Origin of the sequence: Halorubrum salipaludis, assembly GCF_002286985.1 — an archaeon.
GTDB classification, from domain to species: Archaea; Halobacteriota; Halobacteria; order Halobacteriales; family Haloferacaceae; genus Halorubrum; species Halorubrum salipaludis.
In genome coordinates, this window is the sequence record NZ_NSKC01000005.1 from 167,362 (window position 1) to 276,180 (window position 108,819).

The window sequence follows — 108,819 nt, forward strand, 5'->3', positions numbered from 1 at the left end:
CGCCCTCGAAGAGCGGATGGCGGCCGCCGACCTCGACGAGGTCGTCGACCGCGTCGACGAGCCGATCGAGCGGACCGGCGAGATCGTCCACGGCGGGGAGTGCCGCGTCGGCAACTTCGTCGCGGACGCGTTCCGCTGGGCGCTCGACGCCGACGTTGGGCTGTCGAACGCCGGCGGGCTCCGACAGGGCGACCCGTGGCACGGCGACGTGACGAAGGCCGACCTGATCAGCCTGATCCCGTTCGAGGAGCCCGTGGCGCTCGCGTCCGTCACGGGCGCGGAGCTCCGCGACGTGTTCCGCGAGATGGCCGCCCCCGACGTGGACTTCGGCGAGGACGACTGGTGGCACGGCCACGTCTCGAACGCCCGGGTCGTCTGGGACGCCGACGCCGAGCTGGTTCTCGAGGCCACGGTCGGCGGCGAGCCGATCGACCCCGAGGCGCGCTACACGGTCGCCGTCTCGGAGTACCTGCTCCACTCCGACCACGAGTTCCCGACGCTCGCGCAGCGCCACCGGATCGACGAGGCCGACATCCAGTACGAGGTGCTCGCCGACTACGCCCGTGAACGCGGGATCGACCCGCGGATCGAGGGGCGGATCGAGATCCGGAACCGGCGGGAAGTCGCCGGCGAAAGTCGGTGAGAAAACGGAAAGAGCCTACGCGCTGCCGTCGACGAACTGCTCTGCGCCCTCGTAGAACCAGTAGCCGTTCTCGCGCATCGCGCGCCCGAGCTCCTGGTGGAACTCGACGAAGTCGGCGAACTCCTCCTTCTCGACGCCCTCGAAGATCTCCTCGACGGAGACGACCGTCTCGTAGTCGATCCGGATCGGGTGGTCGCCGTACTGCTCGACGTAGTCGGCGGCCGACAGCGGGAAGTCCTCCTCCTCGTCGACCTTCTTCGCGAGCACCGCGTGCCCGTACTGCCGCCTGCCCTCGCTCCCCTGTTCGCCGTCGGGGTCGTGTGGCCAGTCCATACCCGCGAATTCACCGGGACCGGGCATAGTCATTACGGAACACACGGCGGGCGTCGTCGCCGCGACCGGGCCGACGCCCGTCGACATCCATGCTCCGTGGATTATCCTAACTGATAATCATCTGCCCAAGTTTATAAACAGGTGAGAGAATCGCGGTGTAATGCCTACTGACGAGGATTCAGGCGCCCTCCGGACCCTCTACGACCGCATTCGCGGGCAGTACCTCTTCAAGATCGCGGCGGTGATACTGGTCGTCTCGGCGGTGTTGCTCGGGGCGGGCGCGCTCGCGTTCGACCAGGTCCAGGCGAGCGTTGAGTCCGACGCCCGAGAGACGCTGGTCTCGTCGGCCGAGCGCGAGGCCGAGGGGATCGAGGGGTTCATCGAGGAGGGGAACGACCACGCGCGCCGCATCTCCGCGGAGCGCCGGGTCCAGTCGTCGAGCGAGAACGTGATCCGCGACGAGCTCCGGAACAACGACCGGATCCTCCCGGAGTACGTCGTCGACATCCACTACTACGACCTCGTGTCGAACGAGATCGTGGTGAGCACCGCGACGGAGCGAGAGGACACCACGGTTCGGATCGACGACCGACCGTGGGCGGTCGGGCCCGCCGGATTCGCCGGTCCCGACCAGGTCCGGTCGTTCGAACCGTACGCCGTCGACGGGGAGACCAGGCTCGCGTTCGTCAGCCGGATAGAGAACACGCCGGGGATGGCGATCGTGGTCACGACCAGCCTCGCGGACCGGGGCGCGATCCTGAGCCCGCCGGTCGAGGGCGCGAACATGGAGATCGTCTCGGCGCAGACCGAGCGGGTCGCGCTCTCCGCGAACAGCGACGCGATCTTGGGGGAGTACTTCCTCATCGAGGAGCTCCCGCACCTCGAGACCACGAGCGACGAACCCCGCGTCGACGAGGTCTCGGGCGCGGGGCAGGACGTCGTCGACGCCGACCGGATCGTCGCCGCGAGCGTCCCGGTCGACAACAAGCCGTGGACGGTCGTCGTCGCGGCGCCCGAGGGGCAGGTGTACGGCACCGTCGGCGACGTGACCCGGAGCGTGCTGCTTTTGATCGGGATCGCCATCCTCGGGCTCGTCGCGGTTGGCGCGTTCATCTCTCGGGACGTGAACGGCTCCGTCGACGAGCTGCGGGGGTACGCCGAGGCGATCGAGGCCGGCGACCTCGACGTCGACATCGACCGCTCGCGGACCGACGAGTTCGGGCAGCTCTCCGGGCTGTTTGACCGCATTCGGAACACCATGCGCGAGCAGATCGAGGCGGTCGAAGAGTCCGCCGCGGAGGCGGCCGAGGCCCGCGAGGAGGCCGAGGCGCTCTCCGGGCACCTCGAGCGGAAGGCGGACGAGTACGGCGAAGAGATCGACGCGGTCGCCGACGGCGACCTCACGCGCCGGCTCGACCCCGAGAGCGACAGCGAGGCGATGACCGAGATCGCGACCTCGGTGAACGAGATGCTCGACCGCGTCGAGGGGCTGGTCGTGGCCATTCAGGACGCCGCCGAGACCGTCGGCGAGCGGAGCTCCGAGGTGACCGCGTCCGCCGAGGAGGTGGAGTCGACGAGCGTCGACGTCGCGGAGAGCGTCGAGGAGATCTCCGTGGGCGCCGAGAGACAGGAGGAGAACCTCTCGACCGCGGCCGCCGAGCTCAACGACCTCTCGGCCACCGTCGAGGAGATCGCCTCCTCGACCGACGAGCTGGCGGCGCAGTCGGCAGGGACGGCGGAGTCGGGCGAGGACGGCCGCGAGCAGGCGAACGCCGCGATCGACCACATGGACCGGATCGAGGCGGAGATGGGGAGCACCGTCGACGAGATGGCGGACCTCCGCGACGAGGTCGAGCGGATCGGCGAGGTGGTCGGGCTGATCGACGACATCGCCGAGCAGACGAACATTCTCGCGCTCAACGCCTCCATCGAGGCCGCCCGCGCGGGGGAGGCGGGCGAGGGGTTCGCGGTCGTCGCCCGCGAGGTGAAAGAGCTCGCGGAGGAGACGGCCGAGGCGACGACCGAGGTCGAATCGCTCATCGAGGGCGTGGAGGACTCCACCCACTCCGTCGCGGACGACATGTTCGCCATGGAGGAGGACGTGGAGCGCGGTCGCGAGATCGTCGACGACACCGTCGACACGCTGGAGGCGATCGTCGAGGAGGTGTCTGACGCGAACGCCGGGATCCAGTCGATCAACGACGCCACCGACGAGCAGGCCGACTCGACGCAGGAGGCGGTCGCGATGATCGACGAGGTCTCGGAGGTGAGCGTCGAGACCGCCAGCGAGGCCCAGAACGTCTCCGCCGCCGCCGAGGAGCAGACCGCGGCGATCTCGCAGATCTCGTCGAGCGCGGAGTCGCTGTCGAGCCGCGCCGACGAGCTCCGGGGGTTGGCAGACCAGTTCGAGGCGCGCGACGACCGGGCGGACGAGGGAGACGGCGACGGGAGCAGCGACGACGAGACCGCCGAGAGCGAGATCAGCGACGACGCCTTCGAGCCGGCGACGGCCCGGGACCCGTCCCGACGCTCGTCCGCACGGGACGAACCGGGGGTCGACGATCCGGTCCCGTCCGACGACGACTGATTCCCGAACCGGCCCGTCCCGCGCAGGCGAGTCGACGCGTAGTTGAATTATACCTCAATTTATTAACTGTATAGTATAATGTAAAAACGTTTAGATTACTCGGTGTCCATCGATCACACGGATCACATCATGAGAGCCGTTGTATACCAAGGCCCGTACGACGTGGCCGTAGAGGAGGTAGACGACCCGGAGATCGAACACCCGAACGACGTCGTCGTCGACATCACGACCTCGTGTATCTGCGGGTCCGACCTCCACATGTACGAGGGGCGGACCGCCGCCGAGGAGGGGATCGTGTTCGGTCACGAGAACATGGGGATCGTGAGCGAGGTCGGCGAGGCCGTCTCGACGCTGGAGGAGGGCGACCGCGTCGTGATGCCGTTTAACGTCTCGTGCGGCTTCTGTCAGAACTGCGAGGAGGGGTACACCGGCTTCTGTACCAACGTCAACCCCGGCTTCGCCGGCGGGGCGTACGGCTACGTCGCGATGGGCCCGTATCCGGGCGGACAGGCGGAGAAGCTGCGCGTCCCGTACGCGGACCACAACGCGCTGAAACTGCCCGAGGGACGCGAACACGAGGACGCGTTCTCGCTGCTCGCGGACATCTTCCCGACCGGGTGGCACGGCACCGAGCTGGCGAACCTCGAGTCGGGCGAGTCCGTCGCCATCTTCGGCGCCGGGCCGGTCGGGCTGATGGCCGCCTACAGCGCGAAGATCAAGGGCGCGGCCGAGATCTACGTCGTCGACCAGGTGCCGAGCCGACTGGAGCTGGCCGAGGAGCACTGCGACGCCCACCCGATCGACTTCTCCGAGGGCGACCCGGTCGACCAGATCATCGAGGAGCACGGCGGGATGGTCGACAAGGGCGTCGACGCGGTCGGCTATCAGGCGACCGACCCCGACGACGTCGACACCGACACCGAGGACTACTCCTACCAGCCGGCCAAGGAGAACCCGGCGGTCGTCATCAACAACCTCATCCGCGTGGTCCGGCCGACGGGCGAGCTGGGCATCCCCGGCCTGTACGTGCCGGAGGACCCGGGCGCGCCGGACGACATGGCCGCGCAGGGGCGGCTCGGGATCGACTTCGGGAAGTTCTTCGAGAAGGGGCTCAAGTGCGGCACGGGCCAGTGTAACGTGAAGGAGTACAACCGGTACCTCCGGGACATGATCATCGAGGGGCGCGCCGACCCGAGCTGGGTCGTTTCGCACCGCGTCGACCTCGAGGAGGCCCCCGACATGTACGAGGCGTTCGACGCCCGCGAGGAGGGCGTCACGAAGGTCCTGCTCGAACCCTGAGTCGACGACGCGAAGTCTCGCCGCCGCCGGTCCGACTTTTTCTCACCGCGCCGCGAATCAGGCCCGGAGCCACGCCTTCGGGTGCTCGTCACGGAGGTGCGACTGGTACCGCCCGACGAGCTCCGGATAGCCGTCGGCGACGCAGTGCCAGCCGCAGTGCTCGCAGGTGCGTTCGACCGCCTCGTCCCCGCCCTGTACGTGTCCGCCGCGCCTGTAGGTGACCATGTGTGTCTCGTCGCGGGCCGATCGCGTCGATAGGTACCGTACGTCACGCGCGCGGTTCACTCTGTCGGCGCTCGGGGGACGTGGTCTCCTCGTCTCCGTCGAGGTGCACTCTCCCGCTCGCACCGCCGAAACCGGTTTGTCGGTTCCGCGCGTTGCGACCCGTATGTGTAAATACTGCAACTGGGCGTTCCACGACGGCTGGGGGGAGCTGCTGAAGTACGACGACGTCTACCAGTCGGCCGTCGGCGCCGAGACCGAGTCCACCCACGGGTTCCACGAGGACTGGGACGACCTGCAGGCGGAACTGGGAATCTGACGCGGCGTCGCCCCTTCAGATCGGGAACGCGTCCGCCCCCCGGACCGCCGCCGGGTCCGACGCCGCCAGCGCGTCGAGCTCGTCGCGGATCCGCGCTTCGTCCATCTCGCTCCCGATGAACACGAGCCGCGTGCGGCGGTCGTCGTCCGCCCCCCACTCGCCGATCGGCCCCGCCTGCACCGAGGGACCGGCCTGACTCACGCCGATGACCTCGTCGGTGCCCGCGACGTTGGCGACCCCCTTCGCCCGCACGACGGCCCCGTCCCAGTCGCCGAGCCAGTCCGCGAACGGTTCCGGATCGAGAGCGTCGGCCGAGCGGTAGACGAACGAGTCGACCCCGTGGGCCGCGGCGGCGCCCTCGCCGTGGTCGTGACCGCGGTGGTCGCCGCGGGGCTCGCCGCCGTCTCCCGACTCGCTCTCCGCAATCGCGCGCTTCCACCCCGGCGAGCGCTTCGCCGTCTCGAAGTCGAACCGCCCCGTGCCGAGCACGTCGCCGGGGTCGACCTCGGAGTAGCTCGTCCGAATTCGCTTCGCCCGGGGACCGAGCCGGTCCGCGACCGACTCGATCTCGTCGAGCACGTCGTCCGGGACCATGTCCGTCTTGTTCAACACGAGCACGTCGCAGAACTCGATCCCCTCGACGAGCACGTCGGCGAGGGGGCGGTCCGCCGCCGGCTCCCCGTTGCCCGGCAGGCTCTCGCCGGCGTCGAACTCCTTCCAGAACCCGTAGGTGTCGAGGACGGTCACCATCGTGTCGAGCCGGAAGCGCTCGGTCGGGTCGACCTCGGAGTCCTCGGTCCCCTCCGTGAACGCCCGCGCGACCGGGATCGGCTCGGAGATGCCCGACGACTCGACGAGGAGGTAGTCGAACTCGCGCGAGTCCGCGAGCGACGCCGCCTCGCTCAGCAGGTCGTCCTGCAGCCGACAGCAGATACAGCCGTTCGAGAGGTCGACGATCCCCTCCTCGTCGTTCTCGCGCGCGACGAGCTCGGCGTCGACGTTCACCTCGCCCATGTCGTTCAGGATGACGGCGATCCGCCTGTCGCCCGGGTTCGCGAGCAGGTGGTTCACCATCGTCGTCTTCCCGGCGCCGAGGAACCCGCTGAGAACCGTCACGGGGGTCCGGTCGTCGTCGCTCATGTGTGTTACTGTGAGCCGTGCTAACAGTATGAAACGATCGATCGGGTCCCTCCGACGCCGACGCCACAAAGCCTATCGCCGCGTCGAACGCATCCGCCCTCATGCGCCGCAGAGCCCTCCTCGCGACCGCAGCCGCCGTCTCGACTACCTCGCTCGCCGGGTGTCCCACGCCCCCGTGGGGCGAGATTCCCGAAACCATCGACGGCGCCGAGGTGACCTTCCGCCGCGAACACACTGGCGAGTTCGACCCCGGCGACAGCGACGCCTTCGACGCGGCCGAACTTCGCCGCGAACTCGATCGGGAGCCGCCCCGACTCCTCGTCAGGGGGCGAACGATGGGCGGCGTGCAGGACTGTTACCGGGTCTCGCTGATCGAGGCGACGCGTTCGGCCGACCTGCTGTCGATCCGGATCGCGATCGAGAAACGTCCGCTGATAACCGCGTGCAACGACGCCGCCGAGTCTCACCCCTACGAGGTGGCGGTCGCGTTCACCGAGCCTCCGGTTCCCGAGCGCGTCGAAGTCCGCCACGGTGAGGACACGGTGTTAGCGGAAACGGTGTCAGTGACCCGTGATCTCGGATCGCGAGTTCATAAGTGAGCCGCGGCGGCGCGCGCCGCCGAGCGCCCATCGGGCGCGAGGTGCGCGTGCGAGGGAGATCGGCCGGCCCTTATAAGCGCCGGCCGACGAGGCTGGGGAGGCGTGAGGTGCGGTTGCGGTGTGGGCGCTGAAACCGTTCACCGTCGATCCGTAGACGGCCAGTTATAAGCGAACGGTTGGGGGCTTTGAGCGCATTCTCCCTCGATCCGCGGACAGCTGTTTATAAGCAATCAGCTCGGGATCTGCGGTCTTCACCACGGAGCCGCTGTGAGTTACTTATAAACGATCGGCTGGAGCGTTGGCCGTGTTTGTCGTCGATCCACAGACAACCATTTATAAAAAGTCGACAACCACGTGGCGATCGCCGACCGCGTCCTATCGCTCGATCCCGCCCTGCGCTTTGATCTGCATGATGTGCCGGACGTTCAGGTAGATCTCCTCCGGCGAGGTCTGTTCGTCGGGGTCGTACAAGTCCGACACGCGGTAGAGGATCGCCGAGAGCTGCTTGCTCTCGGAGCTGTCCCCCCGCACGTCCTCGGCGATCTCGCGGAGGAACGAGCGGACCTCGTCGTCCTCGGCGAACGCCTCGTCGGCCGCGTCCGCGGCCGACTCCGGGACGACCGGATCGATGCCGGCGGCGTCGAGGGCGTCGGGTTCGTCGCCGTTCGCGTCGTCGTTCTCGGCGCCCTCGTCGTCACTCTTGCCGCCCTTGCCGTCTCTACCGTCCCCGCTCATCGCCCCCGGCTCACCCCGCGGCGGCGCACGACGCCGGCGTTGTTCGCGACGTTCTCCACGATCACTTTGAAGGCGTCCGCGGTTTCGCCCTCGTTGAGCACGACCGGCTCGCCGTCGTCGCCGCCGGTCCGGACAGCCGGGTCGAGCGGGACGCCGCCCAGGAAGGGGAGGTCCTGCTCCTGCGCGAGGGCCTTCCCGCCGCCGGAGCCGAAGATCTCGTGGAACCCGCCGCAGTCGGGGCATCTGAACCCGGCCATGTTCTCGGCGATCCCGAGGACGTTCGTGTCGTGTTTCCCGAACATCCGGAGCCCCTTCGTCGCGTCGTCGAGCGCGACCTCCTGCGGCGTCGTGACGATCACGGCGCCCGTCAGCGGGAGCGTCTGGAGGATGGTGAGCTGCGTGTCGCCGGTGCCCGGCGGGAGGTCCATCACGAGGTAGTCGAGCTCGCCCCACTCGACGTCCTCGACGAGCTGGGTGATGATCTTGTGGACCATCGGCCCGCGCCAGATCACCGGGTCGTCCTCGCCGGTGAGGAAGTCCATGCTCATCAGCTTCATGCCGAACTGCTCGGAGGGGACGATCGTTTCGCCGTCGGTCTCGGGGCGCTGCTCGGCCGACACCATCCGCGGGACGTTCGGCCCGTACACGTCGGCGTCGAACAGGCCGACCCGCGCGCCCATCTCCGAGAGCCCCGCCGCGATGTTGACCGCCATCGTCGACTTCCCGACGCCGCCCTTCCCCGAGGCGACCGCAATCACGTTTTTCACGCCGGGGAGCACCTGCTCGTCCGCGTCCAGATCGTCCGGGATCGACGCCGACAGCTCCACGTCGAGGCCGGTGTCCGCGAGCGCGTCCCGCACGTCGTCGGCGATCGCCGACTCGTGCGGCGAGAACGGGGCGCCGAGCGCGAGCGAGATGCGGACCTCGTCTCCGTCCACCTCGATGTCGTTCACCAGCCCGAGCGAGACGATGTCGTCGCCGAGGTCGGGGTCCTGCACGTCGGCGAGCCGCTCTCGCACGTCCGCTTCGTTCATGTCGAAAGGGAGGGCGGTGGCCCGAATAAGGGTTCTGTACGTGCGCGCCGCGCCCTCGTCGATCCGACGGGGGCCGCGTGTGGATCCCCCGCGGCACCGAACCGATCGGCGACGGACCGGGCTAGTCGATCCGCGTTCCGGCGTCCTCGCCGCGCAGGAACGGCTCCAGTCCCGCGGCGCCGAACACGTGCGCCGGCGCGTCGAGCGCCAGCAGCTCGCGGACCTTCGCGGCCATCCCGCCCGACACGTCGGTCGCGTCGCTGGCGCCGAGCAGGTCCGCGACCGCGCCGAACTCGTCGATCGCGGGGATCACCTCGCCGTCGCCGTCGAGGACGCCCGGCACCGTCGAGCAGACGCCGACCCGGCGCGCGCCGAGCCCGGTCGCGAGCTCGACGACCAGCTCGTCGCCGGAGACGACGGTGACGCCGGCGCCCGCGGTCGCGACGCCGTCGCCGTGGAGCACGGGGACGAACCCCTCCCCGAGCAGCGTCGCCGTCGAGGAGAGCGGCAGGTCGAGGTCGCCGTCCGGCCCCGCGGGCCGCGCCGAAAGCGAGAGGGGGTGTACCGGGATCGCGGGCACGCCGCGGTCGCGGAGCCGGTCGAGGACGGCCCGGTTCAGCTCCGTCATCGCGCCGTGGATGTCCATCACCGCGTCCGCCTCGCTCGTCCCCGCGGTCGTCGAGACGCCGTGCTTGCTGGCGTGGTGATGGCCGAAGCTCCCCCCGCCGTGGACGACGACCAGTCGCTCGACCGCGCCGGCGGCGAGTGCGCTCGCAACCGCGTCGCAGGCCGCGTCGAGGGCCGCGCCGTCGAGCGTCTCCGGCCGGTCCTTCTCCGTGATCAGGCTCCCGCCGAGCTTGAGGACGACGGGGGGCGTCGCGGCGTCCGGTTCGGGGGCGTCCGGGGCGTCCTCGGGGGCGGCGCCGTCGCCCGTCACGGCTCCACCACCCGGACGCCCTCGGTCGCCAGCTCGGCGCGGAACGCCTCCTCGCAGCCCTGCGTGAACGAGAGCGCGGTCTCCGTCGCGTCGCTCGCGTCGAGCGCGACGATGCAGCCGCCGCCGCCGGCGCCCGTGAGCTTCGCGCCGTGAGCGCCGGCGTCGCGGGCGGCCCATACCATCGCGTCGAGCGAGCGCGCGGAGACGCCGAGCGCGGCGAGCAGGCCGTGGTTGAAGTCCATCAGCTCGCCTAGTTCCGCGAGCAGCTCCGGCGACGGCTCCGCGCCGGCCGCGGCGTCGCCCGCCGGGACGGCGTCTTCGAGCAGCGCCTCGCCGGTGCGGACCAGGTCGCCGATCGACTCGACGGTGTCGGCGGCGAACTCGTACTCCTCGCGCAGCTCGCCGACCCCGGCGACCAGCTCGCCGGTGTCGCCGGCGCCGCCGTCGAAGCCGACGACGAACGGGAGGTTCGGGGCCTCGATCCGCTCGCAGTCGTCGCCCTCGACGCGGACCGCGCCCCCCATCGTCGAGCAGAACGTGTCGGCGCGGGAGGCCTGTCCGTCCTGCACCTCGTACTCCGCGCGGTACGCGCGGTCGGCCAGCTCGCGGCGGTCGAGCGGCTCGCCGAGCGCGCGGGTCGCGGCGTCGATCCCCGCGACCACCACGGCGGCCGACGAGCCGAGCCCGGCGCCGAGCGGGATGTCGCTCTCGACGGTGATGTCGAAGCCGGCGTCGGGGGCGTCGGCCGCGTCCCGCGCCTGCTCGACCGCGGCGTCAACGTAGCCCATCGCGGCCTCGACCAGCGGCGTCGGCACGTCCACGTCGGGCCGGTCGCCGGTCCCGCCGGTGTACTCCACCGTGAACCCGTCGAGCGAGAGGTCCTCGGCCTCGACGCGGACGTGGTCGTCCGACCGGGGCTCGGCGGTCACCGTGGCGCGTCGCTCGATGGCCGCCGGCACGGCGGGCTCGCCGTAGACGACGGCGTGTTCGCCGAAGAGGTACACCTTCCCCGGCGCTTCACAGACGGTCATACGAACTCCCTCTCCCCGCGTGCTTACAGGCGTTGCGCTTGGTCCGCGAGCGACATCCTCCGCGGTCCCTCACCTTTTCGTCCGTCGCTCCCGTCGCGTGTGTCATGCAGATCCTCTCGAACCTGCTCGCGGAGTCGCTTCGGGGGTTCCTCGACGGGGTCGTCGCCGCGATCCCCCGCGTGCTCTCCGGGCTGGTCTTCCTCGCGCTGGCGTACGCGCTGGTCCGCGTCGTCCTCGGGATCGTCCGCCGGTCGGTCCGCCGGATCTACCCGGCCGAGCGCGAGCTCGTCGGGAATCTCGTGGTTACCGTCGTGGCGGTCTTCCTCTGGTTCGGCGTCGCGCTCACCCTGCTCAAGATCCTCGGCATGGGTGACGTCGCCGCGAGTCTCGGCACCGCGGTCGGCTTCATCGCGCTGGGCGTCTCGTACGCGCTCTCCGAGATGATCGAGGACACGGTGGCCGGCGTCTACCTCCTCCGCGATCCCGACTTCAACCCGGGCTACCGCGTCGAGGCGAAGGGCGTAACCGGAACGGTCGCCGCCATCGAACTCCGGAAGACCCGGATCGACACGGACGACGGCGACCGCGTCGTCCTCGCGAACCGGGAGATCGAAGGGAAGTGGACCTACGAGGGGTCGGGCGAGGCGGCGTCCGACTGACCATCGGCACGTACCGGTCTGTCAGTCCCCTCTCACCGAACCTTTATCCGATGAGACGGAGAGCGAACGGACATGTCGGGACAGACAACAGTTGACGGCGGGGAAACAGTATCGGGGGACACGACGCTCGCGGCGTTGGCGCACGCGTCGGCGCTCGTTGCCTCGTTCCTCGGGCCGATCCTCTTTTTGATCCTCGCGGACGACGACGACGAGCTCGTCAGACAGAACGCGAAGAACGCGATCAACTTCCAGATCGTCGTGTTCGTCGCGCTCATGATCGCCGGCGTGCTGTCGTTCGTGTTTATCGGTCTGCTGCTGCTTCCGCTCATCGGGCTGATCGACGTCATCCTCGTTCTGATGGCAACGGTGAAGGCCAACGACGGACAGGTGTACTCGTATCCGTACACGCCGGACATCATCTGATCGGACGACGACGCCGGCAGACTGTCAGCTGACGCCATTCTCGCAAGCCTCCCCGCGAAGCGCGCCGTCGCCACTGACGAGCGCGTTCGGAACAGCTCGGCGACCGTTCGATCGCAGAAAAGTCAAACTCGACGTCGAAGGTCGACTTACAGCTCGTCCTCGAAGTCGTCGAGGGCGAACACGGTGTCGGCGCCGCGGCGGTCGAGCGTCTCGTTGGCCAGGAGCCAGTAGACGACCGACAGCGCGCGTCGACCCTTGTTGTTCGTCGGGATGACCAGGTCGACGTTCGACAGCTGGTTGTTGGAGTCGCACATCGCGATGACCGGGATGCCGACGGTGATGGCCTCCTTGACGGCCTGCGCGTCGCCGATCGGGTCGGTCACCACGACGACGTCCGGCTCGATGTAGCCGGCGTAGTCGGGGTTCGTCAGCGTGCCGGGGATGAAGCGTCCCGTGCGGGCGCGGGCGCCGATGGCGTCCGCGAACTTCTCGGCCGGGAACCGGCCGTACTGCCGCGAGGACGTGACGAGGATCTGCTCGGGGTCGTAGTTCGCGAGGAAGTCCGCGGCGGTGCGGATCCGCTGGTCCGTCGTGCTCACGTCGAGCACGTACAGCCCGTCGTCGCGGACGCGGTGGATGAACCGCTCCATGTCCTTCGTCTTCTGCTGGGTCCCGATGTGGACACCGGCGGAGAGGTAGTCCTCGACGGGGATCAGCAGGTCGACGTCGTCGTCGGGCATGACGTCGTCGTCGAACGGGGAGGCGTCCTCCTCGTCGTCGGCGTCGCCCTCGGCGTCTCCGGTCTCGGCGTCGGCGGCTGCTTCGGGTTCGGCGTCGGCGGACGCCCCCTCGGCAGCCGCGTCGGCGGTCGGTTCCTCGGTCGTGTCGGCCTCCTCCTCGACCGCCGCGTCGACCGCCTCGGTCTCCGCGTCGTCGTCGAGTTCGACCGCGTCGTTGTCTTCGCTCATGCGTGGTGTCGGCCCGTCATACCGCGTCGTCCGCGATGCGGACCAGTTCGTTCAGCTTGGCGGTTCGCTCGCCGCCGACCGTGCCGGTCTTGATGAAGCCGGCGTCGGTCGCCACGGCGAGGTGTGCGATGGTGGTGTCCTCGGTCTCGCCCGAACGGTGGGAGATGACCGTCTCGTACCCGTTCCGCGAGGCGAGTTCGACCGCGTCGAACGCGTCCGACAGCGTCCCGATCTGGTTCGGCTTGATCAGGATGCTGTTGGCCGCGCCCGTGTCGATCCCCTCGCGGAGCCGCTCGACGTTGGTGACGAACAGGTCGTCGCCGCAGATCAGCGTCCGGTCGCCGACCCGGTCGGTCAGCTCCGCGAACGCCTCGTAGTCGTTCTCGTCGAGCGGGTCCTCGACGTACGCGAGGTCGTACTCGTCGACGAGGGAGGCGACGTAGTCGATCTGCTCGCCGGTCGATTTGGTCTCGTCGCCGTAGACGTACGCGCCCTCGTCGTCGTCGTACAGCTCGGCGGCCGCCATGTCGAGGCCGAAGCGGATCTCGAAGCCCACTTCCTCCTCGACGCGGTCGACCGCCTCGTCGACGACGTCGAACGCGTCCGCGTCCGAGATCGGGGGCGCCCACGCGCCCTCGTCGCCCTTCGCCGCGGGCACGCCGCGCTCGTCGAGCACGTCCGCGACCGCCGCGTGGACCGCGGCGTTCGCGAAGACGGCCTCCGAGACGCTCGGCGCGCCCACGGGGGCCGCGAGGAACTCTTGGATGTGGGTCGCCTCCTTGGCGTGCTCCCCGCCGCCGACGACGTTGCCGAGCGGAATCGGGAAGTTCTCGCCGCGGAACGCGCCGCCGAGGTGCTGGTACAGCGGCGCACCGAGCACGTCGGCGGCGGCCTTCGCGGCCGCCATCGAGATCGCGACCGCGCTGTTGGCGCCGATCGCCGAGAAGTCGTCCGTCCCGTCGGCGGCGCGTAAGGCGTTGTCGACCGCGCGCTGGTCGCCTGCGTAGACGCCTTCGAGGCGGGGGACCGCGTGTTCGCGGGCCGCCGCGATGGACTCGTTGGCCGGGAGCTCGATCGCCTCGTACTCGCCGGTCGACGCCCCGCTGGGCGCCGCCCCGCGGCCGAAGCCGCCGGACTCGGTGAGCACGTCGGCCTCGACCGTCGGGTTCCCGCGCGAGTCGAGCACGCGACGCAGCGAGACGCCGGTGATTCGAGTCATCAGTTGGACTCCCTCCGGACCGTGAACGGGAGCGCGCCCGCGTCGTACTCCTCCGCGGCGACGAGGATCGGCTCCGTCTGGTCCGTCTCGATCAGCACGGGCGCCCCGTAGGACACCTGCAGCGCTCGCGCGCCGAGGATTCGTGCCTTCTCGTATCGATTGTATCGCTGTTCTGACATGGTTTACTGGTACGGCGAGACGACGTCGACGAGGTCGCGGTGGCTGACCAGCATGCGGCGGCAGCAGTGCCGGTCGACGCCGAGCTCGTCGAGGACCTCGCCGGGGTCCTCGTCGCCCTCGCGGGCGCGCTCCTTGAACTCCTCCCAGTGTTCACCCACGACGTTGCCGCACGTGAAACACCGGACGGGGATCATCATGACTGGATCACCTCAGCGGTAGGACTTCTGGTAGCGGGCACGCGCGCCGGGTCCGCCCCACTTCTTGGGTTCGGACTGGCGGACGTCGTTGACCAGCAGCGTGCGGTCGAAGTTCATGTACGCGTCGCGCAGCTCGGCGTCGCCGAGGTGCTGGACGAGACCGCGCGCGATGGCGGTCCGCGTCGCGTCGGCCTGGCCGCTGAAGCCGCCGCCCTCGACGTTGACCTCGATGTCCACGTCGGCGCGGAGCTCCTCGCCCGCGATGCGGAACGGCTCCAGCATCTTGAGCCGCGCCTGCTCCGGTTCGACCAGCTCGACTGGCTGGGAGTTGATGCGAACGCGGCCCTCGCCGTCGCGCACGGTGGCGCGGGCGACGGCCGTCTTCTTCTTGCCTGAGGTGTTAGTTACCATGTGACGTTGGCTCCCAGAGACTCGGAGATGTCCCCGAGCGTCGTGAATTTGATGTTCGAGAGGCGGTCGAGCGAGGTGCCGTCGAGGACGACGCTCTCGACGTCCTCGTCGCGCTCGTAGGGGTTCCCGACGTACACGCGCACGTTCGAGAACGCCTCGCGACCGTCCTCCGTCTTGTACGGCAGCATGCCGCGGATGGCGCGCTTGAAGATCCGGTCGGGGCGCTTGGGGTAGTACGGCCCGCTGTCGGAGCCGAGCTCCGCGCGGGTGTGGTACGTCTCCATCGTCGCGTCCTCGTTACCGGTGATGACCGCGCGCTCGGCGTTGACGACGGCGACCGTCTCCCCGTCGAGGACGCGCTGGGCGACCTTCGACGAGACGCGACCGAGGATGCAGTCGCGGGCGTCGACGACGACGTCCGCGTCGATCTTCGCGAGACTCATCGGATCACCCGGACGTTGCTCCCTTCAGGATTCTGTTCGATGAACTGTTCGAGCGACACCGCTTCGCCGGCTTGGTCGATCTTCGTGCGGGCGGTGCCCGAGAAGTCGACGGCGGCGACGGTGACGTTCTTTTCGAGCACACCGCTGCCCAGCACCTTGCCGGGGACGACGACCGTCTCGTCTTCCTGCGCGTATCGTTCGATACGGCCCAGGTTGACCTCAGCGTGCGTGCGCCGTGGCTTCTCCAGTCGGTCGGCGACGTCCTGCCACACGTTGGCACCGGAGTCGCGCGAGACCGACTTCAGATCGGCGATGAGGTTCTGTAGTTTCGGATTCGTCTTGCTACTCATAGCTGTCCCTCCTGAACTGGAGAGTTAGTGAAAACGGAGTGCAGGGAGCAGGATTTGAACCTGCGGACCTCTACAGGACAGCGCCCTGAACGCTGCGCCGTTGGCCTGACTTGGCTATCCCTGCGTGCACTCCTGCGTAATCCGGCTCCCTTCAAACCACTTTCGGTCCCGGCGTCGGGACGGCCCGAGTCGAACTCGGGCGCAGATCGCTCCGACGCGGCGTCGGAACGGGTCGCGGCGCCGCGGCTGCGTGCAGGGGCGAGCGCCGAGCGTGCGGTCTGAAGGTCCGTCATTACGTTAGACTGCGACTTTCGTCTGTAGTTCGTCCGCGCGCTCCTCGATGGAGTCGATCGCGCGGAGCAGCAGTTCCTCGACGTCGAACGAGCCGTCCGTCTCGATGTGGAACACGAACGCGCCGGGGACGTCCTCGACGCTGACTTCCTTCCCGGGGAACCGCTCCGAGAGGTCGTTGTCGAACTCGTCGGTGAGCTCGATATCCCCGTCGGGCGTCTCGATGACGCCGCGGAGGATGTTCGGCTCGTCGTCGTCGAACTCGCCGAGGTCGCCCTCGACGGAGACGCGCTGAAGGTGGCGGTAGCCGACGGAGACGCCGCCCTGATGTTTGGCGTGCTCCTTGCCGGTGTCGAGCACCGCGTCGGCCTCGAACTCCAGCCGCTGTCCCTCCTTCAGCTCGATGATCGGGACGTTGTCGTCCGCGACCTCGACGAGCGGGTCAGCGCTCTCGATGTCGCCGGAGTACGCCGTCGCCGGGCCTTCGACGTCGAGCGCGAGGGTGACCTCGTCGCCGATTTCGAAGTCGTCGAGCGGCGTCGTCAGGGGCACGAGCCCCAGCCGAAGCCCGATCATCTCGTCGAACATGACGGAGGAGTTCTCGACGAACCGAACGGTGTCGATCGAGAACGTCGGGACGTCGGCGATCATCGCGCGGCGGATGCCGTTGGCAAACGCCGGCGTGAGCCCGCGGATCAGCACCCGCGCGCTGCGTTCGTCCCGTTCGACGTACTGGACGTCGAAGTCGTCTTCCGTCATGTCAGACTCGCTTGTTCTTGGGCGCCTTCGTCCCGTCGTGCGGGATGGGCGTGACGTCCTCGATCCGGCCGATCTCGACGCCCGCACGCGAGAGCGCGCGAATCGTCGCCTGCGCACCGGGACCGGTGGACTTGTTGAGGTTGCCGCCGGGGCCGCGCACGCGAACGTGCACGCCCTCCAGGCCGGCGTCCTTGACGCGCTCGGCGACGACCTCCGCCATCTGCATGGCGGCGTACGGCGACGCCTCGTCGCGGTTCTGCTTCACCACGGTGCCGCCGGACGACTTGGCGATCGTCTCGGCGCCCGTCTCGTCGGTGACCGTGATGAGCGTGTTGTTGAACGACGCGTACACGTGGGCGATGCCCCACTTTCCTCCGTCTTCGGATTCACTCATGATTGCTCACTCCTGTGACTCCGCGCGCTCGGGGTGGAGATCGTCCGCGAGCGGGCTGTTCTCGTCGAAGGCGATGGCGCCCTCGTCGTCCACGTCAACCTTCACCGAGGGGCGCGTGACGCGGGCGCCGTTGACGGTGATGTGGCCGTGAACGATGAACTGGCGGGCCTGCTGGGTGGAGGACGCGAACCCCTGCCGGTAGGCGACCGTCTGGAGACGGCGCTCGAGCAGGTCGGTCACGTCCAGCGAGAGGACCGCGGAGATGTCGTCGTTGTCGCCGAGGATGCCGATCCGGCGGAGCCGTGCGACGAACTCCGAGCCGGCCTCCTGGGCGGCGTCGGCGTCGCCCTGGGCCTCGCCGAGCAGCCGACGCGCCTCGCGTCGCATGCTGCGCAGCTCGGACTGGGCGCGCCAGAACTCCTCTTTGTTCTTGAGACCGTACCGCGAGAGGAGGTCGGACTCCTCGGCGATGCGCTCGCCCTGGTACGGGTGGTTCGGCGTCTCGTAGCCTTTGGTGTTCTTGCCGGTGCTCATTCTTCGTCACCCGCTTCGTCTTCCGCCATCTCCTCGCGGATCTCCTCGACGTTGACCCCGATGGTCCCCTCCGAGCGACCCGTGGACTTCGTGCGCTGGCCGCGTACCTTCTGGCCGCGCTTGTGGCGAACGCCCTTGTACGATTCGATGATCTTCATCCGGTTGATGTCGTGGCGACGCTTCTCGCTGACGTCGGTGCCGACGAGGTGCGTCGTCTCTCCGGAGTAGAAGTCGTTCTGTCTGTTCGTCATCCACGACGGGACGTGGTCTTCGAGGTTCTCGGCGATGTCGACCACCGCGTCGAGGTCATCCTCGTCGAGGAGCCCGAACGTGGCGTTTCGGTCCACGTCGGCCTTCTCGGCGACCAGCCGCGCCGTGCGCGTGCCGATGCCGTCGAGTTCGGACAGGCTTCGCTCGACCGTCTTCGTCCCGTCGAGGTCAGCGCCCCCGATCCGGACGAAGTACTGGAGGTCTTCCTCCTCCTCCGGCGAGTCGTCCTGTGATTCTTCCGTGCTCATGTGTTGGTTGTGGTGAGCCCTACCGGCGCGAATCCGGCGGTGCTCGGTCCGTTCGAGCGTTGCGGCGGGGATTCGAACCCCGGAGGCAGTGACGCCACAGAGTTAGCAACCCTGCGCCTTGGGCCAGGCTTGGCTACCGCAACCCGCGTTGTATCATCGCCCTCGTGGACTCGGGACCCGGTGCCCCTGCAGTTCGTGCATCCGTATGGTCCCCCTTTCAGTACTTAAACATCACGAAAGGCTCGGGGCGGATGCGCCCGGCTCACACGGGTGAGGACGGTTAACGTGGCTGATGACGGGTGAGGACGGTTAACGTAGCGGATGCGCCACCGTCTGAATCGGACCGGAGAGATACGCACCGAGTGCGAGTTCCGTTCGCGAGTTCCGTTTGGCGTACTGTTTAGTGGGTGCCGCGGCTGGATCACCCCATGAAGGCCGTCCAGTTCGACTCCCATGGCGACCGCGACGTGATCGAATACGGCGAGTTCCCGGACCCCGAGCCGGACCGCGGCGAGGTCCTCGTCGACGTCAAGGCGGGCGCGCTGAACCACCTTGATATCTGGACGCGACGCGGGATGCCCGGCATCGACCTGGAGATGCCGCACATCCCCGGCAGCGACGCGGCCGGCGTCGTCGAGGCCGTCGGCGAGGGCGTGACGCGCTTCGAGCCCGGCGATCGCGTCGCCGTGAGCGCCGGCGTCTCCTGCGGCGAGTGCGAGTTCTGCCGCCACGGCGAGGAGTCGCTGTGTCCCTCCTTCCACATCATCGGCGAGCACGTCCGCGGCGTCCACGCCGAGCGCGCGGCCGTGCCCGCCGAGAACCTCGTGCCGGTCCCATCGGGCGTCGACTGGGAGGTCGCGGGCTCCGCCTCCCTCGTCTTCCAGACCGCGTGGCGGATGCTCCAGACCCGCGCCGATATCGAGGCCGGCGAGAAGGTGCTCGTCCTGGGCGCCTCCGGCGGCGTCGGCCACGCCGCGGTGCAGATCGCGGACCACGCCGGCTGCGAGGTGTTCGCGACCGCCTCCACCGAGGAGAAGCTCTCGCACGCCGAGGAGTGCGGCGCCGACCACGTCATCGACTACGAGGCGAACGACTTCGCCGAGGAGATCGCCGAACTGACCGACCGCCGCGGCGTCGACGTCGTCGTCGACCACATCGGCGAGGCGACGTACCCGAACTCGCTGAAGTCGATGGCGAAGGGCGGTCGGCTCGTCACCTGCGGCGCGACCACCGGCCCGAACCCCGACGCCGGACTCAACCGGATCTTCTGGAACCAGCTGTCCGTGATCGGCTCGACGATGGCGACCCCCGGCGAGGTCGACGACGTGCTGGAGCTCGTCTGGGACGGCACGTTCGAGCCGCGCGTCCGCGAGACGCTCCCGATGAGCGAGGCCGCGCGCGCCCACGAGATGATCGAGAACCGTGAGGGCTTTGGCAAAGTGGTCGTTAGACCGGACAGTGAGCTCTGAAGACGACGGCGACGCCGGCGAGAGCACGGACGGCGGCTACGTCCACGTGCCGGGCGAGGTCGGCGACGACGGGGGCACCCCGGGCAGAGACGACACCGGGGACTCCGAGCCCGAGGCCGACGGCTTCGGCCGGAAGGGGTGGGCGCTGACGGCGGTGCTTTTCACCTGCATCCTCGTCATCCCCGGCATCATCTACGTGTACCCGTACGCCGCGGGGGCGCTCGGCTTCTCGTTTTTCGCGACGTACCTCGCCCTGCCGCTCGTCCCGGCGGTCCTACTCGGGCTGGTCGCCGTCTGGTCGATGACCGCGGCGACGCGGGACCAGTAGACGGGCGCCGGTCGACGGCGCCGCGGTGGCGCCGCTCTCCCGCCCCCGCGCGCCGAACGACAACCGTTTTGAACGACACCCGCGCAGTAGCGATATGTTGATCACCGTCTCCGGCCCGCCGGGAAGCGGGAAGAGCACGAACGCAGCGGCCCTCGCCGATCGACTCGACCTCGATCACGTCTCCGGCGGGGACATCTTCCGCGAGATGGCGGCCGAACGCGACATGACGCCCGTCGAGTTCAACGAGTTCGCGGAGGAGGACCCCCAGATCGACCGGGACCTGGACCGCCGGCTCCACGAGATCGCCGCGACCCGCGACGACCTCGTGCTGGAGTCGCGGCTCGCCGGCTGGCTCTCCGCGGACCACGCCGACTTCCGGTTCTGGTTCGACGCCCCCGTCTCGACCCGCGCCGAGCGCATCGCCGAGCGCGAGGCGAAGCCGGTCGACCGCGCGAAGGCCGAGACGGAGCGCCGCGAGGCCTCCGAGCGGAAGCGGTACCGCGAGTACTACGACGTCGACATCGACGACCTGTCGATCTACGACGCCGCGTACAACACCGCTCGGTGGGGGCCGGAGCCGTTCATCGACGTCCTCGTCGCGACCATCGACGCGTACGACCCCGAGACAGACGAGGGGAAGGCGCCGATCGAGGGCGTGAGCTACGACTTCTGACCGCCGAACACCCGTTACACTCTCTACACCCCCGCATGACTCGACACGCAGACGACACCGATTCCGACGACGACTCCGAATCCGATCGCGGCGAGGATCCCCTCCGAGCCCCGCCCGACCAGCGGTCGGTCCCGGAGCTGCTCCGGTTCGGCGTCGTCAACGTCGACAAGCCCGCCGGCCCCTCCTCCCACCAGCTCTCCGCGTGGGTGCGCGACGCGATCAACGAGACGCTGGCGGCGCTGGACCCGGACGGTCCCCGGATCGACGGGGTCGCACATGCCGGGACGCTCGACCCCAAGGTCACGGGCTGTCTCCCGACGCTGACCGGCGACGCGACCCGCGCCGCGCAGGTGTTTCTGGAGGGCAGCAAGGAGTACGTCTCGGTGCTGGAGCTCCACGGGTCGCCCCCCGCAGACTTCCGCGACGTGGTCGCCGAGTTCGAGGCGGAGATCTACCAGAAGCCGCCGCGCAAGAGCGCGGTGACCCGCCGGCTCCGCACCCGCACGATCCACGACCTCGACGTGCTGGCGGTCGACGACCGACAGGCCCTCCTCCGGATCCGGTGCGAGTCCGGGACGTATATCCGGAAGCTGTGTCACGACATCGGCCTCGCGACCGGCGTCGGCGCGCACATGGGCCACCTCCGACGCACCGCCACCGACCCCTTCGACGACGGCGACTTACACCCCTTACAGGACCTCGTCGACGGGCTGGCGTGGGCCGAGGCGGGCGACGAGGAGCTCCTCCGCGAGGTCGTCCGCCCCGCCGAGGACGCGCTGGTCCACCTTCCGAGCGTGACGATCGCACCCTCCGCCGCGCGCAACGTCGCCACCGGCGCGCCCGTCTACGCCCCCGGCGTGATCGAGGCGGACGGCGTCGACGCCGACGAGGGCCCGGACGAGAACGGCGACGGAAGCGACGACGCCCCGCTCGTCGCCTGCCACACTCCAGACGGTTCCGCGGTGTGTCTCGGCCGGCTGGTCGGCGATCCGGAGGCCGAATCTGGCGTCGTCGTCTCGCTGGAGCGCGTGCTCGTCTGAGGGCGTCGGAGTCGGCGGAGACGAGTGAAACGAAGTCCTTAATTACCGGACTCTCATTTTTCCGGATGCAGACAGGGACCGTGGGGTAGTGGTATCCTATGCGGATGGGGTCCGTATGACCTGAGTTCGACTCTCAGCGGTCCCACTTCGACTTTTCACACCGTCAGCGGCGCCGACACCTCCTTCGCGAACGACTTCGGAACTTCAGACCCCCTCGACGAGCTGTCGCAGTTGGTCGGGCGACAGCGCGCCGCGCGCCGTCCGGCCCTCGTACTCGAACGTCGGGACGCCGCCGACCTTCGCGTCCCGCGCTTCGGCGAACGCGCTCCGAAGCCGCGCGCGGCGGTCCTCGTCGCGGATCGCGCTCCGTATCTCGTTGCCCTCGATTCCGACCCCCTCGGCGAGATCGGCGAGCACGTCTGCGTCCCCGATCTCCCGCCCGTCGACCCAGAGCGCCTCGAATATGGCCTCGTCGAAGTCGAGCCACCGGTCCGGACGCGCCTCGCTCACGTACAGCGAGGCGACCTGCGCGTCGAACGAGTCCACGCGCTCGGGGAGGTCGTCGAGGTCGAGCATCGCCTCGGCGCCGTACTCGTCGCGCAGACGATCTACGTCCCGGCGGACCCGCTCGAAGTACCCCTCGTCTTTCCCGTCGTCGATCGAGTGGATGATCTCGCCGTCGGGGCCCCGCTTGTGACCGCGGAGGTCGTAGGGACGCCAGCCGATCGCGAGCTCGCGGTCCCGCGTCTCCTGGTACGCCGCGAGCGACCGGCGACCGAGGTAACAGAACGGGCAGACGTAATCCGAGTAGATCGCGACGGCGTCGTCAGAATCGTCCATCACCGTCCGATACGGCCGCCGACCTGATAAGCGTCCGAGTGACCTGGGCGGTACCGCGAGCGGTGTGTCGGCCGGGGGAAGCGGCCGAGCCGGTAGCGGACCGGGAACGGTCGAGAGGGGCGACCGGCTCCGGTCGCTCCTGGCGCTCCGCAACCACTAAACGCGGCTCGCTCCTTGCACCGGTAATGGCCGACTGGACGGAGAAGTACCGCCCGAGCACGCTCTCGGAGGTCCGCGGCAACGACAAGGCCCGCGACGCGTTCGCGGAGTGGGCGCGGTCGTGGGACGACCACCGCGAGGCCGTCGTCCTCCACGGGAGCCCGGGCGTCGGGAAGACGAGCGCGGCCCACGCGCTCGCGAACGACATGGGGTGGGAGACGGTCGAGCTGAACGCCTCCGACCAGCGCACCGCAGACGTCATCGAGCGCTTTGCGGGACGGGCCGCGCGCAACGCCACCCTCGGCGGGAGCGCGGCGGGCGGCGGCGCGGCCGGGGGCGACACGGCCTCCCGCCAGCTCGTCATCCTGGACGAGGCCGACAACATCCACGGCAACTACGACCGCGGCGGGGCCTCGGCGATCACGAAGCTGGTCAAGGAGTCGGGCCAGCCCATCGTCCTCATCGCCAACGACTACTACGACATGGCGCGCGGGCTCCGGAACGCGACACAGGAGATCGAGTTCCGCGACGTCTCCGCGCGCTCCATCGTCCCCGTCCTCCGCGACGTGTGTCGGAAGGAGGGGATCGAGTTCGAGTCCGACGCCTTAGAGCGGATCGCGGAGCGCAACCGCGGCGACCTCCGCGGCGCGATCAACGACCTGCAGGCCGCCACCGAGGGCCGGGACGCGATTGCGGTCGAGGACGTGGTCACCGGCGACCGCGACAAGGCGCTCGGCCTGTTCCCGTTCCTCGACGCGGTCCTCAAAGAGGAGTCGGCGGAGGAGGCGCTCCAGTCGGCGTACGCGGTCGACGAGACGCCCGACGACCTCACGAAGTGGATCGAGAACAACGTCCTCGACGTGTACGAGCCGATGGAGGCGGTCCGCGCGTACGACTTCCTCGCGAACGCCGACGTGTGGCTGGGGCGCGTCCGCGCCACGCAGAACTACTCGTACTGGCGCTACGCCACCGACAACGCTGCCGCGGGCGTCGCCGCCGCGCGCGACGGGGAGAAGGGCGGGTGGACCCGCTACGGCCGCCCGCAGTTCTGGTCGTCCTCGGACGCCACCGCGGACGAGGTGGTCGGGCAGATCGCGGCCGCGAGCGGGTGCAGCGTCGCGACCGCGCGCCGCGAGGTGCTCCCGTTCCTGCAGGCGGTCACCCACCACTGTAAGCCCCGGGAGCTGACGGTCGCGATGGCGGCGGCCTACGACCTCGACGAGGCGGGCGTCGCCTTCGTCACCGGCTCCGGCGAGTCGACGAACAAGGTGGAATCGATCGTCGAGGACGCGCAGGCGCTCCGCGAGGAGCGGATGGAGGACCACGCCGAGGGCGCCTTCGCCGGGGGGCGCCGCGCGGCGAACGAGTCCGATTCGGCCGACGGCGACGGCGGGGTCGACGGATCCGACGGGGCCACCGAGAGCGGAGACGACGGCACAGCTGCCGACCAGACGGCGCTCGGTGACGACGGGACCGCTGACGACGGCGCTGCCGGCGAGGACACCGACGGCGACGACGGGCAGGCGGGGCTGGGCGACTTCGTCTGAGCGAGCGGCGAACGGACGAGATCTGGCGGTAGAAGTCCGCGGTTACGGTTGCGGTATCACTCGCTCTGCGGCGTCTCCGAGCCGCTCCGAGAGCTGACCTCGGCGGATTCCGAGGCGGGACTCTCGTTCGGTTCGGGATCGACGGCGCCGGTCCCCTCGGGGTCGGTGAGGTCGACGCCGGTGAACTCGAACCGGGCGCCGCCCGCCCGGCTCTCCGCCACCGACACCTCCCAGCCGTGGGCCTCCGCGATGCGGTCGACGATGGAGAGCCCGAACCCGGTCCCGTCGGTGTCGGTCGAGTGGCCCGGATCGAACACGGCGTCGCGGTCCGACGGGTCGATCCCCGCGCCGTCGTCGGCGACGTAAAAGCCGTCCGGCAGCCGACCCACGAACACCCGGAGCGACGGGTCGGTCTCGGACTCGTCGGTCTCGCCAGCGTCGCCTTCGAACGCGTCAGGCTCGGAGTCGGATCCTCGCCCGCCGCCGAAGGCGTCCGGATCGATCCCGTCGCTCGCTCGCTCGGCGCTCCCGTCGCCGATATCGATCGAGATGTCGTCACCCGCCCCGTGTTCGATCGCGTTGCGGAAGAGGTTCTCCAGCGCCTGCCGGAGTCGCCCGCGGTCGCACTCGATCCACGGGAGCGGGTCGGCCACGACGAGATCGACGGCCTCCGGCGCGCCGATCGTCCGCCACGCCTGATCCACGACGGTCCGGAGGTCGATCGTCGCGGTCTCCTCGACCGTTCGCCCCTCGCGGGCGAGCGCGAGGAGGTCCCCGATGAGGTCGTCCATGTAGTCGAGGGCGTCCTGAGCGCGGTCCAGCCGCTCGTCGGCCTCCTCGCCGTCGAACTCCCGAGCTAGTTCGATGTTCCCCACCGCGACCGAGAGCGGATTCCGCAGGTCGTGCGACACGACGCTGGCGAACTCCTCTAACCGCTCGCGCTGCTGTTCGAGCTGTTTGCGGCGCTGGACCCGGTCGTCGGCGGGGAAGAGGTAGCCGACGACGTCGCCGTCCTCGTCGCGCGCTCCGCGCTCGTGGATCCACTCGCAGTCGTCCCCGACCGACAGTCGATACGTCACGTCGACCGGGCCCTCGTCGAGCGCGTCGCGGAGCCGGCTCCTGTCCTCCGACTCGACGACCCGGAGCCAGTCGGACCGCGGCAGCGCCTCCGGGTTCAGCCGCGACTCGCCGGCGGCCTCGACGACGAGCTGCGTCGGATCGCCGTCCGGTCGCCGATACGCGACCCCCGGCCGACTCCCCATCGGCTGCGTCACACGTGATACACCCAACTGTTGGATAATAAACCTTTCTCGTGTATCAGCTTTGTTACTGGAGACGACGGCATCCAATCAACATTATCTGGCACTCAAACCCGTTAAAAGAGGGCCTTTCGGACAAAAACAAATCTCCTCGATAGTTCGGACACGTCTCTTATCACGGACAAAACACGTGTCTGACAGCCTGATCGCGGAAGTCGGTTTTAATCGCCTCCGGATCGTGGGGCCGGTATGCGCGCCGCGATCCTCCGCGAGTACGGCGAACCGCTGGACGTCCGCGAGGTCCCCGACCCGGAGCCCGGCCCGGACGGCGCCGTGGTTCGCGTCGCGGCCTGCGGCGTCTGTCGGAGCGACTGGCACGCGTGGGCCGGCCACGGCGAGTGGGCCGACGACCGCGTCCCCCGCGGACAGGTGCTCGGCCACGAGCCCGCCGGCGAGGTGGTCGCGGTTGGCGACGCGGTCGAGCGCTTCGCGCCGGGCGACCGCGTCGTCGTCCCCTTCTCGCTCGGCGACGGCACCTGTCCGCGCTGCCGGCGCGGACACGGGAACGTCTGCGACGACGGACGGGCGCTCGGCTTCGAGCCCGACGCCCCCGGCGCGTTCGCCGAGCGCGTCGCCGTCCCGGACGCCGACTACAACCTCGTCGAGCGCCCGCCGTGGCTCGGGGCCACCGCGGCGGCCGCGCTCGGCTGCCGGTACATGACGGCGTACCACGCCCTCGCGGAGCGGGCCGAACTCGGCGGCGGCGAGTGGCTGGCCGTCCACGGCTGCGGCGGCGTCGGGCTCTCCGCGGTCCAACTGGGCGACGCGCTCGGCGCCCGGACCGTCGCGGTCGACGTCGACGACGAGGCCCTCTCGTTCGCCCGCGATCTGGGCGCCGACGAGACCGTGAACCCGACCGATCTCGGCGACGGCGAGACCGCGGTGCCGGACCGGATTCGCGACCTGACCGACGGCGGGGCGACCGTCTCGGTCGACGCGCTCGGGATCGCCGAGACGTGCCGGAACTCGGTCCGGTCCGTGCGCCCCCGGGGGACGCACGTGCAGGTCGGGCTGACCACCGAGGCCGAGCGCGGCGAGGTGTCGCTCCCGACCGACTGGATGACCCGCTGGGAGGTGTCGTTCGTCGGCTCGCGCGGGATGCCCCCGACGAGCTACGACGACCTGTTCGCCCTGATCGAAGCGACCGACGTGGACCCCGCCGCGCTGGTGAGCGACGATCTGGCGCTCTCGGCGGTCTCCGACCGGCTCGCCGCGATGGACGAGTACGACGCGCGCGGCGTTGAGGTCGTCACCGACTTCGCGAACTGACGGTCCGCGGGACGGGGCCGCGTCTCACTCCTCGCTCCCGGAGCCGATCCCGGGGATGGCGACCCGGTCTTCGACGCGCTCCATCAGCTTCGACGCGGTGAGGACCAAGGCGAGGTACGTCACGCCGGTCACGACGAAGATGAGGGTGTACCGGAACGTCTCGGAGGCGATCTGGTCGGCCCGGTAGTAGAGCTCGGGGACCGTGATGAAGCCCGCCAGCGACGAGTACTTGATCAGGTAGACGAACTCGTTGGTCCACGACGGGATCGCGTACCGGAGCCCCTGCGGGAGCACGACGTAGTAGATCGTCTCCAGCTTCGACAGGCCGATCGCGCGGCCAGCGGTGATCTGCCCCTCCTCGACGCTCTCTAAGGCGCCGCGGATGTACTCCGCCTGGTAGGCCGCCCCGTTGAGCGTGAACCCGAGGATCGCCACCCAGACCACGTCCCGCGCGAACACGCCCGAGAGCGCGCCGGGGACGTAGCTCGCGAGGTTGAGCCCGTAGTAGAGCACGAACAGCTGCGCGAGGAGGGGCGTCCCGCGCAACAGCTCCGTGTACCCCAGCGAGACCCACGCCGAGAACCGGCCGTACACGCGGGCCACCGCCAGCGGGACGGCGAGGACGAAGCCGACCGCGAGGCTCACGGCGGTGATCACGACCGTGAGCCACGTCCCCCGGGCCAGCTCCGGCGTGAGCTCGACGACGAACGCGGCGTCGGACGCGTACGCGGCGAGGCCCGGGATCGCCGCCAGCGTCGCCTCGACGGCGCCCGCCGGAACGAGCGGCTGTCCGACCGGCACGAGGACGCCCCCGAGCCATCGGTTGACCCAGCTCACGACGAGCCAGCCCCAGAACAGCGCCCCGGCGGCGACGAGGAGGAGCCGGCCGACCGAGCGATCGGAGTCGGCCACGCGTTCCCGGACCGTCGCGGGTCTCGTCGCGCTCGCCATCAGTCGTGACTCGCGATCCGTTCGAGGAACCGGCCGGTCCGTTCCTCCTCGGGGTGATCGAACAGCTGTTCCGGCGGTCCCCGCTCGACCACGCGGCCGTCGTCCAAGAACACGATCTCGTCGGCGACCTCGCGGGCGAAGCTCATCTCGTGGGTGACCACGAGCATCGTCATCCCCTCGTCGACGAGCCCGTGCATCACCTCCAACACCTCGCCGATGAGCTCGGGGTCGAGCGCGCTCGTCGGCTCGTCGAACAGCATGAGCTTCGGCTCCATCGCCAGCGCGCGGGCGATGCCGACCCGCTGCTGTTGGCCCCCGGACAGCTCCGCGGGGTACGAGTCGAACTGCTCGCCGAGCCCGACGCGCTCCAGCTGCGCCTCGGCGCGCTCGCGGGCCGCCGTCTCCGAGAGGCCGAGCACGCGCCGCGGGCCGAGCGCGACGTTGCCCACCGCGGTGAGGTGCGCGAACAGGTTGAACCCTTGGAACACCATCCCGACCTCGCGGCGGAGCTCGTCGACGTCGAGGTCCGGCGAGAGCACCTCCTCGCCGTCCAGCAGGATCGACCCCTCCTGCGCCTCCGCGAGCCGGTTGACGCAGCGCAGCATGGTCGATTTCCCGGAGCCGGAGGGACCGATCAGGACGGTCACGTCGCCCCGGTCCATCTCGAAGGAGACCTCTTCGAGGACCTTCTCCTCGCCGTACCACTTCGAGACGTCCGACACGCGGAGGAACTCGTCGTCACTCACGCCGACTCCCCCTCCGGGATCGCGTAGTAGTCGCCGAGGTAGTCGAGCGCGCGGTTCGTCGTGAACGTGAGGACGAAGTAGATTGCACTGATGAAGAGGACCACTTCGAGCACCGCGGTCGTCTGCTCCGAGAACAGGTCGTACCCCCGTGTGAGCAGCTCAGCGAGCCCGATAGCGAACACGATGCTGGTGTCTTTCAAGACGATCGTGAACTCGTTTTGGAACCCCGGGATCGACCGGCGCAGGGCCTGCGGAACGACGACGTACCGGACCGCCTCGAACCGCGAGAGCCCGATCGAGCGTCCCGCCTCGAGCTGTCCCTCGTCGACGCTCGAAAGGGTCGCCCGGAAGATCTGCGACTGGTACGCGGCGCTGCGCAGGCCGAGCCCTAAGATTCCGGCGGTCATCGCCGAGGAGATCGTGGCGACGCCGAGGTTGATCTGCGGGACGCCGACGACGAAGTACATCACGATGAGGATCACGACGATCGGGGTCCCGCGGAGCACGATCCCGACCGTGCTGACTGCCCGTTTGAGGTAGCCGTCGCCGTACACCTCGACCGCGCCGGCCGGGAACCCGACGACGAACCCGAGCAGGATCGACGCGACCGTGAGCCCGATCGTCAACAGGGCGCCGACGCCGAGGTAGTCGGCGTTCCGGAACACGAACTCCCAGTCCACGGCCTCGCCGACGAACGACCAGTCGGCGGACTGCCCGACGGGCGCGAGCGTCGCGAGCCCGTCGCCGGCCGAGATCGGGAGGCCGCCGCACGCCGGGAGTTCGACCGCGGCGCTGGCGGCCGCGGCGAGCGCGAGCGTCGCCGGATCCGACATCCTACTCCTGACCGAACCAGGTGCTCGTGATCTCGCTGTACGTCCCGTCGTCGCGGACGGTCGCGAGCCCGTCGTTCAGCGCCGACTGGAACTCCGACTCGCCCTGCCGGATGCCGAAGCCGAACTGCTCGCCGGTCTCCTCGATGAACGCGACCTCCACGTCGCGGTTGGCCGCGAACGTCTCCGCGACGGGCAGGTCGATGACGACGGCGTCGACGTTCTCGTTCTCGAGGTCCTCGACCGCGAACACGTAGCTGTCGTACGAGGAGTAGTCGTCCTCGGAGATGATCTCGGGGTCGATGAGGTTCGACGACACCTGGTCCGCGCCGGTGGTCCCGGACTGCGCGCCCACGCGGACGCCTTCGAAGTCCTCCCACGACGACGGCTGGAAGTCGCCGCCCTCGCGCACGAGGATCGCCTGGTCGGACTCCCAGTAGGGGTCGGAGAAGGCGATCGTCTCTTGGCGGTCCTCGGTGATCGTCATCGCGGCGGCGATCACGTCGATCTCCTCGTTCTGGGTGAGCGCGGGGATGAGCGAGTCGAACTCGAAGGTGGCCCACTCGCCCAGCTCGTAGTCGGTCTCCGCGACGACGGCCTCCAGCAGGTCGATGTCGAAGCCGACCAGCTCGCCGTCCTGCTGCATCTCGAACGGCGGGAAGCCGGGCGCGGTGCCCGGGGTGATCGTGGTGCTGTCGTCGCCGAGGCAACCGGCGACGCCGGTCAGTCCGACGGCGCTTGCGCCACCGGTCAGCTTCAGGTACGTCCGACGGCTCACGTCCGTCTCCGTGCGGTATGACATACCGGTGGGTGAACGGGAACTGATTTCAACCTTTCCTCCTCGGGCGGGTCGTCCGCCCGACGGAGCCTCAGACGGGTCGACCGGCACTCAGACGGATTGGCCGGCACTCAGTCGCCGCGCACCGGGCCCGCCGTCGTCCCCTCCGACCCGACGCCCCTGACCGCCCACGCGGCGCCGAGCGCGAGAGCAGCGGCGACGCCGAGCGCGACGAGGTTGAGCCGCTGCCAGAACGCGGTGTACAACACCAGATCGCGGCCTAAAAGCAGGGTGGCGACCAGCGCGGCCATCGAGCCGGCGGCGAGCAGGCGAACCGTCGCCGCGGTCGACCGATCGAGCCCCGGGTAGCCGGTCCGAACGGCCTCCGTGGCGTACGCGACGGCCGCGACGAGGCCGAGGTGACCGGCGAGTCCGGTCACGTAGAAGCCCGCCTGCGCGCCCGGCGCGTAGGTGACGAAGGGGACCGCACGCGAGAACACCGCGCTGGCGACGATTCCGACCGCGGCGACCCCGATCGCGGCCCGGAGCAGTCTCGGGGAGCCGCGGCCGCCGCCCCAGATCGTGGCCAGCCCGAGCAGGGTGAAGATCCCCAGCGCGACGATCAGGTGGGCCGCGTGCGTCGACACCGTGTACCCGCCGGGAACGAGCCCGCCGAGGGTAACTGTGAGGGCGCCGACCGTGATCTGCAGCGGGAGGATCGCGACCGCGAGCGTCGCGGCCAGCCGGGTCCGACGGTCGAGGCCCCCGAGCCACGTCCATCCGGCGACGCCGATGATGAGGAAGCCGGTGACCATCGCCCACACGCGGTGGAACCACTCGATGAAGTCCGGGTTGATCGTCAGCGCCGGGATGAGCTGGTCGGAGCAGAGCGGCCACTGGGCCTGACACGCCAGCCCGGACCCGGTCGCCGCGGTGTAGACCCCGAGCGAGAACAACACCAGCGTCATCCCGGTCGTCGCCGCCGCGTATCGCCTGAACGTCAGCCACGCGGGCCGAAGACTCATTGGTCGAGTTCGGACGCGAGCGCACTTAGACCGTTCGGCCGCTCCGAGGAGCCGGGAACGCGGCGGCGGCCCAATTATAAGCAGGTTCGCGGCTGGCGCGCGCCCTCGAGTGGCCGCCGGCAGGCGACCGCGAGGAGCGCGTTCGAGGGGTCGGGGAGGCGCGAGGTGCGGTCGCTGAGGAGTGTAACTGGGAGGTCGCTGTTCGACGGATCCCCGGCCGCATTCTCGCCCGTGGTATCGGAACACGTCGGCCGCTGTACCGTCACGAGAGATACCAACCGAACAGGAGCGGGCTTACTAACAGCGTCAGCGGGACGGCGATCCAGACCTGTCCCGCGAACACGTTGTACTGGCCAAGCGTGACCGATACGGGCGTGTTCTCGACGTAGCCCACGAGGAATTCGAAGCCGACAGTGAAGACGGTCCAGAGAACGCCCACCAGAAGCAGCTCTACTTGCGTATACTCGACAGCCGTCCACTGGAAGTAGCCGAACGAGATTCCGAGAATGGCGAGGACCAACATCGCCGTACTCAGCACGTGGCCCGGATACTCCCCGACGCGGGGTATCAGCACCACCTCCCTGAAGCCGCCGTTCAGGACGGCAACGACCGCCATCAGCGCCCAGACCCCTAACGGATAGAGGAGTAGCTGTGGTCGAACTGACTGAGAGCCGATCGGTGTTAGCGCGATCATACCCGGAGATCACAACGTATGAGGAGAAATAGTGTGTGGAGAGCTCCGCTCTACGGGTTTCGGTGTCGCCATCGAATGCGTTTGATGACTACAACCGCCCTCGACCCGCGGCATGTCCCCGGTACTGAGCGATCGAGGACGTGACACCGTCACCGCTGAGGAGTTCAACAACGCGAATCACGAGCGACGGCGCCACCCGACCGTCGATTCAGCCGGACAGCTCCCGCTTCGCTCTCCGCGCCCGCTCCGACATCTCCTCGTTCCCCTCGACGTCGGCGAGGGTCTCGACCGCCTCCAACTGCCGCACCGAGTCGTCGAGGAACGAGAGCACGTCGCCGGTGTAGGCGTACACCATGTAGTCGTCGCTCATCACGTCGACGATCGCCTGCGGGCCGAGCCCCTCGGCGCGCAGTTCGAGGACGTACCGCATGAACTTCTCCTCCGGGCAGCCGCAGTAGGGGTTCGCCTGACAGTCGCAGTCGAGGAAGTCCTCCGCGAAGTCCAAGATCCGGTCCCGCGTCGTCTCGTCCAGCTTCGAGAGCCCGTCGCCGGTGAACAGCATGTCGAGCGTCGCGCCGGCGAAGGCCCCCTTCGGGATGTTCGTCTCCAGCTGGGAGGCGAGCTGCCGGTGGTTCTTCACGTAGATCTTGTCGGTGAACGCCACGGTTGCCCGCCGATACGCCGGCTGGGAGTAAAAACGGCGTGGTCGTCACGGCGGTCGCCGGGCCGACCAGCTGTGACGATCACCGGACGACACCGCGTCACACGCCCGTCCGGGAGTCGTAACGGTTATTTATCAAAGCGGGATAGATATCGACGCGTGTCCGGGTTAGGGTAGTGGACTATCCTTCAGCCTTGTGGAGGCTGAGACGCGGGTTCAATTCTCGCACCCGGACCTTTTGCGGACCGCAGCCTTCGAACAGCGACGGAGCTACAGCTCGATCTCCGCTCCGTCCTCCGGCACCAGTACGTCCTCTGTCTCCGACCGCAGCTCCTCGCGCGAGAGCAGACAGTGGTTGATCGCCTCCATGTGGACCACGGCGACCGCGGCGTCGGTGGCCTCGCGGACGGCGGCGACGTCTTCGACCCCCATGGTGATCGGTTCTCCCTCGTTGAACCGCGCCGCGCCGCCGTTCAGGACGACCGCGTCGGGCTCGTACCGGGTCAGCGTCTCCGCGACCGGCTCGTACCAGACCGTGTCGCCGGCGAGGTACAGCGTCTCGTCGCCCTCGAGGACGAACCCGGAGACCGGCCCCATCCGCTCGGCCAGGTCCCCGTGCCCGTGACGGCCGGGGGTTCGGTGGAGCGTGACGCCGGCGAACGACGCCGCGTCCTCGACGGGGCGCACGTCGGTGAACCCCTCCTCGACGAACGCGTCCGCCTCGGCGGGCTGACAGAACAGCGGGACGTCCGGGTCCAGTTCGTCCCTCGCCGCGTCGTCGAAGTGGTCGGGGTGGCGGTGGGTGACGATCACCGCGTCGTGGGAGCGGTCGACGTCGGGCATCGGAACGAGGGGGTTCGCGCGGTCGTTCGGCGTGTTGTCGATCGGCGGTAACGCGCCCTGCGACGCGAACAGCGGATCGACGAGGAAGGTCGTCTCACCGACGGTCGCGAGGACCGTGGCGTTCCGGACGAGGGTGACGCTGACAGTGGAGTTCGTCGGCATGTAACGACGGCTTCGCCGAGCGGCGGGTTGTCACTTGCGACGGGGGTGATTTGGCTCCGCCGCCGCATCACCCGAAGATCCGCAGGAGACCGAGCGCCCACCGGGTCAGCTCGGAGCAGACGAAGAGGGCGCCCTCGGTGCGGGAGAGCCGCCGCCCCGACCACAGCGCACCGACCATGACGACCGTGAGAACCGTCAGCCAGAGGAGCGTCTCGATCGCCGCGCCGCCGACCGCGAGCGGACGGACGAGCGACGCGATCCCCAGGATCCCGAGCAGGTTGAACACGTTGCTCCCGACGACGTTGCCCACGGACATCCCGACGTGACCCTGTCGCATCGCGACGAGCGACACCGCGAGTTCCGGCGTCGAGGTCCCCGCGGCGACGATCGTCCCGCCGATCGCCCAGTCGGAGACGCCGGCGCCCCGCGCGAGCGCCGACGCCGACTCGACCATGAAGTGGCCGCTGACCAAGACGAGCGCCAGTCCGCCGACGAGCAGGAGCCCGTCGCGGGCCCGGTGTGAGAACCCTGTCGGGAGCGCGCCGGTGACCCGAGAGTCGGTGTACTCGGTCTCGATCGAGTGCGTCGTGCGCTCGTCCCGGACGACGTAGGCCGTGTACGCGGCGAACAGTCCCGCCAGCAGCGCGCCCTCGACGCCGGTCACGGTCCGGTCGAAGAGGACCGCGAATCCCGCCACCGTCGAGAGGACCAGCGCGACGCCGTCGCGGTGGACCAGCGAGCGCTCGACCGGGATGACCCGAAGCAGCGACACCGCGCCGAGGATGAACGCGAGGTTGTAGGCGTTCGAGCCGACGACGTTGCCGACGCCGATCTCGCCGAGCCCCGCCAGCGCGGCGTCGACCGTCACGACGAGCTCGGGCGTCGAGGTCCCCATCGCGACGATCGTCAGCCCGATCGTCAGCTCGCTGACGCCGAACCGGCGGGCGATCCGGACCGTCGAGTCGACGAGGGCGCGGGCGCCGATCCACAGACCGATGACGGTGACCGCGATGATCGCGAACTGGACGGCTGACCCTCCGAGCGCCATGTGGGTAGTCGTTCTTGCATGCGGTGTTAAAACCGATCCCCGGGGACGGGGCGGGGTCCACTCCACGCCGGACCCGTAACGCACCGTGTACTTTTGTGTCGGTCTGGCGTCGTATCGCCCGTTATGGACGAACGTGGGACGCCGTGAGACGACGCGAACTGCTCCGGACGGGCGCCGGAATCGGCGCCGTCGGTCTCGCCGGGGTCGCGGGGTGTGCGGGCGGGAGCGACGCCCCGGCCTTCGAGGAGGGGTTCGAAGGGGACATCGGCGAGTGGCTGTTCGACGCCGCGATCGGTCCCGAGGTGGACATCGACGAGTTCGACTGGGAGGTGTCGTTTTCCGAGGCGGAGGCGTCCTCCGGAGACCGCTCGCTCCGGATCTGGAACCAGGGCGACTACGACGACGGGGTCACGTGGGCGACCCATCCGATACCCGTCGAGTCGGGAAGCTCGTACGAAATCGAGGTGAGCGGGCGGTTCTGGAGCGAGTCGGAATCGTTCAACACGATCCGGCACGCGCTGATGCGCCTCGGCCCGGAGCCGCCGGAGGCGGAGGAGGACTTCCCGCAGCCCGGCCTCAACACGACGGAGCTCGGCGAGACGCCGTACGGCGGGCTCCGCGACGCGCTGTGGCTCGCCGACGGCTGGCGGGAGTACGCCTTCGAGTGGACCACTCCCGAGCTGTCGACCGACACGCTCCACCTCGCCGTCGGCACGGCGGTGATCTGGGAGGCCGACGCGACCCACTACGTCGACGACCTCGCGGTGACCGTCGAGACGCGGTGACCGCGTCGTACGCGTCCGCGTCGCGCCGAGCTGATCGGTCCGACGAGCGCCGCCGCTCCCGAGCGTCGGAATGTCGCCCGCAACACTAACGACCGGTCTCATCTCCGGCGGCGTGCCGCGTCGACCGGGAAACCCTCGTGGCGGGCGGTCGCCTGCGCGGCGACGGGCGGGTCGCGTCAGCGACCGGATGTCACGCGCCTGGGTTCTCCGCGCGGTCATCGCTCCCATCGGGGAGTACTCGGGCGGGGACTGAGGGCGCGCATCCGACGGTAGCCGGCGGTCGTATATAAGGTGCCGGCCTGTCGGCCTGCCGGCCGCTCAGTCGTCCTGTTCCGTTCCGGCGACCACCACGCGCTCGCCGTCGTCCGTCTGCGGCTCCGAGACCGACACCGGATCGATCCCGCGGCGGGCGGCGTCGAACTCGGAGAGGGCGTAGACGAGCCCGGCGAGCAGGGCGGCGCCGAGCGGGAGCAGGGCGAGCGGCGTCACCCGGGTGAACCCCCAGAGGACCAACAGGAGGACGACCACGGCGGCGACGGTGACCGCGTAGTAGATCTGGGTGCGGACGTGGTCGATCAGGTCGGCCCCCGTGAACGTCGCCGAGAGGACGGTGGTGTCGGAGATCGGCGAGCTGTGGTCGCCGAAGATGGCGCCGGAGAAGATGACGCCGACCATCGCCGCCACGAGGGTGTGCCCCGCCGCGCCGCCGCCGCTGATCTCCCACGCGATCGGGATCGCGATGGGGGTGACGATCCCCATCGTGCCCCACGAGGTGCCGGTCGAGAAGGCGATGACGCCGGCGACGACGAACACGAGCGCGGGCAGCAGGGCCCCCGAGACGGAGCCCACGGCCGCGGTCGCGACGTAGTCGCCCGTGCCGAGCGCGTCGATCGCCTCGCCGATCCCCCACGCGAGCACGAGGATGGAGGCCGCGGTGAGCATGATGCCGAACCCGTCGATCGTGTACTCGCTCGCGTCGCCGACCCCGAAGATCCCGTACGCCTTCCCGAGGACGAAGCCGCTGGCGACCATCGCGAACGACCCGATCATCAGCGCCACCTCGTAGGAGGCGTTGAGCGCGGCGTCCCACAGCCGCCCGCCGGCCGCCCCGAACTCCCCGGCGAGGAGGTCGCCGCCGAACCCGACGGGCGAGAACTCGCCGGACCACAGCGCGGTCGCGACCGTCACCGCAATCAGGACCGCCACGGGGACGAAGAAGTTGACGAGCCGGGGGGTCGACGCCGGCGGCTCGCCGAGTTCGCCGGCCACGTCCTGCATGGGGACCGCCTCGTCCCGAGTCACCTTTCCGGAGGTCCACGACCGGTTCTCGGCGGTCAGCATCTCGCCGTAGTCGCGGCCGGATCCCACGATCAGAAGCACCATCACGATCGCGAGGATCGCGTACATGTTGAACGGGATGGAGGAGACGAACACCTCGAAGGTTCCGGGGCGGTTCGCCTCGGCGACGCCGGCGGCCTCGTACCCGTCCGAGATGAGCGACAGCTGGAACGCGACCCACGAGGAGATCCCCAGCGTCGCCACGGGCGCGGCGGTGGAGTCGACGATGTACGAGAGCTTCTCGCGGGAGATCCGGAGGCGGTCGGAGACGTCCTTCATCGCCGAGCCGGCGATCGCGGTGTTGGCGTAGTCGTCGAAGAAGAGGACGATCCCGAGCCCCCACGCGACGAGCCCGGCCTGCCGCTGGGAGTCGAGCCGTTCGAGCGCCCAGTCGCGGACCGCGGCGGTGCCGCCGAGGTTCCACACCATGGCGACGCCGGACCCGAGCAGCAGGGTGAACACGAGGATCGTCGCCTGAAACTCGTTCGAGACCGCCGCGACGATCCACTCGAACGTCTGGACGATCCCCAGCCCGCCCGTGACGATCACCGCCCCGGACCAGATCCCGAGGAACAGCGACAGCACGGCCTTTCGGGTGATCACTGCTAACACGATCGCGAGCACCGGCGGCGCGACGGACAGCGCTCCGAAATCGGTCATTGTCACGTACTGCCACGGGGGAGTATATAAATGTCGCGTGCCGCGACGCCGGTCCGGGACGCGAGGTCGTCCGACCGCCGGCGGTGGCCGGCGGAATCGGCACGTATCCGAACGCACTTACGTCCCTGTCACGGACCCACGCGCAATGTCTGTACGAGTCGGCATCCTCGGCGCCACCGGCGCCGTGGGCCAGCGGTTCATCCAGCTCCTCGACGACCACCCGACGTTCGACCTCGCCGCGGTCACCGCCAGCGCGGACAGCGCCGGCGAGACCTACCGCGAGGCCGCCAAGTGGCGCGTGAACACCCCGATCCCGGACGACGTCGCCGAGATGGAGGTCGCCGAGACGACCCCAGCGGGAATCGCGGACGACGACGTGGACCTGCTCTTCTCGTCGCTCCCCTCGGGCGTCGCGGCCGAGGTCGAGCCGGCGTTCTTAGAGGAGGGGTACGTCGTCTCCTCGAACTCCTCGAACGACCGCATGGCGACGGACGTTCCCCTCACCATCCCCGAGATCAACCCCGGGCACCTCGACCTGATCGAGGTCCAGCGCGACGAGCGCGGCTGGGACGGCGCCCTCGTGAAGAACCCGAACTGCTCGACGATCACGATGGTCCCGACGCTCGCCGCGATCGACGAATTCGGCCTAGAGAGCGTCCGTGTCTCCACCCTGCAGGCCGTCTCCGGCGCCGGCTACTCCGGCGTCACCTCAATGGAGATCATCGACAACGCGATCCCGCACATCGGCGGCGAGGAGGAGAAGATGGAGACGGAGTCGCGCAAGCTCCTCGGCGAGTTCGACGGCGCGGAGGTCCACCTCCACGGCGCCGACGTGGCCGCCTCCTGTAACCGGATCCCCACGCTCGACGGCCACTTGGAGAACGTCTTCGCCGAGTTCGCCGAGGACCCCTCGCCAGCGGACCTCCGCGAGGCGATGCGCTCGTTCGAGGGCGCCGGCGACCTCCCCAGCTCGCCCGACCAGCTCATCAAGGTGTTCGGCGACGACGAGCCCGAGCGCCCGCAGCCCCGCCTCGACCGCACGTACGCGGACGGGATGGGCATCGTCGCCGGCGGCGTGCAGGCGACGGACGCCGGCGCGAAGTACAACTGCCTCGCGCACAACACGATCCGCGGCGCCGCGGGCGCCTCGCTGCTCAACGGCGAGCTGCTCGTCGAGGAAGGGTACGTCTAACGGGGCGACTACGGCGACCCCGCCGTTTTCCCGCAGTTTAAATAGCGGTGCTCCGGTACCCGGTTTGCATGGTCGATAAGGACGCCGTCCGTCGCGGGTACGACGCTCTCGCCGAGGCGTACGCCGCGGATCGGACCGAAGACGGCCGCGGACGCGAGGTCCTCTCCCGGTTCGTCCGCGAACTGCCCGAGTCGGCGCGCGTCTTGGACGCCGGCTGCGGACAGGGGTCGCCGGTCCTCCGGGACCTGGCCGCGACGGCGACCGCGGTCGGGACGGACATCTCGCGCACGCAGCTGCGGCTGGCCGCCGAGAACGCCCCCGCGGCGGCGCTCGCGCAGGGGGACATCGCCGCGCTCCCGTTCCGCGACGGCGCGTTCGACGCGGTGACGGCCTACCACTCGCTGATCCACGTCCCGCGCGAGCAACACCGAGAAGTCGTCGACGAGTTCGCCCGCGTCCTCGACGAGGGCGGTCGCTTGCTCTGTTCGGAGGGGCCCGAGGAGTGGACCGGGACGAACCCGGACTGGCTCGACACCGGCGTCGAGATGCAGTGGCACATCGCGGGGGCGGAGGCGACGCGGGAGCACCTCCGGAACGCGGGGTTCGCCGTCGAACGGGAGTGGGGAGTCGGCGACTCGCTGGAGGACGGCGACGACGCGGACTGGACGTTCTTCGCGGCGCGGCTGGCGGAATGAGCCGCTAGGGGCCGCCGGCCCCTACTTCCCCTCGAACTCGGGCTCGCCGTCGCCCATGAACGCCGTGACGCCCTCCATGAGGTCGTCGGTGTTCATCACGTGGCCGAAGCCCATCGCCTCCACTTCGAGGCCGGCCTCGCCGTCCGTGCGGCCGGCGTGCATCGCGCGCTTCGTGTACTTCTGGGCGATCGGCGGGCCGGCGGCGAGCTGCTCGGCCAGCTCCCACGCGCGCTCGTCGAGCTCGTCGCCCGGGACCACGTCGTTGAGGAACCCGTACCCCTCTAGCGTCTCGGCGTCGTAGCGCTCGGCGGTGAAGATAATCTCCTTGGCGCGCCCCTCGCCGACGATCCGGGCGAGCCGCTGGGTGCCGCCCCACCCCGGGAGGAGGCCGAGGTTGTGCTCCGGCTGGCCCAGCTCCGAGCGCTCGGAGGCGACGCGCATGTCGGCCGCGGTCGCGAGCTCCATCCCGCCGCCGAGGCAGTAGCCGTCGATGGCGGCGACCACGGGCTTGTCCGACTCTTCGAGCTTCCCGAACGTCTGCTGTCCCTGCCGCGAGAGCTCGACCGCGTTGATCGGGTCCGCGCCGCCGGCGGCCATGCTCTGTACGTCGGCGCCCGCGGAGAACGCGCGGTCGCCCGCGCCGGACAGCAGGATCGCCCGCACCTCGTCGTCCGCGTCGAGGCGGTCGATCGCGTCCGCGAGCTCGTCGAGCAGCTCCCCGCTGATCGTGTTCATCCGGTGCGGGCGGTCGATCTCGACGTGGCCGACCCGGCCCTCGACGGCGACGTTGAGGGTGTCGTAGCCGGCGAGCGCGTCGTCGCCCTCGCCGTCGGCGTCCCCGCCGCTTTCGCCGTGGAACCCGCCCGCCTCGGCGGCCTCGCGGAGGTGGTCAGTCGCCTCGTAGCGCGCCTCGCCGGTCTCCTCGTGGAGGTCGTCGAGCACGTCCACGAGGCCGGCGAGCCCCTCGGCGTCGGCGAGCTTCGCGGGGCCGTCCGGGAAGCCGGCGCCGAGCATCACCGCGCGGTCGATCGCGGGCGGGTCGGCCACGTCGTTCCCGACGAGGCCGGCGACCTCGTTGGCCATCACGGCGAGCAGGCGCCTCCGCACGTCGGCGTCGATCGCGTCCGAGGGGATCTGCGCGCCGCCGTCCTCGTAGTCGTAGAAGCCGGAGCCGGTCTTCTTCCCCAGCTCCTCGGCCTCGACCTTCTCGACGAGCAGCGGGCAGGGTCGGTAGGCGTCACCGAGCACCTCGTGCATGTACTCCAAGACGTGATACCCCACGTCGATGCCGACCTGGTCCGCGAGCTCGAACGAGCCCATCGGCAGGCCCATGTCGAACTTCGTCGTGGAGTCGACCGCCTCCATCGTCGCGTCGCCGGACTCGACGATCCACGCCGCCTCGTTCATCAGGGGGACCAGAATCCGGTTGACGATGAAGCCGGGGCTGTCCTTCCGGACGCGGACGGGGGTCTTCTCCATCGACTCCGCGAGCCCCTCGATCAGTTCGAGGGTCTCCTCGGAAGTGTGTTTCCCGGAGATGACCTCGACGAGGTCCATCCGCACCGGCGGGTTGAAGAAGTGCATCCCGCAGAAGCGCTCGGGGCGGTCGGTGACCTCGGAGAGCTCGGTGATAGAGAGGCTGGAGGTGTTGGTGACGAAGACGGCCTCGTCGGGGGCGTACTCGACGACCTCGTCGTACACGTCCTTCTTGATCGCCATCTTCTCCGGGACGACCTCGATCACCACGTCGGCGTCGGCCAGGGAGTCCCCGAGGTCGACGAAGGTCTCCACGCGGTCGAGCGCGGCCTCCGCCTCCTCGTCGCCGATCCGGTCCTTCTCGGCGAGCTTGCCGAGCGACCACTCGATCTGGTCGTAGCCGTCCTGAACGAACTCCTCTTCGATGTCCCGGAGGGCAACGTCGTAGCCGGCGAGCGCGGCCACCTCCGCGATGCCGTGTCCCATGTTTCCGGCGCCGAGAACCGTTACGCGCTGGACGTCTTCGAGCTGCATACCGGAACGGTCGGAACCGTCATGGTTGAACGTTTCCATCTTCCAAACGAAAAACGCACTGTAAGTTTATCGCTCCTCGGGATCGCGAGAGAAACGCACTCCCGTCTCCGGCCCCAACCGCCCCCCGATGAACGAGCGAGTCGCGGTGACCCTGCGCGAGGACCCGACGATGGCGCGGCTGATCGACCGGCACGGCCCGCTGAGGGTCGAGCCCGCCGGCGACGAGTTCGCGCGCCTCTGTACCTCGATCGTGAACCAGCAGCTCTCGACCGCGTCCGCGGCGGCCATCCACGAGCGGTTCCTCGACGCCCTCGGCGGCGACCCGACGCCCGACCGCGTCCTCGCGGCCGACGAGGACCGGCTCCGCGAGACCGGGCTCAGCGGCACGAAGGTCGAGTACCTGCGCGAGGTCGCCGGGGCCTTCAGCGACGGCGACCGCGACCTCACGCGCGAGGGGCTCGCCGACGCGAGCGACGAGGAGGTCGTCGCCGCGCTCACCGAGATCCGGGGCGTCGGGGAGTGGACCGCCCGGATGTACCTGATCTTCGCGCTGGGCCGCGAGGACGTGCTCCCGCTCGGCGACCTCGCGGTGCGGAAGGGGATAGAGCAGGTGTACAACGACGGCGAGGAGCTGACCCGCGCGGAGATGCGCGAGATCGGCGACGCGTGGCGGCCCTACCGGAGCTACGGGACGCGGTACGTCTGGGCGGAGTACGAGTCGTAGCCGCCCTCGGCCGGCGTCACTCCTCGCCCGACGCCGCGTACGTCTCTAGTTCGGTAAGCCGCTCGTCGCTGATCGAGAACACGTCCACGAACGCGAACACCTCGTCGCCCTCGGCGTCGAGCAGCCGCCCGCGGACGGCGACGCCGGGTCCTTTTGGGAACACCGCGTCGACGGCGTGGGTCGTGTCGGTCATCGGGCGCTCGTCGCGCATGAACGCGACGAAGCGGTCGCGCCCCTCGAAGGTGCGGTCGGGGCGTCGCTGGACGAAGCCGGGGTCGAGCAGGGCCGCGAGGCGGTCGTACTCGCCGGCGTCGAGCGCGTCGTAGTACGCCCGGACGAGCCGAGCCGGATCGTCCGTTTCGGACACCGTCACGCCGCGAGCGCCTCGAACTCCGCGGCCGAGGTGCGAGTCCCCTTCGAGATGACGGCGTCCCCGGCGCGGAGGGTGGTGTCGATGTCGTGGCCGACGAGCCACCCCTCGTCGGGGCGCCGGATCGCGATGACGCTCGTCGAGATGTCGGTCGCGGGGATCCCCGCTTCGACCAGCGTCCCGTCGAGGTCGCTCCCCTCGCCGACCACGGTCCGGGTGATGATCTCGTCGGACTCCTGGACCGCCATCTCCACGACCGGGTGGACGCCGATGTCGCGCATGACCCCCTCGGTGATCTCTAAGGCGGCGTCGGAGATCTCCTCGGTGGCGACGCCGAGGTGGATCAGCCCGCGCAGCGAGACGGGGTCGTCGGCCTCGCGGGCGGCCCGGAGCGTCCACGCCTCGAACCGCGACTGGAGCGCGTCGACCTCGATCTCCAGGTTCGACACCTCCTCGGCGAGCGCCTCGTTGTCGAAGAGGACGGAGCCGTACGCCAGGTCGACCGCCAGCTCCGAGAGGTTCTTCATCAGCACGATGGAGTCGACCGCGCGCTCCAAGTCGTCGATGGCCGGCTCCGGGGGGTCGCTCGGTTCGAACGGGTCGCCGGTCAGCGTCGGGTGGACGTCGGCGACGCCCGTCTCGGGCCCGCGGAGGAGCGTCACGTCGCCGGCCTCGATCCGGGTCTTCGGCCCGGGATTGAACACCCAGTCGTCGTCGCGCCGGATCGCGATGACGCGCACGCCCGTCTTTGACTCCAGGTCGATGTCCTTCAGCGTCCGCCCCGCGTACGCCGAGTCGGGCGAGACGGTGGCGCGGACGAGGGTCTCGACGCCCTCGGTGAGCGCGCCCCGCATCGCGTCGGGGAGGCCGATCTCCTCGGTGACGATCTTGGCGATGTCGCCGGCGGCGTCGGAGATCTTGTCGGCCGCGCCGACCACGCCGAGCACCGGCGCGAGCGTCTCGGCCTCGTCGGGGCTCCGCGCCGCGAGCATGAGGCTCATCCGCGCGCGCATCTGGAGCACGTCCATCCGGTGTTCGAGTTCGACGACCTCGTGGGCGATCGTCGGGCTCCCGTGGAGGACCGCGGAGTACGACAGGTCGATCAACAGCTCGGCGGTGTCTTTCATCTCCACGAGCAGGTCCTTCACGCTCGCCGGCTCGTACCGGACCGACAGCGGCCCGTCCCGCCCGTCGAATCGTCCCATGCCTCTCCCTCTCCGGCTCCGAGTAAAAGGCTTGTCACGGATCGCCGACAGCGCCTCGAAACCGAGGGCTCAGGCGGCGTCGCCGGCGACGTAGGCGACCGAACGCGGCTCCGGATCGCCGCCCTCGGTCGGCTCGGTCGCCGGGACCGGCTCGGCGAGGTCGACGAGCGCGAGCCACCGCAGGAGCCGGTCGGCGCGCCCGCGCCACGTCGCCTCCCAGTTCGGGTCGCGGGCGCGGTCGTGTCGGGGCACCGACTCCCGCGTCGCCGCGAACAGGTCGTCGGGCGTGAGCGGGTCCGCGGCGGAGGCCGCTCGCAGGGCGGCGAGCGCCTCGGGAACGAGGAGGACGCCCTCCTGGAGCCCCTCGCGGACCAGCTCCGGGGTCGGCTCCGCGTCGGTCCTGACGAACCCGCGCGGCGTCTCCCGGGCCAGTCCGAGCGCGCGCAGGAACGCCAGCCAGTCGTTGGCGGTCTGTCGGTCCGAGAGCCCCCGGCGCTCGCGGAGCCGGGCGCAGCAGTCGTCGGTGCTCCCGGGGACGAGCGGGACCGCCCGCTGGAACGCGCGGAGGTCGTCGAGCTCGTCGGGAGGCTCGGGGACGGGCTTCAGACGCATTTGCTCGACCGCCTCAGCGGTAGCCGAACGACTCCGCGAGCAGCTCCTCGTCGGTCTCGCCGACCGTGTAGACGGGACCGTCGATCACGTCGACGGTGACCTTCGCGGGGGCGAAGACGCGCTCGTCGACCTCGTAGAAGTCCCAGTCGGCGTCCTCGAACACCTCGACGAAGGGGGTCCCGTACTCCTCGCGGGCGGTCGAGACGATCTGGTCGAAGCGGTCGTCGTCGCGCGCGACCTGCAGGTGGACCTCGCCGCCGTACGCGAGGGCGTCGTTCGTCCGCCCCATCGCTACGTCCTCGTCGCGGGTGGCCGGGGCCATCGGCGCCGAGCCCGAGGCGTGGAGCACGTCGGTCGGCTCGTAGCCGAGCTCCAGCAGGCGGAACACGGCGAGCTCCGCGGCGCGGGCCGCGGTCGCGACCGAGCCCGCGGTGGAGCCGGTGGCGTACGCCGGCAGGAACACGCCCTCGGCGTCGACCTCGGCGAGGTCGGCGACGTGCTCGGCGACCTCCTCGGTCGGGAGCGTCGTCGACTCGACCGCGAGCGTCGCGAACTCGGAGGAGTCGTAGTAGCCGACGCGCTCGAACTCGGCCTCCTGACCGACGAGCGCGCGGGCCGGCCCCGAGCCGAGCCCCTCGAAGCCGGAGTCGAACGCGAGCTCCCAGCCCGCCTTCTGCGAGCAGAGCAGCGCGACGGCGGGGTGGTCGGTCGACAGTTCGACGTACTGGCGCGGCGCGCCCGCGACCTCGCCCATGCGGGTTCGGAGGTTCGCGAGGCCGGCGGTCTGGATCTCGGCGAGCAGCAGTCCCGCCTCGACGCCGCCCGCGGCGTCGACGCCGAAGTCGACGACGGTGGCGCCGTTGTCCAGCTCGTAGCCGACGACGTCGAGCTCGCCGGCGAAGTCGAGCGCCTCGTCGACGAGCTCGATCGCGGTCCGGTTGATGCTTTCCATGGCGGACCCTTCTCGCTCCCGCAGTAAGTGGTTTGTCAGTCGTCGGCGTCGCCAGCGGTGGCGGCGTTTCAGTTACCGCCGGCCCCGGCGGCGACCGGCTCGACGCGGAACACGTACCCCTCGTACGCGTCGTCCAGGTTCACCGGCGACTCGTCGCCGGCGTGGTCCGCACAGAGGAACGCGGTCGCCTCCACGGCGCCCGCCCCGGTCTCCTCTTGGTACCGCTCGGTGACCGAAAACGCCACGGGCTCGGCGCAGCCGCGGCGGTGGCACTCGGCCGGCGGGTCGGCGGTCGGGTCCGCCTCGTCGCCGCGCTCTCGGGCCTCCGAGATGTCCCGCCGTATCTGTCTGCGCTCCTCGTCACGCGCCTGCTTGTCGCGCCCCGACTTGGTGTCTGCCATGCGTCACCATCTCGCTTCAGCGGGATAACGCTACGGGCGACGCTGACGGCGGAGTCGCCAGCGGCCCTACCAGAACCCGCCGTCCGAGCCATCGCCGCCCCCGTCCGGTCCCTCGGGACCGCCCGGCCCCCGCGGCCCGCTCGGACGGGGATCGGGATCGATCTCCACCAGCTCGCTCTCGGCGCGCGGGTCGATCTCGCGCCCCTCGTCGTACCGGACGAACGAGAGGTAGAACGGCTCGCCGCAGCCGGTCCCCTCGGGGTCCGGCTCGCGGTACGGCTCCTCGCTGCCCGCGTCCGACCCGCGAACGCCGTCGTGCGGGTCCCAGTCGACGCCCTCGCTCTCGCCGCAGACGAACCGGACGCCGTCGGCGTCGTCGCCCTCGAACGGCGCCGTCGGAGCGACGTACTCCCACCCCTCGAGGGGGTACGGCGTCACCGCCTTGTCCGCGAGGTAGCCGTCGCGCTCCAGCTCGACGAGGGTCCCGCAGTGCGGACAGTAGTAGGTGACCGGATAGCCCATGCGGATCGTACGGCCGTCGTTTATAAAGGCGCGTCGGCGGGAGAGAGACAGCGGGAGTACGTGAATCATTGCGGTGAGTCGGTTGTTTATAAATCGGATTGTGGTGGTGGCGGGTGCTTATACGTGATCGTCGGCTCTGGAGTGACGGCCTGCAAAGCCCCAGTCGCTGCGGGCGGCGCACGCTCGCTGCGCTCCTCGGTCGCTCGTTTCACTCGCTCCCTGCGGTGCTTACGTCGTCATCAGAACGCGAAGCGTTCTGATTGGCTCACGAGAGCTCTGCTCTCGTGAACGCCTGCGCCGCCCGCAGCGACTGCCCCTTTGAGTCCCGCCCCGCACAGCACAGCACCGCACCTCACACCTCCCCAGCCTCGTCACCGGACTACGTCCGGTTGCAAGCGAGAGCTTCGCTCTCGCCCTGTCGCTGGCGCCTTATAAGGCGCCAGCGACTCCCTCGCGCGTGCGAGTCGCGCCCTCCGGGCGCTCCTCGGCACGCGCCACCGCAACGGTTGTTTATAACCGACTGTCGCCGCCGCTCGTGCTTTTTAAATACTGTATCGCCGATACCGATCTGCAATATCCACTCCCGCTATCGATCGTCGGTGGGTCCGTACGGAGCGGAGCCACATCCGAGCGCGCCTCCCCCGTGAGGCCTCGCGGGTGTCAAAACCCGATCGCATCCGTCTCAGTCCTGCAGCGCCTCGATATCCTCGAGGATCTCGACCGCGTGGTCCTCGGGGGAGACGCCCTCGTAGGCGAGGACGACGGTCCCCCCGTCGTCGAGCACGTACGTGTTCCGGAACACGCCGTCGAAGGTGTTGCCGAACATCTGCTTCTCGCCGTAGGAGTCGTACGCGCTCGCGACCGCGCCGTCGGGGTCGGAGAGCAGCGCGAACGGGAGGTCGTACTCCTCGGCGAACGGCTCGAGGTCGTCGACGGGGTCGTCGCTGATCCCGACGACCGCGATGTCGGCGCCCTCGAAGGCGTCCCACTCGTCGCGGAAGCTACACGCCTCGGCGGTACAGCCCGGCGTGTCTGCCCGCGGGTAGAAGTAGACGACCGTGTAGCGCGCCGCGGACGGGTCGACGGTGACGGTGGCGCCGTGCTGGTCGGACAGCGTGATCTCGGGTGCGGAATCGCCCGGTTCGAGCATACGTCTCGTGGTTTCGCCCCGGTATTAGGATGTTCGGTCCGATTCCTTTTTATCTGTCACAGTCGTTCGCCCGGTATCGATGGAGTGGCAACCGGCGCCGTACACGGCGCCGTTACTGGTGGCGTCGCTCGCGTCGTTTGCCTTCGCCGCCTACGCGGTCTGGAACCGGTCAAAGCGAGAGGCCCCGCTCCTGCGGAGCTTCGTCGGAGTCACGGTCGCGAGCGGCGTCTGGTCGCTGGCGTACGCGGGGCAGCTGTCGGCGACGACGCTGTCGGCGACCCTGTCGTGGAACCGCCTCGTCTGGGTCGGGATCGCGATGCTCGCCGTCGCCTGGCCCGCGTTCGTGTTCGCGTACGTCGGCTGGGTGTCGTGGCTCCGCCCCCGCCGGCTCCTCCTCCTCTGTCTCGTCCCCGCGACCGTCGTCGGCGGTGTCTTCCTCGTCGGCGCCGACCCCCTCTTCTACACGTCCCCCGCGCTCGACGGCGCGAACGGATACCTCGTCATGGAGTACGCGCCGACCTCTGCGCTCATCGGGTTCATGACGTACAGCTACGCCGTGAACCTGTTCACGTTCGGCGTGCTCGGCTACGCCGCGCTCGCGCGGGACGGCGTGTTCCGGTGGCAGGCCGTGCTGTTGCTCGTCGCGGGGGTCGCGCCGATGTCCGTCGGCGTCGTCGGGATCAGCGGGGCACTCGGTCCCCGGTTCGTCGACCTCACCCCGGTCACGTTCGCGGCCACCTCCGGGCTGCTCGGGTGGGTCGTGTTCCGCTACCGGCTCCTCGACCTCTCGCCGATCGCCCGCGACGCGGTGTTCACAAATCTCTCTGACGGCGTCGTGGTGGTCGACGGCGACGACCGGGTCGTCGACATGAACCGGCCGGCCCGAGGGCTGTTCCCCGGCGCGACGATCGGCTGTGACGTCGAAGAGGCGTTCGCCCGGGCGCCGGCGGTGGTCGACCTCGCGTCGTCCGGGAGCGGCGACGGTGACCGGGAGGGGGGCGACCCTGCGTCCGGGACGGGCCCGGACGAAGATCTCAGGGTGACGATCGACGGGGGGTCGGAGCCGCGCTTCCTGACCGTCGCCGCCCACTCGATCGCCCCGACTGGATCCGGGTTCGGTCCGGTGCTTCGGAGCGGCCCGGAATCCGAAGCCGCCCCGAGCGCCCCGGGCGGTTCGGGGGACGGGACCGTGCTCCTGTTCCGCGACATCACCGAGCGCGAGACCCTCCAGCGGCGCTATCGGGCGCTCATCGAGAAGTCGCCGAACGTCATCGCGGTCTGCGGGACCGACGGGCTGCTCCGGTACGTGAGCCCGTCGATAGAGCGCCTGCTCGGCCACGCCCCCGCGGAGATCGAGGGGCGACCGGTGATCGATCTGGTCCATCCCGACGACCGGCGGGAGGCCCAGGCCGCGTTCGAGCGCGCCTTCGAGACCGACGACCAGCAGCTGCTCGACCACCGGATCGCCCACGCGAACGGGAACTGGCGGCAGTTCGAAACGACGGTCGAGCGGCTGTTCGAGGACACCCAAGAGGTGGTCATCACCGCCACCGACGTGACCGAGAGCCGGCGGTACGAACAGCGCCTCCAGGTCCTCAATCGGGTGCTCCGACACGACCTCAAAAACGACACGAACGTCATCGGCGGCTACGCGGACCTCCTGCGGGACCACGTCGACGCCGACGGCGACGAGTACCTCGACGTCATCGACCGGAAGGTGGAGACGCTGACGCACCTCAGCGACCAGGCCCGCGAGATCGACGTGGCGCTCCACAGCGACGGGGCGCGGACGGAGATCGACCTGTCGCCGCTGGTCACGCGGCTCTGCGGCTCGCTGGAGTCGTCGTTCCCGGAGACGACGGTGACCGTGTCGACGCCGGACTCCGCGGTGGTGTGCGCCGACGAGCTGTTGGAGTCCGCGGTCCGGAACGTGTTGGAGAACGCGGTCGTCCACAACGACGGGGACCAACCCATCGTCGAGGTGAGCGTCGACCGCGACGGCGAGGGGTTCCGGGTCGCCGTCGCGGACAACGGTCCCGGGATCCCGCCGGTCGAGCGGAGCGTGTTCTCGGAGGCGCGCGAGACGGCGCTCGAACACGCGAGCGGGCTCGGGCTCTGGCTCGTCCACTGGATCGTCACGGAGTCCGGCGGGGAGCTGGAGATCCACACCCGCGAGCCGACGGGGACGCTGGTCACGATGTGGTTCCCGACGCCGGACGGCGCTTCGGCGGCGGGCGACGAGGAGCCTGCGGGCGACGGGGGGTTTGCGGGCGACGGGGAGTTCGCGGACAACGGAGAGTCCGCGGACGGCGTGGCGTCGACCAATGACGGCGCGAAGTCGACTGCGAACCGCGAGCCCGCGGAGACTCGCCCGCGGGGGGTCGACGGCGACGCTGGCAGAGAACCGGGCTCGGATCCCCGGCGGCGACGCGACGGCGGGTAACGACCCCGCACCGTGGCGGAACGGGCGGCGTTCGCCCTCCGCAACCTCTTTGCGGTCGGTCGACGAACCCGGTGACATGAGTCACGGATCCCTAGACGACGACGCGGTCGAGAGCTACCGGGAGGCCGGTGCGGTGTTGGTCGAGGCGATGAACGAGGCCCGCGAGATGGTCGAGCCGGGGCGGACCCACCTCGAGGTCGCCGAGTGGACGGAGGACTTCATCCGGGAACAGGGGGCCGGCCTCGCGTTCCCCGTCAACATCAGCGTCGACCCCGAGGCCTCCCACGCCACGCCGGGCCGAGACGACGACACCGAGTTCGGCGAGGAGATGGTGTGTCTGGACGTGGGAGTCCACGTCGACGGCTACATCGCCGACGCCGCGGTCACGGTCGACCACACGGGCACCCCCGAGCTGGTCGAGGCCGCCGAGATGGCGCTGGAGGCCGCCGTCGACGAGGCCGGGCCGGGCGTCGAGGTCGGCGTGGTCGGCGGCGCGATCGAGGACGTGATCCGCGGCTACGGCTACACGCCCGTGTTGAACCTCTCCGGGCACGGCGTCGAGCGCTACGACGCGCACACCGGCCCCACCGTTCCGAACCGGGGCGTCGACCGCTCGGTCGAGCTGGAGCCCGGACAGGCGGTCGCCATCGAGCCGTTCGCCACCGACGGCCGCGGGAAGGTCGGCGAGGGGACCGAAGAGGAGATCTTCGAGCGCCAGGGCTCCGCGAGCGTCCGCGACCGCCGCGCGCGACAGGCCTTAGAGGAGATCGAGGCGTTCGACGACCTCCCGTTCGCGGCGCGGTGGCTTGAGGGCGACCGCGCGGAGATGGCCCTGCGCCGGCTGAAGCAGGCGAACGCGGTAAAGGGGTACCCCGTCCTGAAGGAGGCCGACGACGCCCTCGTGAGTCAGGCGGAACACACCCTCCTGATCACCGAGGATGGCGTCGAGGTGACGACGGCGGGCATCCACGGCTTCGACGACTGATGGACCGGATCTACGCTCCCTGGCGGATCGAGTGGGTCGAGCGCGATTCCGACCCGATCGACGGCTGCCCGTTCTGTGTCCTGCCCGAGCGCGAGGACGCCCGCGAGGCCCGGGTCGTCGCCCGCAGCGAGCGCAACTACGTCCTGTTGAACAACGCGCCGTACAACCCGGGCCACGCCATGGTGATCCCGGACGAACACCGCGAGGACCCCACCGACCTCGACGACGCGACCCTCCTCGATCACGCGAAGCTGAAGGCGGCGACGCTCGCGGCGCTGCGCCGCGACGTTGACCCCGACGGAGTGAACACCGGACAGAACCTCGGCGCCTCGGCGGCCGGCGGCTCGATCGACCACCTCCACACCCACGTCGTCCCCCGATGGAACGGCGACACGAACTTCATGCCCGTCACGGGCGACACGAAGGTGATCGTGGAGGCGATCGACCGCACCTACGAGCACCTCCACGCCGGGTTCGCCGCCGGCGACGACGTGGTCGACGAGGTGGGCGACGCAGACGCCGGCGAAGCGGTCGAGCTGTCGTTCGATCTCGGCGCCGGCGACCGCTGAGCTCGTCGCTCGACCCGTTTCTCAACACTCGCTCCCGCCGAACTCCATCCCGGTCGGGTTCGACGCGGGCGCCTCCGGGTGGCGGATCCGGAAGAACAGCGCGCTCTCAGCGGCGTCGCTCTCGGCACAGGTCACCTCGTAGGTCTCCTCGTACGTCCGGCCGTCGACCCGGACCCGCGCGTCGATCTCGTCGCCGTTCCGCACTCGCGCGAGGTCCTCGACGGTCAGCTCGGCGTACTCGTCGTCGCCCGGCGGTCTGGGAGCCACGTCGGCGGCGCCGTCGACGAGGGCGTCGCCGTGGGAGGTGCGAAGAGTGAAGTCGACGTGATACGCGCGCTCGCGGCGGTTGACGACGGCGAACCGGAACGGGACTCCCGGTCCGCGGAGGGCGCTACAGCCGGCCGTGAGGAGGGCGCCTCCGGCGGCGAACCTCCGGAGGAATCGACGGCGGTGCATCTCGTCGCAGTTCGCTGCCGTCGTTCAAAAGGCTCCGGGTCGGCTGGGGCTCAATACACCAACTCCCCGGAGATGAACTTCCGAGTGCGCTCGTCGTCGGGATCCTCGAAGATCGCCTCGGTCGGGCCGACCTCCGTGATCCCGTCGTCGAGCAGCACCGCGACCCGATCGGCGACGCGCTCGGCCTGGTGCATGTCGTGGGTCGCGACGACGACGCCGATGCCCCGGCTCCGAGCCTCGCCGATCGCCTCCTCGATGACCGCGGTGTTCCGCGGGTCCAGGTCGGAGGTCGGCTCGTCGAGCAGCAGCACGTCGGGATCGTACGCCAGCGCGCGGGCGAACGACACGCGCTGGGCCTCCCCGCCCGACAGCGAGTCGGCGTGTTGGTCCGCCTTGTCCGTCAGTCCGACGACGTCGAGCGACTCGCGAACCGCGTCCGGGGTCTCGGCGAGGCCCAGCGCCGCGGCGATCCGGTCGCTCCACGGGCTCCGGACCCGGAGCCCGTACTCGACGTTGCGGCCCACCGAGGCGTCGAAGAGGCTCGCCTCCTGAAAGACCATCCCGACCCGACGCCGCAGAGCGAGGCGTTCCGACTCCTCGGCGGTCCACGCCTCCGTGCCGCCGAGGGCGACGGTCCCCGCGTCGGGTTCGAGCGAGAGCGCGAGCGTCCGGAGCAGCGTCGTCTTGCCCACTCCGGAGGGGCCGATGACCCCGAGCACCTCGCCGGCGTCGACCTCCACGGAGAGGTCGTCGAACACGCGCTCGCCGCCGAACGACTGCGAGACATCCGTCGCGCGGAGCATCACCGCGTCACCCCGCTGTCGCCGAAGTGCACGACCACGGCGTTGACGGTCAACACGAGCGCGACGAGGACCGCGCCGAGGATCATCGCCGTCTCGTACTGCCCCTGCCGCGCCTCGAGCTGGATGGCGGTGGTCAGCGTCCGGGTCTTCGAGATCCCGTCCGCGCTCGTGATGTTGCCGCCCACGATGAGCACCGAGCCGACCTCGCTGACGGCGCGGCCGAACCCGGCCAAGATCGCGGTGGCGATCCCGTAGCGCGCCTCCTTCAAGACGACCAGGGCCGCGTCGAGGCGCGTGCCGCCGAGCGCGCGCGCGGCGTCTCGGACGCCCTCGTCGACCCCGGAGACGGCCGCCAACGTGATGGCCGTGATCGGCGGCGTCGCGAGCACGAACTGTGACATGATCATCGCCTCCCGGGTGAAGACGAGATCGAGCGATCCGAGGGGGCCCTGATTGGACACGGCGAAGAGCACGATCAGTCCGACGACCACGCTCGGGAACCCCATCCCCGTGTTGACGACGGACTTCACGAACCCCTTTCCGGGGAAGTCGGCGAAGCCGATCGCGACGGCGACCGGCACGCTGAACAGCGTGCTCAGCGCCACCGCGGTGACGCTCACGTACAGCGAGACGAAGACGATGCTTCGGACGTACCCCTCCCTGAACGGGAGGTCGAGGAGCGCGGGCGCCAGCTCCGGGATCGCCGCGAGAGACACGCTCACTCGTCGGCGGAGTCGCTACTCCAACCTTCCGGAACGTACTGCCCGAAGTTCGGGTCCTCCGAGACGGCCTCGGGGAAGAACAGCTGCTCGCCGTTCACCTCGTAGCCCGAGATGGACTCCTGCACGCCGGGGCTCGTGATCCACCCGATGTACGCCATCGCGAGGTCGTAGTTGACCCCGTCGTGGACGCCAGGGTTGGCCGCCATGACCCCGTACGGGTTCGCGAGGATCTCCGGTCCGCCCTCGATCGGCCCCTGCACGAGGATCGCGAGATCGATCTCGGAGCGCTGCGAGATGAAGGTGCCCCGGTCGGAGAGCGTGTACGCGCCCTGCTGGGTGGCGGCGTTGAGCGCCTCCCCCATCCCGGTGCCGGTCTCCTGGTACCAGTCGCCGCCCGGCTCGGTGCCGGCCGCCTCCCAGAGGGTCAGCTCCTTGGCGTGGGTGCCGGAGTTGTCGCCGCGAGAGACGAACGTCTCGCCGGCCTCCGCGATCGCCGCGAGCGCGTCGGTCGCGGAGCCCGTCCCCCGAATCCCCGCCGGGTCGCTCTCGGGCCCGACGATCACGAAGTCGTTGAACATCAGGTCGCGGCGGTTCACGCCGTAGCCGTTTCGCAGGAACTCGTCTTCGAGCCCGCGGGCGTGGACCATCACGGCGTCGGCGTCGCCGTTCCGGGCCGACTCCAGGGCCGCGCCGGTCCCCTGCGCCACGGCGTCGACGGTCACGCCGTACAGATCCTCGAAGTCGGTGTGGATCTCGTCGAGCAGACCGGTGTCGTAGGTGCTCGTCGTCGTCGTGAGCGTGAGCTCCTCGCCGGCCACGGCGGGCCGGTCGTCGCTGCCGGCGCCGGACTCGCCGCCGAGTCCTAGTCGGGCGCACCCCGCGGTGCTCGCGACCGCGCCCGCACCGAGCGCGGCGACGAATCGCCTCCGATGTATCGTCATAGACACATCGACGAACCGATGCCGGATATACCTTCTGCCGCGGCCGTAATCGGGACCGGTTACGAGACGCCGGTGGTCGACGGTACTCCCCGAAGACGGGGTCGGAGACGGTTACGTCGAGGCGGCCGCGGTCGGAGGGAAAGCGCCAACACCGCGGGGGACGACCACGGGGTATGGACGAGTCGGCGGACGGGGACGGGAGAGCAACCGGGCGCACGGAAACGGACGGCGGGGCCGGCCGCGGTCGGGCCGCGCTCATCGGGGACGGCGTCGAGTTCGACGGGCGCGACGCCGCGCTCCTGCGCGCGGTCCACGAGGCGGGCTCGGTGGCGGGCGCGGCCGCCGACCTCGGCCGGTCCCGCGCCCGCGCCCTCTCGCGGATCGAGGCGTTGGAGGACGCGTTCGGGACGCTCGTCGAACGCCGGCGCGGGGGCTCCGGCGGCGGCGGAAGCCGGCTCTCGGCGGGCGGCCGCGACCTCCTCGACCGGTACGATCGCCTGCAGGCCGTGCTCGCCGCGACCGCGAGCGTGCCCGAGACGGTGCTCGACGGGACCGTCGCGAGCGTCGACGGCGAACTGGCCGACGTGGACACTGCGGTCGGACGGGTACGCGGGCTCCACGGGGACGGAGACGGCGCGGGCGACGCCCGCGACGGCGCGGCGGTCGGCGACGCGGTACAGGTCAGGATCGGCGCGGACGCGGTGACGATTTATAAGGGAGACGTGGGCGTGGACCCGGATGCGACGAGCGCCCGGAACCGCCTGCGCGGCGCGGTCGTCGGCGTCGAGGCGGGCGAGACGGTGTCGACGGTGCGGGTGGCGGTGGGCGAGGTCGAGTTTCGGGTGTTGATCACGGCCGAGAGCGCGGCGCGGTTGGACCTAGTCGACGGAGAGGAGGTGGCGATCCGGTGGAAGGCGACCGCGACGCGGATCGTGGCGCACGCGGCGGCGTCTCGCTCGTAAACGAAACCCTCAGTGAACGGGCGACGGGGAGAGGTCGATCGAACTCCGCGTTCCGGCAGGATCGCCGCTCTGCCTACTTCCCCCAGAAGGGGTCCCGCTTCCGCTTGGTCTCTAAGTACGCCGACAGCGCCTCGCGCTCGTCGGCCGTGATCTCCTCTTTCAGCTCCTGTTCGAGGATCTTCGCGTGCTTCTCGGGGATCTCGGTCCAGAGCGTGTCGCCCTCCTCGATGTCGCGCCCGACGGTCGGCCCGTCGATGGCGATGCTCACGCGCTCGCCGGCGCGCGCCTCGTCGACGTCGTCGCCCTGCTTTTGAATGCCGGAGAGCTGGCCGGCGCGGTCGAACTCGTTGCCCTCGAAGGCGCCGACGTTGCGGTTGTTCTGGAGCGTCCCGGAGATGATCTCGACGCCGACGACCGCGGGGTCGTTCTGGCGGAACGTGTGGTCGGGGAGGATCCGGAACCGGGAGGGTCGGACGACCTTGTCCAGCACCGTCTCCTGCTGGGCGCGCTGCTTCTCCTCGACGTACGTCTCGTAGTCCTCGATCAGCTGGTAGATGACCTCGTCGGTGAACAGCTTCACGTCGGCGTTCTCCAGCTCCGTCTCGGCGTTCGCGAGGAGGTCGACGTTGAACCCGAGGATGGCCTTGTGCTCGTCCTGGTTCGCGGTCTCGGCCACGGCGATGTCGCGGGGTGCGATGTCGCCGACCTCCGCGCGCAGGATGGGGACCTCCGCCTCGCGGAGCGCGTTCGCCATCGCTTCGAGGGAGCCGAGCGTGTCCGCCTTGACGACGACGCCGTCCTCGGCGGTGTCCACCTCGATCTCCGCGAGCTCGGCTTTCACCTCCTCGACGACCTCCTCGACCGGACGATCGCGGACGACCCGGACCGGCGCGCCGGCCATCGCCCGATCGAGGTCGGGCGCGGCGATCTTCACGCCGGCGGCGGCGCCGACCTCCGCCACCTTCTCGAACTTCTTCTCCGTGCGGATCTCCTCCAGCGGTCGCGGCTGGAGCAGCGCCCGGATCTCCGTGACGATCGGCTCCTCCTGCCCGCCGACGACGATCTGATCGCCGTTCCGAACCACGCCGTCGTACACGACGGTGTCGATGGTGGCGCCGAAGCCGCGCTCGTCTTTCACCTCGAGGACCGTCCCCTCGCCGGCCCCGAAGACGTCGATCGCCATCTCCTCTTTCATGAACCGCTGGGAGAGGCCCATCAGGACGGTGAGCAGGTCGGGGACGCCCTCGCCCGTGATCGCCGAGAGGGGGACGACGCCGATGTTCTTCTGGAAGTCCTGCACGCGCCAGTAGAGGTCGGCCGAGAAGCCGGCGTCGGAGAGCTGGCCGATGATCTCGTAGAGGTTCTCGTTGAGCATCGACTCGGCGCGCTCCGACTGCGCCTCCAGGCTCTTCTGGATCGGCTCGCCGTCCTGCGGGTTCCACCCGGGCGTCGTGTCCACCTTGTTGGCGGCGACGACGAAGGGGGTCCCCGTCCGGCGGAGGATATCGATCGCCTCCTCCGTCTGCGGCTGGAAGCCGTCGTTCACGTCGACGACGAGCACCGCGATGTCGGCGAGCGCGCCGCCGCGGGCGCGCAGCGTCGAGAACGAGTGGTGGCCCGGCGTGTCGATGAACAGGAGCCCGGGTAAATCGAAGTCGGTCGGGTCGATGAGCTCGCCCGCCATCCCGGAGATGGTGTCGAGCGGGATGTCGGTCGCCCCGATGTGTTGGGTGATCGCGCCGGCCTCGCCCTCGCTGACGGCGGAGCCGCGGATCTTGTCGAGCAGGCTGGTCTTGCCGTGATCGACGTGGCCCAGCACGGCGACGATCGGCGTCCGAAGGGTGTCCGCGTTTGTGTGGTCGGTCATCAGTGATCGCCCCGAGAAAGTCGGTTACCTATCGTTCCGCCCGGCCGTCAGTTAAGCCTTTCAAAACGCGCCCGGCCGAAGCGCGGGGGAGGAGCACCGCGATCGCCGCGGCTCGCCCCGCTGACCGGCGTCGCGGCGTCTCGAACCCGTCTGTCGCCCGTCCGACGCCCCGTGGAGTTTAAGACCGTTGCCCGGGACCGTGCGAACATGGTCGACATCCTCGCGGAGAACCTCTCCGGGAAGGCGGTGATGAGCGCGGACGGAACCGAACTCGGGGACCTGTACAACATCACGATGGACCTCAAGTCGGGCGAGCTCGCCGACCTGCTCGTGAGTCCCCACGAGCACCTCAGCCCGGAGCGCTCGGGCTTCGACGTCGACGAGATGGGCCGCCTGAAAGTGCCGGTTGCGAACGTGCAGGCGGTGAAAGACTACATCGTCGTCGCCCGCTAATGGAAGTCCTCGACACCTCGGCGTTCATCCACGAGTACACCACCGACGACGACGTGGTCTCGGTGCCCGAAGTGCACGACGAGCTCACCGGCGAGGGGGCGCTCCGGTTCGACGCGATGGAGGGCTCCGGGATGACGATCCACGTCCCGGCCCCGGAGGTCCTCGACAACGTCCGGCGCGCCGCGCGCGGCTCCGGCGACGCCGCGGAGCTGTCGGACACGGACACCCGGCTGATCGCGACCGCGCTCGAACTGAGCGCGACGCTCGTCACCGACGACTACGCGATGCAGAACGTCGCCGAACGCCTCGACATCGCCGTCGAGGCGATCGCGCGCGACGGCATCTCCGAGGAGCGCGAGTGGCGGTTCCAGTGCGTCGGCTGTAACCGCACCTTCGACGAGAACAAGGAGCGATGTCCGATCTGCGGGAGCGACCTGACGCGGAAGAACCCGGCGTGAGCGAGTGAACGGGCGGCCCGCCACCGTCTGACAGCGATCGGAATCATCGGGCCGAGAGCACCCGAGCCGTTCGTTCAGTGGAATTTCTCTCTGACACATTTAAAATATCGATACTGTTTAATTGTGACATACTCAACTATAACGAGGCGTTCGGCGTGGTCGGGACGGGAGGACGGCGCGCGCCGGCGCCCGCGACGCGTGTTGACGCCGGCATCGACACGCACCGCCCGAGGTGAACCGTCCGAACGAACGACGTCGTAGTCGCCGCACACACAGAGGGGACAAGACCATGCTACCGACCATCGGACGGCGGACAGTGCTGCAAACGATCGGCGTCGCCGGCGCGCTGGGACTCGCGTCCGGCGCGGCGGAGGTGGAGACGGAGACGGAGGCGACCGCCGAGGCCGCCGCGCTGAACCGACACGACGCGCTGCGGACCGGCCGGTTCGAAGTCGAACTCGACGGCGAGGCGGTGTCCGGCTGGCAGACCGTCACCATCCCGAGTCGCTCCACGGAACAGGACGAGTACCGCGAGGGCAACGACGCCGACTACGAGAAGAAGGTCTGGGGACAGACGACGTTCGACGACCTCGAGATGGAGCGGGGGCTCCAGCGCGAGGACGTCAACCGCCTCTACGACTGGCACGAAGCCGTCAGAGCGGGGAAGGCCGACGAGGGGCGGAAGGAGATCGCGGTGAAACTGCTCGACGGGCGAGGCGGAAATCCGGAGCCGCTCCTCGAGTGGCGGTTCGAAGAGGCCTGGATCAAGGAGTACAGCCCGCCCGAGCTCGACGCGAGCGCCGACGGGGACGTGGCGACCGAATCGATCACGGTCGCGTTCGACCGAATGGTCCGAGAGGAGATCTGAGGCCCTCCGGGAGGGCGGCGTACCGGCCCTTCCGCGTCGCTACCCGCCGGATCAGTCGGTCGACGCCTCGTTCGCGTCGCCCCTTCGCGACTCGGCCTCGATCTCGACCGCGCTCGGCCCGCCCTCCTCGCCGGGGACGGCCTCCCGGAGCGCCCCGGCGTCGACGGCGGGCAGCCGGTCGCGGAGCCGCCCCGCGACGGTCCGGGCCTCCGCGATCTCGACCTCGGCGACCGCCCGGACGAGCGCGGCCGCGCGCTCTGCCCGGTCCCGGCGCCACGACTCCTCACGCGACTGGTACGTGCGGATGGCGCGGAGGAACTCCCCCTCCGAAAACTCCGGCCAGTACGGCGCACAGAAGTAGACGGCGGCCTCGTTGCCGTTCGCGTGCCACGGGAGGAAGTTCGAGGTGCGCTCGTCGCCGCCGGTCCGCACGATGAGGTCGACGTCGCGGACCGGGCGATCGTACAGCCGGTCCTCGACCGTCTCGACGTCGACGTCATCGGGGTCGAGGTCGCCCGCGTCGACGTCGCGCGCGATCGTCCGGGCGGCGTCGAGCAGCTCGGTCCGGCCGCCGTACGCCAGTGCGACGTTCAGCGTGAACCGGTCGTTGTCGGCGGTGCGGCGCTCCGCGTAGTCGACCGCGTCGCGCACGCGCTCGGGGAGGCGGTCGACGTCGCCGATCGCGCGAACGCGGACCCCCTGCTCGTGGACGCGGTCGGCGTCGGCGAACTCCCGGAGCTTGGCCTCAAGCAGGTCGAAGAGGGGCGCTAACTCCTCGTCCGGTCGCTCGAAGTTCTCGGTCGAGAAGGCGTACAGCGTCAGCTCCGCGACGCCGAGATCCGCGCACCAGTCGAGCACCCGCTCGGTGGTGGCGGCGCCTGCGCGGTGCCCGTCGGGGGCGTCGCCGCCGCGTTCGCGGGCGTACCGGCGGTTCCCGTCCTGGATGATCGCGACGTGCGTCGGCACGTCCCCGATCTGTCGGCGGAGGTGGCGGCGGTACGCGCGCTCGACGAGCTCGCGGAGGCGGTCCAACATACGGGTCGACCGAGTCGACCGAGCGGTATGTACTTTTACCCTCCGGCCGGTCAGATCACGGCCGATGAACGCCGCCTACGTCTTCGCCGTCGCGTTCCGGCTCGATCCGGACGCGGCGGCGGTCGACCCCGACCGGTTCGAGACGACGCTGGAGATCCCCGCGAGCGAGCCCGGGGCGGCGGGCTGGCTGTTCTTCCGCGATCGCCTCTGGCGCGGCGAGATCGGCGACGAGCCGTCGTTTCGGCGGCTGGCGGCGGAGCGGCTCGGCCTCGCGGACGCCGCGAGCGCCGAGGTCGTCGCCGCCGACTTCCGCGAGCTCCGGACGGACCGCGACCACCTCGACGCGCTGAAACGCGAGGTCGCCGCGGACCTCGACCGGTTCAACGCCGACTCCGTCGACGAGGTCCTGCACAAGTACCTCGGGTCGTCGATCCACGTGCGGGAGTGAGTCGAGAGCGGACCACAGGCCCCCACAACGCACTTATCACCCGGCCGCTTACGGACGGCCCCATGGTCGCCGACTACGACTTCCACCTGTTCGACCTCGACGGGACGCTCGTCGACGCGGAGTGGTCGTACACCCGCGGCGTCTTCGACCGCGTCGGCGACCGGCTCGGTCGTCCCTTCTCGGACCGGGAGGCGTACGTCCTCTGGCACGGGCTCGGCGGCCCCCGCGGCGACACCCTCCGCGAGCTCGGGGTCGACCCCGACGCGTTCTGGCCGGCGTTCCACGCCGAGGAGGACCCGATCGCCCGCGCGGAGGCGACGTACCTCCACGACGACGCCGCCCGCCTGCTCGACAGCGTCGACGACGCCGGCGGGCCGACGGGGCTCGTCACCCACTGCCAGCAGTTCCTCGCGGAGCCGGTGCTCGACCGGCTCGACCTCGACGGCCGGTTCGACGCGGTCGTCTGCTGTACCGACGAGACGGGCTGGAAGCCGGACCCGGCCCCCATCGAGCTGGCGATGGCGGACCTCGGCGTCGACCCCCGGACCGACCGCGGCTACTACGCCGGCGACGGCGAGAGCGACGTGGGCGCCGCGTGGAACGCGGGGCTCGACGCGGTCCACGTCGAGCGCGTGGGCCACGAGGACCGCGGCCGGTGCGTGCTGGGCGACCGGCGCGTCAGCCGGCTCGACGAACTGGTCGGACCGACGTGAGGGCGCCGCGGTCGCCCGCGACCGAAACGGTCGTGAGGCGGCGGGTGGAACCGAGCCCATGACGAAGTGGCTCCACAGCGGCCGCCGCCGCGACCTGTGCGCGCTGCTGTACGAGGCCGGCGAGCTGCGGGCGCAGTCGCTGAAGAGCCGGCTCGAATCGCACTACGACGAGCGGATCGATCCGGGCTCCTTCTACGCGACGCTGACCTCCCTCGTGGAGTCGGGGTTCCTCGACCGGCGGACCGAGGGGATCGCCGACGTGTACGCCCTCACCGACGCGGGCGAGCGCGCGCTCCTCGACCACTACGACTGGCTCTCGGCGAAGGTCGGAGACGGAGACGGCGAGGGAGACGGAGACACTGTCGGCGACGGCATCAGCGACGACGACAGTGACGACGACAGCGACGACGGCGCCGGCGATGACGGCCCCGATCTCAAGGATTAACAAGATCGGTGCGTTCAGTTAATATATGACGGTCGTCAGCGTCTCGATGCCGGAGGAGTTGCTGGAGCGAATCGACGGGTTCGCGGACGAACACGGGTATACCGGGCGCAGCGAGGTCGTCCGCGAGGCCTCGCGAAACCTCCTCGGAGAGTTCGAGGACGCGACGTTGGAGGACCGCGACCTGATGGCGGTGGTGACCGTGCTGTTCGACTACGAGACCACGAGCGTCGAGGAGCGGATGATGCGGCTCCGCCACGAGAACGAGGGGCTCGTCGCCTCCAACGTCCACAGCCACGTCGGCTCGCGGTACTGCATGGAGCTGTTCGTGCTCGAGGGGCGGTTGGAAGACATCTCGACGTTCGTCGGGAAGATCCGCGCGACGAAGGACACGCTCACGGTCGACTACAGCGTGACGCCGGTCGACGAGTTCGGCGCCGACGCCGACCCCGCGGCGGCGGACGGTCACGGCCACGGTCACGGTCACGACCACTGATCAGGGGGACCGAAGTGGCCGTCCGTTTTCAACCTCCTCCGCCATCCGTCTCCGCGTCCGCGAGCACGCCGACGAACGGCACCGCGAACCCGACGGCGTAGCCGGCGAGGTGCGCGAACACGTTGCTTCCGAACGGGACGAGCACCAGCGATCCGATCACGCCGGCGGCCGCGACGCTCGCGCCCGTGACGTACAGGAGCTCTCGCTCCGGAGACAGGCCGAGCCCCGTCACCCGCGGGCGACCGGTCGCGAGGGACAGCCCGGCCGCGGCGACGACCGCGCCGACCGCGAACAGCGATCCCACGGCCGGCAGCGGCGGGAAGTAGCCGACGCCGCTCGGCGCGAGGTGCGCGAGCGCGAGCGACGCGAAGACGGCGACGACCGACCACCGCGGGTCGATGTCGGCGGGCGACCCGCGTCGAGTTTGGTTCCGGTTGCCGCCCCGGTCCTGGTCCCCGCCCCGGTCCTGGTCCCCGCCCCGGTCTCGGTCGCCGTTCCGCTCCCGGTCGCCGTCTCGCTCCCACTCCGCCGCGAGCGCCGCGAACCAGACGACCACGAGGTAGCCGAGGAGCGCGCTGTTCACGTCGGAGAAGCCGGCGGTCGGCGCGTCGGTCATCCCGCCGAGCGCGACGACGGTCGCCCACGCGGAGACGAGCGGGACGACCGCGAGGTAGACCGCGACCGAGCCGAGGAGCCGCCGGCGCCAGCCGGCGACGACCGAGAGGGGATACGCGACCGCGACGAGCAGCCAGTAGTTGACGACGTTGTCGGCGAGGTGGACCGGGTCGGCGTGGACGAAGCTCGACGCGAACGCGGTCCACAGCGACCACCGGTTCTCGAGCACGCCCTCGGTCGCCAGCGAGAACCGCCACGCCTCGACGCCGGGGAGGAGGCTCACGCCGACGAGCAGCGCCGGCAGCGGGAGCGTCACGAGCGCCAGCTCCGCGGCTGGCCGCGACCGAACCGCGGCGAGGACCGACGCGAGCAGCCCGCGAAGGGTGGGGGGCTTGGCGGAGCCGCCGTGGCGACTCGCCGGATCCCGGTCGCGGTTTGTCGGATCCCGGTCGCGGCTCGCCGATTCTCGAACGCGTTCGCCCGGACCGCCGTCTCCCGACATGTCGCCCACCTACGGCGTCGCCGGGCGGACGCTCTCCAGCGCCGCCGCGAAGTCGTCGGCGGTGACGCCGACCTCGTCGGCGTGGTCGTTGGCCGCCGCGCCGTGTTCCTCGGCGACGCGCTCGATGGCGATCAGGGCGGCCTCCCGGCACAGCGACGCGAGCTCGGCGCCGGAGTACCCCTCGGTCTCGTCGGCGAGGTGCTCGAGGTCGACGCCCTCGAGGAGGGGCTTCTCGCGGGTGTGAACGTCCAGGATCTTCCGGCGCGCGTCGCGGTCCGGCTCGGGGACCTCGATGTGCGTCTCCAGTCGGCCGGGCCGGAGCAGCGCGGGGTCGAGCGACTTGCGGCGGTTCGTCGCCGCGAGCACGACGAGGTTCGGGTTGTCGCTCGCGCGGTCCAGCTCCGTCAGGAGCTGGGAGACCACGCGCTCGCCGACCCCGGAGCCGTCGCCGCCCGCGCCGTCGCGGTCGGCCGCGATCGCGTCGATCTCGTCGAAGAAGACGATCGCTGGCGCCGCCTGCCGGGCGCGGTCGAAGAGGTCTCGGACCGCCTTCTCCGACTCGCCGACGTAGCGGTCGAGCAGCTCCGGGCCGGCCACCTGGATGAAATTCACGCCGCTCTCGCCCGCGATCGCGCGGGCGAGCAGGGTCTTCCCGGTGCCCGGCGGGCCGTGGAGCAGGACCCCCGTCGGCGGGTCGGCGTCGGCGGCCTCGAAGAGGGGGCCGTACGTCAGCGGCCACGTCACCGCGCGCTCCAGCTTCTCCTTCGCCTCGGGGAGCCCGCCCACGTCCGCGAAGTCGGTGGTCGGCTGTTCGGCGACGTACTCGCGCATCGCGCTCGGCTCGACGCTCGCGTGGGCCGCCTCGAAGTCGGCCTTCCCGACGGTCACGTCGTCGAGGGCCTCGGCATCCGACTCGCGGGCGCGCCGCAGCGCGGTCATCGCCGCCTCCTGCGTGAGCCCCTCGATGTCGGCGCCGACGAAGCCGTGGGTCCGCGCCGCGATCCGGTCGAGGTCCACGTCGTCCGCGAGCGGCATCCGCCGCGTGTGCACGTCGAGGATCTGCCGGCGGCCGGCCTCGCCGGGGACGCCGATCTCGATCTCGCGGTCGAACCGGCCGCCCCGCCGGAGCGCGGGGTCCAAGGTGTCGACGCGGTTTGTCGCGCCGATGACGATCACGTCGCCGCGGGCGTCGAGCCCGTCCATCAGCGAGAGCAGCTGGCCGACGACGCGGTTCTCCACGTCGCCGCCGTCGTCCCGTTTCCCCGCGATCGAGTCGATCTCGTCGAAGAAGATGATCGCCGGGGCGTCCTCGCTCGCGCGCTCGAACACCTCCCGCAGGCGCTCCTCCGACTCGCCTTTGTACTTCGACATGATCTCCGGGCCGTCGACGGTGATGAACGTCGCGTCGACCTCGTTGGCGACGGCGCGGGCGATCAGCGTCTTCCCGGTGCCCGGCGGGCCGTGGAGCAGGACGCCCTTCGGCGGATCGATCCCGAGCCGGGTGAACACGCCGGGCTCCGAGAGGGGGAGCTCGATCGTCTCGCGCACCAGCTCCAGCTCCTCGTCGAGCCCGCCGATGTCCTCGTACGTCGCGCCCGCGGTGTGCTCGGCCGGGGGCTCGGCGGCGTCGCCGGCGGGTCGGGCGTCGGTTCCGGGGGCGCCGGGGGCGTCGGTTCCGGGGGTGTCAGGGGTGTCGGCGCTCCCGGTTCCGGGAGATCGGTCCGCGGGGGAGCCGGTTCCGGCCCGGGCTCCGGACGTGGATTGGCGATCCTGTCCGCCGCTCACGCTGCCCCGAGATCCGCCCTCGTCCCCGTATCGCACCGACACGTCGGTCCGGTTCGTGACGCGCACCGTGCCCGCCGGGTCGGTCTCGGCGACGACGAACCGGATCCCGCCGAGCCGCTCGACGTGGACCGCCTCGCCCTCGGTGACGGGTCGGTCGCGGAGGTCGCGGGCGAGCGCGCGCTCGACCACCTCGCGGCTCACGTCGACGTCGGCGAGCTCCGCGGGCGCGGCGAGGATGACCCGGTCGGCGTCCCCGACGTCGACGGCGGCGACGGTGACGGTGTCGCCGACCTTCACGCCGGCGTTCGCGCGGGTGTCGGCGTCGATGAGGACGGAGCCCTCTTGCGCGTCCGCGCCGCCGGGCCACACCTTCGCGACGGCGGTGCGCTCGCCGCGGATCTCGACGGTGTCGCCGCTGAGGAGGCCGAGTCGCTTCCGGGAGGATTCGGGGAGCCGAGCGATGCCCCGGCCCGCGTCCCGCTTCTCGGCGGCACGCACCGTGAGCCGGAGGCCGTCGGTGTCGTTCATACGCTCCGTTCCGGCGGCTGACCCTTTATCCTTGCCCGGCGGGCCTCCGCTGACGCCGAACGTGCCCGCCCCGCCGCCGACCGCAACCCCCTTACCCCGCCCGGACCCGTCGTTCGGTATGCAACCGACAGGGCACCTGCGCGGCGACGCGGTCCGCGTCGGCGGCGACGCCCGCCAGCGGTTCCACGACTCCGGCGGCTACGGGCGTCCGCTCGACGGCAACGAGATCGCGCTCTCGCGGGTCGAGGCCGCCCACCTGCTGTTCCGCGGCGACCTCTCGGGAATCGCGCTCGACGACGGCGGGAGCCGCGGCGGCGACGGGAACGGCGACGGGGGAGGCGAAGTCGGCTTCGAGCGCTTCTTCGTCGAGTGTGCGGCCGCGGCCGACCGCTTCGCGGTGCGCTACCTCGTGTACGCCGACCTGCGCGACCGCGGCTTCTACCTCTCGCCGGCCCGCGAGCCGTGGCCCGGCGGCGACGTCGACGCCCCGGACGCGGTGGATTTCATCGCCTACGAGCGCGGCTCGACCCCCGACACGGGGAACGTGAAGTACCCCGTGCAGGTCGTCGGCGAGCGCGAGTCGCTGTCGGCGGCGGGGCTCGCCGGGCGCACCCTCGCGGTCGTCGACGAGGAGTCCGACATCACGTACTTCGCGGCGACCGAGGGGACGATCGCGGGCGCGACAGACTACGAGCCCCCGGACCGCCTGACGGGCGTCCTCCTCGCCGACCGCGTCGTCGTCTGGGACGCCCCCGAGGGACTGTACGACTCCGGCTTCTACGGCCAGCCCCTCACCGGCCGCGCCGCGGCGATCGAGGGCGCGGTCCAGCTCTCCTTAGTCGAGGCGGCGTCGCTCGCGGCAGACGGCGTGCTGTCGCTGTCGGCGTCGGTGGACGCGGCGGGCGGGAAGAGCGGCGAAGCGGCCGGCACGGGAACCCCGGAGGCGGACGGCCCCGCGGCCGCGATCGTCGCCCGCGGCCGCGACGTGGAGGGCGAGCGCTTCGACCGCCGGCTCGCCGTGTACAGGCGCCTCCGCGGGGCCAACGCGGTTCCGAAGACCGGCTTCAAGTTCGGCGCCGACTTCCGGACGTACCTCGACGTGGAGACGGTCGAGGACCTCCCCCACTCCGAACACCTCGTGCGCGTCGTCGAGGGCGACCACCGCTTCTCGCCGCGCGAGCTCTCGCTCGACGTGCGGCTCGCGGGCGGCGTGCGCAAGGAGATGGTGTTCGCGCTGACGGAAGTGGCAGGAGACGGCCGAAGCGACGAGGTCGCGGAGCCCGCCGAGGACGACCCGGTCCCCGACGCCGACGTGGAGTGGCTCTCGATCGGGCGGCTGACGCCGTGACTTCCGCGTCGGAATGAGCGGAACCCTTTTTTGACGCCTCGCCGTCCCCGCGTCTATGCCATTGCCCTCCGCGTCCGAGCCCGAGCCGAGCGCCTACGACATCTCCACGGTCGACCTCAGCGACGACCGCTACGAGGTGAAGCAGTCGGCGATCCGGAACAAGTACACCGTCCGCGACGGCGCCGGGAACGTCGTCCTGCGCGGGAAACAGAAGATGTTCAAGCTGAAAGAGGAGTTCCCGTTCGTCGACGGCGACGGCGAGGACGCGTTCTCAGTGAAGGCCGGCGGCATCATGGACGTCGCGGGCAACTACGCCATCACCGACGCGGGCACCGGCGAGGAGGTCGTCGTGTTAGACGAGGACTACTCGCTGTTCGTCGAGAACTGGACGGTCCGCGACCCCGAGACGGGGGAGGCGCTGGCGACGATTCAGTCGAAGAACAAGCTCCTCTCGGCGCTCCGGCACCTCGTCGGCGCCGCGAATCTCTTCCCGAACAAGTACGAGATTTTCGACGCCGACGGCGGGCACGTCGGCGACATCGAGGGGCAGTTCTCGCTGCGCGACACCTACACCGTCACCGTCGACGACGCGAGCGACGTGCCGAAGGAGGCGGTGATCGCCGCCGCGTGCGTCCTCGATGCACTGGAGAACAAGTAGCAACGGTCGCAGCATCTGGGAAGACTGGACACTGTCCCGCAGGTGAGGCGCACAAACGCGGTTCAGCGATAAAGTGGTCTGAAACGGCCGGCCGATGGGATCTGCGAACTGATCTATTCACGTCAGGAATATAAACGGAATTGCGAGAAGAGCCCCAATAAAAACGAGTGCAGAGAATACGTTCCACGATTGAGTGGTAATACTGTAAAGTAAGCCCACAAGAATGGAGACATACCCAACAGAGACGAGAGACAATATTGTCTCCCTATTGAGGAGTCCATCTTCTCTTCCATTTCTCAGTACCATACTATCACTCCAATAAGAGGAAATAAAAATGCAGTGCCACCGAATTGTACGAACACTGAGTCCCCTGTACTGAGCAATTCGTGAGGTTTTACCGAACGGGTTGTTCCCCGTCTTTTTCCTGTCGAAACGTTATCGTCGGAGGGCGAACGAGACTCAGAGACTAATGATCGACGACATTTTCGAAGCGGTCTTCGATGTCCTGCTCGGATTCATTCCGAACGTCGTGTTGGGGGCGATCGCGCTGGTCGTCGGTCTCGTGACGACGGCCGTGGGAATCGCGACGCTGAGCGATCCCGGAATGGCGGGCGAAGCGCTGACGATCGTCGGCCTGTCGGTGGTGGCCGGCGTCCTGATCCTCTGGCGTCGGTAGCGGTTCGTCGATCGCGACCGGCTCGCTCACTCCCCGCCCAGCTTCGACTCGCCGACCGAGTCGTGGCCCTCTATCACTTCCGTCCCGCCCATGTACGGGCGCAGCGCCTCGGGGACGGTGACGGTGCCGTCGTCGTTCTGGTAGTACTCCAAGATGGCGACGACGATCCGCGGGACCGCGAGCCCCGACCCGTTCAGGGTGTGGAGGAACTCCGCGGACTCGTGGTGCTCCTCGCGGTATCGGATCTGCGCGCGACGCGCCTGGAACTCCTCGAAGTTCGAGACGGAGGAGACCTCCAGCCAGCGGCCTCCCTGCTCGGGGCCCTCGTCCATGTCGTCTCCGGGCGCCCACACCTCGATGTCGTACTTCTTCGCCTGCGTGAACCCGAGGTCGCCGGTGCACATCTCGAGGATGCGGTAGGGTAACTCGAGGCGACGCAGCACCTCCTCGGCCTCGTCGACGAGCCCCTCGAAGCGCTCGTCGCTCTCCTCGGGCCGGACGAAGTTCACCATCTCCACCTTGTTGAACTGGTGGACGCGGACGATGCCGCGGGTCTCGGTGCCGTGCTCGCCCGCCTCCTGCCGGAAGTTCGGCGTGTACGCCTGGTACTTGAGCGGGAGGTCCTCGCCCAGCAGGATCTCGTCGCGGTGGAGGTTCGTGACGGGCACCTCCGCGGTCGGGAGCAGCCAGAGGTCGTCGTCGTCGTACTCGTCCTCGTTGGTCCCCTCGACGCGGTAGGCGTCCTCGGTGAACTTCGGGAGCTGGCCGGTGCCCCGCATCGACGCGGAGTTGACCGGGATCGGCGGGAACACGTCCTCGTATCCCTGCTCTCGGTGCACGTCGAGCATGAACTGGATCAGCGCGTGCTCCAACCGGGCGCCGTCGCCCTTCGCGACGTAGAAGCCGCCGCCGGCGACCTTCGCGCCGCGCTCGAAGTCGAGGATCTCGAGGTCCTCGCCCAGGTCGTAGTGCGGCTCCACGTCGGTCGGGAGATCGCGGAGGTCGTCGAACCCCTCGCGGCGCCGCTCGACGTTCTCCGACTCGTCTTCGCCGATCGGCACCGACTCCTGCGGGATCTGGGGGAGCTCGAGCAGCGACGCCTCCAGTTCGGCCTCCAGCTCGTCGGCGCGCTCCTCGATATCCTGGAGCTCCGCTTTGAGCTCCTGCGAGCGCTCGATCGCCTCCTGGGCCGCCTCCTCGTCGCCGGCCTGTTTGAGGTCGCCGATCTTCGAGGAGACCTCGTTGCGCTCGTGGCGCAGGTCGTCGCCGCGGCTCTTCAGATCCCGCCACTCCTCGTCGACGTCGAGTATCCGGTCTAAGTCCACGTCGACGCCCTTGTTGGCGAGCGCCTCGCGGACGACCTCGGGGTTCTCCCGGACGAACTGTCGAGACAGCATTTGACGGGAGTTCCGCGGGGCGACCCAAAACCGTATCGGAGCGTCGGCACCGGTTGGCATGGAGCCTAAAAGTGATCAGAGCGGATAACCGCCCGACTGCGGTTTCCGGCCGAGCCGGTGTCCGCCTAGTTGGTGATCACGTGAGCGACGCAGTCCTCGTCCACCAAAGTCCCGTCGGCGGACAGCCGAGCGCAGTTCTGGACGCCGTCAGAGCCGCCGGGGAACTGGTCGACCGGTACGACTTCGACCGTCAACACGAGCGTCGGCAGACACTGGCCCGCGCTGAGTCCGCTGCCGTTCTGATGCGTGGCGGTGACCGTTCCGCCGCTCGCCGAGGCGCTCCAGCCGCTTCCGGACGCCGAGACGAACGTAATCCCGTTCGGCAGGGTGTCCGTGACGGTCAGCTGCCCGTCGCAGGTCTGCTCTTGGAGCATGCAGACGTCGATCTCGTAGGTCGACTGCTGGCCGTACTGGAACTGGCCGCCGGTCGTCTTCTCGATGTTGAGCCCGTCACAGGAACTCTGCGGGGGCTGGACCGCGACGCTGACGCAGCTCCGGTTGTTCCTGGCGTTCGCGTCGTCCGATTCGATGCTCGCGCAGTTGCGGATCGCGTCGCCGGTCTCGTCTATCGAGCCGATCTCGACTTCGAGGACGAGCGTCGGGAGGCAGTCGCCGGGCGCCAATCCGCCGCTGTTCTGATGTTCCGCGGTGACGACGCCGCCCGATTCGCTGATCGACCAGCCGCTGCCGTCGGCGTCGAGGAACGTCACGCCGCTCGGCAGCGCGTCGACGACCGGGACCGGACCCCGGCAGCGCCCGTCGCCCTCGTTGCAGACGGTGATCTGGAACTCGGTCGTGTCGCCGGGCGCGACGCTGTCCGCCTCGTGGATCTTCTCGATGGCCAGGTCGCAGTCGCCCCCGGTGCCGGTCGTATCGATCGGGACGCTGACGCAGCTCCGGTTGTTGTCCGAGTTCGCGTCGTCGTACTTGAGGCTCGCACAGTTGCGGACCGCGTCACCGACCTCGTCTATCGAGCCGACCTCGACTTCGAGCGTGAGCGTCGGCAGGCAGTCGCCCGGAGCCAAGCCGCTGCTGTTCGGATGTTCCGCGTCCACGACGCCGCCGGTCTCGCTGACCGACCAGCCGCTCCCGCTCCCGCCGAGGAACGTCACGCCGCCCGGCAGCGAGTCGACGACCGGAACCGGGCTGCGACAGCGCTCTCCGCCGACGTTACAGACGGTGATCTCGAACTCGGTCGTGCCGCCGGGCGCGACCGCCTCGCCGTCGTGTTCCTTCCGTATCGAGAGGTCACAGGCGCCGCCGACGGTATCCGTGTCGACGGGAACGCTAATGCAGTCTCGGTTGTTGGTCGAGTCGGCGTCGTCGCTCTTGATGCTCGCGCAGTTGCGGATCGCGTCGCCGGTCTCGTCTATCGAGCCGATCTCGACTTCGAGGACGAGCGTCGGGAGGCAGTCGCCGGGAGCTAAGCCGCCGCTGTTCTGGTGTTCCGCGGAGACGACGCCGCCCGATTCGCTGATCGACCAGCCGCCCCCGCTTCCGCTGAGGAACGTCACGCCGCCCGGCAGCGTGTCACCGACCGGGACCGGCCCTCGGCAGAGCCCGTCGCCCTCGTTGCAGACGGTGATCGCGAACTCCGTCGCGCTACCGGGCACGGCGAGGTCACCGCGGTGCTCCTTCGATATCGACAGGTCGCACTCGCCGGTTCCCGTGACCGGGACGGTGACGCAGTCGGTCTTGTAGCTCAGGTCCGGGTCGCCCTGTTCGACCGTGACGCAGTTGCGGACCGCGTCGCCGACTTCGTCCGGAGATCCCACGTCGACCGCGAGAGTCAGCGTCGGCAGACAATCCCCGGGGTTCAGACCGCTCGCGTTGGGGTGCTCACAGGTCACGACCCCGCCGCTCTCGGTGCAGGTCCAGTCGGTCCCCGTGTCCGCGGCGTACGTCACGCCGTTCGGGAGGTCGTCCGTGACGGTTACTGTGTCCTCGCAGCTGCCGTCGCCGTCGTTACAGACGGTGATCTCGAACTCGGTTGCGGTCCCGTACGAGACGGAATCGCCGACGTGTTCCTTAGTGACCGACAGGTCACACCGTCGGCGAGGCGGCCACGTACAGCCGGCCAGCGAGATCGCGCCGCCCACGCCGACCGTCTGAAGGACGCGTCGCCGGTTGATCGATCGCTTGTCTGTCATCGGAACCGCCGCTCCTCCGATAAAATTCGGGCGTTGCCGACGAGTTGGTCCGTCTCACGGCCGCGACTCCGCGGACCCGATCGTGATCGAGTTCGAGGCGACCGAGTCCGAGTGGATCGAGTCCAAGGAAAGCCGCATTGGCGGCGTCGTTGGCACGGGAAGATACCGTTTCCGTTGAGCTGGTGTGTGGCTGTCATATTCACGCATGAAATCAGACCCTACCGATCGGTAAGTGTAGGATATAATTTATGATTATTCCTATGAGTAGATGGGCACGATATATATACCTGTCGTGGAGACGATCGACGAGCGGCTCTTTCCTGTCGCTACCGAGCGGCATCTTCGGGAGCGGCGGTTCGCTCACGAGACCCGCCGCTTCCCGGTCAGGGGAGTATCGTGAAGCTCGCGTACAGCATGAACAGCGCGAGACCGGCGACGATGATCCCCATCACGCGCATCAGTAGGATCCGCGTCCCGCTCGGTTCGATCGTCTGTGTCGAGCCGTCTGGGGAGCGCAGGTTCCATCGGGTCATTCGACGGGGGAACGCCGCCATCGCCAGCGCGCCCGCGGCAACGAGGAGGGGGACGACGGCGAAGAACAGTCGGAAGGGAGCGGGGAACATGGCCGAGGGTACGACGCGAACGCCCCGAAAATCTTACGCCTTCTGAGCGTTTCCGCGGGGCTCGCGACCGCTTCGAGCGATGCCGTTAGTTCTTGGTCGGGGTCGGAACGCTATCCTCAGTACCCGCCCGGCAGCCCGAAGACCACGGCGAGCGCGAACAGCGGCACCGCGGCGACGACCGCGTACCACAGCCCGGCGGCGACGAGGAGGACCCACGTCGAGACGCCGTACCCGGTCGGGTCCCAGTCGACGCCGAGCCGCGGGAGCCCGAACACGGCGACCGCCGGGGCGGCGACCGCCGTGAGGGCCCCGCCGACCAGCGCGGTCTCGACGAGCGCGTTGCTCCAGGCGGCCCCGGCCGAGTCGACGAACCCGACCGTGAGTAGGACGCCGGCGAGGTACGGGACCGAGAGCGCCAGCGCGACGCCGACGTACGACGGTACGAGCCGGCCCGCGGGCGGGAGCGAGCGGAACAGTGCCCGGAACCGCGCCGCGATCAGGAAGGGGGACCAGAGCACCGCGGCGACGACGCCGGGGAAGACGAACAGCGCGAGCGTGAACAGCCAGCCGGTCAGCTCACCGGCGACGCTGGCGAGACCGAGGACCATACGCCGTCTCTCGTCGGACGTGTCAAACGCTTTGTGGTGGGTCGAACCACCACGATTTAAGCGCCGCGCCGCGAGCGCGTACCCATGCTCATCACGGGTGCGGAGCTGGCCGACGGGCGGGTCCGCGACGTTCGGGTCCGAGGCGGGACGGTCGACGCGGTGGAACCGACGAACGCTGGACTCGACGCCGACGCGGGGGAGCGCGTCGTCGACGCGCGGGGGCGCCACCTCCTCCCCGGCGCCGTCGACGTCCACGTCCACTTCCGCGAGCCGGGCGCGAGCCACAAGGAGACGTGGACGTCGGGCTCGCGGGGCGCGGCCGCGGGCGGGGTCACCACCGTCGTCGACCAGCCGAACACCTCGCCGCCGACCGTCGACGGCGACGCCTTCGACGAGAAGGCCGCCCTCGCCGCGCCGTCGCTCGTCGACTACGGGATCAACGGCGGCGTCACCGGCGACTGGGACCCGGAGAGCCTCTTCGAGCGCCCCCTGTTCGCGCTCGGCGAGGTGTTCCTCGCGGACTCGACCGGCGACATGGGGATCGCACTGGACCTGTTCGAGGACGCGCTCGCCGAGGCGGCCGCCCGCGACGTGCCGGTCACGGTCCACGCCGAGGACGAGACCCTGTTCGACGAGGGCGCGCTCGACGGCGACCTCGGCGGGGTCGGCACCGCCGCGACCGCCGACGCCTGGTCCGCCTACCGGACCGCCGAGGCGGAGGCCGCGGCGGTCGAGCGCGCGCTCGACGCCGGCGCTGAGAGCGACGCGCAGGTGCACATCGCCCACACGTCGACGCCCGAGGGGATCGACGCGGTCGCGGAGGCACGGGCGGACGCGACCGGGGACGCGCCGCCCACCTGCGAGGTGACGCCGCACCATCTCTTCCTCTCGCGCGAGGACGCGGGGCGGCTCGGGACCTTCGGGCGCATGAACCCGCCCCTGAGGTCCGAGAAGCGCCGCGCGGCCGTCTTCGAGCGGCTCCGCGACGGCGACGTCGACGTGGTTGCCACTGACCACGCGCCCCACACGGTCGCGGAGAAGCGACAGGGACTCACCGACGCGCCGAGCGGCGTGCCCGGTGTGGAGACCCTCTACCCGCTCCTCTTGGAGTCAGTCCGGAAGGGGAACCTCTCCTTGGAGCGCGTCCGCGACGTGGTCGCCGCCAACCCCGCGTCGATCTTCGGGATCGAGGGGAAGGGCCGGATCGAGCCCGGCGCCGACGCGGACCTCGTGGTCGTCGACCTGACGAACCCCCGCGAGATCGAGGCCGGCGCGCTCCACGGCGCGGCCGGCTGGACCCCCTTCGAGGGGCTGCTCGGCGTGTTCCCGGAGCTGACCACCGTCCGCGGCGAGGTCGTCTACGAGCGCGACCCGGTCACCGGCGCGGAGTCGTTCGGCGAGCCGGTCGGCCGGAACGTGCGGGAGGCGTAGCGGAGGCGGGCGTGGGATCGGCGGATCGGCGCCGTCGGAACCCTATTACACGCACTATTCGGTTCTGAACGGGCGGTCGCCTGGGAGTGCTTCTCGATCGATAGCGGGAGTGGGTATATCGAGACGGTGGGTCGGATGTTTATAAGTGGTTGAGCCGGGTCGTTGGCGGGTGTTTATAAGTGTTCGTCGATAGTACGATGACGGCCTCCAAAGCCCCAGTCGCTCGATTGTAAGTGGTCGCTGATGACTCTACGATGAAGACTCCCAAAGCCCCAGCCGCGCTCGGCTCCCACAGCTCGCTGCGCTCCTCGCCCGCTCACTTCGTTCGCGGCCTGCGGTGCTTGCGTCGCTGGGGTTCGCCGAGCGCGACTGCCCCTTTGAGTCCCGCCCCGCACAGCACCGCAGCCTCACGCCTCCCCAGCCTCGTCGGCCGGCGCTTATAAGCGCCGGCCGACTCCAGCGAGGGACGGAGTCCCTCGAGCAACCGGGCTTCGCCCGGTGACAGCCGGACGTAGTCCGGCGACCTCGCGCGTGTTGCTCGGCCGCAGGGCGGCCTCGCAGGCACGCGCCAACTGCATCTTCTTTATAAACGATTGTCGCCGTCGCTCACAGTCGTTTAAATATTGTATTTCGCCACCATCTTGCGAGACTTACTCCCGTCGTCGATCAAAATGCAGGTTCGGTCTGTTATCTGATTCAGGTGGATACCGATAGAAACGACGCCTCTCGACGTGCTCTCTCACCCTCGCTCCGCTACGCTCCCCGCCGGCCGCGACGCGCCAGCGCTCCGCTGGCGAGAACCACCGAGAGGAGCGCGACCGCCGGCCCGAACCCGGGCGCCCCGTCGACCGGGATCGGGCCGTCGCCCTCGACCGCCACCGTCGTCGACGCCTCGTCGGTCAGGCCGACGGCGCTCACCGTCACCTCTCCGGCTCCGCTAACTGTGATTTCTTGCTCGATCGTCGCCTCTTCCCCGGCGTCCAGCCGCACCGGGACGGTGGCGATCGTCTCGCCGCCGACCCGGAACTCGATCTCGCCGCCGGCGGGGACGGTCGCGTCGTTGCCGACGGTCGCGGTCGCGACGACCGACTCGCCGGCGTCGACCCGGCTGCTGTCGACCGAGACCCCGCGGACGCTCGGGCGGGCGGGCTCGGAGACGGCCACGGTCAGGCGCTCGCTCCCGATCCGGACCTCGTGCTCGCCCGGCTCGTCGAAGCGGTGTTCGAAGCGCTCGACCGTCTCCTCCCCGCCGTCGAGCGACCCCGACCGGTTCGCGACCGGCTCGCCGTCAACCGACAGCGTCAGGTCGTAGCTCCCGGCCGCGCCGCCCGTGTTGGACGCGACGACGGAGAGCGCCAGCGACTCGCCGCCGACCAGCTCGACGGGGTCGCGGGCGACGGTCCGGTTCCGGTACTCGCCGGTCGCCCGCACGCCGTCGTCCGCGAGCGCGTAGCCGACCTGCGCGGGCGTCTCGCCGAACGCCGCCGCGTGGGCGTCCCGGTCCCACGTCTCCGCTGTCGTCTCCGTGGTCGTCAGGCGCTCCGCGTCGGCGCGGACCTCGGTCGCGGTCGCGTCGTCCGCGCCCTCGGCGGCCGCCGCCTCGACCGCGTCGAGGATATCCTCGTTGGTGATCGGTCCGTCGGCCTCGTTCAGCTCGCGGAGGACCGTCGCCAGCGACGCGGCGCCGTCGGTCTCGGCGCGGAGCCGGCGGTCGATCTCGCCGGCGACGAGCGCACCCTTCGTGTAGTCGGCGTTCCCCTCCCACGTGTTCGGGTCGGCGAGGACTGACGAGGCGTCGGGCTCGCGCTCGCCGCGCGCCAACGTGGCCTCGAACTCGTCGAAGTCGGCGGCGCCGCGCTGGAGCGCGAACAGCGCGGCGTAGTGGGTCGCGCTCGCCTCCGTGATCCACCGCCCGCTCGACTCCGTGCGATACGCCTGTCGGGTGTGGACGTACTCGTGGGTCCAGACGTCCGCGGCCGTGCCCGCGGGCTCCTCGTCGCGGACCCACAGATCCGCGTCGCCGGTCTGGAGCCCGCGGACCGCCCACGACACCTCGCCCGTGGGCGCGGCGATCGCGACCACCTCCGCGCCGCGGGCGCCGACCTGCAGCGCGGTCGACGCGTCCGCGAAGACGCCGAACACCTCGTCGGGCGTCGCGACCGGCTCCGCCGCGTCGGGGACGATCAGCCGGTACCGCTGGCCCGCGGCCTCGCGGACGTGCTCCTCGTGCGGCCCCAGGAACGCCATCGACCGGGAGGCGACGCCCTCGCCCGCGACGACCGTCTCCCGGTCGAGCCGGACCTGTCCCTCGTACTCGCCGGTGTACGACCACGCCGCGCCGACGCGGGGCGTCCGGACGAGCGCCCACTCGCCGGCGTCGACGAAGCGGTAGGTGCCGTCGACCGCGAGGGGCCCCTCCCCCTCGACCGTGTCGTTCGCTTCGGTCGCGTAGGTGAGCGAGGGGTCCGCGGTCTCGCCGTCCCACTCCCAGACGGAGCCCTCGCTCCCGTCGTCGTCGGCCGGCTCGAACCCGTCGGCCTCGACCGCGCCGCCGTCGGCGACGCTAAGCAGGGTCACTTCGAGCTCGGTGACGCGGTCGGGGATCTCCGCCCGCGTCGTGACGCCGACCGTCCCGCGCTCGTCGGTCTGGGCGAGCTCGCTTCGCAGCCGGATCACGTCGCCGTCGTCGGTCTGTGCCACCGCCTCCGAACCGCCCGGAGACCGGTCCGAGAACGACTCGACCGCGGGGTTCGCAGCTTCCGTCGCGCCGGGAGCGCCCCCGACCACTGCCAGCGAGGCGATCAGGAGCGCGGCGACGGCACACGCGACGGCGGCGGTTCGAACGCCGGCGGACGACGCGGACCGACTCATGGGTACCGTACCGCACCCGCCGACCATAGGGCTGTTCGTGGGCGCGTTGACACGACGCGGTCGTCGGGCGGACCGGATCCGGCCAGTCCGGTCGGGCGGGAGAGTAAGGGGGAGGGAGCGTGTGACAGGTCCCTCCGTGGGAGCCGTGTGGGGGCGGGGGTATAGTTATGCGGTGCTTGAGGGGTCATTGCCACCCGTGTGTAACCGCCTCCCGTGCGGAACCGCCTCCCGAGCGATCCCGGACCTCAGATCGCGCGGATCCGCGTCGTCCAGAAGTCGCGGAAGGCGTCGTCGAGCGCCTCCCGCGGCTTTCCGGTCGCGTCGGAGCGGTCGGTGACGTCGGCGTACTCCCGCATTTCGCCGAGCACGCTGCGCTCGCCGACGACGATCGTCCGGTCGATCGGCGGGTCGGCGGGGGAGTCGTCCCCGTCCGCGTCCCGCTCTCCGAGGTCCGCCAGCGCCGCGGTCGCCTTCTTCAGGTGGTCGTCGATCTGGCCCTCGCGCCGGCGCTCGAACCGGCCCTGCGAGAAGCCCCCCTTCGAGTGGGCCTCCTTCACCTCGGAGGTGAACCCCTCGAAGTCGACCCGCTCGTCGCCCTCGTAGACGCCGAGCGCGAAGGTGTCCGACCGGACGAGCGCGAAGGCGAACCGACCCGTCGGGCGGAACCACGCGTCCTCGAGCCGGAACGCGTCGTCCCACCGGTCGAACGACTCCGGCTCGATCGGAGGGGAAAGCGCCGCGCTCACCGCGCCGGTGTCGTCGGCGACGACCACCGCGGGGGCCGCCCGGCGGACGAGTCGTGCCCGGTCGCCGAACCACTCCGCGACGCTCGTCGGCACCGCGTCCTCGTCCGGGACGAAGGCGGTGAGGAGCCCCTCGGGGTCGTCGCTTTCGATCGCGCGAAAGCGTCCGAGCGCGTCGGCCACTCGGGGACCTCGGAGGTCGCTGACGCGGCGGAACTCGACCGACTCCTCCTCGCTTTCGGTCCGGTTCAGGCGCTCCTCCAGCGACTCGATCCGGTGTTCGAGTTCGTTGACGCGCTCCTCGGCGCGCTGGCGGTCGGCGACCGCGTCCGACCGACGCTCCTCCTCGGCCTCGGCGCGGCGTTCGAGGTGGCGCTTCTCCTCTTCCAGCTCCTCGATCCGCTCTTTCAGCTCGGCGCGCCCGAGCAGCCTGTCGATCATACCCGAACGGCGACCCCCGACGACCTAAAAGGTGCGTCTGTGGTGGATCCCTAACGAAATTCGCTTATAAAAACCAGCGGTGGCGCGTGCCTCCGAGGCCGCCTCGCGGCCGAGGAGCACGCGCGAGGGAGTCGCTGGCGGCGATAGCCGCCAGCGACAGGGCGAGAGCGAAGCTCTCGCTTGCAACCGGACGTAGTCCGGTGACGAGGTTGGGGAGGTGTGTGGTGCGGTGCTGTGCGGGGCGGGACTCAAAGGGGCAGCCTTGCGGGCGGCGTAGGTGACACAAGCACCGCAGGAACGAGCGAAGCGAGTGACGAGGAGCGCAGCGAGCGTACGCCGCCCGCAAGGCTGGGGCTTTGGAGGAGTTCGCCGTTGATCCACGGTCGAACACTTATAAACAACCGATAACGACGACGGAAACACTGGAAACGGGAGCGACCTCGTAGTACTACGCGTTCACGTGCGGCTCCCAGCCCTCCCACCGCAGCAGGGTCTCGGCGCGGTCGGCGTCCGCCAGCAACACGTTCCGCCGGTCGGGGAGCGTCTCGTCGGCGATCTCTTGCGGGATCGCGAGCGTGCCGCTCGGGACGTCGTCGTCGCCGCCGACCGGGATGTGGCCGCCGCCGACCTTCATCACGAGGGGGGCGTCGAGCCGCTCGACCCCCTTGCCGTCCGCGTACAGCTGCTCGTTGACGTGCTCGTGGTCCGCCCGCTGGATGACGGCGCGCTCGCCGTCGTGGGGTTCCACGTACAGTTCCCCCAGGTAGTAACCGCTCGAGAATCGCTCGAACATACTGTGCGTGGTAACCTCTGGCACGCCCAGACATAAGTGTTTCTCGCCCGTGATCGACCGTGATAATCGGGGGTGACCCGCGCCTCTCCCGGCCTTACTCCTCGTCTGACCGGCCTTACTCCCCGTCCGACCGCCGCGCGACCTCGTGGCGCCCGAATCCGTACCGCAGGCGGTTCGCGAGCCGCCGCGAGAAGCGTCCCTCGTTCCGGGAGTCGAACCGCTCGGCGAGCGCCTGATAGATGATGGGGACGGGAACCTCCTGTTCGAGCGCCTCCTGCACCGTCCACGTTCCCGTGGATCCGCCGGCGACGTGGTCCGCCACGTCGCCGAGATCCGACCCCTCCTCGCGGAACGCCTCCTCGCAGAGCTCGAGGAGCCACGACCGGATCACGGCGCCGTTGTTCCACGTGCGCGCCACCGACTCCATGTCGAGGTCGTAGCGGCCGTCGGTGAGCAGCTCGAAGCCCTCGCCGTACGCCTGCATCAGCGCGTACTCGACGCCGTTGTGGACCATCTTCACGTAGTGGCCCGACCCCGACTCGCCCATGCGGTCGTGGCCGTCCGGGCCGGTCGCCACCGCGTCGAAGACGGGCACCAATGCCTCGTAGGCCCACTCCGGGCCGCCGACCATCAGCGAGAAACCCGCTTCGGCGCTGGCGGGGCCGCCCGACGTGCCGCAGTCGAGGTACGCGGCGTCCGTCTCCTCGGCGCGCCGCACCGACGCCTGGAACTGCGAGTTCCCGCCGTCGACGACCACGTCGTCGGCGCCGAGGTGCGGCTCTAAGTCCGCGAGGGTGGCGTCGACCGCGTCGCCCGCGGGGACCATGAGCCAGATCCGCTTGCCGTCCCCCTCGCCCGCCCTGTCCAGCCGATCGCAGAGGTCCGCGACCGAGTCCGCGGCGGTCGCGCCCGCCTCCGCCGCCTCCGCGGTCGCCTCCGCCGAGAGGTCGAACGCGACCACGTCGTGGCCCGCGTCGAGCGAGCGATTCACCACGATCTGCCCCATCCGCCCGAGTCCGATAACGCCGAGTTCCATGCGCGAGGGGTGGCGACCGGCCGCCGTAGTGGTTCCGGTTCGGGAGCCGCTGAAAGGTGCGCCCCCGCGGCCCGGCGGCCCCGCGCCCCCGCGGCCCTGCGGTCCGATACCCCGGAACCGTTTTCGCGCCGCTCCGCGATCACGCCCTATGACACGCGTTAGCGAAGACAACCTCGACTGGACCGACACCGACCGCGGGGAGACGCGGTTCCGCCGGAAGCAGCTCGCGGCGGCCGCCGACGGCGACCGGATCGGGTGTAGCCTCTACGAGCTCCCGCCCGGCGCGAAGTCGTGGCCCTACCACTACCACACTGCCAACGAGGAGGCGATCTACGTGTTGTCCGGAAGCGCCACGCTTCGACACGACGGGAAACGGTTCCGGATCGAGGCCGGCGATTACGTCGCGTTCCCGGCGGGCGAGTCGGGCGCTCACCGCGTCGTCAACGAGGGCGACGAACCGGTCCGATATCTCGCACTGTCGACGATGACGGAGCCGGACGTGACGGTCTATCCCGACTCGGAGACGTTCGGCGTGTACGTCGGTTCCCCGCCCGGCGGCCGCGAAGAACGCTCGCTGTCGGGATACTACGAGATGGACGACGATGTCGACTACTGGGAGATGTAGCCGTCGGTAGGGGGCTCACGAGCCGTCGTCGCCCGCCTCCCGCGCCTCCTGCGCCTCCCGTGCCTGCCGCGCCTCCCGCGCCGGCCGCGCGAACGCCCGCCTTATAACTCGAAACGCATGAAGAGGTACGGAGAGGGGCCGACGGGTGCTATCTACATCCATGACCCGACTGACGCTGCGGCTCGACTTCCCGAGCGGCTCGTGGCTCGGCGACGTCTCCCGGGCCCACCCCGACGCGACGCTCCGCGCGACCGAGACGGTCGCCGCCGCGGAGGGCGAGGTGACCGCGCTCGGCGTCGGCGGAACCGACCGCGCGGCGACTGTGGAGTCGCTTCGCGAGCACGACCGCGTGAACCGGGTCGACGTCGTCGACCGGACCGGGCCGGCGACCCGGCTCCGCGTCGTCGCGCCCGCCCCGCCGCCGCACGTCGCGGCCGCGCGGGAAGTCGGGCTCCCGATCGAGGAGCCGGTCTCGGTGACGGAGGGACGCTCGATCGTCGATCTCGTCGGCGACCGCTCCCGTCTCACCGCCTTCAGCCGCCGGCTCACCGGCGAGGGCGTCACCGTGGGAATCGAGGCGAGCGACGCCGACGGGGAGCCCGTCCTCACCGACACCCAGCGCGGCCTCGTCCTCGACGCCGTCGCCGCCGGCTACTACGACACGCCGCGGGAGTGCACGCTCACGGAGCTCGCCGAGTCGTGCGACCTCGCGAAGTCGACGTGCAGCGAGACGCTCCACCGCGCCGAGGGGCGGGTGTTGCGCCGGTTCGTGGACGGCGAGTTCGGCGCGAGGGATACCAGTGGGAATCCGATCGGCGAGAGATCCGATCCGAAGCACGAGGGCGACCCGGCGGAGTCCGCCGGGATCGCCGCCTCGGAATCGTAACGGCGCTCGGTCGCCGAATCTGCGCGCGTTTTTGAACCGTCGTTCGGGAGCGAAAGCGCTACTCCCCGTCCAGCGCCTGCCACGAGAGCCGCGGGTTCCGCGCGGCGCCGACCTGGTCGATCCGGCCCGCGGCGGTGCGGTTCGGGGCCGCGTCGAGCGCCTCGTCCGAGTCGGCGTACGCGAGGTTGAAGGCCTCCGCGAGGTCGTCGAGCGACGACCGCCCCTCGATCTCGGTCGGCTCGGTCAGCATCGCTTCCGGCACCATCTCCGGCCACTTCGTCGTCGGCGGGTGGACACCGAAGTCAAGCATGCGCTTTGCCACGTCGGCCGCGTCGCGGTCGCCCGCGGTCGCCGCGAACTCGTGGTGGAAGGGGCCGTACGGCACGTCGAGCTCGAGCCGCTCCGCGAGGTAGTTCGCGTTGAGCACCGCCTTCGCGGCCGCGTCCGAGAGCCCCTCGTCGCCGAGCCGAGCGATGTAGGCGTACGTCTTGACGAGGACGAGCCAGTTGCCTCCGAAGCCGTGGACCTTCCCGATCGTCTCGTCGGGCTCGAAGGTCTCGTAGCCGTTCCCGCCCTCCCGCTCGCGGACCCGCGGAGCGGGGAGGAACTCGGCGAGCTCGTCGACGACGCCGACCGGTCCGGCGCCCGGTCCGCCGCCGCCGTGCGGGGTCGCGAACGTCTTGTGGACGTTGTAGTGCATCACGTCGAACCCCATGTCCCCGGGCCGGCCGCGGCCGAGCAGGGCGTTGAGGTTCGCACCGTCGTAGTAGAGGAGCCCGCCCGCGTCGTGGACGATGTCGGCGATCTCGGTGATGTCGCGCTCGAAGAGCCCGACCGTGTTCGGGTTCGTTAACATCAGGGCGGCGGTGTCGTCGCCGACCGCCGCCTCCAGCGCCTCGACGTCGACCCGCCCGTCCTCGCCGGACGGGAGTTCGACCACGTCGTAGCCCGCCATCGCCGCGGTCGCGAAGTTCGTCCCGTGCGCGGAGGCCGGGATCACGACCTCGGACCGGTCGTTCCCGTGGTGCTCGTGGTACGCCTTCGCGACCGCGATGCCGGTGAACTCGCCGGCGGCGCCCGCCGGCGGCTGGAGCGTGACCGCGTCCATCCCCCCAATCTCGCCGAGGAACTCCTGGAGCCGGTACTGCAGTTCGAGGTTCCCCTGCGCGGACCGCGCCGAGCGGTCCGGGTGGATCGCGGCGTTCGGGTCGGCGGCCACGTCCTCGGTGAACTTCGGGTTGTACTTCATCGTGCAGCTCCCGAGCGGGTACGGTCCCGAGTCGATCGCCCAGTTCATCTGCGAGAGGCGCGTGTAGTGGCGGGCGATCTCCGGCTCCGAGGGCGCGGGGAGGGTGAGCTCGTCGCGCGTCAGGTCGTCGGGAAGCGGGGACTCCTCGCGCACGTCGACGGTCGTCTCGTCCTTCTCGGAGAGCAGCGGCTCGTGGACGTCCTCAGCCTCGCGGGCGTAGTCGGCCTGGTCGTGGATCACTCAGATCACCTCCTCGAAGGCGGCGACGAGCCCGTCGGTCCGCCCTGCGTTCAGATCGGTCACGCACACCTGCAGCAGGTGTTCGCCGATCGCGTGGACCGCGAACCCTTCCGCCTCCAAGTCCTCGACGATCGCCGCCGCGGGCTGGTCGACGCGCACGGCGAACTCCCGGACGTGGTGGCGGTCGTGGACCGGCGCGGCCGCCCCCTTCAGGTCGTCGATACGGTCGGCGAGCGCGGCGGCCTCGCGGACGCAGTCGTTCGCGAGGTCGACGAGCCCGTCGGGGCCGAGCGTCGCGGCGTGGATCGCCGCGCGGAGCGCCACCCACGCCTGGTTCGTGCAGATGTTTGAGGTCGCCCGCTCCTTCCGGATGTGCTGTTCGCGCGTCTGGAGCGTGAGCGTGAACGCGCGGTCGCCCCCGGCGTCCTCGCCGGCGCCCACGAGCCGCCCCGGCACCTGCCGGAGGAAGTCGTCGCTGCAGGCGAAGATGCCGAGGCCCATCCCGTAGGCCGTGGGGAGGCCGAGCGCGCCCGCCTCGCCGACGACCACGTCGGCGCCGACGCCCGCGGGCTCTTCGAGCACCGCCAGCGACACCAGGTCGGACCCCAGCGTGAACAGCGCGTCGGCGTCGGCCGCGACGTCGCCGATCGCCGCGAGCCGCTCCTCGATGCAGCCGCGGACGGTCGGGTTCTCGGCGTACACCATGACCACGTCGTCGCCCGCGCGGTCGGCGAGCGCGTCGACGTCGGCGTTCCCGTCGGCCATCGGGTACGACTCGACGGTCAGGTCGGCGCCCGCGCAGTAGTTCTCCAGCACGGCCCGTTTCCCCTCGCGGAGGTGCTCGGGGACGAGGACCGTGTCGCCCGAGGTCGACCGGACGCGGTCGGCCAGCGTCGCCGCCTCGCCGAGCGCGGTCGCGGCGTCGTACATCGAGCAGTTCGCGACCGGGAGCCCCGTCAGCTCCACGAGCATCGACTGGTACTCGAACAGCGCCTGGAGGAACCCCTGTGAGATCTCCGGCTGGTACTGGGTGTAGCTCGTGAGGAACTCCGCGCGGTCCGCGAGGTGGTCGACGACGCTCGGCACGTAGTGCCCGTAGTGGCCCCGCCCGAGGAACTCGGTCAGGTCGTCGTTGCGCGCGAAGATCCGCGAACACTCCGCGCGGATCTCCCGCTCCGAGCGCGGGTCGATCCCGAACTCGCCGTCGAAGGCGACCGGTTCGGGGATGTCGAACAGCGCCTCCTCGTCGTCGACGCCGATCGCCGAGAGCATCTCCGCCGTCTCGCTGTCGGTGTGGGGCGCGTAGGGCGTGCCGCCGGTCCCGCTCATCGGTCGGTTCCGTCCCGTCCGCAGTCGTTCGCTCGTCCGTTCACGGGTCGTCGGTCCAAGGGTGGCGTGGGGTCGAAGCGTGGCGTTGTCATGGTCGTGTGTCCGGTGGTTGTCTCCCCGGCGGTTCCGGCTGCGTCGGGCGGTCCGGCGGCTACGCGATCTGGTCGTCGTACTCGTCCGGGTCGAGCAGTCCCTCGGCGTCGCCGCCCTCGGCGGGGGCGACCTCGAGCATCCACCCGTCGCCGTACGGATCCTCGTTGACGAGCTCCGGGCGGTCGAACAGCTCCTCGTTGACCGCGACGACCTCGCCGGAGACCGGCGCGTACAGGTCCGAGACGGCCTTGATCGATTCGACGACGCCGAACGCCTCGCCGGCGGCGATCTCGTCGCCGACGTCGGGCAGCTCGACGAACACCACGTCGCCGAGCTCGTCCTGCGCGAAGTCCGAGACGCCGATCCGAACGGTGTCGCCGCCGGTCGTCGCCCACTCGTGCGATTCCAGGTACCGCCTGTCGTCGGGTACGTCGAAGCTCATTGGTCAGGGGTCGCCGCGGTCCGCCTCCGCCCCCGGCGCGCGAGCGCGCCGCCAGGACGGGATCCGCCCCGTCGACCGGCTACGGTCGGAATTCGGGGTCGGAACGCGGGCCGCGACACGTGTGCGTCACCCTTCTGACGACGAGGAAATAAAAGGTGTGTTCGCGGCGGTCCTCCGGCGGCTCACGTCCACCGGTCGAGCCCGGTCTGGACCTGCGACTCCGCGATGCGCTCGAACCCGCGCTCGACCTCGTCGGCCGCGACGCCCCACTCGTCAACGACGTACTCGCGTGCGGCGTCCACGTCGGGGTTGACCGCGGTGTCCACCTCCACGTCCGTCGCCGGCGGGTTCATGAACAGCTCGCGGATCGCCTCGGCGTTCGGGATCTCGGCGCCGCGCGCGTCGAGGACGCCCCACAGGTCGCCGTGCTCGCGGACCGCCTTCACCGCCGTCTTCGGGCCGATCCCGCGGACGCCCTCGTTGAAGTCGGTGCCGCAGAGCATCGCGGCGTCGACGAGCGCCTGCCGGTCGAAGTCGAGGTCGTCGAGCGTCACCGCCAGATCCATCAGCTCCGGGTCGCCCTTGCTCGTGAGCTGGCGGAGGGTGGTCGGCGCGCCGAACAGCAGGGTGTCGTAGTCCTCGCTGCCGGCGTGGTCGACCGTCCCGCTCGCCGCCATGTGCGCGCACTGCGCCTCCCCCTCCGCGGGCGCCTCGACGATCGGCACGTCGAGCAGTTCGAGCAGCTCTCGGGTCGTCTCCTGAATCGTGTCGGTGAGGCGCTGGGTGCGGGCCTCCAGCCGCGCGGCCTCGACCGCGTCGCCGCGCTCCTCGGCCGCCGCCCGTTGTTCCTCGGCTCGCTCGCGTTTCTCGCGGCGGTCGGCGACCTCGTCGGCCTTGAGCTCCGTGACCGCCCCGTCGAACACCATCACGGGGATCAGGTCGTGCTCGAAGAACTTCGGAAGTCCCTGGACGACCCCGATCAGGTTGGCGACCTCGACGCCGTCGGCGGTAGTGTACGCCTCGTCGCGCGTCCACTTCACCGTCGTCGTGAGGTACCGGTACAGCCAGTTGTGCGCGTCGACGGCGACGACGCTCCCCTCGATCTCCGCGAAGGCCACGTCGCGGATCGCCGCGAGGTCGCGTAGGTCCGCGTTTCCCATCACCGATCCGTCGTCGCCGCGGCTCTTAAATGATCGATTCGCCCGCGATCGACGGCGCTCAGCGGTGAACCCCGTGGTGAAACGCCGCGCTGAAACCCGTGGTGAAGCGCCGCGGTAAAACTCCACGCAAAAACGCCGCGGTGAAACGTCGGCACGATTCAAGTGCGGTTCCGCCCAACCCCCGATCGATGCCCTCCTCCCCGCTCGACGGCCTTCCGCTCGACCTCGACAGGCTCGACCCCCGGACGATCGACCTCCGCATCGCGGCCGCCCTCGGCGGCGCCCTCTACGCGGTCGCCGTCCTCTCGTGGATGCTCTCAAACGGCGTCCACGTCGACGCCCCAGATCCGCTCTCGACGGCGTTCGCGGTCGGCTACGCCGTCGGCGGGCTCTGGCTGACGGCCGCCGTCCCGCTGTACCTCCTCGGCCGCGCGTCGCTCGTGGCCCCGCTTATCGCGACCGGCTGGCTGCTGGGGAACACGGCGTACCAGTGGGCGTACGGCACCCACCTGCACCCGCTCAGCTCGCACCTGACCGTCTGGCCGCTGCTGTTCGCCGCCGTGCTGGCGGCCGGCGCGACCGAGGCGCTGGTCAGGTTGGGGACCGACCGCGTCGCCGGCGTGGGGGGACTCCGTCGGCTCTGGGGGACCGGCTGAGGCCGGAACGGAGCCGTCCCCCGCCTGCCGGCTTGTGGGGCGTTTATGTGCCTGAGCCGACTACGTTCGGTAACCGAATGGTCTCGCCGTTCGATGTGCTGGACGTCGACGAGGACGCCGACGACGCGGCCATCGAGCGGGCCTACCGGGACCGCGTGAAGGAGGCCCACCCCGACCAGGGCGGGACCGTCGAGGAGTTTCAGCTCGTCAGGCGCGCGTACCGCGAGCTCGACGAGCGGGACCGCAACGGCGGGGCCGGCGACGGAGTCGATCCCGCCGACATCGACCTCACCGACGACGAGGGCGAGGCCGACGCCGTGAGTCCCGTCCGCGTCGAGTTCCTCGACTACGAGGCGCTCGCCGACTACGGCTGGTCGCTCGACGACGACGACCTGTTCCGGAAGGCCTCCCACGCCGATCTCGACGAGTCGGAACACGGTCGGCTGCTGGTTCACCCCGACGAGAGCCTGCTGGAGGCGGCCGAGAACCGCGGGTTCGGGTGGCCGTTCTCCTGTCGCGGCGGCGCGTGCGCGAACTGCGCGGTGTACCTCGTCGAGGGCGAGCTCTCGCAGCCGGCCAACCACATCATGCCCGACGAGCTGGCGGAGCGGGGGTTCCGGCTCTCCTGTAACGGCTATCCGGTGAGCGACGAGCTGAAGGTCGTGTTCAACGTGAAACAGCTCGCGGAGCTCGACGACCTCATCCTCCCGCCGGGACCGTTCACTCGGCGGTGACTCCGGGAAAAAGCACTCCAAAAATTTCGTAAGCCGTCCTCAGAACGCCTCGGCGACGGCCGCGACGACCGCGTCCTCGACCGCGTCGCGCTCGCCGGAGAGGAACTCGATCTTCCCCTCGCGGAGGCCGGCGGTGGCGACGTCGGCGCCGGGCGCCAGCTCGGCCGCGCGCTCGGCCACGTCGCGGACCGACACGTCGGCGGTCGTCCGGATAAACAGCTCGTCGGTGCCGATGCCGACGGTCGCGTACGCCTCGCCGTCGGCGTTCCGGCGGTGCAGGTCGTCGAGCAGGAGCGGCGTCGGCGGGAAGTCGTAGCGGTGGGTGTAGCCGTCGGTGTCGAGCACGGCGAACTCGACGCCGTCGACCGCCTCGGTGACGACGTTCGCGGTCGCGGTCTGGACCTCCGTCTCCAGCTTCTCGCGGAACTGCTCGGAGACGTGGGCCGCGAGGTTGCCGCCGTCCTCGAAGAGGAGGTCGGCGACGAGCTCGCGTTTGTCCTGGTACGACTGGTAGTACGCCTCAAGCGCGATCGCCTCGCGGAGCTCCGCGACGCGCTCGGCGTCGTAGCCCGCGTCGCGGGCGAGCTGGGCGTACCGGTCGGGGGTCTCCGTCCAGTAGCTCACCGCCGGCAGGTGCCGGAGGTCGTCGCGGACCTCGTCGTTGACCGCGGAGGCCAGCGAGGCGACGAGCGCGCCGGTCGAGAGGTCGGCGTCGACGCCGTCGATCTCGGGCGAGACGAGGGTGTCGACCGCCTCGCGCGTCTCGGGGTCGGCGACCTCGGCGTCGACGACGACCGCGTCGACGCCGTAGACCGACAGCAGGTCGATGCCGTCGGCGGACTCGACCGTCGAACCGGTCCCGACGAGCAGGAACAGGGGGAGCTGCTCGTCGTGGCGGTCGCGGTCCTGGAGCATGCGGGTCGCGTCGTTGGTCGCCGCGTCCATCCCGTACACCGGGTCGTCGAGAGGGCGGCGGGTGAAGTAGTGGTACTCCGCGTCGCTCTTCGCGTGCTCGTCGCGGATCAGCGGGAGCACGGCGCGCTCGACCGCGGCGCCGGCGACGTAGCCGTCGGCGGTCGCCGGGTGGCGCACGACGATCGGGCGCGACTCGAGGACCGCCCGGCGGATCGCCTCCGCGGCGTCGAGCAGGCCGTCGGCGAGCTCCGCGACGGCCTCGTCGCCGGCGAGCGGCTGGAGCCCCTCGGGGCGGGCCTCGGCGGTGAGCGCCTCGGCGAGGCGGCGGCGGACCGACTCGGCCTCCTCGCCCTCCAGTCGGACGAGCGCCTCGGACTCGACCTGCACGTCGCCGCGGTGGCTCTCGACCTCGCCGTCGATCCGCACCGCGTCGCCGACCTCGACCTCCGGGTACGCGCGGACGCCGGGTTCGACGAACGCGGCCACGTCGACGACGCCCGTCTCGTCGCGGACCTCGAAGACGGTCGGCCCGCCCGTCTGTCGGACGCTGACGACTTCGCCGTCGATCCGCACCTCGTCGCCGACGGCGTCGGCGAGGGTGCCGATCCCGACGCGCTCGCGGTCGTCGTCGAGGTCGTCCGTGTCGTCTTCGTCGGCCTCTGCGGCCTCGGCGGCTTCGTCGGTTTCGGTCGTGTCGTCGGCCTCGGCGGTCTCCTCGACCGCGACGTCTGTCTCTTCGTCGGCCTCGTCGGACGAAGCGTCTACCGCCTCGGCGGGCTCGGAGGGCTCGTCTGTCTCGACCGGCTCGTCGGCTTCGTGCGTCTCGTCGACCTCGTCACTCTCGTCGAAGTCGGAGGTGTCGCCGCTCGTGTCGGATTCGGCCTGTTCCGCGTCGCTCTCCGTGTCCGCCTCCGCGTCGGCCTCCTCGCTGTCCTCCTCGGGGAGGTGCTCGGTGTCGCCGTCCTGCACGAGCACGCCGCGGAACTCGCGGTCGGCCTGCCGGATCGACCACGCGAGGTCGATGTTCCCGTTGTCGCGGACGCCCTTCACCTGCACGAACACCTCATCGCCGGGCTCCCAGTCGAGGCTGTCGAGCCGCCGGTCGAGCTCAGAGCGGTGGAGGAGTCCGGTCACGCCCGGCGCGAGGTCGACGAACACGCCGAACTCGGCGTAGCCGTCGACGACCCCGCGGTAGAACCGGCTCGGAACGAGCTGGTCGGCGGAGTTCCCTCGGAAGTCGAACACGACGTCCTCCTGGTGGGGGCCGCAGATGCGACCGCCACCGCCGACGTCGGCGCCACAGATGATACAGGATCCCATTTGAGTACACCGAGAGCCTCGCGCCTAAAACGGTTGTCGAAAGCCTCGCGGGAGCGAACGGCCGGCTGCGGCCGCGGAGCCGCCGCGTTCAGCGGTGATCCGGGAAGCGCCCCGTCGGGACGGTTCGAGCCGCGGTCACGCGATCAGCGATCGGAACGCGGCGACGGCGCGGTACCCGATCCCGTACCCGAGGAGGGCTGGCGGGACCCCGGCGATCAGCGTCCGAATCGGCCCCGTCCGGTGGACGGTGTGGAACCCGATCAAAAGCAGCACCGCCGCGTAGACGCCGCAGGCGACCCGAAGCGCCGGGATCGGCGGGCCGGCCAGCGCCATCGGCGAGCTGGCGTACGCGACCACCTGCACCGTCTCGCTCACGCCGCCCCGGTCTCGCAGGGCGACCCCGCCGTCGTACTCGACGCTGGCGAGGATCACCGACAGCGTCGCGACCGCCGCGGTCAGGTGGAGCCCGACCGGCGCGGCCAACACGACCACGAGGAGGAACAGGATCGCCGCGGAGACGGGGAGCGAGACGACGATCCCGGGGACGACGCTCGGGTCGGCGAGGATCCAGCCGAGCGCGTAGGCGGCGGCGACGGCGACTGCGAACGTCAGCGCCGGGGCCTGATCGCCGGGCCCCACGCCGTTCGCGAAGAGGCGGCGCGGCCGGATCAGCGCCTCGACCCACGCCCGAGCGAGCGCGCGGGGTCCGCGGGCCCGCCCGCCCTCCGGCTCCTCGATCCACGATGTCACGGTCGTCCTTCGGGCGGGTGGAATAACCGGGTTCCGGTTCGGATCGGAGGCGCGGGAGCGGGCAGCCGGTGACGATCCGCTCGCGTTATCTCGGCTGATAGCCGGCGCGCAAAGCCTTATACGGCCCCTCGCGGAGAGACACGCGAATGAGTGCGTTCCGGAACGACGAACGGGGGTTCACCCCGATAGCCGGCTCGGGGATGCTCGTCGGCATCGTCGTGGTGCTGTTGGCGCTCGTCGGCGCCGCGGTCTTCGGCATGATCGACGGGGTCGCGCCTCCGGACGCGGAGTTCCAGATCGAGAAGGAGGGCGCCGACCTCGTGGTCGTCGCGGTCGGCCCCGAACCGGTTCCGGCCGAGGAGCTGTACGTTCGCGGCGAGGACCCCGACGAGGAGGTGCAGTTCGGCGCGTGGCCCGGCGACGGCGTCGTGCGGCCGGGCGATCGGGTGACCGTGCCCAACGCGACCGGGAACGAGGACATCGAGGTCGTCTGGGAGCCCGTCGCCTTCGACACGTACGAGAAACTCGGCACCTACAACGGCGAGGACTCGGCGATCGAGGGCAGCGCCGGACGGGACCCCCTCGGGGCGACCGGCGTATAAACGCGCTTTCCGAGCTACGCCACCGACACCCACTCGCCGCGCTCGTCGGCGCGCACGATCGCGTCGAGGAGCCGCTGGACCTCGTACCCCTGTTCGAACGACGGCTCGAACGCGCCGCCCTCCGCGACCGCGGAGAGGAACTCGTAGTTCTCGTGCACGAACGTGTGCTCCCACCCGATCACGTGACCCGGCGGCCACCAGTGGTCGACGTACGGGTCGGTCTCGTCGGTGACCAGCACGGTCTGGTACCCGCGGTCGCCCTCGCGGAGGACCTCCAGTTCGTTGAGCCGCTCTAGGGAGAACTTCAGGCTCCCCTTCGAGCCGTGGACCTCGATCGTGTGGTCGTTCTTGTGGCCCTCGGCGAACCGGGTCGCCTCGAAGCTCCCGATCGCGCCGGACTCGTAGGCGACCTGCGCGGTGTAGGCGTCGTCGACGGTCACGTCGCGGTACTCCTCGACCTCGCCGCCCCCTCCGCCGTCCCCGTCGGCGTACACGGGTCGCTCGTCGACGAACGTCTGCAGGTGGCCCGAGACGCGGTCGACGCCCCCGACCTCGCCGCCGACGAGGAAGTCCGCGAGGTCGAGCGTGTGCGCGCCCAGATCGCCGAGCGCGCCGGAGCCCGCCATGTCGGCGTCCAGCCGCCACGCCCACGGCGCGTCGGGGTCGGCGAGCCAGTCCTGGAGGTACCGCCCGCGGACCTGCCGGATCTCGCCGAGCTCGCCGTCCTCGATCAGCCCCTTGGCGTACCGGATCGCGGGGACGAACCGGTAGTTGAACGCGGTGCCCGCGGGCACGTCGGCGTCCGCCGCGGCGTCGCGCATCGCCTCGGCCTCGTCGAGGGTCGGAGCCAGGGGCTTCTCGCAGAGGACGGGGACGCCGGCGTCGAGGGCCGCTATCGACGGCTCCGCGTGGACGTGGTTCGGCCCGAGGTTGTAGAAGACGTCCACCTCGTCGATCGCCGCCTCCCAGTCGGTCGCGGTGTGCGAGAACCCGAACCGCTCCGCGGCGTCCGCGAGCGCCGACTCGTCGCGCCCGACGAGGGTGTGGCGCTCGACGTCGGGCGCGTCCGGGAAGAACATCGGGAGCCGCGCGAGCGCGTTCGAGTGCGCCTTGCCCATGAACCGATACCCGAGCACGCCGACGTCGAGGGTCATACGTCAACGATCTGCCGGCACCGGTTTAGCTGTTCTCACGCCGACGGATCGTATATGATCATTGTTCACACGCAGCGTGATATTCATGTGTCGTCGCGTCAACGCACACCCGTGTCAGTCACCGGACGCACGCTCGGAGGATCGCTGATTCGGCGAGCGCTCAGGCCGGTTCTCGCCTTCCTGCTGGTCGTCGTCGTCGGGGTTTGGGGGTTCGTCTCGCTCGCCGGCGTCGGACCGATCGAAGCGGCGTTCTGGCTGATCGACCCGGCGAGCATCAGCGTCCACTATCAGGCCCGCGCCGGCGACGGTCGACGGGTGAAGGCGTTCGCCACGGTCGTCTTCGGGTCGCTGGTCATCGCGGGAGTCTGGATCGGCGAGACGGTTCTGACGACGGCGTTCGGCGGACAGATGCGAGAGGGAATTGAACGCATGCAGACCAAACGAGCCATCGACGAACTCGACGACCACGTGATCATCTGCGGCTACGGCCTGTTCGGTCGGACCGTCACCAGACGGCTCCGCGAACGGGGGCGACCGGTCGTCGCCATCGAGCGCGACAGGGACACCTTCGGACGCATCGACACGGAGTCGGTGTTCGCCGTCGAGGGCGACGCCAGGAACGAGTCCGTGCTCCGCGAGGCGGCGATCCGCGAGGCCGACGCCGTGGTCGCCGCCATCGACGACTCGAACGCCAACATCCAGATCGCCATCACGGCGAGCGGTATCGCCCCGGACGTACAGCTCGTCGTCCGCGTCGGCGACGACGACTACACGTCGGTCGCGCGTCGGGCCGGCGCCGACGAGGTCGTCATCCCGGAGGTGTCGAGCGGCGAGGACGTGAGCGACTCGCTGTGAGGGGTCACTCCGCCCAGTAGGCGTCGCCCGGCCGCGTCTCGAAAACCGCGCGGTCGAGCACGTCGACCGCCTTCTCTAACCCCTCCCGCGAGGAGGTCAGCGAGTCCTCGTGTTCGATTGAGAGGGCTCCCTCGTAACCGACCATCCGGAGCGCGGAGACCACGTCCTTCCAGTGCGCCTCGTCGTGGCCGTAGCCGATCGAGCGGAACAGCCACGAGCGGTCCGGCTCGTCGGTGTACGGCGCCGTGTCGAGGACGCCCTTCACGCGGGCGTTCGCGTCGTACACTTTGGTGTCCTTGGCGTGGACGTGGTGGATGGCATCGTGCTCGCCCAGGAAGCGGATCGCCTCCGTCACGTCGATCCCCTGCCAGTAGAGGTGCGACGGGTCGAAGTTGGCCCCGATCCGCTCGTTCGTCGCCTCCCGCAGCGCGAGCATCCCGGTCGGCTCGTACACGAGCATGTTCGGGTGCATCTCGATGGCGACGTCGACGCCGTGGTGCGCGGCGTGTTTCGCCAGGTCGCTCCAGTAGGGGACCGCGACCTCGTCCCACTGGTAGTCGAGCGCGTCGGCGTGTTCGGTCGGCCACGGCGCCGTGATCCAGTTCGGAACCTCGTCGTTCGGCCCGCCGCCGGGAAGGCCGGAGAAGCAGGTGACCGTGCCGACGCCCAGCCGATCGGCCAGCTCGATCGCCTCGCGCAGCTCCCGGTCGGCCGCCGACGCGCGCTCCTCGTCGGGGTGAAGCGGGTTGTTGTGGGTCGCGAGCGCGGAAATTCGGAGGTCGTGCTCGTCGAGCAGCTCGCGGAGCGCCGCCCGCGCCGCGTCGTCGTCGAGGAGCGCCTCGCGGTCGACGTGGTCGTCTCCCGGCCAGCCGCCGACGCCGAGCTCGACCGCGTCGACGCCGACGTCGTCGAGATACGCGACCGCGTCCTCGATCGGTTCGCCGCCCAAGGGAACTGTCAGCACTCCGATGTCCATGCGAGCTGATAGAACAACGCCCCGAATAAACCTTCAGGAACCGTCAACGGCGCCGGGGTGGCCTGTACCGATACCGAGACCTACCGGTCGTTCGGTCGGTCGAGGTCGAACAGGCGGTCGGCCGCGTCGATCGTCTCGCCGTCGCCCGCCCGCGCGGCCTCCTTGAGCCGTTCCGTCGGGGTCGCCAACAGCGACGCGGTCAGCGACCGCATCGCGTCCTCCAGCACCGCCTCGGGGTCGGTGTCGCCCGCGTCGAGCCGGGTCCGGGCGCGTTCGAGCTCCGCCTCCCGGACCGCCTTCGCCTCGCGGTGGAGCGCCCGGAGCGTGTCCTCCGCGCGGGCCTCCCGCTCGCGGTCGAGGAAGCGCTCGACGGCGGCCGCGACGCGGCGCTCGACCGCGGGCGCGGCCGCCCGGCGGACCGAGAGCCCGTCGGCGACCCGAGCGCGCACGGCGTCTAACCCGACGACGCGCGGGTCGTTCTCGCGGACCGCGGGGGCCGCGTCCGGCGGCGTCGCCAGGTCGACCACCGTCGCCGTCCGCGGGAGGGCGGCGGCGGCCTCGGCCCCGAACACCGGGTCGGTCGCTCCCGTGGCGGTGACGACGGCGTCCGCGTCGGCGACGGCTTCCGGGAGCGCCCCGAGCGACAGCGTCTCGCCGCCGCCGGCGGGCAGGTCGCTCTCCGGAGACCGGCTCACGGCGTCGACGCGGAGGTCCCAGCGGGCCGTCGCGGCCGAGACGACCTCCGCGCCTATCTCGCCGGTGCCGACGACCACGAGGCGGTCTGGCGCCCCCGAGCGGCCGGCAACGACGTCGCAGGCGGCGCTCCCGTAGTCGACGGTCCCCTCGTTGATCCGCGTCTCGTCGCGGACCGACCGCCCCGCGGCGAGCGCGGCGTCGGCCGCGCGGGTGAGGACGCCGCCGGCGAGGTCGGCCTCCCGTGCGGCCTCGAACGCGCGCCGGAGCTGGCCGAGCACGTGGTCCTCGCCGAGGATCGGGCTCTCCAGCCCGCACGCGAGCCGCGTCAGGTGTTCGACGGCGGTCCGCCCGCGCTCCACGCGCGGGTCCGGGACGCCGAGCGCCTCGCGGGCCGCCCGGATCCCCGTCTCGCGGTCCGCGGCCGTGCGCGTGGCGACGAACACCGCGGCCCGCTCGCACGTCTCGACGGCGACCGCCCCCGTCACGCGGTCCGCGTCGGCGACCCGGCGCGCCGTCGCGACCGGGTCGTCGATCGCCCGGCCGACGGCCGCCCCGGATCGGTCCGACCCGGTGATCCGACAGCACACGAGCCGCCGGACGCTCTCGGGGACCGGGTCGTCGCGTCCGGTCGGTTCCGCGTTCGCGTCGGTTGCGGCGGTCGCGTCGGTTCCGTCGGTCGCGTCGGTCGCGTCGGTCGCGTCAGTCGGGCTCTCCCCGTCGCGTTCGAGTGCGGGCATGGTCGGTGTCAGTCGGAGGCGATCGGCGCTTCGACCGGCCCCTCGTCCGGGAGGTCGGCGCACCGCTCCGCGTCGGTGAGGTAACAGCGCGGGTCCTCGGCCCACAGGTCGTCGTGGACCGCCGCGGCCCGAGCGCGGGAGTTCCCGCCACACACCTCCTTCCACGGGCACTCCCCGCACGCGCCCTTCAGGTGCGCGGACGGCTCCGCGAGCCGGTCCCACAGGTCGCTGTCTGTCAGGATCTCGTCGAGCGAGCGCTCCCGGACGTTCCCGAGCGTGTACTGCGGGAGGAACATGCTCGGGTGGACGTTCCCGAGGTGGTCGACGTTGACCACCTTCGGCCCGGCGTCGCCGTTCTTCACGACGCGACCGGGGCCGTCGTCGAACAGCAGCCGGCGCGCGCGCTCGGCGCGCTCCGGCGACTCCTCGCGGATGCGGCGGTAGAGGTACACCGCGTCCGCGTAGTTGCCGGCGGTGAGCACCTGCATGTCCGGATGGGTCTCCGTGAGCTCCGTCGTCCGCTCGTAGAGGTAGTCGACGGCCTCGCGCGTCCGGTCGAACGGGAGGTCGGCGTCCGTGATGTCGCCGCCGCGGCCGGAGTAGATGAGGTGGAACACGTTGACCCGGTCGACGTCCTCCTCGACCGCCAGGTCGATCACGTCGGGCACGTCGTCGACGGTCCCGCGGGTCATCGTCGTGCGGATCCCGACGCTCATCCCGGCGTCGCGGGCGTTGCGGAGCCCCTCGCGGGCGCGCTCGAACGCGCCGTCGACGCCGCGGAACGCGTCGTTCGTCGCCCCGACGCCGTCGAGCGAGACGCCGACGTACCGGAGCCCGGCGTCGGCAAGCTCCCGGGCGCGCTCCTCGGTGAGGAACGTCCCGTTGCTCGACGCGATGGGGCGGATCCCGCGGTCGACGGCGTGTTCGGTCAGCTCCCTCAGGTCCTGGCGGACGAACGGCTCGCCGCCGCTGAACACCAGCACGGGGACGTTCAGCTCGGCCAGCGAGTCGATGAACCCCTTCGCCTCCGCGGTCGACAGCTCGCGCTCGTCGCGCTCGTTGCACGCGCCGAAGTAGCAGTGGCGACACGCGAGGTTACACGCCTCGGTGACGTTCCAGACGACGAGCGGCACGACGGCGTCGCTCGACCGCCGGCCCTCGTACCGGATCTCCTCGGGCCGGTTGTCGAGCCCGCGGATCAGCCGCGTCAGGTCGATCATGCGTCCACCTCCGGGCGGAAGATGCCGCTCGGCTTCTCACCGAGTCCCCCGATGCGGTCGACGACGCGAACGTCCCCGGGGCGGCCCTCGCGGAGCGGCGCGGTATCGAGGACGGCCACCTCTCGCCGCTCCATGTTGCCGACGTAACAGCGGTCTCCGTCCGGCCCGAACACGAGGTGGAGCGGCTCGCCGCCGACCTCGACCCGCCCGACGACCTCGCCGGCAACCGGATCGAGGACGGTGACGCGCTCGTCCTCGTAGGCGTCGACGAGCGCGTAGCGCCCGTCCGGGGTCGTCGCGGCGAATCCCGTCGGCGTCCCCACGTCGACGAGGCCCGTCGTCGGGTCGGTGTCGCCCGCGGCGGCTTCCGTGAGGGAGACGATCGCCACCCGGTCGTCGTCGCGCGCGGGCACGACCGCGTAGCGCCCGTTAGGCCCGTCGCCGACGGCGAACCCGTGCGGGTTCCCCCCGGTCGTCGCGGTCGCGCGGACGGCCTCGGCGGCGGGGTCGACGAACGAGACGCGCGAGGCACCGGCGTTGTTCACCGCGATCAGCCCCCCGTCCGGGAGCGGGTACATATCGTGCGGCTCCGGGCCGACCGGGATCCGGGCGTCGACGTCGAGCGCCGGGTCGGCGGCGAGGGCCGCGACCTCGCCGGCGTCCTTCAGCCCGACGAACAGCCGCCCGTCGGGACCGATCCCCATGCCGGAGCACCGCGAGAGCGCCCGGCTCCCGACGGGGTCGAGCAGCCCCTCGCCGTCGACCGCGAACGCGAGCACGCCCGGGTCGTCGCGGTCGGGGAGGCCCACGCCGGTGCCGACGAAGAACAGCCCCTCGTCGGGCGCGAACGCGCTGCCGACCGGCATCGTCCCGAGGCGGTCGATCCGCTGGCGGGTCTCCAGCCGGTCGAGGTCGACGACTTCGAGGTGGGCGCTGGCGATGTACAGCAGGTACGCCACGCCGGCGTCGCGGTTGAAGACGGCGGTGTGCGGGTACCGGCCGTCGCCGACCTCGCCGACCACCTCCCCGCGGGACAGGTCGAGGACGCTGAAGTGGTCGCTCGCGGCGTTTTTCACTATCGTCGGCGTCGCCGCCGATGCGGTGCCGTCGATCGCTGCGTCGTGTCGTTGTGTCATCGTTTCTCACCTCTGTCCGTTCTGAAACAGCCGGCCGGCGCGACCCCGTCCTCGAACGGGACCGTCGCGATCACGGGGTCCCGGCCGGTCCCGACCGCGGCCGTCTCGACCACGGTCACGCGGTCGCCGTCGACGCTGGGGACGTAACAGACCGCACCGTCGGCGCCGAACCGCGGGTGGCGCGGCGTCTCCCCGACCGGAACGCGGCCGACGACTGACAGCGTCTCCGGGTCGAGGAAGGCGACCCGGTCGTCCGCGTAGGCGTCGACCGCGACGAGCCGCCCGTCGGGCGTCGCGTCGGTGAACGCGGTCGGAGTGCCGAGCGACACGCGCTCGACCGACGCCGGGCCGGTCTCGCCGTCGCGGAGCGCGGCCGCGTCGATCGCGGTGACGCCGTCGCCCTCCGTGTCGCCGACGATCCACCGGTCGTATGCGGTGAGGACGGTCCCACCGCGCGGGTTCGGTGCCGGCACCGACCCCAGCACCCGGCGGTCGAGCGCGTCGACGACGGTCACGCGGTCGCCGTCGGCGCAGTTCACGCCCAGCAGCTCGTACGCCGGCGAGTACGTCAGGTCCTGCGGCCCGGCGGCGACCGGGAGCCGATCGCGAACCTCGAACGGGGGGCTCCCGTCGATCCGGACCACCTCGTCGGCGTCGGCGGCGACGACCCACACGTCGTCGCGCGCGTCCGCGGCGATCCCGGCGGCCTTCCCCACCGGGCGTTCGGCCGCGACGGAGACCTCCGCGCCGTCCGTCCGCAGGACGGTCACCCCCGGAACGTCCCCGGACGGCAGCGGCCCGTAGGTGCTCACGAACAGGTGGCGGCCGCCGCGGGTCGCCGCGGCGCCGACCGGCGCGGTGCCGACGGCCTCGACGCGGTTCGCTACGGTCAGCCGCCGCAGGTCGACGACCTCGAGCTCGTTCGACCCCATGTAGGGGACGTACCCGTATCGGCCGTCCGGCGACCGGACCAGCCCGTGCGGCTGCCGGCCCGAGCCGACCCGGCCGACGACCTCGTGCGCGGTCGCGTCGACGACCGCGAGCCCGGGCGCGCGGAGCCGCTTGACGAACGCGAGCGGTCCCTCCGGTGCCGGCGGCGGACTCGCCTCCTCCGTCGGGTCGGCGTCGGTCCGGGACATGGTCACGCGGTCAGTGGCCCTCGGCCCGGGTCCCGAGGAACTTGCCCGTCGGCGCGAGCAGTCCCTCGATCTGGTCGAGCAGTTCGCCAGTGTTCGGGTCGAACACGAGGATCGACTGGTTCTCGCCCATCCAGCCGCTGATGTACACCTTCTCGCCGTCGCGGCTGAACTCCGGATGGATGGCGGCGGCGACGCCCCACTGGCTGCAGTCGATCTCCTGAGCCACCTCTAAGCTCTCCGGGTCGATCAGGTAGACGTACGCGTCGTCCTCGGTGTCGGTCAGGATCACGTCGGCCCACACGTAGTCGCTGTTCTCGTGTTTGCGGATGAACAGCCCCGACCCGCGGACGTCGATCATCTCCTCGACGTCCCACGTGGACGTGTTCCAGACGCCGACGCTCGGCGCACCGGCGTGGGTCGTGAACGCGAGGTCCTCGTCGGGGTACAGCGCGCCCGGCCCCGGGTGCGGGACGCCGTCCATCGGGATGGCGGCGACGTGCTCCCGCTCCTGGGTGTCGATCACGTCCATCTGGTTGTCCGTCTGCGAGGCGATCATGAAGTAGCGGCCGTCGTCGGTGAAGAAGCCGTCGTGGAGCGTCCGGCCGCAGTCGATGGTGGCCACCACCGGGAAGTCCTCCTGGGTGTAGTCGATGAGCCACACTTCGCCGCCCTCCTTCAGGCCGGCGAGGAACAGCCCCTCCTCGGGCACGTCGTACAGCGAACACACCCGGCTCCCGACGCTCTGCCCGTCCGGGTCGACGGTGTGGGTCGGGATGCGCTTGACCGGCTCCATCGTCTCGGCGTCGCAGACCACGAGGTGGTTCGGGTTGTAGAAGCCGCCGATCACCCATTCGCCGTCCCGAGAGACGGCGATGTCGCGGGCGTCGGTCCCCGCGTCCGCGACCGCGACGCGCTCGAAGCCGAACAGGTCGATCTTGTACATCTCGCCCTGCCGCGACTGGGTGTAGACGTACGCCCCTTCGCGGCTCTGCTCCGGCAGCTCCGGGTGGAAGTCGTGGACGTGGATCGCCTTCCCCACGTCCTCGACGCGCTCCAGCAGCTCGTCGTTGACGGTGTCGATCATCGCCACCGAGGCGTTGTTGCGCTCGGTGACGACCATGAGGTCGCGGAGGTCGAGGTCGTGTTCCGGCTCGGCCGGCAGCTCGCTCTCCTCCGTGATCACCTCGTGGCGGTCCTTCAGCGTCTGCATGTCGGTGAAGTCGACCTTCTCGATCGACTCCCCCTCGGGGACGACGTACAGCTGGCCGTTCATCTGGGCGTGGCCGTCGCCGCAGTAGACGTTACACTCGAAGTCGAAGGTCCCCTCCTCCTCGGTGACGAACGTCACCGAGTCGATCACGTCGTCGTCCGTGCTCTCCGGGAGCTCGATCGGCCCGATGTCGTACGGCTCCTCGAGGTAGAACGTGTGGACGGTGAAATCCTGGTTCTTCTCGAAAGTGGACTGCGTGAACTCAATTGTGAGCTCGGTGTTCGGCGGGACCCGGATCTCCTGCGGCTGGAACTCGTACTGGTGGGCCTCCAGCTGGACGGTCTCCGACTGCGCGGCGTCGGTCTCGCCGTCGGACGCCGACTCCGATCCGGACTCCGGATCCCCCTCTTCGTCGGTCGATTCCGACGGCTCCGACTCGCCGCTACACCCCGCGAACGCCCCCGCCGCCGCGACCGCGCTCGTGGCGAGGAACCGCCGCCGATCGGGCTTCGGAAGCCCCATCTCGAAGTCGAGCGCGTCGTCGAACTCCAGGTTCGACGCGATCTCGCGCGACGCGCTGAGGTGGCGTTTGATCCGTTCCTCGTGGTCCGCCTTCCGTTCGCGGTGGTCGGTCCGCTCCCGTTCGGACTTCTGGTCTCGGTCCTCCGTCTCTCGGGGCGTCGTGGGCTGTGACATAGTGGTTCCCCTGAGCCGGATTTCGTCCGGTTCCGGCCAAAAGGTCCTGTATGGTTCCATGCGCGTTGGAAAATCGGTGAACATGTTCGCAGGAATATACTTTAGTGGCCGGTCGCCGTCGGTCCGCGAACGGCCCCCTTCTCGCGTTCGGGTGCGGTTCCCACGCGCTGGGAGCGAGCGGTAGCGACGTGTACCGTCGGGCCGAACCGCCGGGCATGTCTCGAGAGACCGACGCGGTACCCAGGGGGGACCGGATGACGCCCGCGTTCTTCGAGGACGTGCTCGCGGAGTACCTCGACGCGGACCGGATCGAGGAGGCCGTGGTCCGGCTGGAGCTCGACGACGGGACCACCAGGCGGGTCGTCGTCGCGGAGGACACCGAGTCGCTCGGTCCCGACGAGTACGCGGCCCGCGAGCTCGCGGAGGCCCGCCGGCTGATCGAGGGCCACGCCGACCGGTTCGAGGCCCCCGCCGAACTGACCGTCCCGGTCCGGGACGCCGACCGCGTCCGCGAGGAGATCGCGTCGGACGACGCGGTGACGACGTGGGTCAAGCCCGAGGGGGTCGCGCGGCTCCTCGGCCACTTCGAGGCGCTGACGCGAGCGGGCGAGACCGCGGACCCGGGCGCGTCGGTGGGCCGCTCCGAGGCGTCGGACGATCGCTGACGCGCGGCCGGTCGTTCACGCGCGACCGATCGCTGACGACCGCCTCAGACCGCCACCTCGCGACCGCGAGCCGGCCGATAGCGACGGACGGGAGCCGAGGAACCACATGAGGTTTTAACGGGTGGAGCGTGTATGACCGGTATGGGAATCCTCTCGCGCGCCTCCTACGTCATCCGCTCGAAGCTGAACGCCCTCCTCAACCGGGCGGAGGATCCGACTGAGTCGCTCGACTACTCGTACGAACAGATGCGCGACGAGCTCCAGGACGTGAAGCAGGGGATCGCCGACCTGACGACCCAGAAGAAGCGTCTGGAGATCCAGAAGCGCAAGCTGGAGGAGAACGTCGAGAAGCACAACCGGCAGGCCCGTGAGGCGGTCCAGCAGGACCGCGACGACCTCGCGCGGAAGGCTCTCGAGAAGAAGAAGTCGAAGATGGCCCAGATCGAGGAGCTGGAAGGGCAGATCGCTGACCTGAACGACACCCAAGAGCAGCTCGTCGAGAAGAAGAACAAGCTCCAGAACCGCATCGAGGAGTTCCGCACGAAGAAGGAGACGATGAAGGCCCGCTACGAGGCCGCGGAGGCGTCCTCGCGCGTCTCGGAGGCGATGACGGGCGTCGGCGACGAGATGGAGGACGTGAGCCGGTCCATCGAGCGGGCCGAGGAGCGCACCGAGGAGATGGAGGCGCGCGCGGAGGCGATGGACGAGCTGGAGGACTCCGGCGCCTTCGAGGACGCGCTCTCGGACAAGGACAGCATCGACCGCGAGCTGGAGAGCCTCTCGACGAACAGCGAGGTCGACGCCGAGCTGGAGACGCTGAAGGGCGAGCTCGGGAAGGGCGAGCCGGCGAGCGACGACGGCGAGGCGAGCACCGACGAGGAGATCGACGACGAGCTGGCCGACATCGAATCGGAGATCGACTCGGACGACTTGGAGGCCGACCTCGACGGCGAGGGCGACACGGCGGAGGAGCTCGACGTGGAGCTAGAGGAGTCCGAGGCGGACGCCGACGAACAGCGGAACTGACGACGGGGCACGGCGCGGAGCCGGTCCCCGCTCCGGGTTTCTTCTCGCCCCTCTCACTCCGACCGCGGCCGCGCCCCGGTCCCCGCGCGGTCGCGGTCGCCGAGCCGGATCTCGCCGCCGGCGAGGTCGACGCCGTCGTACGGGTCCTCGGCGAGCAGCAGCGAGCCGTCGAGGTCGGCGTAGTCGAGCAGGGGCGCGAGCTGCGCGGCCGCCGCGATCGAGGCGTTCGACTCGATCATGCAGCCGCACATCACCTCCAGCCCGTGAGCGCGGGCGGCGGCGATCAGTCGTCTCGCCTCCAGCAGGCCGCCGGTCTTCATCAGCTTCAGGTTCGCGATGTCGCAGCGGTCGGCCACCGCGGGGACGTCGGCGAGCGTCACGCACGACTCGTCGGCGGCGATGGGGAGCGGGGAGCGCTCGTGGACGAACCGGAGCCCCTCGGGGTTCTCGGCGGGCACCGGCTGCTCGACGAACTCCACGTCGCGGTCGGCGAGCCACTCGCACTTCCGGACCGCCTCCTTCGGCGTCCACGCCTCGTTGGCGTCGACCCGGAGCCGGGCGTCGGGCGCGGCCTCGCGGACCGCGTCGATCAACTCGCGGTCCCGGTCGGTGCCGAGCTTGATCTTGAGCACGGGGTAGCCGGCCTCCACGGCCGCCTCCGTCTTCTCGCGCACGCGCTCCGTCTCGTCGAGCCCGATCGTGTAGGAGGTCGCGGGCGCCGCCGTCGGGTCGAGCCCCCAGAGCCGGTGGAGGGGGACGCCGAGCCGCTTCGCGGCGAGGTCGTGGACCGCGATCGAGACGGCGGCGCGGGCGGCGGGGTTGTCGTTGACGACGGTCGCCAGCTCGGCCTCGATCTCGTGGAGCGCGTGGGGGTCGCCGACGCGCTCGACCGCGTCGAGCAGGTCCGGGAGCACGGCCGCGACGGTGTCCGCGGTCTCGCCGTAGTGCGACGAGGGGGCCGCGCCGCCGACGCCGGTCATCCCCCCCTCGTCGGTGACCCTCACGATCACGTTCTCGGCCTCGGTCTGCGTCCCGCGCGCGATCGTGAACGGGTTCTCCAAGGGCATCGAGACCCGCTCGAACTCGGTTTCGAGGGTCATCGCTCGGCGACGCCTCCGTCGGCGGCCGCGTCGCCCTCGCCCAGCCCCGCCTCGACGATCCCGTCCACGATCCGATCGGCGCCGTCGCGGACCGGATCGGCCGACGGGGCGCCGATCTCGTCGCCGAAGTTGTCGACCGCGTCGGCGGCGGCCGCGTCGTCGTCGACGTCTTTCGTGTTGAGCGCACCGGCGACGACGCGCCCCTCGCTGACGGGGGCCGCGAGCCCCTCGTAGAGGTCGACGTACTCGGCGAGCGGCGGGAGCGAGAAGGACTCGTAGCCGTGGATCGCCTCGCGGCCCGCGGCGTGACAGAGCACGAGCCCGTCGGCCATCGAGCCGTGGAGGATGCCGCAGGTGACCGCCGAGTAGGCGGGGTGGACGATGCTCCCCTGCCCCTCGACGACGAGGAGGTCGTGGTCGTCGCCGACCTCGACGAGCATCTCCTCGACCGCGCCGGCGGTGAAGTCCGAGACGACGCGGTCGATGGGGTTCCCCCACCCGGCGATCATGATCCCGGTCTGGCCGGTCGGGACGAACGCGGCGTCGATCCCGCGCTCGCGTGCGGCCGCGACGATCTCCAGCGAGGCCGTCATCTTCCCGACCGAGCAGTCGGTGCCGACCGTACACACCACGTCGGCGTCGATATCGCCGGAGGCGCCGGTGGCGACCGAGAGATCGTCGTCGGGCTCGCGCACGTCGATCAGGTCGACGCCGTGCTCAGCGGCCAGCGCCGCGAGTTCGTCGTCCTCGTTGAGGAAGTAGTGGAGCCCGCTCACCACGTCGCAGCCGGCCTCGATCGCGGCCTCCACGTCGGTGCGCCACGACTCGTCGAAGCCGCCGCCGATGGGGGCGATCCCGATATATAAGGCGTCGAGGTCGCCGTCGGCGGCCGCGTACGCGTCGTCGAACGACGCGACGATCGGCGCGTCCGAGATGTCCGGGACGTGGTCGTGAACCCGGTCGCCGGCGCGGTCGCGGTCGAGCACGGCACGCACGTCCTGGTCGCCGTAGCGCATCACGCCAAGTGCGGTCTTCGCGCGGTCGGGGAACTTCTCGTGGGCGAGGATGGCGATCCGGTCGTCGCTCATGGTTGGTCGCTGGCTCCGGGGGGGCTTAAAAGGGTCGAGCCGGAGGCGGATCGCCGAACGGGGAGGTGATACGCCGGGCTCAGTCGAGATCGATCGACATGTCCGACTGCAGGCCGGCCGCCTTCACCGTATTATAAAGGAGCATCGCGCGCGTCATCGGGCCGACGCCGCCGGGGACGGGCGTGATCGCGCCCGCGCGCTCCTTCGCCGACTCGTACGCCACGTCGCCGACGAGCTCGTACCCCTTCTCGGTGTCCGCGTCGACGCGGTTGATCCCCACGTCGATCACGGTCGCGCCCTCCTTGAGCGCCGAGCCGTCGACGAACTCCGGGACGCCGACGGCGGCGATCACGATGTCCGCGGTCGCCAGCTTCCCCTCTAAGTCCTCGGTCCGCGAGTGACAGACCGTCGTGGTCGCGTTGCCGACCGGCCCCTTCTGGAGCAGGAGGTTCGCCATCGGCTTCCCGACGATGTCCGACCGCCCGAGGACGACCGCGTCGGCGCCCTCGGTCTCCACGTCGTAGGCGTCGAGGAGCTTCTGGACGCCGTGGGGCGTGCAGGGTTTAAACCGAGCGTCGCCCGCGACGAGCCGCCCGACGTTCTCCGGGTGGAAGCCGTCAACGTCCTTCTCGGGGGCGATCCGGCGGAGGACCGTCCGCTTGTCGACGTGGTCGGGGACGGGGAGCTGGACCAGGATGCCGTGCACGTCCTCGCGGGCGTTGAGGTCGTCGATGGTCTCGTACAGCTCCTCGGCGGGGGCGTCGGCGTCGATCTCGACGTGCACGCTCTCGATCCCGACCTCCTCGCAGTCCCGCTGTTTCATCGAGACGTACGTCTCGCTCGCGGGGTCGTCGCTCATCAGCACGGTGGCGAGCCCCGGCGTCACGCCCGCGTCCGACAGCGTCTCGACGTGCGCGGCCACCTCGTCGCGCACGTCGGCGGCGACCGCCTCCCCGTCGATGATCTCGGTCATGCCCGACCGTCGTCGTCGTCGACGTAAAAGTGACACGGGATCGTGGTCATCGAGCTCTCTCAAACCCCACTTCGATCCCCATTCATGGATCGATTACGCCGGATCCGACGGATCCGGGAACGCCTACTCCGGAAACAGCTCCTCCTCGCGCTCGACCGCGTCGATGGCGGCGACCTCGGCGTCGGTCAACTCGAGGTCGCCGGCCGCCAGGTTCGCGCGGAGGTGCGCCTCGCTCGACGCCTTCGGGATCGCCACGACCGGCTCCTTCCCGGTCGCCCACGCGATCGCGACCGCCTCGGGCGTCGTCTCGTGGGCCTCGGCGGCCGCGACGACGGGGGCCACCTCGCCCACGCGCCCCCCGGCCAGCGGCGAGTACGCGACCACGGCGTACCCGTGCTCGCGGGCGTGCTCCAGCAGTTCGGGGCGGTAGAACAGGGGATGGAGCTCCGTCTGGTGGGCCGCGAGCGGCGCGTCGAGGACGTCGAGCGCGCGGTCGAGCCCGTCGATCTCGAAGTTCGAGACCCCGACGTTGCGGACGAGCCCCTCGTCGACCAGTCGGTCGAGCGCCGGGAGGGTGGTCTCGGGGTCGTACGCCCCGCGCGGCCGGTGGACGTACAGCAGGTCGAGCGCGTCGACCCCGAGCAGGGCCGCGCTCTCGCGGGCGGTCGGTCCCACGTCGTCGCCCGCGAGGTCGTCGATCCACAGCTTCGTCGCGACCGTCACGTCCTCGCGGGCGATCCCGTTCGCGCCGATCGCGGCCGCGAGCCCGTCGCCGACCACCGCCTCGTTGCCGTAGATCCGGGCGGTGTCGAGGTGGCGGTAGCCGGCGTCGAGCGCGGTCTCGATCGGGTCCGGATCGTCGATCCCCATGGTTCCGAGGCCGACGGGCGGGAGGTCCATGCGACGAGGTCGACGCGACGCGGACAAAAGTCCCGCGCGTCGGCGGCGGTGTCGCCGGGAGATTTACGTCGCCGGCCGCGGGATCTCCACCCGTCAATGCGCTCGTGCCCTCCACGCCGCGCGGTCGGCGGCCCGCCGACCGAGCCGTCCCCGTCCCGATACCCGCCCCGATCCCCGCCTCGCGACCGCTCCTCCCCCGTCCGCCGGACCGAATGAGACGGTCCGGCGCGTGGTCGTTCGCGACGGTCACCGGAACCGTCGCGGTCGCCCCGGACGAGATACGGATCCGGAGACGGATCCGGATCGCCGCCGTTCGGGCCGGTCGGTCCCTCTCGCGGGGGCGGGTCGCCCCCGTCGTCGACGCGGTCGGCTGGTCCGGCGTCGGGGCGGCGTTCACGGTCCTCGGCGCGCTCCCCCGGCTCCTCTCCCTCGGCGACGGGAGCGAGGCCCTCTGGCTGACGGCGCTCGGGGTCCTCACCGTCACCGCGACCCTCGCCGCGACGGCCCTTCAGGGCCGCCGCACGACGATCCCGCTGCGCGCGGTCGAGCGCGTCGAGTTCGACGGCGACGAGGTCGTCGTGGTCCACGAGGAGGCCGACGACGGCTGGTTCGACGATCGGTTCAGCGATTGGTGGGGAAGCGGCGACTCCGACGGCGACGGCGATCCCACGGAGACCCGGATCCGCCCGCTCGACGACGGGGAGCGCAGCGACGCGGCGCTCGCGTTCCGGCTCCGCGGCGTCGACCTCCGCGGCGCCGACGAGGACGAGGCCGTCACCCGGACGGCAATCGACGCGCCGAAGACGGAGCTGCTGGAGTGAGTCACCGGGTCAGCGACACGCTCCGCTCGAGGACCTCGTACCCCTGCGCCGCGAGCGCCTCGGCGTAATACCGCTCGGCGACCCATGCCTGCGGGAGTCGGCGGAGGGCGAACCGGCGGGTCGGTCGTAGTTCGACGTCGACGATCGCCCCGCCGTCTCCGGACTCCCTGACCGTTACCGCGTACGAGCCCCAGGGGCTGTCGCCGACCGCCCCGTCGATCGCGACGGTCGCGACGGCGTCGTCGGGCCCGTCGCGCTCGCCTCCGGCCGACGTCGCGTCCGCCCGCACGTCGGTTTCGAGGTCGATGGCGGCGCTTCGGAGTCCGAACAGGAACGAGAACTCGTAGGCCGCTCGGGTTCCGGTCGGGCGGTCCGCGGCGGTCGCGTCCTCGCCGCCAGCGTCACGCACCTCGTCCGCGACCCCCCACTGGAGCGCGAGGGTCGGCGGCCGCGCCGACGCGAACTCTCGGACTACCGCGTCCGGAGGCGCCTCCGTCCGGAGCCGGACCGAGCCGCGCCGGCGGTACACCGGAACCCGGAGCGCGATCGCGAGGACGGCGGCGACGGCGACGCCCGGCCAGAACGAGACGGCGGCGACGGCGGCGAGGAAGGCGCCGGCGACGAGCAGCGCGAGCGCCCAGCTGGCGGCGCGCTCGACGCGGTGGTATCGGTCGGCGACCGCGGCGGCCGCGTCGGGGCCGCCGGGACCGACGGGCGATTTGGATCCGGATGCTGCGGGACCGGAGGGGGTGGAGGGGGTGGAGGGGTCTGGCACGGGCGAACCTCGTCGAGGCGGGAAATCAGGATTTCGGTCCCTCTCCCGGCGAAACGCCTACAACGCGGCCGCGAGACGCACCGACCATGCCCCGGCCCTCCACCGGGACCCTCCTCGCCGGGCTCGGCGGCGGAGCGGTCCACCTCGCGCTCGTCGAACTGCTGTTCCGCGCCCTGAACCACGCGCCGCCGGAGCGCTGGCCCCTGGCGGATCCGGGGCGCGCTGCGGGCCTCTTCGCCGCCGGGTCCCTCGTCGCGCTCGCCGTCGCGCACACCCGGCTGCTCTCGCCCGCGGTCGGGCTGGTCGCGGCGCTCGGGTGGGCGGCGCTCCGCGACGCGCTCGCCCCGCCGCCCGAGTGGTCCGAGGTCGGCGGCTTCCTCGTGGTCGACCGGACCGTGTTCCTGTCCGCGTACGCCGGCGGGTGGACCGTCGTCGTCGGCCTGCTCGCCGTCGCCGCCGGCGTCGAATTCGGGCTGCGCCGCCGACGCGGGATCGGCGACGA

115 protein-coding genes and 4 tRNA genes (2 of these 119 cut by a window edge) are annotated in these 108,819 nt (G+C 70.4%); 44 read left to right on the forward strand and 75 right to left on the reverse strand.

What is annotated here, in order from left to right:
- Positions 1 to 643, forward strand: the 3' portion of a protein-coding gene (locus tag CK500_RS10650; RefSeq protein WP_095637210.1) for a bifunctional metallophosphatase/5'-nucleotidase. The gene continues 818 nt to the left of window position 1, outside the view; 643 of the gene's 1,461 nt are visible here — the last part of the coding sequence; its start codon lies off the left edge, out of view; it ends in the stop codon at positions 641 to 643.
- A 15-nt stretch (positions 644 to 658) separates the two neighbouring features.
- On the opposite strand, the gene CK500_RS10655 is transcribed toward CK500_RS10650, so the two are convergent.
- The gene (locus tag CK500_RS10655) at positions 659 to 976 is read right to left on the reverse strand and encodes a DUF5785 family protein (protein WP_095637211.1); all 318 of its coding nucleotides are present in this window, start codon (positions 974 to 976) and stop codon (positions 659 to 661) included.
- 160 nt (positions 977 to 1,136) lie between these two features.
- On the opposite strand from CK500_RS10655, the gene CK500_RS10660 reads away from it, so the two are divergent.
- Complete coding sequence (locus CK500_RS10660; protein WP_095637212.1) at positions 1,137 to 3,563, forward strand: methyl-accepting chemotaxis protein; 2,427 nt, start codon at positions 1,137 to 1,139, stop codon at positions 3,561 to 3,563.
- Between the two features lie 129 nt (positions 3,564 to 3,692).
- Positions 3,693 to 4,862: a glutathione-independent formaldehyde dehydrogenase gene (locus CK500_RS10665; RefSeq protein WP_095637374.1), complete on the forward strand. Its 1,170-nt coding sequence runs from the start codon at positions 3,693 to 3,695 to the stop codon at positions 4,860 to 4,862.
- A gap of 57 nt (positions 4,863 to 4,919) precedes the next feature.
- Here CK500_RS10665 and CK500_RS17400 read toward each other — a convergent pair whose 3' ends face one another.
- The gene (locus CK500_RS17400; RefSeq protein WP_198951548.1) at positions 4,920 to 5,087 is read right to left on the reverse strand and encodes a hypothetical protein; all 168 of its coding nucleotides are present in this window, start codon (positions 5,085 to 5,087) and stop codon (positions 4,920 to 4,922) included.
- A 163-nt stretch (positions 5,088 to 5,250) separates the two neighbouring features.
- On the opposite strand from CK500_RS17400, the gene CK500_RS17405 reads away from it, so the two are divergent.
- Positions 5,251 to 5,403, forward strand: coding sequence for a hypothetical protein (locus CK500_RS17405; RefSeq protein ID WP_004046465.1), 153 nt, complete (start codon positions 5,251 to 5,253; stop codon positions 5,401 to 5,403).
- Positions 5,404 to 5,418: 15 nt separating this feature from the next.
- Here the strand turns inward: CK500_RS17405 and CK500_RS10670 are convergent, their stop codons facing one another.
- Positions 5,419 to 6,543: a CobW family GTP-binding protein gene (locus tag CK500_RS10670; RefSeq protein WP_095637213.1), complete on the reverse strand. Its 1,125-nt coding sequence runs from the start codon at positions 6,541 to 6,543 to the stop codon at positions 5,419 to 5,421.
- A gap of 101 nt (positions 6,544 to 6,644) precedes the next feature.
- Here CK500_RS10670 and CK500_RS10675 point away from each other — a divergent pair, with 101 nt between their 5' ends.
- Positions 6,645 to 7,142: a hypothetical protein gene (locus tag CK500_RS10675; RefSeq protein ID WP_095637214.1), complete on the forward strand. Its 498-nt coding sequence runs from the start codon at positions 6,645 to 6,647 to the stop codon at positions 7,140 to 7,142.
- Positions 7,143 to 7,517: 375 nt separating this feature from the next.
- On the opposite strand, the gene CK500_RS10680 is transcribed toward CK500_RS10675, so the two are convergent.
- The 4 genes from CK500_RS10680 to mvk all read right to left on the reverse strand — a co-directional run bounded on the left by CK500_RS10680 (position 7,518) and on the right by mvk (position 10,879).
- Positions 7,518 to 7,877, reverse strand: coding sequence for a hypothetical protein (locus CK500_RS10680; RefSeq protein WP_095637215.1), 360 nt, complete (start codon positions 7,875 to 7,877; stop codon positions 7,518 to 7,520).
- The gene (locus CK500_RS10685; protein ID WP_095637216.1) at positions 7,874 to 8,911 is read right to left on the reverse strand and encodes an Mrp/NBP35 family ATP-binding protein; all 1,038 of its coding nucleotides are present in this window, start codon (positions 8,909 to 8,911) and stop codon (positions 7,874 to 7,876) included. Before CK500_RS10685 ends, CK500_RS10680 begins: the two co-directional genes overlap by 4 nt.
- 121 nt (positions 8,912 to 9,032) lie before the next feature.
- A complete protein-coding gene (locus tag CK500_RS10690; protein WP_095637217.1) occupies positions 9,033 to 9,848 on the reverse strand; it encodes an isopentenyl phosphate kinase in 816 nt (271 codons plus the stop codon).
- Positions 9,845 to 10,879: a mevalonate kinase gene (gene mvk / locus CK500_RS10695; protein WP_095637218.1), complete on the reverse strand. Its 1,035-nt coding sequence runs from the start codon at positions 10,877 to 10,879 to the stop codon at positions 9,845 to 9,847. The genes CK500_RS10690 and mvk overlap by 4 nt, the downstream gene beginning before the upstream one ends.
- A 104-nt stretch (positions 10,880 to 10,983) precedes the next feature.
- Here mvk and CK500_RS10700 point away from each other — a divergent pair, with 104 nt between their 5' ends.
- Positions 10,984 to 11,538: a mechanosensitive ion channel family protein gene (locus tag CK500_RS10700; protein ID WP_095637219.1), complete on the forward strand. Its 555-nt coding sequence runs from the start codon at positions 10,984 to 10,986 to the stop codon at positions 11,536 to 11,538.
- Between the two features lie 72 nt (positions 11,539 to 11,610).
- Entirely contained in the window at positions 11,611 to 11,961 is a 351-nt protein-coding gene (locus tag CK500_RS10705) for a DUF4870 domain-containing protein (protein WP_095637220.1), read from the forward strand.
- Between the two features lie 146 nt (positions 11,962 to 12,107).
- Here the strand turns inward: CK500_RS10705 and rpsB are convergent, their stop codons facing one another.
- From rpsB to CK500_RS10770, 13 genes are all read right to left on the reverse strand, one after another.
- Entirely contained in the window at positions 12,108 to 12,929 is an 822-nt protein-coding gene (rpsB, locus tag CK500_RS10710; protein WP_095637221.1) for a 30S ribosomal protein S2, read from the reverse strand.
- 16 nt (positions 12,930 to 12,945) lie between these two features.
- The gene (gene eno, locus CK500_RS10715) at positions 12,946 to 14,148 is read right to left on the reverse strand and encodes a phosphopyruvate hydratase (protein ID WP_095637222.1); all 1,203 of its coding nucleotides are present in this window, start codon (positions 14,146 to 14,148) and stop codon (positions 12,946 to 12,948) included.
- Positions 14,148 to 14,327, reverse strand: a complete 180-nt coding sequence (locus tag CK500_RS10720) for a DNA-directed RNA polymerase subunit K (protein WP_050024947.1) — start codon at positions 14,325 to 14,327, stop codon at positions 14,148 to 14,150. The genes eno and CK500_RS10720 overlap by 1 nt, the downstream gene beginning before the upstream one ends.
- Positions 14,328 to 14,330: 3 nt before the next feature.
- Positions 14,331 to 14,525, reverse strand: a complete 195-nt coding sequence (locus CK500_RS10725) for a DNA-directed RNA polymerase subunit N (RefSeq protein WP_004046453.1) — start codon at positions 14,523 to 14,525, stop codon at positions 14,331 to 14,333.
- A gap of 12 nt (positions 14,526 to 14,537) precedes the next feature.
- Positions 14,538 to 14,936 (reverse strand): 30S ribosomal protein S9, encoded by a 399-nt coding sequence (locus tag CK500_RS10730; RefSeq protein WP_004046452.1) that lies wholly within the window; start codon positions 14,934 to 14,936, stop codon positions 14,538 to 14,540.
- Positions 14,930 to 15,379: a 50S ribosomal protein L13 gene (locus CK500_RS10735; RefSeq protein ID WP_095637223.1), complete on the reverse strand. Its 450-nt coding sequence runs from the start codon at positions 15,377 to 15,379 to the stop codon at positions 14,930 to 14,932. Before CK500_RS10735 ends, CK500_RS10730 begins: the two co-directional genes overlap by 7 nt.
- Complete coding sequence (locus CK500_RS10740; RefSeq protein WP_008848306.1) at positions 15,376 to 15,729, reverse strand: 50S ribosomal protein L18e; 354 nt, start codon at positions 15,727 to 15,729, stop codon at positions 15,376 to 15,378. The genes CK500_RS10735 and CK500_RS10740 overlap by 4 nt, the downstream gene beginning before the upstream one ends.
- 39 nt (positions 15,730 to 15,768) lie before the next feature.
- Positions 15,769 to 15,853: transfer RNA gene (locus CK500_RS10745), tRNA-Leu, on the reverse strand.
- A 173-nt stretch (positions 15,854 to 16,026) separates the two neighbouring features.
- Positions 16,027 to 16,779, reverse strand: a complete 753-nt coding sequence (locus CK500_RS10750; RefSeq protein ID WP_095637224.1) for a DNA-directed RNA polymerase subunit D — start codon at positions 16,777 to 16,779, stop codon at positions 16,027 to 16,029.
- Position 16,780: 1 nt separating this feature from the next.
- Positions 16,781 to 17,173 carry a 30S ribosomal protein S11 gene (locus CK500_RS10755; RefSeq protein ID WP_004595254.1) on the reverse strand — a complete coding sequence of 131 codons (393 nt, stop codon included), beginning with the start codon at positions 17,171 to 17,173 and terminating at the stop codon, positions 16,781 to 16,783.
- Positions 17,174 to 17,179: 6 nt separating this feature from the next.
- On the reverse strand, positions 17,180 to 17,707 hold the full coding sequence (locus tag CK500_RS10760; protein ID WP_095637225.1) for a 30S ribosomal protein S4: 528 nt from the start codon (positions 17,705 to 17,707) through the stop codon (positions 17,180 to 17,182).
- Positions 17,704 to 18,225: a 30S ribosomal protein S13 gene (locus tag CK500_RS10765; protein ID WP_095637226.1), complete on the reverse strand. Its 522-nt coding sequence runs from the start codon at positions 18,223 to 18,225 to the stop codon at positions 17,704 to 17,706. The genes CK500_RS10760 and CK500_RS10765 overlap by 4 nt, the downstream gene beginning before the upstream one ends.
- Before the next feature lie 57 nt (positions 18,226 to 18,282).
- A tRNA-Ser gene (locus CK500_RS10770) sits at positions 18,283 to 18,368 on the reverse strand.
- Positions 18,369 to 18,653: 285 nt separating this feature from the next.
- Here CK500_RS10770 and CK500_RS10775 point away from each other — a divergent pair.
- From CK500_RS10775 to CK500_RS10795, 5 genes are all read left to right on the forward strand, one after another.
- Entirely contained in the window at positions 18,654 to 19,694 is a 1,041-nt protein-coding gene (locus CK500_RS10775) for a zinc-binding dehydrogenase (protein WP_095637227.1), read from the forward strand.
- The gene (locus CK500_RS10780) at positions 19,684 to 20,022 is read left to right on the forward strand and encodes a hypothetical protein (RefSeq protein WP_095637228.1); all 339 of its coding nucleotides are present in this window, start codon (positions 19,684 to 19,686) and stop codon (positions 20,020 to 20,022) included. Before CK500_RS10775 ends, CK500_RS10780 begins: the two co-directional genes overlap by 11 nt.
- A 94-nt stretch (positions 20,023 to 20,116) precedes the next feature.
- Positions 20,117 to 20,695: a (d)CMP kinase gene (gene cmk / locus CK500_RS10785; RefSeq protein ID WP_095637229.1), complete on the forward strand. Its 579-nt coding sequence runs from the start codon at positions 20,117 to 20,119 to the stop codon at positions 20,693 to 20,695.
- Positions 20,696 to 20,730: 35 nt separating this feature from the next.
- On the forward strand, positions 20,731 to 21,735 hold the full coding sequence (locus tag CK500_RS10790) for an RNA-guided pseudouridylation complex pseudouridine synthase subunit Cbf5 (RefSeq protein ID WP_095637230.1): 1,005 nt from the start codon (positions 20,731 to 20,733) through the stop codon (positions 21,733 to 21,735).
- Between the two features lie 74 nt (positions 21,736 to 21,809).
- Positions 21,810 to 21,880 (forward strand) — tRNA-Pro (locus CK500_RS10795).
- A gap of 59 nt (positions 21,881 to 21,939) precedes the next feature.
- Here the strand turns inward: CK500_RS10795 and CK500_RS10800 are convergent.
- Complete coding sequence (locus tag CK500_RS10800; protein ID WP_095637231.1) at positions 21,940 to 22,575, reverse strand: DsbA family oxidoreductase; 636 nt, start codon at positions 22,573 to 22,575, stop codon at positions 21,940 to 21,942.
- A 185-nt stretch (positions 22,576 to 22,760) separates the two neighbouring features.
- Between CK500_RS10800 and CK500_RS10805 the strand changes: the two genes are divergently transcribed.
- Positions 22,761 to 24,281, forward strand: coding sequence for a replication factor C large subunit (locus tag CK500_RS10805; protein WP_095637232.1), 1,521 nt, complete (start codon positions 22,761 to 22,763; stop codon positions 24,279 to 24,281).
- A 56-nt stretch (positions 24,282 to 24,337) separates the two neighbouring features.
- Here the strand turns inward: CK500_RS10805 and CK500_RS10810 are convergent, their stop codons facing one another.
- A complete protein-coding gene (locus tag CK500_RS10810) occupies positions 24,338 to 25,543 on the reverse strand; it encodes a sensor histidine kinase (RefSeq protein ID WP_095637375.1) in 1,206 nt (401 codons plus the stop codon).
- A gap of 246 nt (positions 25,544 to 25,789) precedes the next feature.
- Here CK500_RS10810 and CK500_RS10815 point away from each other — a divergent pair, with 246 nt between their 5' ends.
- Positions 25,790 to 26,869, forward strand: a complete 1,080-nt coding sequence (locus CK500_RS10815; protein WP_095637233.1) for a zinc-dependent alcohol dehydrogenase family protein — start codon at positions 25,790 to 25,792, stop codon at positions 26,867 to 26,869.
- Positions 26,870 to 26,893: 24 nt separating this feature from the next.
- Here CK500_RS10815 and CK500_RS10820 read toward each other — a convergent pair whose 3' ends face one another.
- The 7 genes from CK500_RS10820 to CK500_RS10850 all read right to left on the reverse strand — a co-directional run bounded on the left by CK500_RS10820 (position 26,894) and on the right by CK500_RS10850 (position 32,557).
- Positions 26,894 to 27,820 carry an amino acid ABC transporter permease gene (locus CK500_RS10820; RefSeq protein WP_095637234.1) on the reverse strand — a complete coding sequence of 309 codons (927 nt, stop codon included), beginning with the start codon at positions 27,818 to 27,820 and terminating at the stop codon, positions 26,894 to 26,896.
- The gene (locus CK500_RS10825; protein WP_095637235.1) at positions 27,820 to 28,566 is read right to left on the reverse strand and encodes an amino acid ABC transporter ATP-binding protein; all 747 of its coding nucleotides are present in this window, start codon (positions 28,564 to 28,566) and stop codon (positions 27,820 to 27,822) included. Before CK500_RS10825 ends, CK500_RS10820 begins: the two co-directional genes overlap by 1 nt.
- Positions 28,563 to 29,399: an amino acid ABC transporter permease gene (locus tag CK500_RS10830; RefSeq protein WP_095637236.1), complete on the reverse strand. Its 837-nt coding sequence runs from the start codon at positions 29,397 to 29,399 to the stop codon at positions 28,563 to 28,565. Before CK500_RS10830 ends, CK500_RS10825 begins: the two co-directional genes overlap by 4 nt.
- A 1-nt stretch (position 29,400) precedes the next feature.
- Positions 29,401 to 30,198 carry a basic amino acid ABC transporter substrate-binding protein gene (locus tag CK500_RS10835; RefSeq protein ID WP_095637237.1) on the reverse strand — a complete coding sequence of 266 codons (798 nt, stop codon included), beginning with the start codon at positions 30,196 to 30,198 and terminating at the stop codon, positions 29,401 to 29,403.
- 107 nt (positions 30,199 to 30,305) lie between these two features.
- Positions 30,306 to 31,142 (reverse strand): COX15/CtaA family protein, encoded by an 837-nt coding sequence (locus CK500_RS10840; RefSeq protein WP_095637376.1) that lies wholly within the window; start codon positions 31,140 to 31,142, stop codon positions 30,306 to 30,308.
- 319 nt (positions 31,143 to 31,461) lie between these two features.
- Positions 31,462 to 31,893 (reverse strand): hypothetical protein, encoded by a 432-nt coding sequence (locus CK500_RS10845; RefSeq protein WP_095637238.1) that lies wholly within the window; start codon positions 31,891 to 31,893, stop codon positions 31,462 to 31,464.
- A gap of 208 nt (positions 31,894 to 32,101) precedes the next feature.
- Positions 32,102 to 32,557, reverse strand: coding sequence for a DUF5814 domain-containing protein (locus CK500_RS10850; protein WP_095637239.1), 456 nt, complete (start codon positions 32,555 to 32,557; stop codon positions 32,102 to 32,104).
- Between the two features lie 159 nt (positions 32,558 to 32,716).
- On the opposite strand from CK500_RS10850, the gene CK500_RS10855 reads away from it, so the two are divergent.
- Positions 32,717 to 32,789: transfer RNA gene (locus tag CK500_RS10855), tRNA-His, on the forward strand.
- Between the two features lie 35 nt (positions 32,790 to 32,824).
- On the opposite strand, the gene CK500_RS10860 is transcribed toward CK500_RS10855, so the two are convergent.
- Entirely contained in the window at positions 32,825 to 33,559 is a 735-nt protein-coding gene (locus CK500_RS10860) for an MBL fold metallo-hydrolase (RefSeq protein WP_095637240.1), read from the reverse strand.
- Between the two features lie 67 nt (positions 33,560 to 33,626).
- A complete protein-coding gene (locus CK500_RS10865) occupies positions 33,627 to 34,607 on the reverse strand; it encodes a calcium/sodium antiporter (RefSeq protein WP_095637241.1) in 981 nt (326 codons plus the stop codon).
- A 143-nt stretch (positions 34,608 to 34,750) separates the two neighbouring features.
- On the opposite strand from CK500_RS10865, the gene CK500_RS10870 reads away from it, so the two are divergent.
- Positions 34,751 to 35,392, forward strand: coding sequence for a hypothetical protein (locus CK500_RS10870; RefSeq protein WP_095637242.1), 642 nt, complete (start codon positions 34,751 to 34,753; stop codon positions 35,390 to 35,392).
- A gap of 318 nt (positions 35,393 to 35,710) precedes the next feature.
- Here CK500_RS10870 and CK500_RS10875 read toward each other — a convergent pair whose 3' ends face one another.
- Positions 35,711 to 37,390, reverse strand: a complete 1,680-nt coding sequence (locus CK500_RS10875) for a Na+/H+ antiporter NhaC family protein (RefSeq protein ID WP_095637243.1) — start codon at positions 37,388 to 37,390, stop codon at positions 35,711 to 35,713.
- A 145-nt stretch (positions 37,391 to 37,535) separates the two neighbouring features.
- Here CK500_RS10875 and asd point away from each other — a divergent pair, with 145 nt between their 5' ends.
- Both asd and CK500_RS10885 read left to right on the forward strand, forming a co-directional pair.
- Complete coding sequence (gene asd / locus CK500_RS10880) at positions 37,536 to 38,582, forward strand: aspartate-semialdehyde dehydrogenase (protein ID WP_095637244.1); 1,047 nt, start codon at positions 37,536 to 37,538, stop codon at positions 38,580 to 38,582.
- 68 nt (positions 38,583 to 38,650) lie between these two features.
- The gene (locus tag CK500_RS10885) at positions 38,651 to 39,277 is read left to right on the forward strand and encodes a class I SAM-dependent methyltransferase (protein WP_095637245.1); all 627 of its coding nucleotides are present in this window, start codon (positions 38,651 to 38,653) and stop codon (positions 39,275 to 39,277) included.
- Between the two features lie 21 nt (positions 39,278 to 39,298).
- Here CK500_RS10885 and CK500_RS10890 read toward each other — a convergent pair whose 3' ends face one another.
- A complete protein-coding gene (locus CK500_RS10890) occupies positions 39,299 to 41,287 on the reverse strand; it encodes a 3-hydroxyacyl-CoA dehydrogenase/enoyl-CoA hydratase family protein (protein WP_095637246.1) in 1,989 nt (662 codons plus the stop codon).
- A 127-nt stretch (positions 41,288 to 41,414) separates the two neighbouring features.
- Between CK500_RS10890 and CK500_RS10895 the strand changes: the two genes are divergently transcribed.
- Positions 41,415 to 42,011, forward strand: coding sequence for a DNA-3-methyladenine glycosylase family protein (locus tag CK500_RS10895; protein WP_095637247.1), 597 nt, complete (start codon positions 41,415 to 41,417; stop codon positions 42,009 to 42,011).
- A 16-nt stretch (positions 42,012 to 42,027) separates the two neighbouring features.
- On the opposite strand, the gene CK500_RS10900 is transcribed toward CK500_RS10895, so the two are convergent.
- From CK500_RS10900 to CK500_RS10930, 7 genes are all read right to left on the reverse strand, one after another.
- Positions 42,028 to 42,384, reverse strand: a complete 357-nt coding sequence (locus CK500_RS10900; RefSeq protein ID WP_095637248.1) for a nuclear transport factor 2 family protein — start codon at positions 42,382 to 42,384, stop codon at positions 42,028 to 42,030.
- Entirely contained in the window at positions 42,381 to 43,586 is a 1,206-nt protein-coding gene (locus tag CK500_RS10905; RefSeq protein WP_095637249.1) for a potassium channel family protein, read from the reverse strand. Before CK500_RS10905 ends, CK500_RS10900 begins: the two co-directional genes overlap by 4 nt.
- Before the next feature lie 69 nt (positions 43,587 to 43,655).
- The gene (locus tag CK500_RS10910) at positions 43,656 to 44,198 is read right to left on the reverse strand and encodes a hypothetical protein (RefSeq protein ID WP_095637250.1); all 543 of its coding nucleotides are present in this window, start codon (positions 44,196 to 44,198) and stop codon (positions 43,656 to 43,658) included.
- Positions 44,199 to 44,211: 13 nt separating this feature from the next.
- Complete coding sequence (mch, locus tag CK500_RS10915; protein WP_095637251.1) at positions 44,212 to 45,150, reverse strand: methenyltetrahydromethanopterin cyclohydrolase; 939 nt, start codon at positions 45,148 to 45,150, stop codon at positions 44,212 to 44,214.
- A 68-nt stretch (positions 45,151 to 45,218) separates the two neighbouring features.
- On the reverse strand, positions 45,219 to 45,551 hold the full coding sequence (locus CK500_RS10920; RefSeq protein WP_095637252.1) for a hypothetical protein: 333 nt from the start codon (positions 45,549 to 45,551) through the stop codon (positions 45,219 to 45,221).
- A gap of 66 nt (positions 45,552 to 45,617) precedes the next feature.
- The gene (locus CK500_RS10925) at positions 45,618 to 46,073 is read right to left on the reverse strand and encodes a hypothetical protein (RefSeq protein WP_095637253.1); all 456 of its coding nucleotides are present in this window, start codon (positions 46,071 to 46,073) and stop codon (positions 45,618 to 45,620) included.
- 682 nt (positions 46,074 to 46,755) lie between these two features.
- On the reverse strand, positions 46,756 to 47,223 hold the full coding sequence (locus tag CK500_RS10930) for a peroxiredoxin (RefSeq protein WP_095637254.1): 468 nt from the start codon (positions 47,221 to 47,223) through the stop codon (positions 46,756 to 46,758).
- A 79-nt stretch (positions 47,224 to 47,302) separates the two neighbouring features.
- Between CK500_RS10930 and CK500_RS10935 the strand changes: the two genes are divergently transcribed.
- The 3 genes from CK500_RS10935 (at position 47,303) to CK500_RS10945 (ending at position 51,220) form a co-directional block, all read left to right on the forward strand.
- The gene (locus CK500_RS10935) at positions 47,303 to 49,666 is read left to right on the forward strand and encodes a histidine kinase N-terminal 7TM domain-containing protein (RefSeq protein WP_095637255.1); all 2,364 of its coding nucleotides are present in this window, start codon (positions 47,303 to 47,305) and stop codon (positions 49,664 to 49,666) included.
- A gap of 76 nt (positions 49,667 to 49,742) precedes the next feature.
- Positions 49,743 to 50,651, forward strand: coding sequence for a type II methionyl aminopeptidase (map, locus tag CK500_RS10940; RefSeq protein WP_095637256.1), 909 nt, complete (start codon positions 49,743 to 49,745; stop codon positions 50,649 to 50,651).
- Positions 50,651 to 51,220, forward strand: a complete 570-nt coding sequence (locus CK500_RS10945) for an HIT family protein (RefSeq protein WP_095637257.1) — start codon at positions 50,651 to 50,653, stop codon at positions 51,218 to 51,220. The genes map and CK500_RS10945 overlap by 1 nt, the downstream gene beginning before the upstream one ends.
- A gap of 21 nt (positions 51,221 to 51,241) precedes the next feature.
- Here CK500_RS10945 and CK500_RS10950 read toward each other — a convergent pair whose 3' ends face one another.
- The 4 genes from CK500_RS10950 to CK500_RS10965 are packed head-to-tail and all read right to left on the reverse strand — an operon-like array spanning position 51,242 to position 54,142.
- Positions 51,242 to 51,676: a hypothetical protein gene (locus CK500_RS10950; protein WP_095637258.1), complete on the reverse strand. Its 435-nt coding sequence runs from the start codon at positions 51,674 to 51,676 to the stop codon at positions 51,242 to 51,244.
- Positions 51,677 to 51,726: 50 nt separating this feature from the next.
- Positions 51,727 to 52,479 (reverse strand): amino acid ABC transporter ATP-binding protein, encoded by a 753-nt coding sequence (locus tag CK500_RS10955; RefSeq protein ID WP_095637259.1) that lies wholly within the window; start codon positions 52,477 to 52,479, stop codon positions 51,727 to 51,729.
- Entirely contained in the window at positions 52,479 to 53,201 is a 723-nt protein-coding gene (locus CK500_RS10960; protein ID WP_095637260.1) for an ABC transporter permease, read from the reverse strand. Before CK500_RS10960 ends, CK500_RS10955 begins: the two co-directional genes overlap by 1 nt.
- The gene (locus CK500_RS10965; protein ID WP_095637261.1) at positions 53,198 to 54,142 is read right to left on the reverse strand and encodes a substrate-binding domain-containing protein; all 945 of its coding nucleotides are present in this window, start codon (positions 54,140 to 54,142) and stop codon (positions 53,198 to 53,200) included. The genes CK500_RS10960 and CK500_RS10965 overlap by 4 nt, the downstream gene beginning before the upstream one ends.
- 173 nt (positions 54,143 to 54,315) lie before the next feature.
- Between CK500_RS10965 and CK500_RS10970 the strand changes: the two genes are divergently transcribed.
- A complete protein-coding gene (locus CK500_RS10970) occupies positions 54,316 to 55,104 on the forward strand; it encodes a TOBE domain-containing protein (RefSeq protein ID WP_095637262.1) in 789 nt (262 codons plus the stop codon).
- Between the two features lie 73 nt (positions 55,105 to 55,177).
- On the opposite strand, the gene infB is transcribed toward CK500_RS10970, so the two are convergent.
- Entirely contained in the window at positions 55,178 to 56,971 is a 1,794-nt protein-coding gene (gene infB, locus CK500_RS10975; RefSeq protein WP_095637263.1) for a translation initiation factor IF-2, read from the reverse strand.
- A gap of 207 nt (positions 56,972 to 57,178) precedes the next feature.
- Between infB and CK500_RS10980 the strand changes: the two genes are divergently transcribed.
- The 3 genes from CK500_RS10980 to CK500_RS10990 all read left to right on the forward strand — a co-directional run bounded on the left by CK500_RS10980 (position 57,179) and on the right by CK500_RS10990 (position 58,750).
- Positions 57,179 to 57,424 (forward strand): PRC-barrel domain-containing protein, encoded by a 246-nt coding sequence (locus tag CK500_RS10980; RefSeq protein WP_095637264.1) that lies wholly within the window; start codon positions 57,179 to 57,181, stop codon positions 57,422 to 57,424.
- On the forward strand, positions 57,424 to 57,882 hold the full coding sequence (locus CK500_RS10985; RefSeq protein WP_095637265.1) for an NOB1 family endonuclease: 459 nt from the start codon (positions 57,424 to 57,426) through the stop codon (positions 57,880 to 57,882). Before CK500_RS10980 ends, CK500_RS10985 begins: the two co-directional genes overlap by 1 nt.
- 316 nt (positions 57,883 to 58,198) lie before the next feature.
- The gene (locus tag CK500_RS10990) at positions 58,199 to 58,750 is read left to right on the forward strand and encodes a phage tail protein (RefSeq protein ID WP_158224043.1); all 552 of its coding nucleotides are present in this window, start codon (positions 58,199 to 58,201) and stop codon (positions 58,748 to 58,750) included.
- Between the two features lie 51 nt (positions 58,751 to 58,801).
- Here the strand turns inward: CK500_RS10990 and uppS are convergent, their stop codons facing one another.
- The gene (gene uppS, locus CK500_RS10995) at positions 58,802 to 59,785 is read right to left on the reverse strand and encodes a polyprenyl diphosphate synthase (RefSeq protein WP_095637267.1); all 984 of its coding nucleotides are present in this window, start codon (positions 59,783 to 59,785) and stop codon (positions 58,802 to 58,804) included.
- A gap of 64 nt (positions 59,786 to 59,849) precedes the next feature.
- Between uppS and lwrS the strand changes: the two genes are divergently transcribed.
- From lwrS to CK500_RS11015, 4 genes are all read left to right on the forward strand, one after another.
- Positions 59,850 to 60,233, forward strand: a complete 384-nt coding sequence (lwrS, locus tag CK500_RS11000) for an LWR-salt protein (RefSeq protein ID WP_095637268.1) — start codon at positions 59,850 to 59,852, stop codon at positions 60,231 to 60,233.
- A gap of 62 nt (positions 60,234 to 60,295) precedes the next feature.
- Positions 60,296 to 60,946, forward strand: a complete 651-nt coding sequence (locus CK500_RS11005; RefSeq protein WP_095637269.1) for an HAD family hydrolase — start codon at positions 60,296 to 60,298, stop codon at positions 60,944 to 60,946.
- 58 nt (positions 60,947 to 61,004) lie between these two features.
- The gene (locus tag CK500_RS11010; protein WP_095637270.1) at positions 61,005 to 61,391 is read left to right on the forward strand and encodes a PadR family transcriptional regulator; all 387 of its coding nucleotides are present in this window, start codon (positions 61,005 to 61,007) and stop codon (positions 61,389 to 61,391) included.
- Positions 61,392 to 61,416: 25 nt separating this feature from the next.
- Positions 61,417 to 61,884, forward strand: a complete 468-nt coding sequence (locus CK500_RS11015; protein ID WP_095637271.1) for a CopG family ribbon-helix-helix protein — start codon at positions 61,417 to 61,419, stop codon at positions 61,882 to 61,884.
- 28 nt (positions 61,885 to 61,912) lie between these two features.
- Here CK500_RS11015 and CK500_RS11020 read toward each other — a convergent pair whose 3' ends face one another.
- Positions 61,913 to 63,001, reverse strand: coding sequence for a rhomboid family intramembrane serine protease (locus tag CK500_RS11020; protein WP_144049551.1), 1,089 nt, complete (start codon positions 62,999 to 63,001; stop codon positions 61,913 to 61,915).
- A gap of 9 nt (positions 63,002 to 63,010) precedes the next feature.
- Positions 63,011 to 65,314 (reverse strand): AAA family ATPase, encoded by a 2,304-nt coding sequence (locus tag CK500_RS11025; RefSeq protein ID WP_095637272.1) that lies wholly within the window; start codon positions 65,312 to 65,314, stop codon positions 63,011 to 63,013.
- Positions 65,315 to 65,432: 118 nt separating this feature from the next.
- Here CK500_RS11025 and endA point away from each other — a divergent pair, with 118 nt between their 5' ends.
- A complete protein-coding gene (gene endA / locus CK500_RS11030; protein WP_095637273.1) occupies positions 65,433 to 66,662 on the forward strand; it encodes a tRNA-intron lyase in 1,230 nt (409 codons plus the stop codon).
- A gap of 55 nt (positions 66,663 to 66,717) precedes the next feature.
- Positions 66,718 to 67,320 carry an LURP-one-related/scramblase family protein gene (locus tag CK500_RS11035; protein ID WP_095637274.1) on the forward strand — a complete coding sequence of 201 codons (603 nt, stop codon included), beginning with the start codon at positions 66,718 to 66,720 and terminating at the stop codon, positions 67,318 to 67,320.
- Between the two features lie 117 nt (positions 67,321 to 67,437).
- On the opposite strand, the gene CK500_RS16885 is transcribed toward CK500_RS11035, so the two are convergent.
- Positions 67,438 to 67,626: a hypothetical protein gene (locus CK500_RS16885; RefSeq protein WP_144049552.1), complete on the reverse strand. Its 189-nt coding sequence runs from the start codon at positions 67,624 to 67,626 to the stop codon at positions 67,438 to 67,440.
- Between the two features lie 163 nt (positions 67,627 to 67,789).
- On the opposite strand from CK500_RS16885, the gene CK500_RS11040 reads away from it, so the two are divergent.
- Complete coding sequence (locus tag CK500_RS11040; RefSeq protein ID WP_095637275.1) at positions 67,790 to 67,996, forward strand: hypothetical protein; 207 nt, start codon at positions 67,790 to 67,792, stop codon at positions 67,994 to 67,996.
- A 26-nt stretch (positions 67,997 to 68,022) separates the two neighbouring features.
- On the opposite strand, the gene serS is transcribed toward CK500_RS11040, so the two are convergent.
- The 4 genes from serS to CK500_RS11060 all read right to left on the reverse strand — a co-directional run bounded on the left by serS (position 68,023) and on the right by CK500_RS11060 (position 72,834).
- A complete protein-coding gene (gene serS, locus CK500_RS11045; RefSeq protein ID WP_095637276.1) occupies positions 68,023 to 69,393 on the reverse strand; it encodes a serine--tRNA ligase in 1,371 nt (456 codons plus the stop codon).
- A 125-nt stretch (positions 69,394 to 69,518) separates the two neighbouring features.
- On the reverse strand, positions 69,519 to 71,603 hold the full coding sequence (locus CK500_RS11050) for a DUF11 domain-containing protein (RefSeq protein ID WP_095637277.1): 2,085 nt from the start codon (positions 71,601 to 71,603) through the stop codon (positions 69,519 to 69,521).
- Positions 71,604 to 71,986: 383 nt separating this feature from the next.
- Positions 71,987 to 72,226, reverse strand: a complete 240-nt coding sequence (locus CK500_RS11055) for a hypothetical protein (RefSeq protein ID WP_095637278.1) — start codon at positions 72,224 to 72,226, stop codon at positions 71,987 to 71,989.
- A 116-nt stretch (positions 72,227 to 72,342) separates the two neighbouring features.
- Positions 72,343 to 72,834, reverse strand: coding sequence for a hypothetical protein (locus tag CK500_RS11060; protein WP_095637279.1), 492 nt, complete (start codon positions 72,832 to 72,834; stop codon positions 72,343 to 72,345).
- 84 nt (positions 72,835 to 72,918) lie between these two features.
- On the opposite strand from CK500_RS11060, the gene CK500_RS11065 reads away from it, so the two are divergent.
- Complete coding sequence (locus tag CK500_RS11065; protein WP_095637280.1) at positions 72,919 to 74,265, forward strand: dihydroorotase; 1,347 nt, start codon at positions 72,919 to 72,921, stop codon at positions 74,263 to 74,265.
- A gap of 753 nt (positions 74,266 to 75,018) precedes the next feature.
- Here the strand turns inward: CK500_RS11065 and CK500_RS11070 are convergent.
- The 4 genes from CK500_RS11070 to CK500_RS11085 form a co-directional block, all read right to left on the reverse strand.
- Positions 75,019 to 77,136 (reverse strand): hypothetical protein, encoded by a 2,118-nt coding sequence (locus CK500_RS11070; protein ID WP_095637281.1) that lies wholly within the window; start codon positions 77,134 to 77,136, stop codon positions 75,019 to 75,021.
- A 245-nt stretch (positions 77,137 to 77,381) separates the two neighbouring features.
- Complete coding sequence (locus tag CK500_RS11075) at positions 77,382 to 78,320, reverse strand: Vms1/Ankzf1 family peptidyl-tRNA hydrolase (RefSeq protein ID WP_095637282.1); 939 nt, start codon at positions 78,318 to 78,320, stop codon at positions 77,382 to 77,384.
- Positions 78,321 to 78,768: 448 nt separating this feature from the next.
- A complete protein-coding gene (locus CK500_RS11080) occupies positions 78,769 to 79,113 on the reverse strand; it encodes a DUF5802 family protein (RefSeq protein ID WP_095637283.1) in 345 nt (114 codons plus the stop codon).
- Between the two features lie 115 nt (positions 79,114 to 79,228).
- Complete coding sequence (locus CK500_RS11085; RefSeq protein WP_095637284.1) at positions 79,229 to 80,149, reverse strand: decarboxylating 6-phosphogluconate dehydrogenase; 921 nt, start codon at positions 80,147 to 80,149, stop codon at positions 79,229 to 79,231.
- A 148-nt stretch (positions 80,150 to 80,297) separates the two neighbouring features.
- Here CK500_RS11085 and CK500_RS11090 point away from each other — a divergent pair, with 148 nt between their 5' ends.
- Complete coding sequence (locus tag CK500_RS11090) at positions 80,298 to 80,774, forward strand: cupin domain-containing protein (protein WP_095637285.1); 477 nt, start codon at positions 80,298 to 80,300, stop codon at positions 80,772 to 80,774.
- Between the two features lie 160 nt (positions 80,775 to 80,934).
- Entirely contained in the window at positions 80,935 to 81,660 is a 726-nt protein-coding gene (locus CK500_RS11095) for a helix-turn-helix domain-containing protein (protein ID WP_095637286.1), read from the forward strand.
- A gap of 58 nt (positions 81,661 to 81,718) precedes the next feature.
- Here CK500_RS11095 and gcvPB read toward each other — a convergent pair whose 3' ends face one another.
- From gcvPB to fen, 4 genes are all read right to left on the reverse strand, one after another.
- The gene (gcvPB, locus tag CK500_RS11100) at positions 81,719 to 83,149 is read right to left on the reverse strand and encodes an aminomethyl-transferring glycine dehydrogenase subunit GcvPB (protein WP_095637287.1); all 1,431 of its coding nucleotides are present in this window, start codon (positions 83,147 to 83,149) and stop codon (positions 81,719 to 81,721) included.
- Positions 83,150 to 84,478: an aminomethyl-transferring glycine dehydrogenase subunit GcvPA gene (gcvPA, locus tag CK500_RS11105; RefSeq protein WP_095637288.1), complete on the reverse strand. Its 1,329-nt coding sequence runs from the start codon at positions 84,476 to 84,478 to the stop codon at positions 83,150 to 83,152.
- Positions 84,479 to 84,629: 151 nt separating this feature from the next.
- A complete protein-coding gene (gene gcvH / locus CK500_RS11110) occupies positions 84,630 to 85,013 on the reverse strand; it encodes a glycine cleavage system protein GcvH (protein ID WP_095637289.1) in 384 nt (127 codons plus the stop codon).
- A 182-nt stretch (positions 85,014 to 85,195) separates the two neighbouring features.
- Positions 85,196 to 86,173 (reverse strand): flap endonuclease-1, encoded by a 978-nt coding sequence (gene fen / locus CK500_RS11115; RefSeq protein ID WP_095637290.1) that lies wholly within the window; start codon positions 86,171 to 86,173, stop codon positions 85,196 to 85,198.
- A 188-nt stretch (positions 86,174 to 86,361) separates the two neighbouring features.
- On the opposite strand from fen, the gene CK500_RS11120 reads away from it, so the two are divergent.
- Positions 86,362 to 86,829 (forward strand): hypothetical protein, encoded by a 468-nt coding sequence (locus tag CK500_RS11120; RefSeq protein WP_233139122.1) that lies wholly within the window; start codon positions 86,362 to 86,364, stop codon positions 86,827 to 86,829.
- A 77-nt stretch (positions 86,830 to 86,906) separates the two neighbouring features.
- Positions 86,907 to 87,563 (forward strand): ferredoxin Fer, encoded by a 657-nt coding sequence (fer, locus tag CK500_RS11125; RefSeq protein WP_095637291.1) that lies wholly within the window; start codon positions 86,907 to 86,909, stop codon positions 87,561 to 87,563.
- 39 nt (positions 87,564 to 87,602) lie between these two features.
- Here fer and CK500_RS11130 read toward each other — a convergent pair whose 3' ends face one another.
- Entirely contained in the window at positions 87,603 to 89,798 is a 2,196-nt protein-coding gene (locus CK500_RS11130; protein ID WP_095637292.1) for a DHH family phosphoesterase, read from the reverse strand.
- 135 nt (positions 89,799 to 89,933) lie between these two features.
- The gene (locus CK500_RS11135) at positions 89,934 to 90,548 is read right to left on the reverse strand and encodes a YIP1 family protein (protein WP_095637293.1); all 615 of its coding nucleotides are present in this window, start codon (positions 90,546 to 90,548) and stop codon (positions 89,934 to 89,936) included.
- 146 nt (positions 90,549 to 90,694) lie between these two features.
- Between CK500_RS11135 and CK500_RS11140 the strand changes: the two genes are divergently transcribed.
- Positions 90,695 to 91,150 carry a type IV pilin gene (locus CK500_RS11140; RefSeq protein ID WP_095637294.1) on the forward strand — a complete coding sequence of 152 codons (456 nt, stop codon included), beginning with the start codon at positions 90,695 to 90,697 and terminating at the stop codon, positions 91,148 to 91,150.
- Between the two features lie 14 nt (positions 91,151 to 91,164).
- On the opposite strand, the gene CK500_RS11145 is transcribed toward CK500_RS11140, so the two are convergent.
- Entirely contained in the window at positions 91,165 to 92,304 is a 1,140-nt protein-coding gene (locus CK500_RS11145) for a Gfo/Idh/MocA family protein (protein ID WP_095637295.1), read from the reverse strand.
- 111 nt (positions 92,305 to 92,415) lie between these two features.
- Here CK500_RS11145 and CK500_RS11150 point away from each other — a divergent pair, with 111 nt between their 5' ends.
- Positions 92,416 to 93,159 carry a potassium channel family protein gene (locus CK500_RS11150; protein WP_198951549.1) on the forward strand — a complete coding sequence of 248 codons (744 nt, stop codon included), beginning with the start codon at positions 92,416 to 92,418 and terminating at the stop codon, positions 93,157 to 93,159.
- A gap of 4 nt (positions 93,160 to 93,163) precedes the next feature.
- On the opposite strand, the gene CK500_RS11155 is transcribed toward CK500_RS11150, so the two are convergent.
- The 6 genes from CK500_RS11155 to CK500_RS11180 all read right to left on the reverse strand — a co-directional run bounded on the left by CK500_RS11155 (position 93,164) and on the right by CK500_RS11180 (position 100,969).
- A complete protein-coding gene (locus CK500_RS11155; RefSeq protein WP_095637297.1) occupies positions 93,164 to 94,135 on the reverse strand; it encodes a sugar phosphate isomerase/epimerase family protein in 972 nt (323 codons plus the stop codon).
- A gap of 80 nt (positions 94,136 to 94,215) precedes the next feature.
- On the reverse strand, positions 94,216 to 95,568 hold the full coding sequence (locus CK500_RS11160; RefSeq protein WP_095637298.1) for a glutamyl-tRNA reductase: 1,353 nt from the start codon (positions 95,566 to 95,568) through the stop codon (positions 94,216 to 94,218).
- Between the two features lie 8 nt (positions 95,569 to 95,576).
- Positions 95,577 to 96,788 carry a radical SAM/SPASM domain-containing protein gene (locus CK500_RS11165; protein ID WP_095637299.1) on the reverse strand — a complete coding sequence of 404 codons (1,212 nt, stop codon included), beginning with the start codon at positions 96,786 to 96,788 and terminating at the stop codon, positions 95,577 to 95,579.
- The gene (locus CK500_RS11170; protein ID WP_095637300.1) at positions 96,785 to 97,924 is read right to left on the reverse strand and encodes a YncE family protein; all 1,140 of its coding nucleotides are present in this window, start codon (positions 97,922 to 97,924) and stop codon (positions 96,785 to 96,787) included. The genes CK500_RS11165 and CK500_RS11170 overlap by 4 nt, the downstream gene beginning before the upstream one ends.
- Positions 97,921 to 99,063 (reverse strand): hypothetical protein, encoded by a 1,143-nt coding sequence (locus tag CK500_RS11175; RefSeq protein ID WP_095637379.1) that lies wholly within the window; start codon positions 99,061 to 99,063, stop codon positions 97,921 to 97,923. The genes CK500_RS11170 and CK500_RS11175 overlap by 4 nt, the downstream gene beginning before the upstream one ends.
- 10 nt (positions 99,064 to 99,073) lie before the next feature.
- The gene (locus CK500_RS11180) at positions 99,074 to 100,969 is read right to left on the reverse strand and encodes a cytochrome D1 domain-containing protein (protein ID WP_095637301.1); all 1,896 of its coding nucleotides are present in this window, start codon (positions 100,967 to 100,969) and stop codon (positions 99,074 to 99,076) included.
- 215 nt (positions 100,970 to 101,184) lie between these two features.
- Here CK500_RS11180 and CK500_RS11185 point away from each other — a divergent pair, with 215 nt between their 5' ends.
- Complete coding sequence (locus tag CK500_RS11185; protein ID WP_095637302.1) at positions 101,185 to 101,634, forward strand: hypothetical protein; 450 nt, start codon at positions 101,185 to 101,187, stop codon at positions 101,632 to 101,634.
- A 141-nt stretch (positions 101,635 to 101,775) separates the two neighbouring features.
- On the forward strand, positions 101,776 to 102,660 hold the full coding sequence (locus CK500_RS11190) for a PspA/IM30 family protein (RefSeq protein WP_095637303.1): 885 nt from the start codon (positions 101,776 to 101,778) through the stop codon (positions 102,658 to 102,660).
- A 53-nt stretch (positions 102,661 to 102,713) separates the two neighbouring features.
- Here CK500_RS11190 and CK500_RS11195 read toward each other — a convergent pair whose 3' ends face one another.
- The 4 genes from CK500_RS11195 to CK500_RS11210 all read right to left on the reverse strand — a co-directional run bounded on the left by CK500_RS11195 (position 102,714) and on the right by CK500_RS11210 (position 106,721).
- Positions 102,714 to 103,760: a dipeptide epimerase gene (locus CK500_RS11195; RefSeq protein ID WP_095637304.1), complete on the reverse strand. Its 1,047-nt coding sequence runs from the start codon at positions 103,758 to 103,760 to the stop codon at positions 102,714 to 102,716.
- Positions 103,757 to 104,848 carry a DUF1611 domain-containing protein gene (locus tag CK500_RS11200; RefSeq protein WP_095637305.1) on the reverse strand — a complete coding sequence of 364 codons (1,092 nt, stop codon included), beginning with the start codon at positions 104,846 to 104,848 and terminating at the stop codon, positions 103,757 to 103,759. Before CK500_RS11200 ends, CK500_RS11195 begins: the two co-directional genes overlap by 4 nt.
- A 79-nt stretch (positions 104,849 to 104,927) precedes the next feature.
- Positions 104,928 to 105,821 carry a bifunctional methylenetetrahydrofolate dehydrogenase/methenyltetrahydrofolate cyclohydrolase gene (locus CK500_RS11205; protein ID WP_095637306.1) on the reverse strand — a complete coding sequence of 298 codons (894 nt, stop codon included), beginning with the start codon at positions 105,819 to 105,821 and terminating at the stop codon, positions 104,928 to 104,930.
- Positions 105,822 to 105,944: 123 nt separating this feature from the next.
- Positions 105,945 to 106,721, reverse strand: coding sequence for an aldo/keto reductase (locus tag CK500_RS11210; protein WP_095637307.1), 777 nt, complete (start codon positions 106,719 to 106,721; stop codon positions 105,945 to 105,947).
- Positions 106,722 to 106,933: 212 nt separating this feature from the next.
- Here CK500_RS11210 and CK500_RS11215 point away from each other — a divergent pair, with 212 nt between their 5' ends.
- Positions 106,934 to 107,542 (forward strand): hypothetical protein, encoded by a 609-nt coding sequence (locus CK500_RS11215; RefSeq protein WP_095637308.1) that lies wholly within the window; start codon positions 106,934 to 106,936, stop codon positions 107,540 to 107,542.
- 1 nt (position 107,543) lies between these two features.
- Here the strand turns inward: CK500_RS11215 and CK500_RS11220 are convergent, their stop codons facing one another.
- Positions 107,544 to 108,317, reverse strand: coding sequence for a hypothetical protein (locus CK500_RS11220; RefSeq protein WP_233139123.1), 774 nt, complete (start codon positions 108,315 to 108,317; stop codon positions 107,544 to 107,546).
- A gap of 86 nt (positions 108,318 to 108,403) precedes the next feature.
- Here CK500_RS11220 and CK500_RS11225 point away from each other — a divergent pair, with 86 nt between their 5' ends.
- A protein-coding gene (locus tag CK500_RS11225; RefSeq protein WP_095637309.1) for a hypothetical protein crosses the window boundary here: on the forward strand, positions 108,404 to 108,819 show its 5' portion. Its footprint extends 397 nt past the window's final position; 416 of the gene's 813 nt are visible here — the first part of the coding sequence; it begins with the start codon at positions 108,404 to 108,406; its stop codon lies beyond the right edge, outside the window.

Coding starts and splice junctions, on each gene's coding strand:
- CK500_RS10680 (WP_095637215.1), bottom strand. CDS start 7,877: ATGAGCGGGGACGGTAGAGACGGCAAGGGCGGCAAGAGTGACGACGAG.
- CK500_RS10905 (WP_095637249.1), bottom strand. CDS start 43,586: ATGGGACGATTCGACGGGCGGGACGGGCCGCTGTCGGTCCGGTACGAG.
- CK500_RS11025 (WP_095637272.1), bottom strand. CDS start 65,314: ATGAACGACACCGACGGCCTCCGGCTCACGGTGCGTGCCGCCGAGAAG.
- CK500_RS10910 (WP_095637250.1), bottom strand. CDS start 44,198: ATGCGTCTGAAGCCCGTCCCCGAGCCTCCCGACGAGCTCGACGACCTC.
- mvk (WP_095637218.1), bottom strand. CDS start 10,879: ATGACCGTCTGTGAAGCGCCGGGGAAGGTGTACCTCTTCGGCGAACAC.
- CK500_RS10755 (WP_004595254.1), bottom strand. CDS start 17,173: ATGAGTGAATCCGAAGACGGAGGAAAGTGGGGCATCGCCCACGTGTAC.
- CK500_RS10800 (WP_095637231.1), bottom strand. CDS start 22,575: ATGGACGATTCTGACGACGCCGTCGCGATCTACTCGGATTACGTCTGC.
- eno (WP_095637222.1), bottom strand. CDS start 14,148: ATGACTCGAATCACCGGCGTCTCGCTGCGTCGCGTGCTCGACTCGCGC.
- CK500_RS11090 (WP_095637285.1), top strand. CDS start 80,298: ATGACACGCGTTAGCGAAGACAACCTCGACTGGACCGACACCGACCGC.
- CK500_RS10830 (WP_095637236.1), bottom strand. CDS start 29,399: ATGTCGGATCCGGCGACGCTCGCGCTCGCCGCGGCCGCCAGCGCCGCG.
- CK500_RS17405 (WP_004046465.1), top strand. CDS start 5,251: ATGTGTAAATACTGCAACTGGGCGTTCCACGACGGCTGGGGGGAGCTG.
- CK500_RS11075 (WP_095637282.1), bottom strand. CDS start 78,320: ATGATCGACAGGCTGCTCGGGCGCGCCGAGCTGAAAGAGCGGATCGAG.
- CK500_RS10815 (WP_095637233.1), top strand. CDS start 25,790: ATGCGCGCCGCGATCCTCCGCGAGTACGGCGAACCGCTGGACGTCCGC.
- CK500_RS11020 (WP_144049551.1), bottom strand. CDS start 63,001: ATGTCGGGAGACGGCGGTCCGGGCGAACGCGTTCGAGAATCGGCGAGC.
- endA (WP_095637273.1), top strand. CDS start 65,433: ATGCAACCGACAGGGCACCTGCGCGGCGACGCGGTCCGCGTCGGCGGC.
- CK500_RS10660 (WP_095637212.1), top strand. CDS start 1,137: ATGCCTACTGACGAGGATTCAGGCGCCCTCCGGACCCTCTACGACCGC.
- serS (WP_095637276.1), bottom strand. CDS start 69,393: ATGCTGTCTCGACAGTTCGTCCGGGAGAACCCCGAGGTCGTCCGCGAG.
- CK500_RS11185 (WP_095637302.1), top strand. CDS start 101,185: ATGTCTCGAGAGACCGACGCGGTACCCAGGGGGGACCGGATGACGCCC.
- infB (WP_095637263.1), bottom strand. CDS start 56,971: ATGACCGACCACACAAACGCGGACACCCTTCGGACGCCGATCGTCGCC.
- CK500_RS10670 (WP_095637213.1), bottom strand. CDS start 6,543: ATGAGCGACGACGACCGGACCCCCGTGACGGTTCTCAGCGGGTTCCTC.
- CK500_RS10730 (WP_004046452.1), bottom strand. CDS start 14,936: ATGGTAACTAACACCTCAGGCAAGAAGAAGACGGCCGTCGCCCGCGCC.
- CK500_RS10920 (WP_095637252.1), bottom strand. CDS start 45,551: ATGGCAGACACCAAGTCGGGGCGCGACAAGCAGGCGCGTGACGAGGAG.
- CK500_RS10700 (WP_095637219.1), top strand. CDS start 10,984: ATGCAGATCCTCTCGAACCTGCTCGCGGAGTCGCTTCGGGGGTTCCTC.
- CK500_RS10845 (WP_095637238.1), bottom strand. CDS start 31,893: ATGATCGCGCTAACACCGATCGGCTCTCAGTCAGTTCGACCACAGCTA.
- uppS (WP_095637267.1), bottom strand. CDS start 59,785: ATGTTGGACCGCCTCCGCGAGCTCGTCGAGCGCGCGTACCGCCGCCAC.
- CK500_RS10895 (WP_095637247.1), top strand. CDS start 41,415: ATGAACGAGCGAGTCGCGGTGACCCTGCGCGAGGACCCGACGATGGCG.
- CK500_RS10685 (WP_095637216.1), bottom strand. CDS start 8,911: ATGAACGAAGCGGACGTGCGAGAGCGGCTCGCCGACGTGCAGGACCCC.
- CK500_RS10675 (WP_095637214.1), top strand. CDS start 6,645: ATGCGCCGCAGAGCCCTCCTCGCGACCGCAGCCGCCGTCTCGACTACC.
- CK500_RS11155 (WP_095637297.1), bottom strand. CDS start 94,135: ATGGACATCGGAGTGCTGACAGTTCCCTTGGGCGGCGAACCGATCGAG.
- CK500_RS10750 (WP_095637224.1), bottom strand. CDS start 16,779: ATGACGGAAGACGACTTCGACGTCCAGTACGTCGAACGGGACGAACGC.
- CK500_RS11215 (WP_095637308.1), top strand. CDS start 106,934: ATGAGACGGTCCGGCGCGTGGTCGTTCGCGACGGTCACCGGAACCGTC.
- CK500_RS10865 (WP_095637241.1), bottom strand. CDS start 34,607: ATGGCGCTCGGAGGGTCAGCCGTCCAGTTCGCGATCATCGCGGTCACC.
- fer (WP_095637291.1), top strand. CDS start 86,907: ATGGTCTCGCCGTTCGATGTGCTGGACGTCGACGAGGACGCCGACGAC.
- CK500_RS11145 (WP_095637295.1), bottom strand. CDS start 92,304: ATGACCCTCGACGTCGGCGTGCTCGGGTATCGGTTCATGGGCAAGGCG.
- CK500_RS11165 (WP_095637299.1), bottom strand. CDS start 96,788: ATGATCGACCTGACGCGGCTGATCCGCGGGCTCGACAACCGGCCCGAG.
- CK500_RS10985 (WP_095637265.1), top strand. CDS start 57,424: ATGGAAGTCCTCGACACCTCGGCGTTCATCCACGAGTACACCACCGAC.
- mch (WP_095637251.1), bottom strand. CDS start 45,150: ATGGAAAGCATCAACCGGACCGCGATCGAGCTCGTCGACGAGGCGCTC.
- CK500_RS11065 (WP_095637280.1), top strand. CDS start 72,919: ATGCTCATCACGGGTGCGGAGCTGGCCGACGGGCGGGTCCGCGACGTT.
- CK500_RS11010 (WP_095637270.1), top strand. CDS start 61,005: ATGACGAAGTGGCTCCACAGCGGCCGCCGCCGCGACCTGTGCGCGCTG.
- gcvH (WP_095637289.1), bottom strand. CDS start 85,013: ATGAGCTTCGACGTACCCGACGACAGGCGGTACCTGGAATCGCACGAG.
- CK500_RS10945 (WP_095637257.1), top strand. CDS start 50,651: ATGGACCGGATCTACGCTCCCTGGCGGATCGAGTGGGTCGAGCGCGAT.
- CK500_RS11055 (WP_095637278.1), bottom strand. CDS start 72,226: ATGTTCCCCGCTCCCTTCCGACTGTTCTTCGCCGTCGTCCCCCTCCTC.
- CK500_RS11130 (WP_095637292.1), bottom strand. CDS start 89,798: ATGGGATCCTGTATCATCTGTGGCGCCGACGTCGGCGGTGGCGGTCGC.
- CK500_RS17400 (WP_198951548.1), bottom strand. CDS start 5,087: ATGGTCACCTACAGGCGCGGCGGACACGTACAGGGCGGGGACGAGGCG.
- CK500_RS11095 (WP_095637286.1), top strand. CDS start 80,935: ATGACCCGACTGACGCTGCGGCTCGACTTCCCGAGCGGCTCGTGGCTC.
- CK500_RS11200 (WP_095637305.1), bottom strand. CDS start 104,848: ATGAGCGACGACCGGATCGCCATCCTCGCCCACGAGAAGTTCCCCGAC.
- CK500_RS11175 (WP_095637379.1), bottom strand. CDS start 99,063: ATGTCCCGGACCGACGCCGACCCGACGGAGGAGGCGAGTCCGCCGCCG.
- CK500_RS10665 (WP_095637374.1), top strand. CDS start 3,693: ATGAGAGCCGTTGTATACCAAGGCCCGTACGACGTGGCCGTAGAGGAG.
- CK500_RS11170 (WP_095637300.1), bottom strand. CDS start 97,924: ATGACACAACGACACGACGCAGCGATCGACGGCACCGCATCGGCGGCG.
- lwrS (WP_095637268.1), top strand. CDS start 59,850: ATGAACGCCGCCTACGTCTTCGCCGTCGCGTTCCGGCTCGATCCGGAC.
- CK500_RS10810 (WP_095637375.1), bottom strand. CDS start 25,543: ATGGGGAGTCGGCCGGGGGTCGCGTATCGGCGACCGGACGGCGATCCG.
- CK500_RS10805 (WP_095637232.1), top strand. CDS start 22,761: ATGGCCGACTGGACGGAGAAGTACCGCCCGAGCACGCTCTCGGAGGTC.
- CK500_RS10725 (WP_004046453.1), bottom strand. CDS start 14,525: ATGATGATCCCCGTCCGGTGTTTCACGTGCGGCAACGTCGTGGGTGAA.
- gcvPA (WP_095637288.1), bottom strand. CDS start 84,478: ATGAGCGGGACCGGCGGCACGCCCTACGCGCCCCACACCGACAGCGAG.
- CK500_RS11060 (WP_095637279.1), bottom strand. CDS start 72,834: ATGGTCCTCGGTCTCGCCAGCGTCGCCGGTGAGCTGACCGGCTGGCTG.
- CK500_RS10980 (WP_095637264.1), top strand. CDS start 57,179: ATGGTCGACATCCTCGCGGAGAACCTCTCCGGGAAGGCGGTGATGAGC.
- CK500_RS10875 (WP_095637243.1), bottom strand. CDS start 37,390: ATGACCGATTTCGGAGCGCTGTCCGTCGCGCCGCCGGTGCTCGCGATC.
- CK500_RS10765 (WP_095637226.1), bottom strand. CDS start 18,225: ATGAGCACGGAAGAATCACAGGACGACTCGCCGGAGGAGGAGGAAGAC.
- CK500_RS11180 (WP_095637301.1), bottom strand. CDS start 100,969: ATGTCACAGCCCACGACGCCCCGAGAGACGGAGGACCGAGACCAGAAG.
- CK500_RS10735 (WP_095637223.1), bottom strand. CDS start 15,379: ATGAGTCTCGCGAAGATCGACGCGGACGTCGTCGTCGACGCCCGCGAC.
- asd (WP_095637244.1), top strand. CDS start 37,536: ATGTCTGTACGAGTCGGCATCCTCGGCGCCACCGGCGCCGTGGGCCAG.
- CK500_RS10775 (WP_095637227.1), top strand. CDS start 18,654: ATGAAGGCCGTCCAGTTCGACTCCCATGGCGACCGCGACGTGATCGAA.
- CK500_RS10740 (WP_008848306.1), bottom strand. CDS start 15,729: ATGAGTAGCAAGACGAATCCGAAACTACAGAACCTCATCGCCGATCTG.
- CK500_RS10790 (WP_095637230.1), top strand. CDS start 20,731: ATGACTCGACACGCAGACGACACCGATTCCGACGACGACTCCGAATCC.
- map (WP_095637256.1), top strand. CDS start 49,743: ATGAGTCACGGATCCCTAGACGACGACGCGGTCGAGAGCTACCGGGAG.
- CK500_RS10705 (WP_095637220.1), top strand. CDS start 11,611: ATGTCGGGACAGACAACAGTTGACGGCGGGGAAACAGTATCGGGGGAC.
- CK500_RS11210 (WP_095637307.1), bottom strand. CDS start 106,721: ATGGACCTCCCGCCCGTCGGCCTCGGAACCATGGGGATCGACGATCCG.
- cmk (WP_095637229.1), top strand. CDS start 20,117: ATGTTGATCACCGTCTCCGGCCCGCCGGGAAGCGGGAAGAGCACGAAC.
- CK500_RS11070 (WP_095637281.1), bottom strand. CDS start 77,136: ATGAGTCGGTCCGCGTCGTCCGCCGGCGTTCGAACCGCCGCCGTCGCG.
- CK500_RS11050 (WP_095637277.1), bottom strand. CDS start 71,603: ATGACAGACAAGCGATCGATCAACCGGCGACGCGTCCTTCAGACGGTC.
- CK500_RS11190 (WP_095637303.1), top strand. CDS start 101,776: ATGGGAATCCTCTCGCGCGCCTCCTACGTCATCCGCTCGAAGCTGAAC.
- CK500_RS11085 (WP_095637284.1), bottom strand. CDS start 80,149: ATGGAACTCGGCGTTATCGGACTCGGGCGGATGGGGCAGATCGTGGTG.
- CK500_RS10860 (WP_095637240.1), bottom strand. CDS start 33,559: ATGCCGACGAACTCCACTGTCAGCGTCACCCTCGTCCGGAACGCCACG.
- CK500_RS11080 (WP_095637283.1), bottom strand. CDS start 79,113: ATGTTCGAGCGATTCTCGAGCGGTTACTACCTGGGGGAACTGTACGTG.
- CK500_RS10760 (WP_095637225.1), bottom strand. CDS start 17,707: ATGAGCACCGGCAAGAACACCAAAGGCTACGAGACGCCGAACCACCCG.
- CK500_RS10935 (WP_095637255.1), top strand. CDS start 47,303: ATGGAGTGGCAACCGGCGCCGTACACGGCGCCGTTACTGGTGGCGTCG.
- CK500_RS10950 (WP_095637258.1), bottom strand. CDS start 51,676: ATGCACCGCCGTCGATTCCTCCGGAGGTTCGCCGCCGGAGGCGCCCTC.
- fen (WP_095637290.1), bottom strand. CDS start 86,173: ATGGGAAACGCGGACCTACGCGACCTCGCGGCGATCCGCGACGTGGCC.
- CK500_RS11140 (WP_095637294.1), top strand. CDS start 90,695: ATGAGTGCGTTCCGGAACGACGAACGGGGGTTCACCCCGATAGCCGGC.
- CK500_RS11160 (WP_095637298.1), bottom strand. CDS start 95,568: ATGCCCGCACTCGAACGCGACGGGGAGAGCCCGACTGACGCGACCGAC.
- CK500_RS16885 (WP_144049552.1), bottom strand. CDS start 67,626: ATGGTACTGAGAAATGGAAGAGAAGATGGACTCCTCAATAGGGAGACA.
- CK500_RS10970 (WP_095637262.1), top strand. CDS start 54,316: ATGGACGAGTCGGCGGACGGGGACGGGAGAGCAACCGGGCGCACGGAA.
- CK500_RS11040 (WP_095637275.1), top strand. CDS start 67,790: ATGATCGACGACATTTTCGAAGCGGTCTTCGATGTCCTGCTCGGATTC.
- CK500_RS10890 (WP_095637246.1), bottom strand. CDS start 41,287: ATGCAGCTCGAAGACGTCCAGCGCGTAACGGTTCTCGGCGCCGGAAAC.
- CK500_RS10885 (WP_095637245.1), top strand. CDS start 38,651: ATGGTCGATAAGGACGCCGTCCGTCGCGGGTACGACGCTCTCGCCGAG.
- CK500_RS10720 (WP_050024947.1), bottom strand. CDS start 14,327: ATGTCAGAACAGCGATACAATCGATACGAGAAGGCACGAATCCTCGGC.
- CK500_RS11035 (WP_095637274.1), top strand. CDS start 66,718: ATGCCATTGCCCTCCGCGTCCGAGCCCGAGCCGAGCGCCTACGACATC.
- CK500_RS10840 (WP_095637376.1), bottom strand. CDS start 31,142: ATGACGCTGGTGTTGTTCTCGCTCGGGGTCTACACCGCGGCGACCGGG.
- CK500_RS10655 (WP_095637211.1), bottom strand. CDS start 976: ATGGACTGGCCACACGACCCCGACGGCGAACAGGGGAGCGAGGGCAGG.
- CK500_RS10930 (WP_095637254.1), bottom strand. CDS start 47,223: ATGCTCGAACCGGGCGATTCCGCACCCGAGATCACGCTGTCCGACCAG.
- CK500_RS11195 (WP_095637304.1), bottom strand. CDS start 103,760: ATGACCCTCGAAACCGAGTTCGAGCGGGTCTCGATGCCCTTGGAGAAC.
- CK500_RS10925 (WP_095637253.1), bottom strand. CDS start 46,073: ATGGGCTATCCGGTCACCTACTACTGTCCGCACTGCGGGACCCTCGTC.
- CK500_RS11015 (WP_095637271.1), top strand. CDS start 61,417: ATGACGGTCGTCAGCGTCTCGATGCCGGAGGAGTTGCTGGAGCGAATC.
- CK500_RS10835 (WP_095637237.1), bottom strand. CDS start 30,198: ATGTCATACCGCACGGAGACGGACGTGAGCCGTCGGACGTACCTGAAG.
- CK500_RS11120 (WP_233139122.1), top strand. CDS start 86,362: ATGCCCTCCTCCCCGCTCGACGGCCTTCCGCTCGACCTCGACAGGCTC.
- rpsB (WP_095637221.1), bottom strand. CDS start 12,929: ATGAGCGAAGACAACGACGCGGTCGAACTCGACGACGACGCGGAGACC.
- CK500_RS10955 (WP_095637259.1), bottom strand. CDS start 52,479: ATGCTCCGCGCGACGGATGTCTCGCAGTCGTTCGGCGGCGAGCGCGTG.
- CK500_RS11005 (WP_095637269.1), top strand. CDS start 60,296: ATGGTCGCCGACTACGACTTCCACCTGTTCGACCTCGACGGGACGCTC.
- CK500_RS10820 (WP_095637234.1), bottom strand. CDS start 27,820: ATGGCGAGCGCGACGAGACCCGCGACGGTCCGGGAACGCGTGGCCGAC.
- CK500_RS10965 (WP_095637261.1), bottom strand. CDS start 54,142: ATGACGATACATCGGAGGCGATTCGTCGCCGCGCTCGGTGCGGGCGCG.
- CK500_RS11205 (WP_095637306.1), bottom strand. CDS start 105,821: ATGACCGAGATCATCGACGGGGAGGCGGTCGCCGCCGACGTGCGCGAC.